Below are 111,672 nucleotides of genomic sequence, written 5' to 3'. Positions count from 1 at the left end.
TCCACCTTCGCGAAGGCGTAGTTGACGTGGGTGACCTTGTTCCAGGGGATGTTCTTGACCAGGTAGCGCGGCGAGCCGTCGGCACCGGTACGCCAGGAGGTGAAGTAGCCCACCACCCGCCGGCTGCGGTCCTGACCGAGCCACTCGCGCCCGTCGCCCTGGTACACGTCGCAATAGCGCGTCGCCACCCCGGGCGTGGCCTGCATGCCGTCCGGCCGACAGGCCGCCTGGTCCGCCGGTCGCGCCGGTCGGGCACCACCGTCGTCGAAGCGCCCGTCACCCGCGTCGAACGGATCGCCCGCGTCGCCGTCCCACACCGGGGACGTCTGGCACGGACCCATGGTCGGCTCGCTGCCGTCGGCGGCGTCCCGGGCGGCAAGGCACGTGTTGGAGTGCTTGTTGCGGAACTGCGCACCGTCGGGGAACCACTGCTGGTTGTTGCTGCCACCGCAACCCCACTGCTGGACCCGACCCGAACCGACGTCCAGATCCAGACACTTGCCGCTGTAGCGGCTGACGATCTCCGTCGAGCCGTCGCCGTGTCGCGGCTTCAGGTCCCACTGCTGGTTGGCGGTTCCGAGACAGCCCCACTGGTGGATCCGGCCACCGTCGCGCCGACCCTCGGCGTCACGGGTGTCCACGTCCAGGCACTTCGTGCTGACCACGTTGATCACGGTGGCCGCGTCGCGAACCACGGACCACGCGGTGGCTCGGGCCGCCGGCGGTGGTGGCGTCGGCGGGGAACTGCCGACCCGTTCGATCCACCAGCGCTGGTTCTTCTCCCCCGCGTCGCACGCGTCCGCGCTGGCCCAGTGGGTGGGCCGCGAGCTGCTGTGCGCCAGGCAGTACGTCTTCGCCGACCCGTCGCTCGACTGCTCCGTGAACGACACCTGCCGGCCGCCGCCGATCGCGTCGTCCGAGATCCGCCACTCGACCGGATCCCCGAGCGCGGCCCACTGCCAGGACGAACCACCGTCCCCACGCAGGTGGTTGCCCAGGGTGCTGCGCAGCGTCACCCTCGCGTACTCCCGGTTGGCCAGGTACCACTCCTGCCCGGGCTCGCCGGCCGGTCCGGTGGTGACCCACTTGGAACCGGACTCGTAGGGGCGCAACAGCTCCCCGGTCGCCATGTTGCGCAGCCGGACCCAGCCCGGCTCCACCACGCTCGGCACGGTGGGGTCGGCGGTGATCCCGTCCGGCCCCTTGCCGGGGGTGTTGACGCACCGGAAGTTCCGCTTGTCGGGCCCGGGGTCGGTTTTGACGATCGCGGACAGGCAGGCCCCGATGGCCTGTTGCCCATAGCTGTTCGGGTGTACCGCCTCGCGATAGTCGCCCTGCTGATGCGGTTCGGGGATGGGCACGCCGGGCAGGTAGGGCACCCAGCGGATCCACTCCGCCTCGGCCGCCGGCAGCGGCTTGTCGCTGGTGTCCTTGGCGGTGGCCTGCCGGGCGGTCTTGGCGCACAACTCGTGGCCGGCGAACGCCGAGGTCAGGTCCAGGAATTCGGCGTCGCTGGAGGCTGCCGCGGCACGCAGCATCGAGGTCATCCGCGGCACCACCGATTCGACCGCCCAGTCCGAGGCGGCGTCGGTGAACGGGCAACCGCCCTGCGAGTAGCGCGGCGAGATCTTGTTCTCGTAGCGGTTGTCGGCGGCCCGGGCGAGCGGAATCGGGTAGGACTGGAGCACCAGTCGGTAGGAGCCGTCCGACTGCCCGGCCCTGCGCATGATGGCGCGAATCGCCTCCAGCGTGGCCGCGACCTTGTCCTGCGTCGTGGGCAGCGACTGCTCCAGGGTCTTCTCCCAGCCGCCGCGACTCTCGCAGGAGGATCCCACGTTGAAGAACGCCTTGCCGCAACTGCTCAGGATGTCGGCGAACTTCAGGTCGTTGCCGCCGATCGAAACCACGATCAGCTTGACCCTGGTATCCCGGGCCACATCCGCGAGTTGCTCGGCCTGCGGTCGTTCGCCCTTGAAGCCCTCACCGATCACATTCTTCGTCTCGGCACCGGAACAGGCCAGATTGACCCGGCGATCCACCGCGATTGCGGCGCTGTTGATCTCCGCGACATCCGAACGTTCACACCCGTTTCCGGCGTAGGAGGTGGTGCCGTAGACACCGTTGCCCCGGTCGGTGTTCCAGTAACTGCTCTTGGTATCCCCGGTATCCGCGTTGCCGGCCCAGCGGCCCGCCTCACCGGAGATGTAGCTGTCGCCGATCGACACGGCCGAGGTCGGCCTGGTGTCCTCGTCGTCGATCGAACAGGCCGGACTCCCGGTGTCCACATCGCCCGGCCGCGGATCGGTCGCGCTGCGCGCACGAGCGAGAAGGTACTCCGTCTCGTGGTTCCACAGGTTGCAGGGACGGGTCCTCGGCGGCGCGATGCGGACCGGAAAATGATCCGAGCCGATGTCGTTGCCGACGGAGACCGCCAGACTGTCCCATTGTCGGTCCGCGACCATGAAGTCCAGCGAATATCCGTTGCGATGGGTGGGCGCGGCCGGCCCGTCGGCCCTCCCGCCCACCCTGGCGAAGAACGTGGGACCCGTGTCGGTCGGAAAACGATCCGAGAGCGAGTTGAAGTCACCCAGCGCCCGCCACGACTCCTCCGGCGCCACCACCCCACGCATCGCCCCGATCAGCCCCTTGGCGTGCGGGTTGGGGACCGTGCCGCTGCGAATCGACGCGGTGTGCACGTTGAACACCCACTGGTTGCCGAACCGCAGCCCCAGCGCCGGGCGGCTGCGATTGCGCGCGGGATCGGGCAGCGCGGTGAAGTCGTCGGCCCGAGTCTTCGACCACATGGCCATCGAGGTGCGTACACCCCGGGTGTTCACCGGCTCGATGGTGCCGTCGTCCCGCCGTTTCTGCAGCGGGTGGATCTTCAGGAAGTACAGATAGCCCTTACGCTCCGACACACTGAACTGGCGCTCGGTCAGGTCGAACTTGAGCTCCGGCAGCGGGTTGGGCCCGTTGTTCTCGGCCCCGTCGTCGGGATCCTCCGGTACCTCGCCGCCTTCCACCGCGTCCTCGGGCCGGTAGTTCTTGAATCCGCGCAGGAATATCGTGCTCTCCGGCGGCGCGGTCCCGGCCTCCTGGAGCGCGACTATGTCGGCATCCTTGATGAGGCCGTTGACGGCGGGCCACTTCGAGGTGTCCGGGCCGCTGCCGCTGCGGCCCTGCATGTTCCACGTGATGAACCTGGTACCGAGCGAAAGCCCGGCCTGGTTCGGCGCCGCGGCCGTGGCACCGTCGGCCGCCGGCGCGGCGGCGACCGCCGGTACCGACTGCGGCCCGAGCAGCAGCGCCGCCAGCGCCCCGGCCACCACCAGACGCGCCCGTTTGCGGCGCTGACGTACCGGTAAAGTCGACGCGCGTAGCGGCGCCCCGACACGAACCCTGAACATTCCTATACCTCTCTTCGGTGGATCGTTGACCGAAGGAGAATAGGAGACAGAGTTCAACAGCGACTGCCCGGGTACTGAACACCTGGCCCGGAGGCCGGAGTTGCCCCGCCTCGGCCGGCGGCGGACATCGGGCATTCCGGTCGTGACCGAAGAAACGTTTGCCGAACGTGATCGAAGATTCACCGTCACGACTGTCGGCCGGGTGTAGGGCCCCCTAGATTGGACTGGACCACCCCACACGGCATCCGGAGATGAGAGTTCGTGGCCGAGCCCATACTCGACGCAGAATCGGCTTTACCCGAGCGGAAGATCGACACCGAGGTGGCGCATACCGCCCGAGTGTGGAACTACTGGCTGGGCGGCAAGGACAACTATCCGGTGGACCGGGAGACCGGGGATCAGATCGCCGCGATCCACCCGGGGACCCGCGACTACGCGCTCGCCGACCGGCAGTTCCTCGGCCGGGCCATCCGCCATCTGGCCGGCGATCTGGGCATCCGGCAGTTCCTCGACATCGGCACCGGACTGCCGACCGCCGGGAACACCCACGAGATCGCCCAGGGCGTGGCGCCGGAGTCGCGGATCGTCTACGTCGACAACGACCCACTGGTGCTGGTGCACGCGCGGGCCCTGCTGACCAGCAGCCCGGAGGGGGCCACCCGCTATATCGACGCCGATCTGCGCGACGTCGACGAGATCCTGGCCCGCGCCGCGAAGACGCTGGACTTCGACCAACCGATCGCGCTGGTCCTGCTCGGCGTGATCATCTTCGTGAACGACGACGACGAGGCGTACGGGACGGTGCGCCGGCTGCTGGACGCGCTGCCCTCGGGCAGCCATCTGGCGCTGTCCCACACGGTGACCAGCCCACCGGCCCCGCCGGACGTGGACGACGCGGTGGCGTTCTGGAACGAGCACGGCACGCCCAAGCTCAGGCAACGTTCGCCCGAGGGCATCGCGCGCTTCTTCGACGGCCTGGAACTGCTCGAACCGGGCGTGGTCACCTGTTCGCACTGGCGGCCCGAGGCCGGTGACCGCACGCCGGAGGTGGCCATGTGGGGCGCGGTGGGCCGCAAGCCGTAATCCGCCCGCGCCCGCACCGGCCGTGGCGGCCCCTCGGATCCGTCCGCGACGAGGGGCCGCCGGTACACAGGTGTCGAGCGCTGTCGCCCCGCCTGGAGGGCGGGTTCAGCCGGCTACTCAGCGCTCGTGGTGGCCGTGGTGCGAGCCCTCGTGGTGCTCACCCTTCTCGTGCCCGCCGTCGGCGTTGATGCAGGTGTTGCCGATCGCCGGGTTGAGCAGCCCGATGATGTTGATGCTGTTGCCGCAGACGTTGACCGGGATGTGGATCGGGAGCTGGATGTTGTTGCCGGACAGGATGCCGGGCGAACCGACCGCCGCGCCCTCGGCCTCGGAGCTCGCGTTGGCCACACCGGCGCCCGACATGACGAGCGCGGCGATGCCGACGGTCAGGGCCGCAGTCTTCTTGATCGTCTTCATGTGATCTCCGTTTCGGATGGCGCCGCGGGTGGCGCGATCGTCCGGTGCAACGAACCCGACCGGAACAGGCAACTGTCCGGCGCGAGTTCTTCACCCGAGTGGCGGCATCGGTCCAGGCGGACGGCGGCACGCCCGGGAGCGGCAACGTGTTCCATCGGCCGACGCGGGGTACTGGCCGCCGGACCACACCGGCGCCGCATCGCGCCGACTCCAGGAAGCAGGAGCGCATCGTGCCCGTCCCCGCCCACCCCACCCGCCGCTCGCTGCTGTTCGGTACGGCCGGCACCGCCGTCCTGCTCGGCGCCGGCGCCCGGACCCGGTTCGGCACCGACGCCCGCCCGAGCATCGCCGCCGTGGCCGCCCGGGAGCCGATCGTCCCGGCCGCCCACACCTCGGTCCGGCTCGACGCGGCGCCCGGCACGGTCGAGTTGGGCTCGCGCGAGGTCCACACGTGGGGATTCGGCGAGCGGGTACCGGGCCCGGAGATCCGGGTCGCCGCCGGCGGCACGGTGGCCGCTCGACTGCACAACCGGCTGCCGGCGGAGACCACCGTGCACTGGCACGGTGTGCGGATCGACCCGGCGATGGACGGCGCCCCCGGCGTCAGCCAGACCCCCGTGCCCCCAGGCGGCGACTTCCATTACCGCTTCGTCGCCCCCGATCCGGGCACGTACTTCTACCACTCGCACGTGGGCACCCAACTCGACCGTGCCCTCTACGGCGCGCTGATCGTCGAGGACCCGGCCGAACCGCTCGGCTACGACGCGGACTGGACCGTCGTCCTGGACGACTGGATCGACGGCACCGGCACCGACCCCGACGCGGTACTGGCCGAACTGCGCGATCAGCCCCGAACCGCGCAGACCATGGAGAGCGCCCTGCTCGGCGGCACGGCCGGCCATGTCGCCTATCCGCACTACCTGGTCAACGGCCGCACCGCGGCCGCCCCCGAGGAGTTCACCTGCTCCCCGGGCCGACGCGTGCGCCTGCGCCTGATCAACGCCGGCGCCGACACCGCCTTCCGGGTCGCACTGGGCGACCACCGGTTGACCGTCACGCACACCGACGGGTTCCCGGTGCTACCGGTGACCGTGGACACGCTGCTGGTCGGAATGGGCGAGCGCTACGACGTATTGGTCACCCTGGCCGACGGCGTATTCCCCCTGGTGGCCGACGCGGAGGGCAAGAACGCCCGCGCGTTCGCCGTGATCCGCACCGCACCCGGCGACGCCCCCACGGCCTCCGTCGCCGTCCCCGAGGCGGACGGCCGCCTGCTCACCCTCGCCGACCTGGTCGCCGACCCGTGCGTCGACCGAGGCGACGCGCCCGCACGCGGCGTGGACCTGGTCCTGGGCCGGGGCCCGAACGGCACCCGCTGGACACTCGGCACCGCCGCCGCGCCCGACGCGGGACCCCTGCGCGTACCGGTCGACACCGGCGAGCGGGTCCGCCTGTCCTTCACCAACACGACCCGGATGTGGCATCCGGTCCACCTGCACGGACACACCTTCCAGGTCCGCAGCGCCACCGGCCGCGGCCCGCGCAAGGACACCGTGATGGTGCGCCCGCGCGAGACGGTCACCGTGGACGTACTCGCGGACAATCCCGGCGAGTGGATGTTGCACTGCCACAACCTCTACCACAGCGAATTGGGCATGATGGCCACCCTCGGCTACGGCGCGACCCCGACCACCCCCGACGCGTCGATGCCGAACATGACCCGCGACTTTGCCTGATCCACCGCCGCCGACCCGAAGTCGGCAGCTCACCAAGAGAGTTCGCCAACGCTCAACAATGCCCGGCCGGTTCGGACCGAGCACACACATTGCGCTCGAACGTATTGACCGCCGCACCCTCCCGATTCGCCAGGTCCACCGGCGCGTTGCCCATCACCACGTTGTCCCGGATCACATTGTTCGCGGTCAACCGCCCGGCGAAGCTGGGCAGCACGAGAATGCCTCCCGACAGCGAGGATTGGCCCTGATTGTCGCGGACGCGGTTGTCGCTCACGTGCGTCTCCTGGGCGCCGGTGAGCACGATCCCGGTGCCCTGGATGAAGTCGAGCCGGGGATTCGGCGGGCAATACTTGTTGTTCCCGTCGATCCGATTCCGCCGCACCGCCAACGCCCCGGCGATCGGCGGCTTGTCGTCGCCCACGATGAACACTCCGGCGCAGTTCCCGGTCAAATCGTTGTACTCGACGACCAGTTCGCGCCCGCGCCGGATGTGCACGCCCAACCGGTTCCCGCCGGCGTGGTTGCGCGCGATGCTCGCCCCCATCGCGTCCGCGGTATCCGCCAGGAACAGGCCCGCCTGACCGTTGTCGTCGGCGGTGTTGTCCGTCAACTCACCCCGCGTGGAATTCTCCTGACCGATGCCGTGCTCCCCGTTGCCGTGCGCGAACACCCGCCGCACCCGCATCCGTTCGGTCCCACTCCCGAAGACGCCGCTCTTGGCGAACCCGGTGACGGTCAACGACTGGATCCGCACGTCGGCCACCCGGTGCTCCGCCGTGCCGAACACGCACACCCCGTGCCCGGCCGCCGCACACGCGTTGCCGGCCGGGTCGCCCGGGACGATCACGGTACGCTCGCCCACCCCGCGCAACGTCACGCCGTCCGTGCCGATCAACACACTGCCCGGGTAGGTGCCGGGCAGTACGTCGACCACCTCGCCCGGCGCGGCGGCATCCACCGCCGCCTGGATCGACTCGCCGGGATGGACGAAGCGCCGCCCCTGCGCGTGGGCGACCGGTGCGATCACCGTGCCCACCAGGGTCAGTGCGGTGACCCAGCCGAGCAAATGCAGACGGGGTGCGTACATGAGCGATGATCCACCTTCGGATTCGGGAGAGAACGGGAAAACCACGGATCGGGATTCAGGAAACGGACGCGGGCTCGGCCCGCGCGATCGCCCGCTCCCGATCCGGCGCCCGGACGATCGCCCTGGCCCGGCCACTCCGCCGTACGTGGGGTCGGTGATCAGGGACAGCACCGACACGCCGACCTCGTCCGGTTCGGCCAGGGCGTGTGCGGTCTCGGCCGGCACGGCCGTTCGTGCTATCCGTGGGCGGCGTCGCGCTCCCAGCGGTAGAACTCGCGGGCCATCGCGTCCTGCGGCGACCGCCACGTCTGCGGGTCGTAGGCGGCCACATGCTCGGCGAGTCGTTGGCTGATCTCGCGAAACCGCGGGTGTCCGGCGACTTTGGCGACGGCCGGTCCCGGCGGCCGGTCGGCCTCGATCAGGTGCAGGTACAGGTCGCCGAACTGGAAGAGGCTGCGCCCGGTCACGCCGACCAGGTGCGGGAGTTCGCCGGTGTCGGAGTCGGCGAAGATGTCGGCGATCCGCGGCGCGGCGTCGGGCTTCATCCGGGCCACGATCAGGGTGCGATGCATGACGTTTTCGTCCTTACGGGGTGCGGGGCGAGGGCCGGCGGGGCCGCGCCGGGTGGGCGCGGCCCCGCCGGTGGGGCGTCGTCGCGCGGGGACGGCGACGACGCGGGGTTCACCAGGTGCGTACGGTGGGTGCCAGGCCCATCTCCCGGGCGCGCTGCTGGATCTTGTCCCGGATCAGTTCCAGTTGCACGCGCGAGTTGCGGTTGATGTTGTCCGTCATCCACGCGTCGTCGACCGGGGCGGTCTCCTTCATCGCGAAGTCCTGCACCCAGCGCATCCGCACACCGTCGGGGGCCTCGTGGTATTCCCAGCGGATGTGCATGTGCGCGAACGGCCCGGTCTCCACCCGGCGGGCCCACACCGTGCGGCTCTCCCGGTCGGCCTCGCGCTCGGACACCCAGCTCCAGACCTTGCCGTCCTGGTCGGGGTGCATGGTCAGCCGGAAGGTGACCTTGGCGTCGTCGCGGTCGAGGACCTCCACCGACGCGTATTCGCTGAACAGTTCGGTCCAGTTGTCCACGTCGTTGGTGATGTCCCAGACGAGGTCGAGCGGGGCGGCGATGACGATGTCGTTGTCGGTGTGGCCGGGCATGTCACACTCCGGAGGTGAGTTGGGAATTGGTGGTTTCCAGGAACTCGCGCGGCGTCTTGCACTGGTCCACATCACCGCCGAGCGGGAATTGGTAGCGCCGTTCCAGTTCGGAGACGATGCCGAGCAGGCCCAGCGAGTCGAGTCCGAATTCCTCGAACGTCGATTCGGGGCGCCGCATCCGGTCCGGCTCCGCGGTGACGCCGGCGCAGGACTTCATCAGCGCGGCGAGTTCTTCGTAGGTGAAGGGTCCGTCCATCGAGGGCTTCCTTTCGGGTCCTTCGGGTGTTCAGGGTTTGCCTGCGGCGGCACCGTCGCGGCCGTCGCCGCGGCGCAGCACCAGGGCGGCGTTGTGGCCCATCAGGCCCCGGCTGAGCACCAGGGCCGTGCGCAGGTCGGCGGGCCGGGCCTGGCCGGTGACCAGGTCCAGGTCGTGGCAGATGTCGAAGACGCCGGGGGTGGGCGGCAGTACGCCGTGCTCCATCGCCAGGATCGCGGCGACGCAGTCGAGCAGCGGCGCGCCGCAGTAGGCGCGACCGATGCCGGCCTTGGGCGCGGTCACCGGCACCTTGGCCGCATGCGCGCCCAACGCGTCGGCCAGGGCCAGTACTTCGGCGTGGTCGGCCTCGGGCACGCCGAGCGCGTCGGCGAACACGACGTCGATGTCCCGGGGCGTGCAGTCGGCCTCGGCGAGGGCCTCGCGGATGGCCCGGGCGAGGCCGTGTCGGGAGGGTCCCCAGCCGGCGGTGCCGGTGAACGTCGCGCCGTGCCCGGCGACTTCGGCGCGGATCCGGGCGCCGCGCCGGCGAGCCGCGTGTTCGTCCTCGAGGACGAACATCGCACCGCCCTCGGCCGGCGCGAAGCCGCGCGCGGCGGAGGTGAACGGGAGGTAGGCCAGCGCGGGTTCGGCGACCAGGCTGAGTGCGTCGTAGCCGAGTTGGCAGACCATCGAGTAGGGGGCGAGCGGGGCTTCCGCGCCGCCGACCACGACCGCGTCGGTGCCGCGGCGGATGGTGCGGGCCGCGTGTGCAAGCGCGTCCAGGCCGCCCGCCTCGTCGTTGGCCAGCACCGCGCACGGGCCGCGAAAGCCGCCCCGGATGGAGATCTGGCCGGTGGTGGCGGCGTAGAACCAGGCGATCGACTGGTAGGGCCCGACGTATCCGGGACCCCGGCCCCACAGGTTCTGGAGTTCGCGCTGGCCGAACTCGCCGCCGCCGGAGCAGCTCGCGGTGGTCACCCCGACGCCGAAGGTGGATGTCGGGCCCAGCGCCGCGTCGGCGAGCGCCTGGTCGGCGGCGACCAGCGCGAAGTGGGTGAAGCGGTCGGTCTGGACCAGGAAACGCTCCTCGACCGTGGCGGCCGGGTCGAAGTCGCGCACTTCGCCGGCGACGGTCAGCGGCAGGTGTTCGCAGCCCTCGCGGGAGATCCGGTCGAGCACGCAGCGGCCCTCGCGGGTCGCCTTCCAGAACACGTCGGCGCCGATGCCGTTGGGGGCGACCACGCCGATGCCGGTCACCACGGTGCGTCCGGGGGCGAGAGTGTTCACCGGGGTCTCCTTTCCCGACGGTCCAGGACCACCGCGGACTGGAAGCCGCCGAACCCGCTGCCGACCGAGAGCACCGTCTTGAGGGTCATCGGGCGGGCGGTCCCCGGCACGTAGTCGAGGTCGCATTCCGGGTCCGGCGTCTGGTAGTTCGCCGTGGGCGGCACCGCACCGCGCCGCATCGCCAGGGCGCACGCGGCCAGTTCGATCGCGCCGATCGCGCCGAGCGAGTGGCCGACCATCGACTTGATCGAGCTCATCGGGGTGCGGTAGGCGTGCTCGCCCAGGGAGCGCTTGACCGCCGCCGTCTCGTGTCGGTCGTTCTGCTTGGTGCCCGAGCCGTGCGCGTTGACGTAGTCGATCGCGCCGGGGTCCACGCGCGCGTCGGCCAGCGCGCGGTCGATCGCCTCGGACATCTCCAGGCCCTCGCGGGTCAGGCCGGTCATGTGGTGCGCGTTGCCGCGCGTGGCGAACCCGCCGACCTCGCAGTAGACCTCCGCGCCGCGGTCGCGGGCGTGCCCGAGTTCCTCCAGGACCAGGACGGCGGCGCCCTCGCCGAGGACGAAGCCGTCCCGGTCCGCGTCGAAGGGTCGGGAGGCGTGCGCGGGGTCGTCGTTGCGGGTCGAGGTCGCCTTGATGGCGTCGAAGCAGGCGACCGTGATCGGCGAGATCGGCGAGTCGGCGGCGCCGGCGAGGTAGACGTCGGCCCGGCCCTCCTCGATCGCGTGCGCGGCGTAGCCGATCGCGTCCAGGCCGGACGTGCAGCCGGTCGAGACGGTCTGTACCGGGCCGCGTACCGCGAACTCCTCGGCCACTTCGGCGGCCAGCGTGCTCGGCGAGAACGCCCGGTGCAGGAAGGGGTCGGCGTGCCGGTGGTCGACGCCCCACCGCTCGCCGGTCCGGCTGACCGCGATGTAGTCGTGCTCCAGGCGCGTGGTGCCGCCCACGGCGGTGCCCAGCGAGACGCCGATCCGCCAGGGGTCCTCGGTGTCGCGGTCCAGGCCGCTGTCCGCGACCGCCTCCGCCGCCGAGGCGAGCGCGAACTGCACGTATCGGTCCGCGCGTCGGGCCCGGTCCGGATCGACGCCGCACCCGATCGGGTCGAAGTCGCATTCGGCGGCGATCCGGGAACGGAAGCCGGTGGGGTCGAAGAAGGTGATGCCTCGGGTCGCCGTACGACCGGCCATCAGCAGGTCCCAGAACGCGGCGACGCCCACGCCACCGGGTGCCACCACGCCGACGCCGGTGACCGCCACCCGGCGCCTCAAGAGTCGGCGCCCACGGACTCGATGGGCTCGTTCCCCTCCGTGTCGACGTGCCCCAGTTCCGGTCGGGGCGCCAACGGGGCGAGTTGGAAGACCATCCGCGCCTGGACCCGGCCGACGTTGCGGAATCGGTGTCGCATGTGCTTGGGGATCATCAGGCCCTGGTCGGGGCGGAGTTCGTGGGCGACGCCGTCCAGGTCGACCTCCAGGGTCCCGGCGACGACGTGGATGAACTCCTCGGAGTAGGGGTGGTAGTGCTCGGTGATCATCTCGCCCGGCTCGATCAGGGCCAGGCCCATGAAGCCGCTGGTGGAGCCCACGGTCGCCGGGCCGAGCATGACCCTCAGGTCACCGCCCCGGCGCCGGTTGGGCTCGATCTCGTCGACGTCGACGATGCGTACGGTCTGCGTGGTCATGTGTGCCACCTCCAAGTGGCGGGCGGCGTCCCGGGCGGGACGCCGCCCGGGGGATCAGGCGTCGCGGTCGGCGCGCCGGTCGGTGACCAGGGTCGTCTCGGCGGCGGCCAACAACCGGCGCAGCCCCTCGTCGGTGTCGAGTTCGCCGAGGTCGCCGAGGTCGAGCAGCCGGCCCAGTCGGGCGGCGGATTCCTTGCGGTCCACGCCCAGGGCGAGCGCCGGGTCCTCGTCCAGCGAGCCGCGCACGTCCAGCACCCGGATCAGCGTGTCGCCGCGCAGGAACACCGAAGCGGCGGCGATCGGCCCGCCGGCGGCGACGAGTACCCGTTCGTCGTGTCGCTGCAGCAGGGTCGCGGCGGATTCGCCGCAGCCGTGCCGGACCGGGTAGAGCAGCGCCCGCCGGGTGCTCTGCGGCTCGCCCGACTTTCGCGTGGGCGCGGTCAGGTGGTATGCCTCGGCGAGCGAGGAGCGCATGAAGAACGCCCGGGCGGCCTCCGAGTCGTTGAGGTCGCGGGCCTCCTCCAGATGCGGGTTCAGCGCCTCCTCGGCGGCCCGTACCTGCGGCTGTTCGGCCACGTGGCGCAGCGCGGCGCGCAGGTCGCCCTCGACTTCGATCGCCCGCACGACGCGGTTCCCGAGCATGAACACCGACGTACGGCGCAGCGAGGTCTGGGCGTCGACGCGGGCCTTCGGGGACTGGTAGCCGGCCAGGATCCTCGCCACCTCGGCCTCGCTGCCGGGCTTGACGGTGAAGGTGAGCGCGCAGCGGACCACGGCCGGCCCGGTCGGGGCGGCGGGGCGCGTCTTCGCGGCCGGAGTCGCTTTCGCCCGGCCCGCCTTCGCCTTCGCCTTCGCTTCGCCGGGCCCGTTGGTGATCACCGGACCGCCGGGCGCGTGCAGGTCGGTCTCCCGGGTCACCGCGAAGCGCAGCGACCGGGTGCCGCGTACACAACCGTGCAGCGGCTGGACCATCACCTGGTGCTCGGGGCTGTCCACCCACTCCAGGTATTCGGCGCTGCCGGTCCACTCGCTGGTGATCAGCCACTGGCGCGGGTCCTCGATCGACTGGCACAACTGGTCGCGCAGGTGGCCGGGGACGGCGGCGACCTGATGGCGGATGTGTTCGTAGGCGTCGAGGAAACGTTGCTCCGAGTCTTCGTGCAGTTCCAGCATGAGCAGCACCCGGAGCTTGGCCGAGGTGTCGACGGTGGGGTTCGCCGCGGAGTGGACGAGGGTGTCCATGTCATTCCTTTGGTCAGGGGGTTCGGCCGGCGTCGGATGGTCCGCTGGGGGCGATCCCGGGGGACCGGGTCGCGCCGACGCCGCCCGGGGGACGGGGACGCGGGGGTGGCGACGGTGTGTCGCGCCTGCCGCACGATCGCACCCGGACACCCGACCGATCCGTCCGTCGGGACCCGGCCTCGAGATTCGAGCGTGGCGGCGAGTCATCACCCTTTGCATCTTTTGAGGGCATTTGAGTGATATTCGGCGTGTCGCACCGCCCTCCCGGGATCAGCGGGAACAGGAGGACCCCGACGGACCACCGGTCGCCGCGCCCGGCGGCCGGGTCCGCAGTCCTCGCCAACGCTGGAGTAGTGATGAACCCCGAGATCCAACACCGGGTACCGGTCCTGGTCGTGGGCGGCTCGCTGGTCGGGCTGTCCACGTCCGTGTTCCTGGGCCGACTCGGCGTGCCGCATCTGCTGGTGGAGCGGCACGCCGACACCTCGCGGCATCCGCGCGGGCGCGGGAACAACGTGCGCACGATGGAGCTGTTCCGTACCGCGGGGGTCGAGGATCGAGTCCGCGCCGCGTCCGCCGTGCTGGCCGACAACCACGGCATCCTCCAGGCGGACACCATCGCCGGGGACGAACAGGAGTGGCTGTTCAAGCAGATCGACCCGGGTGGCGGGCCGGCCGCGTTCAGTCCCAGCTCGTGGTGTCTGTGCAGCCAGAACGATCTGGAGCCGGTGCTGGCCGACTACGCGCGCGAACTGGGCGGCGAACTGCGGTTCGGCACCGAGCTGTTGTCCTTCGAGCCGGACGAGGACGGGGTCACCGCGGTAATCGAGACCCGGGCGAGCGGACAGCGGCACCTGGTGCGGGCGGACTATCTGGTCGCCGCCGACGGGCCGCGCAGTCCGGTGCGCGAGCGGCTGGGCGTGGCGGTGTCCGGGCCCGGGGACCTCTTCCACAACGTGAGCGTGACCTTCTCCTCCCGTCGGTTGGCCGAGTTCGTCGGCGAACGGCGGTTCATCGTCTGCTATCTGACGAACCCTCAGGGCGAGGGCGCGTTGTTGCCGGTGGACAACCGGGAGCGCTGGGTCTTCCATCTGCCCTGGCATCCGGAACGGGGCGAGCCGATCGAGGCGTTCACCGACGCGCGCTGCGCCGAGCACATCCGTGCCGCGGCGGGCGTCCCGGACCTGGACGTGGAGATCACCGGGAAGGCGCCGTGGCACGCGGCCGAGCGGGTGGCGGAGCACTATCGGGTCGGGCGGGTGTTCCTGGCCGGGGACGCCGCCCACGAGATGTCGCCGACCGGGGCGTTCGGCTCGAACACCGGCATCCAGGACGCGCACAACCTGGCCTGGAAACTGGCGGCCGTGCTCGACGGGCACGCGGCGCCCGAGTTGTTGGACACCTACGAGGCCGAACGCCGACCGGTGGCCCGGGCCACCGCCGCGCGCGCGTCCACCCGTTCGGCCGAGCACAGCCACCCCGGGTATGCCGCTCCCCCGGTGGCCGGCGGCAAACAGCCCGGGGTGCTCGGCGCGGTGCTGGGCTATCGCTACACCTCCGCCGCGGTGCTCGGCGCGGACCCGGAACTGCCGGTGTTGCCGGAGCGGTTCCGCCCGCCGGGCGGCGAGCCCGGGAGTCGGGCGCCGCATGTGTGGCTGCACCGGGACGGGGTGCGGGTGTCCACGCTGGATCTGTACGAGAGCACGCCGGTGCTGCTGGTCGGCGCGGGCCCGGCGGGCGCGGCGTGGCAGCGGTCGGCGCGGCGCGCGAGCGCTCTGGTCGGGGTGCCGCTGGCGGTGTACCGGGTGGGTACCGAGGCGGAGGCCGCGACGGTGGACCTGGTCACCGCGCCGGACGAGGACTGGGCGACCCGACACGGGGTCACCGACGAGGGCGCGGTGCTGATCCGCCCGGACGGCTTCGTCGCATGGCGCGTCCCGGCCGCCGAGCCCGACCCGGAGGGCACGCTGACCGCGGTCCTGCGCACGGTGACGGGACGCACGGGAGCCGGCGCCGCAGCGGGGGTGGCCGGGGAAACGGACCGGTAGGTCGTACCCCACACACGCCTCGGCCGGCCCCGGAACGGAATCCGGGGCCGGCCGAGGTGTGTTCGCGAGTGGTTACTCCGGGGGGAGCAGGTGGGCGAATACCACCACGTTGTCCCGGTAGTCCTTGGCCTTGCGGTCGTATACGCCGCCGCAGGTGATCAGGCGCAGTTGGGCGTCGGAGGTCTTCCCGTAGACGCGGTCGTCGGGGAAGGCGTCCTTCGGGAAGGCCTCGACCGAGTCGACGGCGAACTTGGCCACGCTGCCGTCGAGGCGCGAGATCTCCACCGTGTCGGCGGGCTTGAGGCTGCCCAGGCCCCAGAAGACCGCCGGGCCCAGCAGCGTGTCCACGTGTCCGAGCACGATCGCGTTGCCGCGGGCGCCGGGCGAGACGCCGTCCTCGTACCAGCCGGCGAGGTTGCGATCCGTCGGGGGCGGCACCTCGAGCACGCCGTTGGCGTTCAGGTTCAGCCCGGTGAACGGCGCGTCCACCTTGATCCGGGGGATCTTGATCCGGATCGGCTTCGAGCGCTTCATCGCCGGCGACCCCCGGGGACTCGCGCTTGTCGGAGGCGCGACGGCGGCGCCGGCGCTCGGTTGCGCGGCGGCGGGCACCGGCTGCGGGGGCGGGCCGGAGTCGGTGCTCAGGTCGTGCTTGATCATCAGGACGCCGAGCAGGACGGCCCCGCAGGCGATCAGCATCAGCCGGCCGGCGCTGGTCCGACGGGGCGGGGAGTGGGAGTGGTCGATGGGCGGTGCCGATTCGGGCAAGACGATGCCTTTCTGCTGAGCCGACGCGGCGAGCCCGGCAGGGACCCGCCGACGACATCACCGTGGCCACCGTCCCCGTGAAGGGCGGTGGCCACGGCGGGTGTTGCCTCGGGCGGGACGGTTCAGGCCTGGGCCGCCGTCGCGCCCGGACGGCGGCGCAGGGCGTAGATGCCCACGCCGACACCGCCTGCGATCAGGGCCGCACCGGTGCCGAGCGCGGCACCGTCGTCGAGGAAGGCACCACCGATGCCGGTGTGCACACCCCCGTGCGGGCTCTTGTGGTCCTTGTGCTCCTTGCCGGACTTCTCGTGCGAGCTGCTTTCGCCCTTGTCCTCGCTGCTGTGCTCATTGGCCTTGTCGGGCGTCCACTTTCCGTCGCCGGCCCAGGGCTTCTCCGGCGCGCCGCCGGAAGAGTGCTGGCCCGCGTCCGGCTTCACCGGCGCGGGGGCGTCGGCGTAGGCGGCGGGGATCGCGAGGGTCAGGGCGGCAAAACCGAGGGCGGAACCGGCGACGAGAGTGCGTGCACGACGCATTGTGGTATTCCTTCCGGCGCTCACGAACTGCCGACGGGCATCGGCAACGGGGATCGGTGAGGCGCCTTCATCACCATCGAACGGTGCCCGGCGGGCCGCGACCCGCGTGACTGCATTCGGGGGCGGTCCCTGGGCCTCCCGAGCGGATCTCGCGGCCGGCTTCACTCGCCGAGCGCAGTCCGAGGTTTAGCTCGGAGTTACCGGCTGTCACCGGTGGTGATGCCGTCCGTCGACGGTGCACTCGAACAGGTGCAGCGACGGGTTGACCGTGCGCACGTCCCGGCAGCGCAGGCCCGCCTGTTCGATCAGGGTCAGCAGGCTGTCCCTGGTGTGCTTGCGACCGCCGACGTTCAGGAGCAGCAGCAGGTCCATCGCCGCGGTGAAGCGCATCGACGCGGTCTCGTCGACCAGGTTCTCGATCACCACGACCCGGGCGCCGGGGCCGGCGGCCGAGGCGATGTTGTGCAGGGTGCGGCGGGTGCTGTCGTCGTCCCATTCCAGGATGTTCTTGACCAGGTAGAGATCGGCCCGGATCGGGATGTCGACCCGGCAGTCCCCGCCCACCAGCCGTGCGCGGGAGGCGAGTTCGCCGCCGGCGCGCAGGCGGGGGTCGGCGGTGGCCACCACGCCGGGCAGGTCGAGGAGGGTGCCGCGCAGGGTCGGATTGTGTTCCAGGAGGGTGGCGAGCACGAGTCCCTGGCCGCCGCCGATGTCGGCGACGGAGTCCACGTCGGTGAGGTCGAGCGCGGCGGTGACGTCCTGCGCGGACTGCCGACTGGACTGGGTCATCGCCCGATCCAGCGCGGCGGCCGACTCGGGGGCGTCCTCGTGCAGGTAGTCGAAGAACTGCTTGCCGTGCAGCTCGGGGAAGACGCTGGTGCCGGTACGCACGGCGCGGTCCAGGTGCGGCCACGCCTGCCAGGTCCACGGCTCGGTGGACCACAGCGCCACGTCGCGCATCGAGCGCGGCGCGTCGGCGCGGAGCAGCAGCGAGGCGTCGGTGTGCGCATAGCGCCCGTCGGGTTCCTCGGCGAACACGCCCTGGCAGGCCAGCGCGCGCAACAGTCGGTGCAGTGCGCCGGGGTGGGCGGACACCTCGGTCGCCAACTCCTCGACGGTGGCCGGTTCGTCGCCCAGCGCGTCCGGCAGACCCAGGCGCAGCGCGGCGCGCAGCGCGCCGGCGGACATCGCCCCGAACGCCAGCTCGCGCAGCCGGGTGGCCGCGCTCACCGCCTGCGCGGGACGGGTGACCTCGGTATCGGTCATGCCGAACTCACCGCCTGCGCGGGACGGGTGACGTCGGTATCAGTCATGCTGATCGCCTCTCAACCGGCGGACTCGACCGAATCGATCCCGCGTCGACGTCCCGACGCCGCGCGCCGGGGCTCAATCGACTGTGACCCACGGCCCCCGGCATGCCGCCGAGGCGCGGCCGGTCCACCCGAAGACCACTCCACGAGTCATCCGGATGGCCGCAACACTCGGGCGGGGGCGGGGTGACGAGGCGGTACGGGGGCCGGCGGCGCGGCGCCCTGTCGGGTGGGGTGCGGGGCTGTCGGCCCGGGTGCGGGAGCGCGGGCGCGGGCCCGGCCGAGCGCGGTGCGCGATGCGCGATGCGGGGCTCGGGCGGGCACGTTCCGGGCGGTGGGGGGCAGGTCGGTGGGGTGGGGTGGGGCCTACGGGACTTCCTTCAGGGCCAGTAGGAGTTCCCTTGCGGTCAGGGCTGCTTGGAGTTGGAGGGTTACTTCCGGGTCCAAGGGGTTGGCGCCGAGGAGTTCGCGGATTTGGCCTATTCGGTAGCCGACCGAGTTGCGGTGCAGGTGGAGCAACTCGGCGACCGCGGCGCGGCTGCCGTTGGTGGCCAGCCAGGCGCTGAGGGTGGCGACCCATTCCTCGCGTTCCAGGATCGGGCCCAGGTGTTGGTCGACGAAGGCCTGGAGGCGGGCCGGTGGCACGCCGAACAGGAGTTGGGCCAGGCCGAGCGAGGAGAACAGCAGTTCCACCTCGCCGGGGCGCCGACGCAGCAGGCCGAGCACCGTTTCCGCGTCGTGGAAGGAGCGGGCCGTCCCGCGCGGATCGCTGACCATCGGGCCGGCGGCGGCCAGTACCGGGATGTCCCCGACCATGCCCTGCAGGCGGATCCGGATGCGGCTGATCTCGCGTTCGACGTTGCCCGACAGTACCGCCAGGCCCAGTTCGCCCTCCTGGCGTACCGGCATCTCCAGCCAGGACAGCGCGGTGGTCCAGGTGCGTTGGTTGGGGCCGGTGTACGCGAACACCACGGCGGCGTGCGGGCGATCGAGGTGCAGGCCGAAGCGCGCGGCGGTACGGGTCACGTCGCCGAGGTTGCGCAGCGCGCCGTACCGCAGTTCGTCGATCAGCCGGCCCGCCGTCTCGGCGGTCGCGGTGGCCACCGCGTCCCGGCGGATCGCCTCGATCGCCACCGCGGTGACCGCGGCCCGCAGCAGCGGCTCGTCGTCCTCGGCCCCGTCCGGTTCGCCCAACAGCAGCAGCCCGACCCGGCGTTGCGCCACCTTCACGGCCAGCGCCGACGCCCGCCAGCCCTCGTCGCAGGTGACCTCGACGACCCGGTCCTCGACGAACACGTGGGCCACCGCGACGGGGGTCATCGATTCGGTGCCGTCGTCGGTCGCGGCCAGTACACCGCCGTGCACCCCCACCAGTCGGGCGGTCCGACCGGTGCGTTGGGCCAGGGCTCGCAGGATCGCGAGCCAGCCGTCGCCGGAGAGGGCGAGGACGTTCAGCTCACGCTCGAACGCCTCGGCCCGGTCCGGCACGGGGGTCCGGTTTTCCGTGACTTCTGCCTTGTCGATCATGGATTTCCGCACCTTATCCGGTCGTTGTTACGCGGAACAGATACTTCGATCGGTCACTTCCCGTTACGTCCTTCGTGGGGCAGGATGCGCGCATGCGAGCCTTCGACCTCGCGGCACCCGCAAAGGCCGCCGCCCAGGCGGCGGTGGACGCCGCCGCCCCAGACCTGGTTGCCCTCAGTCACCGACTGCACGCCCATCCGGAACTCGGCTTCGCCGAGGAGCGCGCCTGCGGTTGGCTGGGTGACGAACTGACCGCGCACGACTTCACCGTCACCGCCGGGGTCTGCGACCTGCCGACCGCGTTCGTCGCCGAACGTGGGAGCGGGCCGCTGGTGCTCGGGATCTGCGCCGAGTACGACGCGCTGCCCGGCATCGGACACGCCTGCGGGCACAACGTGATCGCTTCGGCCGCGGTGACCGCCGCGCTGGCGCTCGGTGCGGTCGCGGACGATCTCGGGGTGACCGTTCGGGTGCTCGGCACGCCCGCCGAGGAGAACGGCGGCGGGAAGGTGCTGATGCTGGAGCGCGGCGCGTTTGCCGGCGTGCATGCGGCGATGATGGTGCACCCCTCGCCGCGTGAGCGCCTGGACCCGACGTGTCTGGCCCGCGCGCAACTGCACGTGGAGTACGACGGCCGGGCCGCACACGCCTCCGCATGCCCCGAGGACGGGATCAACGCAGCCGACGCGCTGACCGTCGCGCAGGTGGCGATCGGGTTGCTGCGCCAGCACATGACGCCGGATCAACGGGTACACGGGATCACCACGACGGGTGGGCAGGTGCCGAACGTGATTCCCGAGCACACCGAGGCGGCGTATTACGTGCGCGCCGCGACGCTGGCCGGGTTGACCGACCTGGAGGCGCGCGTGCGTGAGTGTTTCCAGGCGGGCGCGGTGGCCACCCGGTCGCGGTTGACCATCTCGTCGACCTCGCCGGCGTACTCGGAGTTTCGGCACGACGCCGGGTTGCTGGCCGCGTATGAGCGCAACGCGTTGGCGGTGGGGCGCGAGTTTCCGCCGGTGACGGCGGCGGATGATCGGCAGGCGGGGTCCACGGACATGGCGAATGTGTCGCTGGCCATCCCGTCGATCCAGCCGCTGGTGTCGATCGACTCGGGCAGCGCGGGGTTGCATCAGGCCGAGTTCGCCGCGTACGCCGTGCGGCCGGCGGCGGATCGGGCGCTGTTGGACGGTGGGTTGGCGATGGCCTGGACGGGTGTGGACGTGGCATTGGACCAGGGGCTGCGGGAGCGGCTGTTGGCGGGGGCGGCGGCGACCGGGGGCTGACCCGGCGATGGGCTCCGGGGCGGATGCCCCGGAGCCCATGGTCGGTGTGCGGACCGCGCCCGTGGTCACGCGTCGGCGACGGTCACCGGCAGAGCCGCGAGGTAGGCGGCGGCGTTGCGGCGGGTCTCGGCCACGCTGTCCCCGCCGAACTTCTCGAGCACCGCGTCGGCGAGTACGAGGGCGACCATCGCCTCGGCGACCACGCCGGTCGCGGGCACCGAACAGACGTCGCTGCGTTGGGCGATGGCCTTGGCCGGGTCGCCGGTGCGCACGTCGAACGTGGCCAGGGCGCGGGACAGGGTGGAGATCGGCTTCATCGCGGCGCGGACCCGGAGCAACTCGCCGGAGGTCATGCCGCCTTCGATGCCGCCCGCGCGGCCGGTCTCGCGGCGTACTCGGGCCGGGCCGGGCGTGCCGGGGGCGACCGGGGTGATCTCGTCGTGCGCGACCGAGCCGCGCCGGGTCGCGGTGGTGAAGCCGTCGCCGACCTCGACGCCCTTGATCGCCTGGATGCCCATCAGCGCGGCGGCCAGGCGGGCGTCCAGGCGCCGGTCCCAGTGCACGTAGCTGCCCAGGCCCGGCGGCAGTCCGTACACCACCACCTCGACCACGCCGCCGAGCGTGTCGGCGTCCTTCTGCGCGGCCTCGATCTCGGCGTTCATCGCGGCGGCGGTGTCCGGGTCGACGCAGCGCACCGGGTCGGCGTCGATCGCGGCGCCGCTGCCGGGTTCGGGGACGAGTGCCTCGGGCAGGGCGACCGCGCCGATCCGCACCACGTGGCTGAGGATCTCCACGCCGAGCGCCTGGGCCAGGAACGCCCGGGCCACCTCGCCGATCGCCACCCGGGCGGCGGTCTCCCGGGCGCTGGCCCGCTCCAGGACCGGCCGGATGTCGTCGAAGCCGTACTTCTGCATGCCCGCGAGGTCGGCGTGCCCGGGCCGGGGGCGGGTCAGCGCGGCGCCGCGTCCACGATCGGCGAGGCGGCCCGGCTCGTCGTAGCGGCGCCCGTCGGGGTCGGCGGGGTCGGGGGCCATCACCTCCGCCCACTTGGCCCATTCGGTGTTGGCCACACGCAGTGCGACCGGACCGCCGAGGGTCACCCCGTGTCGGACCCCGCCGTTGAACTCCACCTCGTCGCGTTCGAAGCGCATCCGCGCACCCCGCCCGTTGCCGAGCCGCCGCCGGGCCAGCGCGTGGGCCAGCTCGGCGGAGGAGATCGCCACCCCGGCGGGCAGACCCTCCAGGACGGCGGTGAGCGCGGGGCCGTGCGATTCGCCGGCGGTCAACCAACGCAACATGGGTGTCCTTCTCTCGGATGTGCCGGATGTATCGGATGTATCCGGTGCGTCGGATGCAATGGGAAATCAGGTGATCAGGAGGGTGATGCCGACGATCGTGCCGACCACGATCACCAGGGCGCGCAGTACGGGAGCAGGGACTCGGCGGCCCAGGGCGGCGCCCAGTCGGCCGCCCGCCACCGAGCCGAGGGCCAGCAACAGGACCGGGTACCAGGCCACTTCGGTGGTGAGTGCGAAGAGGATCGCGGCCACCAGGTTGACCAGGGCCTGGAGCAGGTTCTTCAGGCCGTTGAGCAGGTTCAGGTCCTCGTCCAGGACGGTGGCCAGGAGCGCGAGCAGCAACACGCCCTGCGCGGCGCCGAAGTAGCCGCCGTAGACGCTGACGGTGAAGACCGCCGCGGGCAATGCCACGCCGATCCCGGCCCCTGGGGATGCGTGAGGTGCGGGCGGACCGGTCCGCCCGGCGGGCGCTGCCGGCACGGCGACCGCGCGACGTGCGCGCAGTCGGGTCGACAACCAGGGCTGTATACCCATCAGCAAGGCGGCGAGCAGGATCAGGGCCGGGACCACGGCGCGGAAGGCGCCCGGGGGGAGGATCAGCAGGAGCAGGCCGCCGGTCAGGCCGCCGAGTACGGCGGCCACCGACAGCGGCAACAACCGGGCGGACTGGGCGGCCAGTTCGCGTCGGTAGCCCAGGGCGCCGCTGATCGAGCCGGGGGTCAGGCCGATGGTGTTGGACACGTTGGCCACCACCGGCGGGTAGCCCAGCGCGAGCAGCACGGGGAAGGTCAGCAGCGAGCCGGAACCCACGACGGTGTTGACCGTGCCCGCGCCGAGGCCCGCCACCAGGACGAGCAGGGCCTCGGCGGGGCTCACGACGCGCTGCCCGGGAGCAGGGTGACCTTGCCGAACGCGGCGCCGCTCTCCAGTCGGCGGTGTGCCTCGGCCGCGTCCGCCAGTGGATAGGCCGTGTCCGGGACCGGGACCAGGCCCCGGCTCAGGCAGAACTCGACCATGGCCGCGAAGTCGGCCGGCCCGCAGGAGCCCGCGCCGAGCAGGGTGACCCCGCTGTGGAAGGCGTGCGGCAGGTTGAACTTGGCCTCGCTGCCGGTGGTGTCACCGCAGAAGACCAGCCGGCCGCCGGGGCGCAGCGCGTGCAGCGAAGCCTGGAACAGGGCCGGTCCCACATGGTCGAACACCACGTCGACGCCGGCTCCGCCGGTCGCCGCGCGGGCCTGGCCGACCAGGTCCGAGCTTCGGTGGTCGATCAGTACGTCGGCGCCGAGTTCGGCCATCCGGTCCAACCTGGCCCGCGAGGTCGAGGTGACCACGACGCGGGCGCCCAGGGCTCGGGCCAGGTGTACCGCGGCGATGGTCACCCCGCTGCCCGCGCCGTGCACCATCAGCGTCTCGCCGGCGCGCAGCCCGCCGCGCACGACCAGGCCCTGCCAGGCCATGCCGTACGCGGTGGGCAGCCCGGCGGCGGCCACGTGGTCCAGGTGCGCCGGGATCGGGTGGGTGCGCGCGGCCGGGACCACCATCAACTCGGCGTAGCCGCCCGGCCGATTGCCGCCCACCACGCGCAGCGACGCGCACCACGCGTCCCGGCCCGCCCGGCACTGTGGGCAACTCCCGCAGGTGAGCGACGGGTTGATCAACACCCGGTCGCCGACCCGGCGTTCGTGCCCGCCCGGGCCCAGCGCCCGGACGTCCCCCGCGACATCCATGCCGGGCACGTGTGGCAGGGCGAAGCCGGGCAGCAGGCCCGGTCCGCGTCGTTGCAGCAGGTCGAGCCGGTTGACCGCGGCGGCGCGGACCGCGATCAGTACCTCCCCCGGGCCCGGTTCGGGGTCGGGCAGGGATACCGTTTCGAGCACCTCGGGGCCGCCGTGGCCCCGGTGCCGGACCGCCCTCATACGATCCCCCGGACGAACGGCGCGCCCAGTGCCGCCGGTTGGCGGTGTGTCTTGGCCAGGAACATCATCGCGAGCAGGGCCAGGAGATACGGCGCCGCGATCAGCAGTTGCGAGTTGAGGTGTACGCCGAGCGCGGGCAGCGCCAGGCGCATCGCGTCGGCGGCGCCGAAGACCAGACAGCCCGCCATCGTGCCGCGCAGCGTCCAGCCGCCGAAGATCACCGCGGCGATCACCACGAAGCCGCGACCGGCGGTCATGTTCTGGTTGAACGCGCCCACTTCGCCGACCGCGAGGTAGGCGCCGCCGAGGCCGGCGAGCACCCCGCACAGCAGTACGCTCTGCCGCCGCCGGCGCCGCACGTCGATCCCGGTCACGTCGGCCGACTGCGGGTTCTCCCCCGCCGCGCGCAACTCCAGGCCGAAGCGGCTGCGGTGGACCAGCCACCACACCAGGGGAATTACCCCGACCAGGAGGTAGGCGGGCCAGCGGTGGGCGAACAACGCCGGGCCGAGGAGCGGGAGATCGGAGAGTATCGGTAGGTTTACCGCGTCCACCTGATGGCCGGTCAGGTTCACCGAGTCGAGGAGGAAGCTGGTCAGGCCCAGGACGAGGGCGTTCAGCGCCAGGCCGACCACGTAGGTATTCACCGACAGGCGATGGCTGAACTCGGCGTGTACGAAGCCGATCACCAGTCCGGCGAGCATCCCGAAGACCAGGCCGAAGGACGCGGACCCGGTCAGCGAGGCGCCCCACACGGCGTTGAACGCGCCGCCGAGCATCATCGCCTCGACCGAGATGTTGATGGTGCCGGCCCGCTCCGCGATGTACTCGCCGCAGGCCGCGAAGGCCAGCGGCACGGTGAGCCGGACCGAACTGGCGAGGACCATGGCGAGGTCGTCGATCATGCGAACCTCCGGTCTCAGGCCGCGCCGGCGGTGCGACGGCGCCGCACCTCGGCGTAGGCGGCGGGAAATACCGTGGCCAGCACCAGCAGTGCGGTGACCACGGCGACGATGTAGCGCGGTACGCCGGTCGCGGACAGAAATCCGCCGCCCGCGCGCAGTGCCCCGAAGAACAGCGCGACCGGCACCGCGAGCAGCGGCTTGTCCCGGGCGACCAGCGCGACCAGCAGGCCGTCGAAGCCGACGTTGTCCGCGAAGCCATCCTGCATCCGGTGGCCGTTGCCGGTGAGCATCACGCCGCCGGCCAGGCCCGCGAACGCCCCGGAGACCAGGAGCGCGCCGCCGCCGATCAGTACCGCACCGACCCCGGCCCGGTGCGCGGCCTTGGGGTTGAGCCCGAGCATCCGCACCCGAAAGCCCAGTCGGCTGCGCACCAGGATCAGCGAGGTGCCCACGGCCAGGACCAGGGCGATGAAGATGCCCGCGCCGATGTTGAAGTCCGGGTATTCGCCGATCCGGGGCAGCCATACCGACTCGGCCAGCATGTCCGTCTGCGACGTGGTGACCTGGCCGGCCACCGCCTTCTCGCGCAGCAGATCGGGTGAGTTGACCGCGTACGACACGGCCTGGTTGGCGACGAAGATCAGCAGCAGGGTGCTGATCACCACGGCCACGCCGCGCCAGTAGAAGAGCAGCGCCGCGATCGCCGCCCACAACGCGCCGCCGACGGCCGCGCCGAGCAGGGCCAGGACCAGGACGAGTGGCCCCGGGCCCGGGGTGAACAGCGCGATCGCGGCGCCCACGGCGGCGCCGACCAGGAGTTGGCCCTCCTGGCCGATGTTGAAGATGCCCGCGCGGGCGGCGATCACCGAGCCGATCGCGACCAGGAGCAGCGGCGCGGCCTGGTCGATGCTCTGCCCGATGGCCGCGCCGTCGGCCATGCTGCCGTCGTACATCGCGCTCGCCGCGTCCCATGGGGATTTGCCGACCAGCGCGACCAGCAGGCCGGCCAGGACCAGTGCGGTGGAGAGGGAGAGCAGGTAGAGCAGTGGGGTGCCCAGGTCGGCGAGCGTGGGTCGGCGGCGGGCTCGGGGTGGTTCGGCGGCCACCAGGGCGGGTTCGGGAATCAGCGTTTGGGTCATGCCGCCTGACCTCCCATCAGCAGGCCGAGTCGCTCGGTGTCGACGTCGGCGCGGTCCATCTCGCCGACGACGGCGCCGCGGTGGATGACCGCGACCCGATGCGAGAGGGTGAGGATCTCGCCCAGTTCGGTGGACAGGAGCAGTACCGCGATGCCGGACCGGGCGGCGGCGTGCAGTCGCTCGGTCATGTACTCGATCGCGCCGATGTCCAGGCCCCGGGTCGGCTGGGCGGCGACCAACACTTTCGGTTCGGCGGCCAGTTCGCGGGCCAGCACCACCTTTTGCTGGTTGCCGCCGGACAGTTGTCGCATCGGGGTGTCCGGCGACGGGGTGGCGATCTCGAATTCCTCGATCAACTGGCGGGCGCGGGCCGCCATTCGGCGTCGGCTGAGCAGTCCTCGGCGGGTCACCGAGGCCAGGTCGGCCAGGGCCAGGTTCTCCGCGACGGTCATGTCCAGGACGCAGCCGGACACGTGTCGGTCCTCCGGGACGATGCCCACCCCGGCCGCGTGCATCGCACCCGGGCGGCCGGCCATGACGGTCGAGCCGCACACCTCAACCCGGCCGGCACTCAGCGGCAGCAGGCTGGAGAGCAGATCGCCCAGCGCTGCTTGGCCGTTGCCCTCGACGCCCGCGATGCCGAGGATCTCGCCCGCGCGCACCTCCAGGCTGAGGCCGCGCAGGAGCGGGCGTCGATCGGCGGCGCTCGCGTGCGCGTCGGTGATCCGCAGGCGGATCTCGCCCGCCGGCGGCCGGGGGTCGGGCGCGGGTGCCGCGACCGGTTCGCGCACGTCGAGCAGCGCGGTCCCGCCGGTGGGTGCGCCGGTGCCCGGCTCGATCAGCGCGTCCAGTGCACCGACCGCGGACGCGGCGGTCCACTTGGACAGTTCGCGGCCCACCATCTCCCGGGCCAGGGAGCGTACGTCGGTGTCGGCGGTGGCCCGGCGGGCCACCACGCGGCCCTGGCGCATGATGGTGACCCGGTCGGTGGCGTGCACGATCTCGTCCAGCTTGTGGCTGATCAGGATCACCGCCTTGCCCTCGTCGGCGACCACCCGGCGCAGCACGGTGAACAGTTCGCGCGATTCCTCCAGGGTCAGTACCGAGGTCGGCTCGTCGAGGATGAGCACGCCGGGGTCGCGGCGCAGGCACTTGACGATCTCGACGCGTTGCCGCTGGCCGGTGGACAGGTCCTCGACGCAGGCGTCGGGGTCCACCTCCAGGCCGTAGCGTTCGCCGACCTCGCGGACCAGGGTGCGGGCCCGGTCGCGGTCGACTCGGCCGCGGTCGCCGAGTACCACGTTCTCCCACACGCTGAGTCGGTCCACCAGGCTGAAGTGCTGGTGCACCATCGAGATGCCGTGCGCGGCGGCGGCCGAGGGGTCGGCGATCGTGGTCGGCTCGCCGCGCAGCAGGATCCGTCCGGTGTCCGGGACGACCAGGCCGAGCAGGATCTTCATCAGGGTGCTCTTGCCCGCGCCGTTCTCGCCGAGCAGGCCGTGGATCTCGCCGGCCTGGACACGCAACGAGACGTCCGCACACGCGCGCACCGCGCCGAACCGCTTGCCGATGCCGAGGAGTTGCACCACGGGTACGGGGACCACGGTGGGGGCGTCGGCCCGGTCGACGGCGGGCTCGGGCGCAGGCTCGGGTTCGGGCGCCGGGCGGGATGTGGTCACGGCAAGGTCACTTGCCCGCGGCGACGGCCTCATCGACCTTCACCTTTCCGCTGCCGATGTCCTGGATCAGCGTCTTGAGTTGCTGGTCCTGGTCACCGATGGGCTTACAGAGCTTGACGGTGGGCACCGGGTCCTTGCCCAGGTGCCATTCGCGGGCCACGCCCATCCGCAGCGTGCCCTTCTTGAAGTCCTCCAGGGCGCCGGCGAAGTAGGCGCCGGGGCTGAAGACCACGGACACCGCGTACTGCGGGCCGGGTGTACCGCAACGGTCCGTGCCGGGGGTGAGCGCCGGCACGCCCTTGTCGTTGGCCAGTTGGGTGACCACGTCGGTGGCGCCGCCGAGGTAGGGGTAGATCACCTTGACGCCCTGGCTGATCTGCGCCTGGGCGGCCTCCTTGGCCTTGCCCGAGTCGTTGAAGTCGCCGGTGTAGGTGGTCACCATCTCGGCGTCGGGGACGACCTTCTTGATGCCGGCCTCGAACGCCTTGGCCACGTCGCGGGCGAACTGGAGGTCGGGGCCGGTGACATAGCCGGCCTTCTTGCCGCCGTTCTCCTTGAGGATCAGTCCGGCGGCGTAACCGGCCACGTAGAGCGACTCGTTGATGTAGTCGAGGGACTGGGTGAACTCGGGGGTCTGGGTCACGCCCTGGCCGCCGCTGATGTACCACGCGGTGCCTTTGCACTGCGGTTCCTTGGCCGCGCTGAGCGCGTCCTTGAGCTCGCTGGCGCCGATCGCGATCATGTCGACCTTCTGCCGACACAGGTTGCGCGCCTGCTGGACGGCGTTGGCCGGGTTGATCTTGTCGACCACGACCAGCTTCCAACCATTGGCGTTGGCGAAGGTGTTCGCCTCGTCGACGAAGCTCTGGTAGTAGCCCTTGTCCTTGGTGTCGCCGGGGCTCATCACCCCGATCACGACCTTGCCGTCCTTGTTCACGTCGGGCTCGTTGGCCGGGAGGGTCCCGGCTCCCGGCGCGCCTGCGCCGGCGGCGGCTGCGGCGGCGGAGGGGGACGAGGAGGAAGAGGAGCCACCGCCACAGGCGGTGACCAGCAGTCCCGGTATGATCACCGAGGCCGCGATGACTCGAACCATGTTCTTCATCGAGGGTCTCCAGACGAATCAGGGCACGGAACGCGGAGCGCCTGCGGCGGGCATCGTGGATGTGCCGCGCTCAGGTGCGGGGCGCCTGCGGGGCACGGCATACGCCCGGGTGTGCCAGCGCAGCGGCCAGTGGGTGAGCGCCCACGGCGGGCGCAACCGTTCAGCGGTGGGGCGGAGTTGGCTACGACGAGGGTGGTCGCTGTGGGCTGCGGCGGGCGCAACGACGGGCCGACGGTGGGGCAGTTGGGGACGGCGGTTTTGGGGTCGGTACGCGTCGCATGCGGCGGGCGCAACGGCTCGGCGGTGGTGCTGGGTTGCGTACGGCATTGGGGGTTGCTGCCCTGTGGGCGCAACGGTCGGGCGCTGGTGTGTAGTTGGGTGCGACGGAGTGGGTCGGTGGTGCCGGATGGGCAACGGTTCGGTGGTGGCCCGGAGTTGCTCATGGCGGTAAGGGGTCCCTCGCGGCGACCCGGCCGGTGGTCCCGGCGGTGCCTACCGCCCGTGAGACGGTGCGCGGCGAGCGCGACGGTTCGGTGGTGGTGCGGCGTTGCCTACGCCGGTGTGTGGGACGCAACTGTGGTGCGGTGGCGTCGAGTTGCTTGCGACCTTGGGGCGTTGGTATCCCGTGCGCGGAGGTCCTGCTCAGCCGTTGCGGTATTCGTCGCGGGGTGGGGTGAAGATGTCCAGGATCCAGGTTTCGCCGTGTTCGGGGTCGCCGATGAACAGGCTGTCGCCGTGGTCGCAGCCCTTGGGGGCCCAGTAGACGTCGCCGGGGCCGAGCACCTGGCGCTCGTCCGAGTCGATGCGGAAGTCCAGCTTGCCCTTGAGCACCATGCCGTACTGCTCGTGCTCGGGATGGTCGTCGTAGGGGGTGGGGCCGCAACCCTCGCGGATCCGCCACAGGGTCAGCATCATCTCGTCGCCGGTGTAGACCCGGCGCCGGAATCCCGGCTTGACCTCGACGAACTCGCTGTCGTCGAAGGCCCAGACGCGTTGTACCTCGCTCATGTCGGTGCCGTCCTCTCCGGTCGATTCACGGGGTGGTTCGTCGGACGGGTCGGCCTGGGGCCGACCTGGCTAGAACATCCGGGCGGTCATCTGCCGTTCCACCTCGCCGAGATGGTCGGCGGCGGCGCGGGCAGCGGCGTCGGGGGCGCCGGCGGCGACCGCGTCGGCGATGCCGCGATGCGAGCGGCAGGACTCGGCGATCACCTGGCGGACCGCCTCGGCGTTGCCCTCGGCGTCGAGCAGCGAGGCGAAGTCGCCGGACGCGAATACCGCGTCGAGCACCTTCGCGTAGAGCTCGCGCAGTGTGGTGTTGCCACACGCGCGGGCCAGCGCCGCGTGAAAGCGGCGGTCCTGGCGGCGGAACGCCTCCAGGGTCATCGACGGGTCGAAGCCGGCCGCGAGTTCGCCGATCTCGGCTCGCTCGTCGGGCGCGGCCCGGATGGCGGCGAGGCGGGCGATGGCCACCTCGGTCACCTGCCGTACCTCGAACAGTTCGGAGACCCGCAGTTTGCGGCCGTCCGCCGGGTCGAAGGACACGCCGGGCAGGCGCTCGGCGACGTAGAACCGGTTGCCGCGCTTGACCAGGCAACCGAGCGAGACCAGACCCTGGATCGCCTCGCGTACGGAGGTGCGGGCCACCCCGAACTGTTCGCACAGGGTGCGTTCCGGGGGCAGTTGGGCCCCCGGGCGCAGCTCGCCCTCGCGTACGCTCGCCAGGAGCGCGTCCCGGACCTCCTCGGAGATCGTGCGGCGCGCGACCTTGGCGAAGCGGATCCGCTCACCCGGTGCCCGCAAGGGCACTACGCGCCCGCCAGGGCCGCGAAGCGCTCGCGTTCGGCGTCCAGGTCGAGCGGGCGGATGATCGCCTGGTGCTCCTCGTCGCCCCAATGCGCGGGCGGGACCAGCCACATGACCTCGAATTCGAGGCCGTCGGGGTCCTTGGCGTACAGGCTCTTGTTGGCGCCGTGGTCGCTCGCGCCGATCAACGCGCCCGCCGCCACGAGGCGTTCGCGGGCCTCGGCGAGTGCGTCCAGGGTGGGTACCTCCCACGCGACGTGGTACATCCCCACGGTGCGCCGGCCGGCCTGCGAGTCGCCGGCCTCGGCGCCGATGGTGAAGAACGCGATGTCGTGGTGGTTCTCCGACGCGGGGGCCCGCATGAAGACGTAGCTTCCGGGCGGGCCGTCGATGACGGTGGTGAAGTCCAGCACCTCGTTGTAGAACCGGGCGGTCCGGTGTGCGTCGCGCACATAGAGCACCGCGTGGTTCATCCCGGTAACGGCCACGATCGGGCCTCCTCAGGGTGTGGGTCAGGCTGTTGGTCTGACAAACAGAAGGTATGAAGCTCGGTCAGGTGTGGTCATTGGTCCCGCAGCACAACCCCGCGCTTCACCCGCTGTGCACCTGGACGTTCACTGCCTTCGTCCGGGTGTACGCGTCCACGCCGGTCTTCGAGAAGCCGCTGGCCCGGCGCGGTTCGCCGCGTCCGCCGTTCATATCCGGCGCGAAGTGACAGTTCACATTGACCTCGCCGCAGTCCAGCGCGTCGGCGAAGCGGAAGGCGCGCTCGATGTCGCGGGTGAACACGGTGCCGTTGAGGCCGTAGCGGGTGCCGTTGGCCAGCGCGAGCGCCTCGGCCTCGTCTTGGAAGGGCATCGCGGCCAGCACCGGCCCGAACACCTCCTCCTGCTCCAGTTCGCAACCACGCCGCACCCGGCCGAGCACGGTCGGCGCTACGTATGTCGACCGCAGGCCGTCCGGAAGATCCGGTTTGCCCACCACGGACGCGTCGCCGGCGTCGAGTGCCCGGTGCACATAGCCGCGCACCCGGTCCGCGTGCCGCTCGTTGATCAGGGGGCCGATGAAGGTGTCCGGGTGCAGTGCGTCGCCGATCGGCAGCGTGGCCGCCGCCGCGGCAACGGCGTCCACCACCTGGTCGTAGATCGAATCCTGGACCAGCAGCCGACTGCCCGCGACGCACACCTCGCCCATGTTCACGAACGCGGCCATCATCGCCCAGCCCACCGCCTGGTCCAGGTCCGCGTCGGCGAACACCACGACCGGCGACTTGCCGCCCAGTTCCAGATGTACGGGGGTCAGGTTGCGCGCGGCGGCGGCCAGGACGTGTCGCCCGGTGTCGGTGCCGCCGGTCAGGCTGATCAGGTCGATCCTCGGGTCGGTGATCAATTGCTCACCGACGGTGGCTCCCGGGCCGAGCACGATGTTCAACACGCCCGCCGGCAGTCCCGCCGCGGTCAGGATCCGGCCCAGTTCGACCAGCGTGACCACCGCGTCGACGGGCGGCTTCGCCACGATCGAGCAGCCGGCCGCGAGCGCCGAGGCGATCCGCTGACTGCCCGTCATCAGCGGCCCGTTCCAGGGCAACAACTCGACCACCACACCGGCCGGTTCGCCGAGCCGTAGGGTCAGCAGGTCCGGTCCGCCGCCGGGCAGCAGCTCGGGCGGGAAGGACGAGCGGCGCAGGTCGCCGTGCGCGGTGCGGCAGATCGCGGCGGCGTACGAGAAGGCGTTGGCCGCCTCGTACACGTCGTTCGTGCGCGCCCCGGAGACCGCCTTGCCGGTGTCCATCGCCTCCAGTGCGGCCAGTCGGCCGGCGTCCGCGCGGATCGTGGCGGCGGCGGCTTCCAATACCTCCGCCTTGCGCGGACCGGGCATCCGCCGCCACGCCCCGGCGTCGAAGGACGTCCGGGCCGCGGCGATCGCGGCCTCGACCTCGACCTCGGTGGCGACCAGGTAGGACGCGGGCTGCCCACCCGTCGAGGGGTCGATCACCGGCCGGGCCGCGCCGTCGAACGACTCGCGGCCGCCGATCAGTTGCGGATACGGCTCCGTGCGCAGCCAGTCGGCTTGCAGCCGCTCGGTGGGCAGGGGCGGCGGTCCGTTGGTGCTGGTGTCGGACATCTGGGCAACTCCCTCGACGCGGCGGACGAACCTTGAGTGCCGGTCGGGCGCCGCAACCTGGAAGCCTCGCCCGACACGGCACGAAGCCAGGTTTTCCCCCGTCGCCCTGTGCTCGCATTGTGTCCCCGGCATGGAGCGGGCGTAGTTGATTGTGCTCCCGGCCACGATGCCGGCGGGCGATGCCGGGCCTAGTGTCCCCAGACATGGTGACTTGGCAGGTGAGGGCGAGATGAGCGACCCGGCGCCGGCTCGGCCGGCTCGGCCCGATGGGGCGGCACGGCCGGGTGGGCCTGGTGGGCCGGATAGGGCGGCTCGGCCGGACCTGTTGGTCGCGGGTGGTGACGTGGTCACCATGAATCCGCGCCGCGAGGTGCTGCTCGGCGGCACGGTCGCGGTCGCGGGCGGGCGGATCCTCGCCGTCGGCGCGACCTCGGCGCTGCGGGCCCGCTGGCCGGGCACCCCCGAACTGGACGCGAGCGACTGTGTCGTCACGCCCGGGCTGGTCAACGCACACCTGCATCAGACCGGCGATCCGCTGGCCCGTGCCCGGATCCCGGACGATCTGCCGCCGGGCGCCTCGGTCGACACCTGGGCGGTCCCGCTGCACGCCGCGCACCGGCCCGCCGACGACGAGCTCTCCGCGCTGCTGGCCGGCGTGGAGAGCGTGCGCAACGGCGTCACCACGATCATCGAGGCGGGCACCGTGGCGCATCCGCACCGGGTGGCCGCTGCGATGGCCGAGATCGGCGTGCGCGGTGGGATCGGCGCGTGGGGGTGGGATGTGCCGGGCGCGCCGTTCGCCGCGCCCGCCGCCGAGGTGCTGGACCGGCTGGCCGCGTTGGTCGCCGACTATCCGGCGGGTGGCCTGGTCGAGGGTTGGGTCACCCTGGTCGGGCACGGGCTGGCGTCCGACGAACTGCTGGTGGGGGCCGCCGAGTTGGCCAGGGCGAGTGGTGCCCGGATGACGATGCACCTGTCGCCGTCCAGTGCCGATCCCGACGACTACCTGCGCCGGACCGGCCGGCGGCCGGTGCTGCACCTGGCCGAGTTGGGCGTACTCGGGCCACACCTGCTGCTGGCGCACGCGGTGTGGCTCGACGATGCCGAGGTCGACGCGCTGTTGGCCGAGCGTACGGCCGTTGCCTACTGTCCGTGGGCATACCTGCGCCTGGGCCAGGGTGTCACCCGTGCCGGTCGGCATGCCGAACTGCTGCGGCGCGGTGGCCGGCTCGCGCTCGGCACCGACGCGGGCAATGCCGGGGACAGCGCCGACCTGCTGCGTACCGCCGCGCTCGCGGTCGGTCTGGCCAAGGACATGGCGCTCGACCCCACCGGCCCGGGTGCCGCCGAGGCCCTGGAACTGGCCACCATCGGCGGCGCCGAGGCGGTCGGCATGGCCGACCGGATCGGCTCGCTCGAACCCGGCAAGTACGCCGACCTGGTGGTCCACGACGCCACCGGCCCGCAGTGGACCCCGCGCGGCGACATCGCCCAGCAGCTGGTGTGGTCCGCCGACGGGCGCTCGGTGCGCGATGTGCTGATCGACGGTCGGGTGGTGGTCCGGGACCACGTGTGCGTCACGGTCGACGAGCGCGCGCTGCGCGTCGAGGCGGCGCGGGCGGCCGGTGGGTTGTTGGCGCGGGCCGGTGTGCCGGTGCGCTCGCGGTGGTCGACGGTGTCCGCGTACTGATCCCCCTTCTCTGTTGTTTGTCCCTTGTTTGTCCCTACTTCATTTCCCGCCAAGTCGAGGAGCCCTCATGCGCGTTGCCGTAGTCACCGGACCCGAGCAGGTCGATCTGCGTGAGGAGCCGGTACCCGAGGTCGGTCCGGACGATGTCCTGGTCCGCGTCGGCCGGACCGGAATGTGCACCATGGAGCGTCGGCTCTACCTGGGCACCAAACCGATCTACCCGGTCGCGCCCGGCCATGAGGTCGCGGGTGAGGTGGTCGCGGTCGGCGCGGCCGTGGCCGGGCTGCCCGGCGTCGCGGCGATCGGCGACACGGTCACCGTCGACCTGCTCACCCGCTGCGGTACCTGCACGTCGTGTCGGCGTGGCCGCAGTGCGCTGTGCAAGCAGCCACAGGGCGGCGCGCTGGCCGACGGGACCATCTCGATGGGCGCGGGCTTCGCGGAGTTCGTCAAGGTCAAGGCGTTGCAGGCGTTCCGTACCGGCTCCGCGCCGATCGCGCATGCCGCGATGGGCGAACCGTTGGCCTGCGTGGCCCATTCGGCTCGGCTCGGCGGGTTGCGGGCCGGCGATCGGGTCGCGGTGATCGGGGCGGGCTTCATGGGTCGGCTGCATCTGGCCCTGGCCCGGTTCAAGGGCGCGGAGTCGGTCGGCCTGATCGACATCAGCCCCGAACGGCTCGCCGAGGCGCGCGCGGCCGGCGCGGACTGGACCGCCACTCCGGAGGAGGCCGCCGCGATCGGCGGGAAGCAGGACCTGGTATTCGTCACGGCCGGCGCACCCGGCGCACTGGAGACGGCCTTGGCGTTGTGTGACGACGGCGGCACGGTGGTGTTGTTCGGCGCCTTCCCCAAGGACGTCGTCGCGGGCGTGGGACCGGACTTCGTGCACCACCACGAGCTGAGCATCGTCGGCGTCTACAGCCAGGAGCCGCAGGACTGGACCGAGGCCGCCGCGATCATCGGCTCCGGTCGACTCGGCGCCGAACTGGACGCGCTGGTCACCGCCACCTATCCGCTCGGCAAGGTGGACGCCGCATTCCGGCTGGCCGCCAACTCGCCGGTCTATCGTGTCCTCGTGGGCGGTTGAGCGTGGCCGGCCCGGCTCCCGTCGTCGTCGGCGTCGACGTCGGCAGCAACTCCGTACGCGCGCTCGCGCTCGACCCGGACGGCGCCGTCCTGGGCGGCAGCACCGCGGGCTACCCGGGTGCGGCCGGCTGGCAACCGGGGCACGCCGATCCCTATGCCTGGCTGGCCGCCACGTCGCAGGCGCTGGCCGAACTGCGTGCGCAGGTGCCGGGGGTGGCTCGGCCCGCCGCACTGTGCCTGGGCGGGCAGAGTCCGACCACGGTTACCGCCTCCGGCGCCGCGTTGACCTGCCGGCATCCGGCGGGGGTGACCGGGTCGCCGGTCGAGCAACATCACGCGCAGCACGCCGCGTTGCGGGCCGTGCACGGGCCCGAGGTACAGGCGTGGCAGTTGTACGACTGGCTGGCCGCGCGGTTCGGCGCGGAGCGGGCGCAGGCACGTTGGCCGGGTGATCCGACGCTGACCGACTACGGGCCGGTCGTGCCGACCGGGTCGGTGGTGGGCGCGTTGGGGACCGGGCATGATCTGGCGGCCGGTACCCCGTTGGTGGCCGGCGCGCAGGACGCGTATCTGGCGTTCTGGGCGGGCGGATTGGATCGGCCCGGGCGGGCGATGGATCCGGGTGGGCGGACGGGCGGGTTGGCGGTCGCGGTGGCCGCGGGCTCTCCGGCCGCCGATGCGTACGCGCTGCCTGCGGCCGTACCCGGGATCGAGATCGTCGGCGGACCGGTCGCCGCGCACGGGCTGATCCTGGAATGGCTGCGCGACCTGACCGGGCGCAGCGTACGCGATCTGCTCGCGCTGGCCGCCGAGGTGCCGCCGGGCGCGCGTGGCGTGTTGGTGCTGCCCTATCTGGAGGGTGAGCGGGCACCGCGCTGGGATCGCCGACTGCGGGCCGAGGTATACGGGTTGGGCTCGTCCGCGGGTCCGGCCGAGTTGGCCCGCGCGGTCCTGGAGGGCACCGCGTACGGTCTGGCGCACATCGCAACCGGGTTGGCCGCGCAGGGGGTTCGCCTGGAGACGCTGGTCTGTGCCGGGTCGCCGGCGCGCAGTCCGCTGTGGGCCTCGATCAAGGCGTCGGTGCTCGGCGTACCGGTCGAACTGCCGGCCGAGACCGATCTGGCCGCGTACGGCGCGGCGTTGGCCGCCGGCGCCGGGGCGCGCTGGTGGCCCGGACCGGGCGCCGGGCGGGCGGGCGATTGGCCGCGGCCGGCGATGACCGTGCTCGACCCCGAACCGCACCCCGCGTACGCCGCCGGGCTGCGTCGTTTCCTCGAACTGGGGGATGCGGCGCAGGGCCGGACAGCCGTACCTGTAACGGACGTTGCCACCCCCACCCCCACCCCCACCCCCACTCCCACTCCCACTCCCACTCCCACTCCCACTCCCACTCCCACTCCCATCCTCGATCAGGAGTCGTCGTGCCAAATCCGGTGATCTTCATGGACCTGCCCACCCCCGATGTGGAGGCCACGTCGGCCTTCTACGCGGCCTTGTTCGACTGGGAGTTCAAGCGGCGGCCCGCCGGCGAGTTCAGCGAGGTGCTGCCGGGCGTCAAGCCCAACCTCGGCATCCGCCGCGAGTCGCGCCCGGCGGTCGGGCCGGTGCCGCGCATCTACGTCATGGTCGACGAGCCGCCGGTCTACCTGGACCGGGCGGTCGCGGCCGGGGCGAGTGTGTTGTGGGAGGAGAAGCCGTGGGCCGAATTCGAGGCCCGCTACGCGGCGTTCCGCGACCCGTGGGGCAACGAGGTCGTGCTGTGGCGCGACAAGGGCACCTACTTCACCCACGGGCACGCCCACCAGGTCTGACCCGTCGTCCCTCTATATCCATATCCCGTTTCCTCGTTCGAAAGGACCCCGCATGACCAACACCCTGGTCTTCGTCGACATGCCCACGCCCGACGTCAAGGCGACCACCGAGTTCTACCGCGAGTTGTTCGGCTGGACCATCAACCCGCGCCCGGAAGGCGTCTTCCACCAGATAGTCCCCGGCGAGGGGCTGCACCTGGGCCTGTACGACGAGGTCGCCCAGGTCCCGGACCCGGCGCCGCTCCCCCAGCAGCCGCGCGCCGGCCTGCACTCGCGGGTGTACATCCTGGTCGACGCGGCCCCCAGCGAATACCTCAACAAGGCCGTCCTGTTGGGCGCGACCGCGCTGTGGGAGCAGTGCTACTGGGAGGAATTCGGCGGCCACCACGCCTCGTTCCTGGACCCGTGGGGGAACCAGATCGTGATGTGGGAGAAGTAGTGGTGGGGTAGTCCGGCGGGCCGAGGCTCCGGCTGCCGGCGCCTCGGCCGGTCGGGAGATCCGGATCGACCTTGGTCGGCCCGGTCCGGGCAACGTCAACTCCCGGCGGGCGCCTTGAGGACGTCCGCGATCCGGGACACGCTCACGCCGATGATGCCCGCCATCTCGCCCCTGGAGAGCCCGTCGGCGCGGCCGGTGATCACGGCCTCGCGGACGGCAGTGTCGGCGGCTTGGAGAAGGCGGCGGGCCATGCGGCGCGCGTAGCCGCCGGATGCGCCTTGGTAGTGGTAGTAAGTGGATCGAGCCATCTCACGTAGCAGCACTGCCCGTTCCAGCCGCCGCACGGCGGCGCGCTTGCGGTCGTCGGTCACAGGAACTCCTGTCTCGTGTTGGGAAGATCCAACCGTGCGTGTCCTCGCCACACGGGGACCAGGCGGGCCGGCATCGTTGCTCCGGGTATGAACGACCCAGCCGGGCGGGGTGTCGGTACAACGTCCGACCGGGTGATCGGGTGATCGGGGCGATCAGATCCGGCAGCAGCAGGGCGGGCCCAAATGGCTCTTCGGGTCGCGGTCGAGGTCGGCGAGCGTCAGGACGTGGAGATCGGCCGGACCGCGCAGCCCGGTCAGGCACCGCATGAAGCGCAGCCCGCCGTCCTCCGGCGCCGCATCGGCCAGGAACACCCAGGAGGCGGGCCCACGTTCGCCGACCAGCCAGCCGCACTGGCCGTGGGCCCACTCCGTAGCGAGCAGGACGCCAAGCGCGAGCCCGTGCCCCCGTTCCAGGCGAGGCGACAGCGGCATCCCATCGACCTCGCACACCTCCACGCACACCAGCGGCCCGGCCGGCGGCGCGGTGCCCAACACCTGCAACTGGTAGCTCTCGGCCACGGATCGCCGAAACGCATCGGACACGAGCGAGGGAGCCGCAAGCACGAGGTCCTCCCGAAGTGCGCCGAAAACCCCAACCTCGTCACACACCCGCCGCACGGACGCCCGAGCCTCTGCCGCGGCTTCCGGGCCGGCGGACCGCGCGCGGAGCACAACAGCGGAGTGTCTGCTGGTCATCCGCGCCTCCCAACGAAATCCGGACCGTCGAGAGCACGGGTCAGGCCCGCGTGCAGCAACTCGGCACGCACACCGTCGAGGAGGAGATTGATCCTGCCCACCGGCGCCGCCGCAGCGTCACACAAGAGCAGCGGGACCGTGATGATGTCGGTGATCCTGTCGCGGGCGAGAGGGCGGTCGGGATCGATTGCAGTGAATCGAGGGTCAGTCATGAGTCACCTGATGTCGACGACGGAAGCGAAGGGTTTGTGGCGAGAAATCAACGGCCCCCAACCCGTCACAACCCGTCATGACCTCCGTCGGCACAGAACGGCGAGCCGGATCTGCGCTCTCGGACCTGCGGATATGCGAGACGGCGGGGTAGTCGTTTGGCACGGTTGGCAATGAACGACTGCCAACTGCCGGCGGTTTCGCTACCGTAGGTACCCGAACGTCACCCATGTGTGTGGAGCAGGATGACCAGGTCGCTCAGACACGAGCAGGCTGCAGTGCGCGCCGAACTGCTCGCTCAGAACGCGAGCATCGACCTCATCGCGAATGAAATGGCGAGGCGGTTTCGTCTGCGCCCCCGCGCGGCGTATCGCGCGGCGCACGGCTGGACGCAACAACAGGCCGCAGATCGCGTCAATGCGACAGCGGTCCGGACCGGCGTAGACGAAACCGGTACGGCCTCGATGGACTCCTCACGAATCTGCAACTTCGAGATGTGGCCGATCGGCGGACGGCGCCCCTCGTTGCACGTGTTGAAGATCCTGGCCATGACATACGAAACCACGGTCGAACGTTTGGTCGACATCGATGATCGCCGAGCTATGGACGAGAGCGAGCGCCTCCTCCTGGGCGATCTCACCCGTCCCCTGAGCGCTGAAGAGCAAACACCATCGCGGTTGGTGTTGCCGACCACACCTGTACCTGCGTTGTTCGACATCGACGCGGCCCGGCAAGCACTCGATCGAACGCTTGGTACGACCTCGGTCAGTTACGCACAACTCGACCTACTCGATGAGCGGATGGAGGAGCACCGACGGCGCTACATGTTCACCCCGCCGCAGCGCATGCTCGGCTCGCTACTCGGTGACACATCGGAGATCAGGTCCATCGCCGCCGAGAGACAGCCGGCGCGCGTACAGATGCGGCTCTCCGAGGCCTTGGCCAAGCTGGCCTTCCTGATCGCCGATGCCTTGATGAAACTGGGGGACATCCGCCGGTCCAGAGCGTGGTACGACACTGCGCGGACAGCGGCCGAGGACAGTGGCAACGCGGAACTGCGAGCGCGAACCGCAGTCCAAGCGGCCATGCTCTTCTACTACTTCGGATCGCCTGGCCAAGCCGCTCAGCTCGCCCGGGAGGCACGGTCGATCATCGGACCCACCCCAACGCCGACAGCGTGCCTCGCCGCTGCCGCCGAGGCGAGAGCAGCCGCCAGAATCGGTGACCAGGATGTCGCACGGAGCGCGTTGCGTGAGGCCAGGACTCTGTTCGAGCGCACCGAACGCACGCGAGACGACGACGCCTTCGGGTTCCCCGAACGACGGCTGCTGTTCTACATCAGCGGGACCCTTGTCTACCTCGATCAGCCAACCGAGGCACTGGAAGTACAGCATCGAGCACTCATGCTCTATCCGGACACGGCCGGTATCGACCCGACCTTGATTCGTCTGGAGCAGGCGATCGGGATGGCCCGCCGACACGACTACACGGACGCGTGCCACCTGGCTTTGGATGCCCTGGCGCGCGTACCGGACGGACATCGAACGGTGATCGTGGATCACCGGGCGCGTGACGTACTCGACTCGTTGCCGGCGACCGTCGGACGCGAGCGCGTCGTCACGAAGTTCCGTGAGGCATTGGCCCCGCCACTGACGATGTGACAGCGATGCGTGCCATCCGGCACCTTGGTCCACATGACGAACCCTTCGGTGGGCGGCTTCGAGCACGACGAGATCACCGACGTACTCACGAGGGCCTGCGCGGCGATCGGCCTGGATGCCACGCGGGCGGAAGTGCTGCGTGGGCACACGAACGCCGTATTCCGATTGGGCGAGGTGGTCGTCAAGGTCGCGCGGCGAGGAAGCCGGGTCGACGCAGCCCAACGGACCGCCGCGTTCGCTCATTGGCTCATGAAGCAGGGGTTTCCCACTGCGGCGTTGCACGGTGAATTCCGGCAACCTCTCATATTCGACGACCACGCCGTCACCTACTGGGAGTACCTGAAGCAACCTGCGGAGCCGGTCCCCGCCGAGCTTCTGGCGGCACCCCTGCGCCTGCTGCACCGACTCCCACCGCCGCCCATGCGGCTGCCACGCCTGGACGCACTGTCGGCGATTCGGTACTCCATCGACCGAACGACGCTGCTCGCTCCGGACGACCTCGCGCTTCTCCGGCGCCATGTCGACGATCTCGAATCCCGATGGGAAGGTGTGCGATTCAAGCTCCCCGAGACGGTGCTGCACGGCGATGCCCAGCATCGCAACGCCCTTTGGGACGGCCCTCGCGCGCTGCTCTGCGATTGGGACAGCGCCGTCTGGGGTCCCGCCGAGTGGGATCTTGTGACCGTCGAGATCCATTGCCGTCGCTTCGGCTATGGGCTCGACCACTACCGGCGCTTCGCCGATGCGTACGGCCGCGACGTCACGGCCTGGGAAGACTATCCGGTCCTGCGGGATCTGCGTGAGCTGCGGATGATCACGACCAACGCACGCAAGGCGCCGACGGCCGCCGCTCTCGGTGAAGTTCGTCGTCGGATCGAGGCGCTGCGAGTGGGGGCAACCGATCTGGTCTGGCAAATCCTCTAGATGAGTGATGCCAAGGGGTTCAGTGGTCATACGCGGTGAGGGAGCGCATGGCGGGCTGTCTGGTCTGGTCGTTGCGCCAGATCACGGTGGTCAGCGCAAGTATCCGCTGTAGGACGCGGACCATGACGCCGCCGGGTGTGCGTCCGTCGTGTCGTTCGAGGTCAAGCTTGCCCTTGAAGGTGTCGTTGACCGACTCGATGACCTGCCGCAGCGGCTTGAACAGCTGCGATCCGGCTCGCTGAGCCTCGCCTTTGCGGGCAGGACGTAGGAGCCGGATCTCCAACTCGGCGAGCTCGCGCTCGAACGAGGCGCCGAAGTAGTTCTTGTCCCCGATCAGGGTCTGGCCGGGACGGGTGCCCACCAGGTCGGCCTCGGCATCCGGAATGTCCAGCAGGGTGGTGCGTTCGTCGGCCTTGGCACCGGTCAGCGCGAACGCGACGGGCAAGCCGTGCAGGGTGCAAACCAAGTGCAGTCGCAGGCCCCGGAAGAACCGCGAATGGCCGGCGCAGTATCCGTATTCGGCCCATCCGGCCAGATCGGAGCGTTTGACCGTCTCGCGGGAGCGGCCGCACTCGATCGGGGTGGAGTCGACCACCCAGACGTTGTCCGTCCACAGACCGGTGCTGGTGACCGGCAGCCGGTTGACGCGGGCGATCAGGTCGGCGGCCTTGCGCAGCCGCCTGTTGTAGCCGGACTGCCCGGGCAGGTACGGGAAGAGATGTCGTGGATGGGAGTCGGCGAAGCGGATCCAGCGGCGCTCGGAGGTGAAGCCGAGCAGGGCCTGCATCACCGAGAGGGTGACGAGCTCGGCGTCGCTGAGCTGCGGCTTGATGCCGACCTCGGGCCGCCAGGGGGCCAGGTGCGGCGCTTCCTTCGGCAGGTCGTCGGTTGTCACATGGAGTGCGGTGGCGAGGGAGTCCGGGTCTGGCGTCACAACCGATCTTTGGGCTCCCTCGCTTCATGGCATGCGCACCCTGCGGGAACTGTCGTCCTCGAACCCGTCCGTGCTCCTGGGACCGACTGGTCAGGCGAGCCGCAGGTCGATGTAGGCGATGGTGTCGCCCGGGAGGACGTAGCGGTCGATTTCGACGAAGCCGTGGGCCTCGGCGAAGCGCAGGCCGTCCTCGTTGGAAGCCAGGACGACTGTCTCGATGACGGTGGCGCCCAGTGCGCGGGCGTGCTCCAGTCCGCGCCGGTAGAGCTGCTCGCCGAAGCCCTGGCGGCGGTGGGCGGGGAGGATGCGGGCGATCACGGTGACGGTGGACGGGCTGTCGCTGGCGGGTGAACGTACGGTCGTGCAGCCCACCGGCTCGCCTTCGAGGTACGCAACCTCCAGGTGGTTGCGCCCGGCGCGCTCGCGCACCTCATCGAGTGACAGGACGTCAGCCGGGATGATCACGTTGTGCACGTGCTGCCAGTCGGCGAGCATGGCGTCGTCTACTGGCTGCGCGAAGCTGAGTTTGGACATCGCAGCAGGAAATCCTCTCACCATGCGAGCCGTCTACCGGATTCGTCCACCACACGGGCAGGACGCGAACCCCGAATCGTCGAACTACTCACACGACACCGCCGTCACCCCCACGTTACGACTCCTGTCATGCGCGCCAGAGACCCCTTGGCATCAGTCATCTAGCCGAGCAGGGCAAACCGCTCAGCCACGTCGTAGCACCGGGCCGGGGGTAGGGGGAATCTGCCGGGTTGACGTCGGTGCCGGGGGAACCAGTGCCTCCAGACGGCGGAGGGGTTCGGGCGGCAACTTCAGCTAATAGCCCGCCAGTTGGGATTCCTGTTGGGTGGAGGCGCGTGGGCCCATCACGGCTGCGATGACGTTGGGGTCGGACAAGGTAAGGCCAAAGCCAACTCAGGGGGTGCAGCCGACTAGGGCTGGGGCGTAAGCGAGTTCGACTCAGACGTTCAAAGCGTATTCCTCGGATCGAGCCCATCGTCCGGCGGGCGTGACGCCGATCTCGTAGGCGAGCGGCTCCCCCGTCTCGTCGTACGCGACGTGCCGAACCTCGACAACCGCGGCCGGTCCGGTCAACTGAAGCAAGGTCAGTTCTTCGTCGGTGGCCAGTCGAGCGCTCCACCAGTCCCGCCCGGTGGTCGGACGGCGTTGCGTCTGCATCTCGATGTACCTGGTGGTCCCTTCGCGGATGCGTTGACGCAGCAGAAGGCGCGGGGCGGCGTCGGCCACCGTCTCCGTGAACCACGAATGGCTCATGGCCGTGGGCGTTTGGCCCTCGAAGGTGACGCGCTGTCGACACACGACGGTGTCACCTTCGGCGACCCCGAGCGCGGTCGCCACCGGCTCGGGGGCGGGCAACCGTTCCGCGCTCAGGATGTCGGCGTGCTCGCCGGTGGTGTAGATGTTGCCGGTCTTCACGGCGGTTCGGTACCGCTCACCGGCATTCCGCGCGAGCGCGGTGCGCTGCTTGACGTAAGTGCCGTCGCCTTGCCTGGACTCGACAAGGCCCTCTTGGCGCAGGACGGAGATCGCACGAACCACGGTGGCGCGAGCCACCCGCCATCGCTCGGTCATCTCCCGCTCGCTCGGCAGAACATCGCCGGGGCGGAGTTCGCCGCGAACGATGCGCCCGCGCAGATCGCCGGCAATTTGCTCGTATCGAGGCAGTGCCATCGTGCGCTCCCACTGGTCTACTGGACTGGTCCAGTAGACCAGTTTAGGAGATCCCTCGCCGGGCGCAAGGGAGTTGCCCTCCTACGCTGTGACCAAGAGGCAGTCCACGACGGGCCGTTTCCCGCCTTGACCCGGTGGTATCGCCGAGGTGACGGCGATGCGCGGCATGCGGGGCGAGCCGTACGCCGAACCCGCCCTCCGCCGGCTCGACGTTTGCCCGGCCGGCACCCACGTTTGACTTGGGAGGGACCGAATGCGGATCGGAATCACGGGCCATCGTGGACTGACCGGCAATCTGGCCGAAGAGGTTCGCGCGTGTCTGCACGCACTGGTCGAGACTCGGAACCCGGCCGAGCTGGTCGGGATTTCGTGCATCGCCGACGGACCCGACGCATGGTTTGCCCGGGCCGTCCTGGAGGTCGGGGGTCGGATCGAGGTCGTCGTCCCCGCCGCCGCATACCGGGCCGGGCTGCCCGAGTGGCATCACGACGAGTACGACGCGTTGTTGGCGGCGGCCTCGCAGGTGTACGGGACCGGCTTCCGGGAGTCCGACGAGCAGGCGCACATGGCGGGCAGCGAGATACTCGTCGGCCTGGCCGAGCACCTCGTGGCCGTATGGGACGGACAACCCGCCCGCGGCTACGGAGGCACGGCGGACGTGGTCGAGTCCGCGCGACGGATGGGCACGCCGGTTCAGGTCGTCTGGCCGAAGGGCGCCACCCGCGACTGAGACGAGAAGAGACCACCCGCCCACCGAGGGTGCGGCGGTTTCCGTGCGGCAGTGCCAACGCTTGGGAACGGAACACCCACCGCTCGATCCCGCCCGTCCGAACCTCCAGCCATCAAACGCGGGGTCGGCGCACGCGGACATCGCCGGACCGGTCGTGGTTGGTTCGGGCAAAACCGCGCTTGCGCGCCTTCGCCCGACGGTGTGGGATGCCGACATGACGCAACGTGTGCTGTACATGGTTGCTTGCGCGGCGCCGCCTACCACTCGCATTCGGGTCGGAATCGAGCGTGCGCAACTTCGGGGCTGGGATGTGTGCTTGGTCGTCACACCCTCTGCGTATCGATGGATCGAGCACGAGGTCGACGAGCTGAGTGCCTTGACCGGTCACCCGGTTCGCTTCCAATACAAGTTGCCCACCGAAGTCGACGTTCTGCCTCCTCCGGACGCCATCCTCGTCGCGCCCGCCACGTTCAACACGCTCAACAAGTGGGCGCTGGGCATCGCCGACACTCTCGCGCTGGGACTGCTCACCGAGGCAATCGGGCTGCAACTTCCGGTGGTGGCACTGCCCTACCTCAACGCCGCCCAGGCCGGCCACCCTGCCCTCGCGCGCAACACCACCGAGCTGCGCGCGGCCGGGGTGACCGTCCTCCTCGGAGGTGACGGCTTCGTTCCGCATGTGCCGAAGCACGGGGACCTCGACGCCTATCCGTGGGACGTTGCGTTGGCCGCGCTGCCGCAAAAGGGATAGCGACTCGCTGCCCCGTCCGGGTCGGGCGGTCGTGCAGGCTCGACCCGCCGTTCGGGAACAGTCGAGTGCTCAACGGTTGCGTAGGCGGGTGACCGCTTCGGCCCCGGCGAGGTAGGTCGTCGAACACGATCGCGTCGTCGCGAAGTTCCGTGAAGCGTTGGCGCTGCTGACGATGCGACAGCGATGCGTGCTGTCGGGCACCTTGGTTCACATGACGAACCCCCCGCTGGGCGGCTTCGAGCACGACGAGATCACCGACGTACTCACGAGGGCCTGCGCGGCGATCGGCCTGGATGTCGCAGGCGCGGAAGTGCTGTGTGGGCACACGAACGCCGTATTTCGATTGGGCGAGGTGGTCGTCAAAGTCGCGCGGCGGGGAAGCCGGGTCGACGCAGCCGTACCCGGGGGACGGACCCGTATGTGTGCGAGATCTTCGGCGGCGGGCGGCTCTTCCGGATCGACGCGCTCCCGGAGGTGGTCGAGCGTCTCTTCGATCGGCCGGTGCCCGTCGCGTACGAGCCCGTGGCGGCGGGTCCGTACGTCGATCTCTCGGTCACCTCACGGGTGTGGACGGATCTGGCGTCGTCCCCGTTCCTGAACGTCGAGGGAGGAATGCGGGCCGTCCGTTCCGATCTCAGGTACCGGCTCGAACCGAATCGACCGGCTCCGGCGTGCGTTCGTCGGGCAGCGGCGCCCCGACGTCGAGGCGGCCGATCAACTGGCGGGCCGCTTCGGCGAGTTCGGGTGGGCCTTCGACGGTGAAGCGGCAGTCGAAGGTGACGAGGAAGCCGATGAGCGCCGACCAGGACCACGCCCCCATCCGGATCCGGGTGATTCGCTCGTCGATTGCTTCGAAGCTGGCCGCGCCCGGAGCCCACTTCGCCACGAGCGTCGCGGGGCACTCCATCAGGACGGTGCCCCAGCACGGCCAGGTGTCCGCTGTGTCCCCCCGGTCCGGCTGGCTCTGGACGAAGCGGGCGAGGTCCGCCTCCGGTACTTCCCGAGGAGCGAACCGCCAAGCGGTGGAGGTCAGTTGCCCGAGACGGTCGAGGCGATAGGTGTGCCAGGAGTTCCGGCGCTGGTCGTACGCCACCAGATACCAGCGCCCGGACCAGACGACGAGCCGATGGGGTTCGGCCAGGACCTCGTCGTCCTCCACCGGATCGCGGTCGATGGACCGGTAGGCGAACCGCACCAGCTCGCGCTGCTGCGCGGCGGCGCTCAGCTGCGCCAGCAGCGCGGGATCGACCTGGGGCGGGGCCAGCTCCCAGGCGTTCTCGATCTGCTCGACCGAGAAGGTCGCCAGCCTGCGGGCCAGGTGGGGAGGCAGGAGCTCCTTGATGGAGTTCAGCGCCCGCTTCGTGGCGTCCCCCATGCCGGTCACCGAGGCCGGAGCCGTCTGTAGGGCCAGTGCGATGGCGATGGCCTGCTCGTCGTCGACGATCAGCGGGGGCAGCCGCGCTCCGCGGGACAGCCGGTAGAAGCCGGAGGGGCCCTTGCGCGCCGTGACGGGATAGCCCAGTTCGCGCAGTCGGTTGATGTCGCGCCGGACCGTCCGCGGGGACACCCCGAGCCGCTCGGCCAGACCGTCGCCGGTCCACTCCTTCTGGGCCTGAAGCAGGCCGAGCAGCTCCAGCGTTCGGTTGGCGATCACGGATTGCCCTCCGGATTGGTGTCAATAGAGGTCAGAATACGACCTCTTCTTCCGGCAGGGTGCCACTGACTCGGAGGCGGGACGCCTCCCCGACACCCCCAGTACCTCGCCCTCGGCGACCGAACCGGGTGCACCCCCATCGAACAGAACGGAGGAACGTCGTGTCCGAGAATCCGGCTCGGCCCTCACCCACCAACCGGGACGCCTGGTTGGGTCTGGTCGCCATTTCCCTCGGTGTCTCGCTGGTGGTCGTGGACTTCACCATCGTCAATGTGGTGATGCCGCCGATCATCGACGACCTGGAGATCTCGGCCTTCGGCGCCCAGTGGATCCAGGAGTCCTACGCGATCGTCCTGGCCGCCCTGCTGCTGGTGATGGGCCGCTTCTCGGACATCGTGGGAGCGCGCAGGCTGTTCATGGTCGGGACCGTGATCTTCGGGCTGGCCGGCATCGCCGCGGCGGTCTCGCCCACCGGGGAGTTGCTGATCGCCGCCCGTTTCGCGCAGGGTGTCGGTGGCGCGATGATCATGCCGACGTCGCTGGCGCTGCTCAATCTGACCTTCCGGGGTCCGGACCGCGGCAAGGCGTTCGCCATCTGGGGATCGACGATCGGGGCGGCGGCCGCGGTCGGACCGCTGCTGGGCGGCCTGCTCGCCGACTACTCCTGGCGGTGGGCCTTCGGCATCAACATCGCGGTCGTCGCGCTGATCCTCGTCGGCGTCATGAAGTTCCTCCCACCCTCCCCCCGCCGGCCGGGACGGATCGACGCCGTCGGCGCGGTGCTGTCGGTACTGGGCCTCGGACTTCTCGCGTTCGCGCTGATCGAGGGACGCAACTACGGGTGGTGGCAACCGCGCAAGGACTTCGGTCCCTTCGGGGACGGCACGGGCCTGTCGGTCATCCCGGTCGCCCTGATCGTCGCGGTGGTGTGTCTCGCCCTCTTCCTGTTCCTCCAGGTGCGGCTCACCCGGGGCAACGGCACGGCGCCGCTGATGGACACCTCGCTGTTCGCCATCAAGTCCTTCAGCACGGGCAACATCGCGACACTGATCATCGCCCTGGCCGAGTTCGGCATGTTCGCCGTGCTGCCGCTGTGGCTCCAGTACGCCCTGGACTACTCCCCGGTCCGGACCGGGCTGCTGGTCTTCGTCGTCGCGGTCGGCAGCTTCTTCGCGAGCGGCGCGAGCTTCGGCATGGTCGAGAAGATCGGGCCGATCGGCCTGGTCCGGATCGGCCTGCTCCTGGAGGCCGCCGGCCTGCTGATGTTCGGCCTGCTGGCCGGCAGCGAGTCCCGGTGGTGGGTCATCGCCATCGCCCTGTTCCTGTACGGCATGGGGGTCGGCCTCGCCACCGCCCAGGTCACCAACGTGGTCCTGGCGGACGTGCCGCCGCAGCAGGCCGGCCAGGGCTCCGGAATCCAGAGCGCCGCGCGCCAGCTCGGCTCCGCACTCGGTATCGCGGTCCTGACCTCGACGTTCTTCACGGCACTGGCCTCCGACCTGTCGGACCGGCTCGTCGAGCAGGGAACGCCCGAGGCCGGCGCCGACCAGCTGTCCTCGGCAGTCTCCGACAGCGCCGGCGCGATGATCCCCGGGCTGGGCGACAACCCGCAGACGGCGTCCGCCGCCGACGCCGCCCGCGACGCCATGTCCCACGCGATCCGGATCAACGGCTACACCTGTGCCGCGCTGCTCGCCCTCGGCATGCTGGCGACCTTCCTCATCCCCCGGCCCAAGCAGGGCGCCCGGCAGTGGGGAGAAGACAACGCCGCCGACTCGGCACCGGACGCCGAGATCAACACCGGCCGGACCCACGCCTAGTTGGTGTCCTGCGTTGGTGATCAGTCGTTGGATCGCCGGTGACTGGCGCTTCGGGTGCTTCGGGTGTTTCGGGTACTTAGGGTACTTCGGGTGCTTCGGGTGCTTCGGGTGCTTCGGTGTCGATTTCGGGTCAGGTTGCCTTTTCGCGCCGTAGCACCGGGCGCGGGTAGGGGGAATCCGCCGGGTTGACGTCGGTGCCCGGGGGGACCAGGGCGTCCAGGCGGCGGAGGGTTTCGGGGGGCAACTTCACCTCGCAGGCCGCCAGTTGGGATTCCAGTTGGGCCGGGGTGCGCGGGCCGATCACGGCTGCGGTGACGTTTGGGTGGGCCAGGGTGAAGGCCAGGGCCAACTCGGGCAAGGTGCAACCGGCTTCGGTGGCGATCTCGGCGAACTCCTCGACCAGGGCGGTTTTTGTGGCTCGGATCGCGGCATCGGCGTGGTCGAAGTGGTCGGCGTTGCGGACGGCGCGTGAGTCGGGGGAAAGGGCGGTGCCCGCACGGTACTTGCCGGTCAGCCAGCCGCCGTTGAGGGGGCTGAACACGAGTACGCCCAGGCCGTATCGGCCGCACGTGGGCAGGGCGGCATTCTCCGCGTGCCGGGCGAAGGCCGAGTAGGCCAGTTGCTCGACGGCGAAGCGCTCGTGGCCGCGTCGCTCGGCGATCCACTGCGCCTCGACGATGCCCTCGGCGGGCAGCGCGGAGGAGCCGATCGTGCGTACCTTGCCCTGGCGGACCAGGTCGCTCAGCGCGCCGAGCGTCTCGTCCGGGTCGGTGCCCGGGTCGGGGCGGTGCAGTTGGTAGAGGTCGAGGTGGTCGGTGTCCAGGCGGCGCAGGCTGTCCTCGACCGCGCGGATGATCCAGCGCCGCGAGGCCCCCCGGCGCAGCGGCGCGTCCGGGTCCATCGCCTCGCCGAACTTGGTCGCGAGCACGACGTCGTCGCGCCGGCCCTTCAGCGCCTTGGCCAGGATCCGTTCGCTCTCCCCGAACGCGTACACATCGGCCGTGTCGATGAAATTGATCCCGGCGTCGAGCGCGCGGTGCACCATGCGTACGCACTCGTCGTGGTCGGGGTTGCCCCACGCGCCGAACATCATCGTGCCCAGGCACAGCCTGCTGACCCGCATGCCGGTGCGACCCAGTGGGGTGTACTCCACGGTGCTCCTCCAAAGGTGATCACGGACGTCCGTCCCCCCGAGGCTGGCATGCCGGCACGTGTGCACCGATGTGGTCCCGGCGCAGCGCGCGGGCCGTTTGTTCGTGCCTGAAGCACATATCGGGGGTCGATTCCCGGCGCCTACCTTCGGCTGTATCGCAAACATCCCAGGTGACGGGGAGGAAGCTGTGCCGGCGAACCAGATGGGGGCTGCGGAACTTGCCCTGGACGAGCGGGTGGCGGAGCATCGCCGGACCGCGGCGGCACGAGAGGGCGACGGGCTGGTGGTCGCCCCCCTGCCGAGCGAGATGTTGCAGCCGTGGGAGGTCTGGGACCGGGACCTGTTCGACCTGGAGATGATCCGGGTGTTCGCCCGCTCGTGGGTATGGCTGGGCGACACGGAGGATCTGCGCCGGCCCGGCGACTTCATCACCGGGCGGATCGGCAGCCAGTCGGTGCTCGTGGTCAAGCAGCGGGACGGCTCGGTCAAGGGCTTCCTGAACAACTGCCGCCATCGTGCCTCGGGCGTCGCGTTCGACGCGGCGGGGAACTGCGGCAAGGCGTTCGCGTGCCCCTACCATGCGTGGACGTACGGCCTGGACGGCAAGCTGCTGTCCATTCCGGACATGAACCGGATGTACGGCCCGGACTTCCCGATGCGGGACTACGGGTTGGTACCGATCCGGGTGCATGTGGCCTTCGACAAGCTGGTCTTCGCGTGCCTGTCGCACAAGGCGCCGACGTTCGAGGAGTGGATCGCGCCGCTGTTGCCGCGGTACTCGGCCTACAAGATCGGCGAATACCACCGCTATCACCGGGAGTTGGACGAGGAGTATCCGTTCAACTGGAAAGCCTTCGTGGAGAACTCCAACGACGACTATCACGTGCGGTTCGTGCATCGGCGGTTGAACAAGGTGCGCAAGCAGATGGACACCATCGTGCGCTTCGAGGGTCGGACCACCAGTGGGTACAAGCCCCACAGTGACGCGTACGACATGTCGCTGGGGCGGACCGATCTGGGGGAGGAGGATCTGCGGGGCAGCTATGCGGAGTTCGTCTATCCGAATCTGACACCGCTGCCCTATGCCTCTCAGCTGATCATGGTGCGAGCCGATCCGATCGCACCGGATCGGACCCGGTTGTTCTCCCGGATCTATGGGTTGACCGAGGATCTGGAGCTCCAGGAGCGGGAGTTGGTCAATCTGGAGCTGACCAACAAGGAGGACACGGACATGGTGGCCGTGCTGATGGAGAACCTCCGCTCGCCGTTCTACCGGGTCGGCCCGCCGAGTGCGTGGGAGGGCCGGGCGCAGCACATGATGCGGCAGATCCGGCAGGACGTGGCCACTCCGTTGGCGGCGGACGAGTTCGACGGGCCGATCGAGTGAGCTACTTGAGCTACTTGAGCGACTCGAGCGACATGAGCGACATGAGCGACATGAGCGACATGAGCGGCTGAGTGACGGGTCGGTCGATCGGCGGATCGGGTGGTCGGGTGGTGAGCCGACCTACTGATTTCTGTCGTGTTTGTTACATATCATGGCATTTGTAATGCACCGGAACGTGAGAGGAGCCACCGCGATGGAACCGACGCTGACCGAGGCCCGCTGGACCCATATCGCGCTGCCGTCGTCCGACCTGGAGGCGGCGATCGAGTTCTACACCTCGTTCACCCCGCTTGTGGTGGTGTCGCGCCACAGTGACGCCGCAGGCTCCAACGCGTGGTTGTCCAATCCCAACCAGGTGGAAACGCCGTTCGTGTTGGTGCTGGTCGCCTTCGACAAGGACAGGGGCAATCCGCAGCCGCAGCTGACGCCGTTCGCGCATCTGGGCATGGAGGTGACGGCCCGGGCGGATGTGGACGAGATCGCCGATCGGGCCCGGGCGGCCGGCTGCCTCCACTGGGAGCCGATGGACGTGCCGCCGCCGGTGGGCTACATCTGTGCGCTCAAGGATCCGGACGGCAATGTCGTGGAGATCTCGCACAACCAGCAGGTGTTCGCGGAGGTCCGCGAGCTGTGGGGCGACCGGCCGGCCGAGGCGTGAGCGTGCCGACGGACCCGGCTGCGGGCACGGCTGCGGGCACGCGGCGGGCCGTGGAGGCCTATGTCGCGGCGCTCAACTCCGGGGATCCGGACCGGATCGCGGCGTGTGTGAGTGTGGATTTCCACAACGAGCACACGTCGGCGCTGGGTCGGAGCCTGCGGGGGCGCGCGGCGTATCGGGAGCGACTGCCGGGATTCCTGGGCGAGTTCGTGGATCTGCGGTACGAGGTCGAGGAACTGCTCGTGGCTGGGGATCGGGCGGCGTTGGCGTACACGATGACGTTTCGGGTGCGGGGCGCTGAGCTTGGCGGGCCGGTTCGGATCCGAGGTGTGTTTCGGCTTCGGGTTGTGGATGGGCTCGTTGCGCATCGGGTGGATTACTGGGACAGCGCCGAGTTCGAGCGGCAGACCGCCGCCGACACCCGCTGACAACCATGGAAGGGAACGACTGTGCATACGTTTTCCGCTACCGGAGCGGGCAAGCTCCGTCGCATGCGCCGGATGTTCGGCGCGGACGGCCGCGCCGTGTTCGTGGCCATCGACCACGCGGCGTACATGGGCGAGGGACCGCCGTTGGGTGAGCCGATGGCGCAGATCGCGGCGGGTGGGCCGGACGCGGTGTTGGCCACCTGGCATCTGGCTCGGGCCTACGCCGATACGTTCGCCGATTCCGGACTGGTGTTGCGGATCGACGGCGGTGCCTCGGAGTTGGGCGACTTCGCGCCCGGGGATGTCACCGAGATCATGCATCTGCCGGAGCAGGCACTGAAGTTGGGCGCGGACTGTGTGGTCGTGCTGGCGTTCCCCGGCGCGCCGGACGAGCATCTGTCGCTGCAGCGGCTGGCGCGGTTGACCTCCGAGTGCGAGCAGCTGGGCCTGCCGGTGATGGCGGAGATGATCCCCGGCGGGTGGGGCAAGGCGGTGCCGTGGACCACGGAGAACGTGGCCCGGGCGGCGCGGATCGGCGCGGAGCTGGGCGCGGACATCGTCAAGACGGTGTGCCCGGGTCGCCCGGAGGAGTTCGCCGAGGTGGTCGCGGCCTGTCCGGTTCCGGTGGTGGCGCTTGGTGGGCCGAAGTCGGACAGCGAGGACGAGGTCGTCGCGCTGGCTCGGGGCGTTGTTGCCGCGGGCGGGGCGGGGGTGGCGTTCGGGCGGAACGTGTGGGGGTCGGCCAAGCCGCAGCTGTTGGTCGAGCGGCTTCGGGACGCGGTGCACGCGTAGCGTGTCGGTTGGGCTTTGGCCTGCGGTGCTGGTCCTCATGCGCCGGACGGGCTGAGGGGGGTCGGCCCGACCGGGTCGCTGTTGTCGCGGTTGTCGAGCCGACCGTCCTCAAACGCCGGACGGGCTGGGGTGGTCGGGCCGACCCGCTCGCTGTTGTCGCGGCCATCGGGTTGACCGGCCTGCGGCCCCGCCTGTCCTCAAACGCCGGACAGGCTGAGGGGGGTCGAACCGACCCGCTCGCTGTTGTCACGGCCGTCGAGCCCATCGGCCCGCGGCCCGCTTGTCCTCAAACGCCGGACAGGCTGAGGGGGGTCGAACCGACCCGCTCGCTGTCATCACGGCCGTCGAGCCCATCGGCCTGCGGCCCGCCTGTCCTCAAACGCCGGACGGGCTGTATTGGTTGCGTTCGGCCCGTGTCTCTCTTCCTTTGCGCGTCGTGCGCTGTCTTCGCCATGCCTGTGGTCAGGAGTTGCGATCATGTCTCAGCAGGTCACCCCCGTATCCCGGGTGGTCATCCGGTTTGCCGGTGACTCCGGGGACGGTATGCAGCTCGTCGGGGATCGGTTTGCCGCGCAGGCTGCGGGTTTTGGGAACGACGTGTCCACCTTTCCGGATTTTCCGGCGGAGATTCGGGCGCCGGCGGGGACGCTTCCCGGAGTGTCCGCGTTTCAGGTGCAGTTCGCCGAGCATGCGGTGAGTACTCCGGGGGACGCCGCCGATGTGCTCGTGGCGATGAATCCGGCCGCGTTGCGGGTGAATGTGGGCGAACTGCCGCGTGGGGCGCAGATCGTGGTGGATGTCGATGAGTTCACGGCGCGGAATTTGGTGAAGGCGGGATATCCGGCCGGGGTCAGTCCGCTGACGGATGACTCGCTTGCGGGCTATCAGGTGCATGCCGTGCCGCTCACCGGGTTGACCGTGGAGGCGTTGCGGTCCTTCGAGTTGCCGCGCAAGGATGCCGAGCGGGCGAAGAACATGTTCGCGCTGGGGTTGGTCTCGTGGATGTATCACCGGCCGATCGAGAGCACCGTGGCCTTCCTGCGCGAGAAGTTCGCCAAGCGGCCGAACCTCGCCGCCGCCAATGTGGCCGCGTTCACCGCCGGTTGGCACTTCGGCGAGACCACCGAGTCGTTCGCGGCCGGGTACGAGGTGGCCGCCGCGCCACGAACTCCCGGCCGCTATCGCACCATCACCGGGAATCGTGCGCTCGCCTACGGGCTGATCGCCGCCGCCGACCGGGCCGGGTTGCCGCTGTTCCTGGGGTCGTATCCGATCACCCCCGCGTCCGACATCCTGCACGAGCTCAGCCGGCACCGGCAGTTCGGCGTGACCACCTTCCAGGCCGAGGACGAGATCGCGGGCATCGGTGCCGCGCTGGGCGCGGCGTTCGGCGGCGCCCTTGGGGTGACCACCACCTCCGGGCCGGGGTTGGCGCTGAAGGCGGAGACGATCGGGCTCGCGGTTTCGCTCGAACTCCCGCTGGTGGTGGTGGATGTGCAGCGCGGCGGTCCGTCCACCGGGCTGCCGACCAAGACCGAGCAGGCGGATTTGTTGCAGGCGCTCTACGGGCGCAATGGTGAATCGCCGGTGCCGGTGCTGGCCGCCTCCTCCCCCGGTGACTGCTTCGACGCCGCCGTGGAGGCGGTTCGGATCGCGGTCACCTATCGGACTCCCGTGGTGTTGCTCTCGGACGGCTATCTGGCCAATGGGTCCGAGCCCTGGCCGGTGCCGGATCTTGCGGAACTGCCGGTGATCGACCCGGCGTTCGCCACCGGGCCGAATGCGGTGGATGGCTCTGGTGCGCCCTGCTTCCAGCCCTACCTACGGGATCCCCGCACCCTTGCCCGGCCCTGGGCGGTGCCCGGCACGCCGGGACTCGAGCACCGCGTGGGTGGGTTGGAGAAGGCCGATCGCACCGGGGAGATCTCCTATGACGCGGCCAACCACGACTTCATGGTGCGTACCCGGCGGGCCAAGGTGGACGGGATCGCCCGTGACCTGCCGCCGATCGAGGTCGACGATCCCGACGGCGCGGCGTCCGTGCTCGTCCTCGGCTGGGGATCCACCGCCGGGCCGATCGCCGCCGCCTGTACGGAGGTTCGGGCGGCGGGCGGCCGGGTGGCCCGGGCGCAGTTGCGCCACCTCGACCCGTTCCCCGCCGACCTCGGCGACGTACTGGCCCGTTACCGGCGCGTACTCGTACCCGAGATGAACCTGGGCCAGCTCGCGCACCTGCTGCGCGCCCGGCTCCTGGTCGATGTCGAATCCCTCACCCAGGTGCGTGGCATGCCGTTCAAGGTGGCCGAGCTGCGTGCCGCGATCGAGAAGGTCGCCGCGGATGTCTGAGCCGGCGGTAATGCAATCCACCATTCCCACGTTCTCCGCCCTTTCCACCATTGTCGGTTCGGAGCAACCACCACCACCGCTCTCTGCCCGGGACTTCCGTAGTGATCAGGAGGTTCGGTGGTGTCCGGGGTGCGGTGACTACGCGATCCTGGCGGCCGTTCAGGGGTTCCTGCCCGAACTGGGGTTGCGCCGGGAGAACATCGTCTTCGTTTCGGGCATCGGGTGCTCCAGTCGCTTCCCGTATTACCTGGACACCTACGGGATGCACTCGATCCATGGGCGGGCGCCCGCGATCGCCACCGGGCTGGCGGTGTCCCGTCCGGATCTGAGCGTGTGGGTGGTCACCGGCGATGGCGACGCGTTGTCGATCGGCGGGAATCATCTGATTCACGCGTTGCGGCGCAACGTCAACCTGAAGATCCTGCTGTTCAACAATCGCATCTATGGGCTGACGAAGGGTCAGTACTCGCCGACCTCGGAGGCGGGGAAGATCACCAAGTCGACCCCGGAGGGGTCGCTCGACCACCCCTTCAACCCGGTTTCGTTGGCGTTGGGCGCCGAGGCGGGCTTTGTCGCCCGGACCATCGACTCGGACCGCAAACATCTGACCTCGGTGCTGCGCGCGGCGGCGGCGCACGAGGGCACGGCGCTGGTGGAGATCTACCAGAACTGCAACATCTTCAACGACGGCGCGTTCGACCAGCTCAAGGCGCCCGGCACCCGGGACGAGTACGTGTTGCGACTCGAAGACGGCGAGCCGATGCGGTACGGGCCGGGCGGCACCCGCACGGTGGTCCGCGACCCGGGCGGCGGCGGGTTGCGGCCGGGTGGGGCGGCGGACACCGCCGTCGTACACGACGCACGGACCACCGACCCGATCCCGGCGTTCGCGCTGTCCCGGTTGCCGGAGGCGGGTGGGCCGACCCCGATCGGGGTGTTCCGCAGCGTTGAGCGGCCCACCTACGACGGGCGGGTGGTCGAGCAGGGTCGGCGGGCGCTCGACGCGCGCGGGCCCGGCAGCGTGGCCGACCTGCTCGCGGGCGGCGACACCTGGACCGTGCCGGCGCCGACGGCGGCCGGCCGTACCGGAGGCGAACGCACATGACCTACGTCATCGGCGCGAACTGCGTGGACGTCAAGGACCGCACCTGCGTGGCGGAATGCCCCGTCGAGTGCATCTACGAGGGCGACCGCATGCTCTACATCCACCCCGAGCAATGCGTGGACTGCGGCGCCTGTGAGCCGGTCTGCCCGGTCGAGGCGATCTACCACGTCGACGACCTGCCGGCCGACTGGCAGTGGCATCTGGACGCCGCCACCGAGGCCACCGCGGGCCGCGAGGAGGCCGAGCCGGTGGCCGATCCGCCGGCCGTCGCGGCGCTGCCCACCGGCTCGGCCCGGCTCGGTCCGGCGTGACCGCGTGAACCCCAGTTTTTTGCCCCACGCCCCGACACCCCTACATACCCCGACATCCCGATATACAGAGGAGGCCTGACGTGACCGACTGGCGCCTTGCCGTAGACATCGGTGGCACCTTCACCGACGTGGTCCTGTTGGATGCCGACACCGGCCGCGTGGTGGTCGAGAAGACGCTGACCACCCCGTCCGCCCCGCTCGGCGGGGTGCGCGCGGGGGTTACCTCGGCGCTGACCAAGGCCGGGATCACCCCGGCCGACATCACCCGGCCGATCGTGCACGCGACCACGCTGATCACCAACGCCCTGATCGAGGGCAAGACCGGGCGCGCCGCGCTGGTGACCACCTCGGGCTTCGGCGACACGCTGGAGATCCGCAACGAGCACCGGTACGACATGTACGACCTGCAGATCGAGTTCCCGGCCCCGCCGATCCCGCGTGAGCTGGTCTTCGAGATCGACGAGCGCACGATGGCCGACGGCGAGGTCCGTACCGTGCCGGGCGAGGCCGAACTCGACGCGTTGGCCGCGCAGTTGACTGCGAACGAGGTGGAGGCGGTCGCGGTGTGCCTGCTCAACTCGTACGCGAATGCCGCCAACGAGCGGGCGGTTGCCGAGGGGTTGGCCAAGCGGCTCTCGGTTCCGGTGTGCGCGTCGCACGAGGTGACCCCGCAGATCCGCGAGTATCCGCGCATGGTGACCACCGCGTGCAACGCGGCCACGATGCCGGTGATCGGCCCGTATCTGGCCGAGCTCCAGGCCTGGTTGGCGGCGGAGGGCTTCGGCGCCTCGGTGTTGATGATGCTCTCCAACGGCGGCGTGGTCTCCGCGGACGATGCCCGCCGGGTGCCGATTCGACTGGTCGAATCCGGGCCGGCGGCCGGGGCGCTGGCGGGTGTCTGGTACGCCCGACGCCTGGGCGAGGAGCGGCTGTTCTGCTTCGACATGGGTGGCACGACCGCCAAGTCCTGTCTGATCGAGGACTATCGGCCCGAGTTGACCAACGCGTTCGAGGTGGCCCGGGTCTACCGGTTCAAGAAGGGCTCGGGCTACCCGTGCTCGATCCCCTCGGTGGACCTGGTCGAGATCGGCGCGGGCGGCGGCAGCCTGGCCCGGGTCGACGAGTTGGGCCTGCTCAAGGTCGGCCCGGACTCGGCCGGCGCGGACCCGGGCCCGGTCGGTTACGCGCGGGGCGGCACGATCCCGGCCACCACGGACGCGGACCTGGTACTCGGTCTGCTCGACCCGCAGTACTTCCTCGGCGGTGAGATGCCGCTCGATCTGCCCGCCGCGCGCGCCGCGTTCGCACCACTGGCCGAGCGGTTGGGCGGGGGCGCGGACGCCGATCACGTCGCGGTCGGGGTGTACGAGGTGATCAACCAGAACATGGCCGCCTCCGCCCGGATGCACGCGGTCGAGCGCGGCATCGACCTGCGCGGCGTGGCGCTGATCGCGTTCGGCGGCGCCGGGCCGGTGCACGCGTGCGGCGTGGCCACGCTGTTGGAGGCGCCTCGGGTGATCTTCCCGGTCAACGCGAGCGTGTTGTCCGCGTTCGGGACACTGGTCAGTCCGGTACGCATCGACCTGGCCCGGAGCATGGTGCGGACGCTCGACGAGAGCGTCTCGGCCGATCGGGACACGCTGCTCGCGGACATGCGGCAGGAGGCGCGCCGGGTGCTGGCCGCCGCCGGGGCGCAGGCGGACGACGTGAGCTTCCGCTATGGGCTGGACGCCCGGTACGAGGGCCAGGGCAACGAGATCACCCTGTGGGTCGGCGAGGGGGATGCCTGGCCGACCTCGCTCGCGGACACCGTGGAGCAGTTCCACACCGAGTACCAGAAGATCTACGGCCTGCGGATCCCGGACGTGGGCGTCGAGGTGGTCACCTGGCGGGTCGCGGCGTGGTCGGACGCGCCCGGGTTCGAGGTGCCCACGGTGCCGGTCGGCAGCGGTTCGCCGACTCCGAACCGGTATCGCGCGGCGCGCTTCCGGTTGGGTACGCCCGCCGTGGACGTCCCGGTGTATCGCCGGGCCGAACTCGGCGCGGGGCACCGCTTCGACGGGCCCGCGCTGGTCGAGGAGCGGGAGACCACGTCGGTGATCCCGGACGGGTGGACCTGCGAGGTCGCGCCGGACGGGTCGATCGTCGCGACTGCTGTTGTTTCGGGCGCTGTTGCCGGCGCTACTGCCGGTGCTGTTGCCGGCGTTGCCGCCATCGAGGAGGGATCCGCGTGACTCGTACCTTCGACGCGATCGAGTTGGAAGTCCTGTGGGGCTCCCTCGTCGCCACCGTCAATGAGCAGGCCAAGGCACTCCAACGGGCCGCGTTCAGCCCGATCGTGCGCGAGGCGGGCGACCTGGCCAACGCGCTGTTCGACCGGCGGGGGCGGATGGTCGCGCAGGCGGTCACCGGTACGCCGGGGCACATCAACTCGCTGGCCATCGCGTGTCGCAACATCCTGGACCGGCATCCGGTGGACTCGCTCGCGCCCGGCGATGTACTGGTCACCAACGACCCGTATCAGACGGCCGGTCAGCTCCTGGACGTCACTGTCCTGGTGCCGGTGTGGCGCGGCGGTCGGGTGATCGCGTTCTTCGGCTCGACGATCCATCACACCGACGTCGGTGGTTATGGGATCGGCGCGGGCGCGCGGGACGTGTTCGAGGAGGGTCTGTGGATCCCGATCAGCAAGCTCATGGTCGGTGGCGAACGCAACGAGCCGGTCTGGGACTTCGTGCTGGCGAATGTTCGGCAGCCCACGCACATGGCCGGGGACCTGCATGCCCAGATGGCCTCGGGTGAGGTGGGCGCGGCGCGGCTGAAGACGCTGCTCGACGCGTATGCGCTGGCGGACATCGAGGATCTGGGCGACGAGGTGATCCGGCGTTCGGAGGAGGCCACGCGGCGGGCGATCCGGGCGCTCCCGGGCGGGACGTACGAGGCCGCGTCGATCCTGGACCTGGCGGACGGCTCGGAGATCACCATCAAGGTCGCGGTCACCATCGACGCCGAGGCGGGCGAGATCCTGGTGGACTACGCGGGGTCGTCGGGGGCGAGTCCGTTCGGGATCAATGTGGTGAAGAACTACACGCACGCGTATACCACGTTCACGCTGCGCAGCCTGCTCAATCCGGATGTGCCCAACAACGCGGGGTCGTTGGCGCCGATCCGGGTCGAGGCGCCGGTGGGCAGCATCGTCAACGCGGTGTCGCCGGCGCCGTGCACCGCGCGGCACGTGGTGGGCATGTTCCTGCCGATGCCGCTGCTCAACGCGATGTCGCAGGCGTTGCCGGCGGCGGTGATGGCCGAGGGGTCGGCGGCGGTGTGGACCATGCAGGTCAGTGGACACGACGCGGCGGGGAAGCCGTTCATCACCGCGATGTTCACGTACGCGGGTGGGGTGGGGGCGCGGGCGGGCAAGCCGGGGTTGTCCACGACGTCGTATCCGACGGGCGTTTCGGCGGTGCCGCTGGAGGTGGTCGAGGCGTCGGCGCCGATTCGCTTCCTGCGCAAGGAGCTTCGGCGTGGTTCCGGTGGGGCCGGGGCGCAGGAGGGCGGGATGGGACAGACCATCGAGTTCACCGTCGACTCGCCGTCGCCGTGGGTCCTCAACGCGGTCGCGAGCCGGCTGGCGCGCGGCCCGCGCGGCATCTTCGGCGGCGCGGAGGGCGCCACGGGGCGCTTCCTGGTCAACGGGGAGCCGGTCCGCACCCAGGCCCGGATCACACTGCAACCGGGGGACGTGGTGCGGTTGGAGCTGCCGGGTGGGGGTGGGTACGGGACGCCCGTCGCGGGGGCGGAGGCAGCGGCCGCGAGTTGATCGAGGGGCCGGCGCGCGGCCTTGGTCGCGCGCCGGCGTGGGTGCCGTCGAGTGCGGCCTGCGTACCCTCGGGTGCGGCCTGGACCGGGCGGCGGGCCGGGCGCGGCGAGGCCGGGCCGGGCCGGCCCGGGCCGCGCGGGCGCGCAACCTCCGTCGTGCCGACGCCCGTTGCTGCTGCGGCCGGGCCCGGCCCCCGGCGGCCGTGATCGCGTTCGGCCCGGCCTTCCGTCCGTTTCCATCCCCGGTCGATGTCCTGGAGGTCGACATGACATCCGTCCCGCCCACTTTCGCGGCGCGTTGGGCCGCGACCGTGGCTGCCCACCCGCACTCGCCCTTCCTGATCTGGGCGGGGTCCGACGGCGAGACGACTCGTTGGACCTACGCCGAGTTCGATGCCCTGGTGGCCCGGGTGGCCGGTGGGCTGCTTGCGCGCGGCGTCGCGCCCGGTGATCGGGTCGGTATCGCGCTGCGCAACTGCCCGGCCTACGTGGCGCTTTGGCTCGCCCTGGTCCGCGTCGGCGCGGCGATGGTGTGCCACGACCCCTCGGCCCGCACCCCGGAACTGGCCGCGCAGCTGCGCCGGACCGGCGCCCGGCTCGGCTTCTGCGCACCCGAGCGGGCCACCGACTACCGGGCCGCGGCCCGGGACACGGGTACGACCGTGGTCGAGGTGGCCGAGGACGACACCGCTCTGGCGACCCTGCTCGGCCCGCCCGCGACCGTACCCGAGGTCGAGCCCGAGCCGCACGATCTGGCCGGGCTGATGTTCACCTCCGGGACGACCGCCGAGCCGAAGTGTGTGATGGTCACTCAGGCCAACTATGCCTTCGCCGGTGCGGTGATGGCCGCCGCCGCCGAACTCGGGCCCGAGGATCGGCAGTTCGTGGTGTTGCCGATGTTCCATGCCAATGCGCAGTACTACTCGTTCGCGGCGGCGGTTCAGGTGGGTGCGAGTGTGGTGTTGTTGCCTTCGTTTTCGGCGAGCGGCTTCATTGCGCAGGCCGCTCGGCACGGGGTCACCCATCTCAGTCTGTTCGCCGCGCCGATTCGGATGATTCTGGCTCGGACCGGTGGGGCCGGTGGGACCAGTAGGACCGGTGGGGCCGGTGATACTCGGGAGGCGCTCCCCGAACTGCGGGTACGGCACTGCTGGTTCGCGCAAAATGTGACCGACGAGCAGTACGAGCGGTTCGCCGCCCTGCTCGGCGGTTGTCGGCCGCGCCAGTTGTACGGGATGACCGAGACCATCCCGGCGGTGCTGACCAATCCCGCCGCCGCGCCGATCCCGAGCTCGATGGGCCGGCCCACGCCCGGCTGCGTGGTGGCGGTACACGACGGCGAGATCGTGGTCGGCGGCGAGCCGGGGGTGAGCCTGTTCGCCGGTTACCTGGACGATCCGGCCGCGACCGCCGCCGCCTACCGGGACGGCTGGTTCGTCACCGGCGACCGGGCCCGGGTCGACCCCGACGGGCATTTCCGCTTCGCCGGGCGACGCGGCGACGTGCTCAAGGTGGCCGGGGAGAATGTCTCGGTCGTGGAGATCGAGGCCGTACTCGCCGAGCATCCGGCGGTGTTGGAGGCGGCGGTGGTAGGTGTCCCGGACGAGGTGCGCGACGAGGTGCCGGTGGCCTTCGTGGTGGCCGTACCCGAGGCGAACGCAACCGCACTGGACGACCTCGCCGAGTGGTGCGCCGCCCGGCTGGCCAAGGCGAAGCGGCCGGTGCGCTTCGAGCGGGTGGCCGAATTGCCCCGGACCTCGGTGGGCAAGATCCGCAAGTTCCTGCTGACCGAGAGGACTTCCCGATGACCGGTGTCGAACCGTCCGCACTACCCGCCACCGCCGCACTTGCCGATCTGCTCCAACTTCGCGGCTGTGGCGGGTGGTTGACGCCGCCGCTGCGGCCGTTCCATCGGGGTGCGGGCGCGCTGCTCGGGGCGGCCCGTACGGTCCGGATCGCCGCCGGGCCGGGCGGTCACGGGCTCAAGCCGCTGCACGCGCTGCTCGCGGAGGATCTGGCCGGCCGCGTCGTGGTGATCGCCGGCGCCGACGCGGCCCCCGGTGCGGTCTGGGGCGAGATCCTCACCGCCGCCGCACTGGCCCGAGGCGCGATCGGCGCACTGATCGAGGGCAGCGTCCGGGACGTGTCGGCGATACGCCGACTGGGCCTGCGGCTTTGGGCGTTGGCCGAGGCGACGGCCGGCCCCGGCGGCGCGGTACACGTCGCCGAGATCGGCGGCCCACTGGAGATCGCCGGCGTACCCGTCGCGGACGGCGACCCGATCCTGCTCGACGACGGCGGCGCGGTGGCCCTGCCGACGGCCGACGCGGACCGGCTCCTCGCCGACGCGCTCACCTACCATCGCGCGGAGGAGGAGGTCCTGGCCGCCCTGACCGCCGGCCTGCGCCTCCCCCGCGCGTACACCCCCAAGGCCGAGGCGATCACCCGCCTCCGCAACCACTGAGCCGCCGAGCCGCCGAGCCGCCGAGCTGCCGAGCCGCACAGCCGGCCCGTGAGGTACCCCGATCCGATTTGTCGGGGTCCATGTCGGGCCGGCTGTCGGGCATTTCGGCCATCGAGGGCGCGTGTTGTGGCCGACGCGTGAACTCACCGCGTCGAGCCCGGACGACCACTCCCCGAGCACCCGATCGATCCGCCCGTCCCGGCGGCGGTCCGCCGCTGCCCGTGCAACGTTTCCGGTCGCCCATCTCGTGTACTCGGCAAGGACGCACAAGCGTCGGAGCCGGTACGAGAGGTTGCCCACGAATGTCGCCGGACCCGGACGCGTTGTTCGAGGAGTTCGTCACCGCCCGTTACGGCGCGCTGCGGCGCACCGCATACCTGCTGTGCGGGGACTGGCACCTCGCCGAGGACCTGGCACAGTGCGCGTTGATCAAGCTCTACCCCAAGTGGGCCCGGCTCCTCGACCCCGAAACGGCCTACGGCTATGCCCGAACCACGCTCGTCCGCTCTCGAACACCCGTATCTTCGGGGCGAGTTCATTCGCCATCGTCACACCGCAGGGCAAGGTCACCGGCCTGTCGAGTAGCACAGAGGGCAGCGGCTCACCGTTGTCCCTCGACGACCTGTACACGCTCGGCTCCAACCCGCAGGTATTGGCCGTGCTGAAGGACATGCCGACGCAGCCGGTGACCACCGCACCGCCGGCAGCCTCGGACGCGTCGGACATGCCGGCGCCGTAGGTACGCTCCCACTGCGCCCCCGCGGGCAACCCACGCCCACCGCGACCGGATACCCGAAGCCCGCGCCACCGAGAGAAACGAGCACCCCGTGGGATCCAGCTTCTACGTCGGCGCCGACCGCGAGCGGGCCGGACCGTGGACCTTCACCGGAGAGCAGGTCAAGGAGTGCGTTCGACGGCACTGGCCGGACGCCATGGTGAGCAGCGTGTTCGAGAACTTCCTGGAGATCGACGCGGAGCTCGAACCCGGCCGGCGGGCGGAGTTGTCGTTCAACCTGCGGCACGGCGCGTTCTCGTTCGCGGACCGGGAGCCGCTCTCCGCGCCGCTCACCGTCATCCACACGGTCCTGCACGAGCTCGCACCGACGACGCCGGTGGTCCGGTGGATCGACTTCGACGGGGAGCCGACCCGAATGAACCTGGACGGGGGCCTGCAAGGGTTCGTCGACAGTTTTGCCTGACCGACACCGGAGCCCGTGCGGCCCGCCGCCCCGGGCCGCACGCCGCTCGTCCGCACACCGGCCGAGCGTTACTCCGGTCCGGCGCTGTTCGGCCGGGCCAGGCCCAGGTCGTAGGCCAGGATCACGGCCTGGATTCGGTCTCGGGCGGCGATTTTGGCCAGCACTCGGCCGACGTGTGTCTTGACCGTGGACTCGGACAACACCAGTCGGTCGGCGATTTCCGCGTTGGTCCAGCCGCTGCCGATCGCGATCAGGATCTCGTACTCGCGATCGGTGAGCGTGCGCAGGCGCGGGTCCTCGCGCGGGTCGCGGGATTCGGTGTGGGTGGGGAGGTGGTGGGCGTACGCGTCGAGCAGTCGTCGGGTCAGTGCCGGGGCGATCACCGCGTCCCCGGCCGCCACCGCGCGGATCCCGGCCAGCAGTTCCTCCGGGTGCGCGTCCTTGAGCAGGAACCCGCTGGCCCCGGCGCGCAGCGCGGCGTGCGCGTACTCGTCCAGGTCGAACGTGGTCAGCACCAGGACCCGGGACCGCCCGCCCGCCGCGACGATCCGCCGGGTCGCCTCGATGCCGTCCATCCCGGGCATCCGTACGTCCATCAGCACCACGTCGGGCCGCAGTTCGGCGGCCTGGCGGACCGCCTCCGCGCCGTGTGCCGCCTCGCCCGCCACCTCGGTGTCCGGGACGGCTTCCAGCAACATCCGGAAGCCGTAGCGTTGCAGCGGCTGGTCGTCGACGATGAGCACGCTGGTCATGTGGCGACTCCCTGGGCGGGCGCGCCGGGCGTACCGCCGGCGGGCGCGGCGAGGTGGAGGGTGGCCTCCACCGTCCAGCCTCCGCCGGGTCGGGGCCCGGCCAGCACGGTGCCGCCGTACAGCGCGGCGCGTTCGCGCATCCCGGCGAGGCCGTGGCCCTCCTCGGCGGCCGGTTCCGGTCCCGACTCCGGCGGGGCCGCGCTGCCGGCGGGTGGCCCGGTGTCCTGGACCTGGATGCGCAGTTCGGCGTTGCGTACGCTCAGCGCCAGGCGGGCCCGGGTTTGTGGTCCGCCGTGTTTGAGCGAGTTGGTCAGTGCCTCCTGGGCGATCCGATACGCCGCCAGTTGTACGCCTCGATCCAGTGCGCCGACATCGCCGGTGCTGCGGTACTCCACCTCGGGACCGGCCGCCCGGATCCGGCCGCACAGCGCGTCCAGGTCGGCGGTGCCGGGTTGTGGGCTCAGTTCGACCGCGTCGCGTTGTTCGCGCAGCGCGCCGAGCATCCGGCGCAGCTCGCTCAGGGCCTGCCGGCCGGTGTCGGCGATCAGGTCGAGCGCCTCGGGGCCGCGCTCGGGGGCGACCCGGGCCGCGTAGGCGCCGCCGTCGGCGAGGGTGATCATCACGGACAGGTTGTGGCCGACGATGTCGTGCATCTCGCGGGCCACCCGGGTGCGTTCGCCGGCGGCGGCCAGCCTGCTGCGCTGGTCGCGTTCGATCTCCATCCGGGCCGCGTGCTCGCGCAACACCGCGAGTTGGGCTCGCCGGATGCGTACCGCCAGGCCGAGGGCGACGGCCGCGGTCATCGCGCTGAACAGGAAGAACAGCGCCTCGCCGACGGACAGATGGGACCAGATCCGGGCGGCGACCGCGGCCGGTACGGCGATCAGCAGTACGCCGGCCCAGGGCAATCGGCGCAACCGCCCGTGCAGGGCCAGGCTGTACAGCGCGATCAGCAGCGCCACGTCCGCGCGCAGCCAGACGCCGATCGACCACTGGACCAGGAACACCGTCGAGATCGTGACGAAGACCGCGAACGGCGCGCGCCGTCGCCACAGGAGCGGCAACACCAGGCCGACCTGCAACCCGATCGTGGCGGCCAAGGGCACCGTGCGGAAGATGCCGTCCAGTTCCCGGGGGCCACCCCGGTGGGCCAGGTCCTGCGCGCAGAACAGCAGTACGACGGCCAGCACGATGGTCGCGTCCAGGGCCCACGGGTGGGCCCGATCCGCCTGCCGCAACCGGCGACCGAGTCGGGCCGCGCGGACCACGAGTGGATGACTCCACAGCGGGTCGAATACCTCGGTGGCCGGCGCGGCCGGTACGGCGGCGGTGTGGGTGGACACGGGAGTCACCTGTCGATGATGGCCGGTGCCGGGCCGGCGCGGCACCCGAGTGGGGCCGCGCCGGCCCGGCGGGGGCTTGCCGAGACGCCGCGGAGGATCAGGCGTCGGTACGCTTCAGCCGCCACGCCGCGCCGACCAGGACCAGGGCGGCCCAGCCGAGGAAGACCAGCAGGCCGGTCGTGGGCGTCAGGGTATGCGCGTCGTGGTGCACGGCGAACATCGACTGGCCCGCCTCGCTCGGCAGGAACTGCTTGACGTGGTCGTGCCAGGAGCTGGGCAGCAGCGAGACCAGGCCGGGGACCAGCATCAGGCTCGCGACCAGGACCGAGATACCGCCGGCCACCGAGCGCAGCAGCGCGCCGAGCGCGACGCCGATCACCCCGACCAGGCCCAGGTAGAGGGCGCCGCCGAGCAGGCTGCGCAGCGCGCCCGGGTCGCCGATGCCCAGTGCCGCGGGGGTGTTCGCGACGATGTGGCTCGCGATCGGGAAGGTGATGAAGATCCCGACCAGGCCGAGGACCAGGGCGATCACGCCGAAGACCGCGGCCTTGGCCCACAACACCGGCAGCCGGCGCGGTACGCCGACCAGTGTGGAGCGGATCATCCCGGTGGAGTATTCGCCGGCGGCAACCAGTACGCCGAGTACGCCGAGCGCCAACTGGGCGAAGTTGGTCCCGAACAGCGACAGGCTGACCGCCGTGGAATTGGCGAAGTCGCCGTCCATGTGCCGCCCGGAGGAGAACCGGGATTCGTACTGCGCCGCGGCGATCAGCCCGAAGGCGATCAGGAACACCAGGGCCAGGGCCAGGGTGATCCAGGTGGAGCGCAGCGACCACAGCTTGGCCCACTCCGAGCGCAGTACGCGCCGACCGGTGACCTTGTATACCGGGCGGGTGGGCGGCTGCGCGGGTACGTCGGCGGGAGCAGGAGTGGCGGTGAGTGTGCTCATGCGGCGGCCCTCGCGGAGATGTCGGTGGTGCCGTGGTATTCGACCGAGTCCTTGGTCAGCTCCATGAAGGCGGCTTCGAGCGAGACCGACGTGGCGGTCAGCTCGAACAGGGCGATCCCGGCCTCGGCGGCCTTGAGCCCGATCTGACGCGGGGTCAGGCCGACCACGAACAGTTCCTCCTCGCCACCTCGCCCGGTGATCTCCACGCCGGGCCCGGCCAGCACCTCGCGCAGCCGAGCGGGTTCGGCGGTGGCCACCGCGACGGTGTCGCCGCCGGCCCGACGGACCAGGTCGTGCACCGTGGTGTCGGCGAGCAGTCGGCCCTGGCCGACGATGATCAGGTGGTCGGCGACCAGTGCCATCTCGCTCATCAGGTGCGAGGAGACGAATACGGTGCGTCCGTCGGCGGCCAGTCCGGTGAGCAGGTTGCGGATCCACAACACGCCTTCCGGATCCAGGCCGTTGACCGGCTCGTCGAGCATGATCGTGGCCGGGTCGCCGAGCAGCGCGGCGGCGATGCCGAGGCGTTGGCCCATCCCCAGGGAGAACGACTTCGCGCGTTTGTTCGCCACCGATTGCAGGCCGGTGAGCTCGATCACCTCCTCCACGCGGCGGCGCGGGATGCCGTGCGTGTACGCCTGCGCCATCAGGTGGGCGAAGGCGGACCGGCCGGGGTGTACAGACTTCGCTTCCAGGAGTACGCCGACCTCCTGCAACGGGGCACCGTGCTCGGCGTAGTGGCGCCCGTTGACCGTCACCGTGCCGCTCGTGGGGGCGTCGAGACCTACGATCATCCGCATCGTGGTCGATTTGCCCGCGCCGTTGGGGCCCAGGAATCCGGTGACGGTGCCCGGCCTGACCACGAAGTCCAGCCGGTCGACGGCCGTCCTGTCCCCGAAACGCTTCGTCAGTTGTCGTGCCTCGATCATCGCGTCACTCCCGCCTCCGCCGGACTTCCGGCTGCCCGGACCACCTCACCGGCAACGCTAGGAGTCCGGGCGCCGCCCACGGTGGTACCGCGGACTCGATCCATGCGACGGGGGTGGTACCCCGGTACCACGTCCGACACCCGCGTTGCGTGACCGGCCGGTTGGGCTCGGCGGCTCGGGACTGCAAAGACGCGAGACGGTGGAGCCGCGAGGTGCCGGAAACGCGAGAAGCCGCCGGTCACCAACCTGGTGACCGGCGGCTTTCGCTGGGGTGGGGTCCGCTGCCCCTACCCCGGGGCGGTTCTCGTGGTACCGATCAGGCCGCGCCGCCCGCCTCCGCGGCGGCCAGCTTCACGCATACCGCGACGGCCCGCATCGCGCGCCGGACCTCGTCGACGGTGGGGTAGCTGGGGGCGAGCCGGATGTGGTGGTCGCGCGGGTCGTGCCCGCCGGGGAACGCGGCACCGGCCGGGGTCAGCGCGACGCCGACCTCCTTGGCCAGCCGCACCACCTCGGCGGCGCACCCGTCCGGCACCTCCAGGCTGACGAAGTAGCCGCCCTCGGGCCGGGTCCAGGAGGCCACGCCGAGCGAGCCGAGCTCGCGCTCGAGCACCTCGTACACCGCTTCGAAGCGCGGTTCGAGCAGCTCGCGGTGCAGCCCCATGTGTGCGACCACACCGTCGGTGTCACCGAAGAAGCGCACGTGCCGCAACTGGTTGAGCTTGTCCGGGCCGATCGTCTGCTTGGCCAAAAGCCCGGTCAGCCAGGCGGTGTTGGCGGCAGAGGAACCGAAGAACGCGACCCCGGCGCCGGCGTGGGTGATCTTCGAGGTCGAGCCGAAGACGAACGCCCGGTCGGGGTGGCCGGCCTCGGCGCACGCGTCCAGGATCGAGGCCAGTTCCACCGGGGTGTCGGTCAGGTGGTGCACCGCGTAGGCGTTGTCCCAGAAGAGCCGGAAGTCCGGCGCCGCCGTGGGCATCGCGGCCAGTCGGCGAACCGTCTCGTCGCTGTAGCTCTCCCCGGTGGGGTTGCTGTACTTGGGCACGCACCACATGCCCTTGATCCGCGGGTCGGCGGCGACCAGCGCCTCCACCGCGTCCAGGTCCGGGCCCGAGCCGGTGAGCGGGACCGGGACCATGCCGATGCCGAACCGGTCGCACAGCGCGAAGTGCCGGTCGTAGCCGGGCACCGGGCACAGGAACAGCACCTCGGGCTCGTCCACCCAGCGGCGCTCGGCGCCGGGCACCTTGGACAGCAGCGCGTGTGCGATCACGTCGTGCATCAGGGTCAGGCTGGCGTTGCCGAGCGCCAGGAGCTGCGCGGCCGGCACCTGGAGCAGGTCGGCGAAGATCGCGCGCAGCTCGGGCAGGCCGGTCAGGCCGCCGTAGTTGCGGCAGTCCGTGCCGTCGGCGGCGGTGAAGTCCTTGGCGCCGGGGAGGGTGAGCAGGCCCTCGGCCAGATCGAGCTGTTGCGGCGACGGCTTGCCTCGGGTCAGGTCGAGGCGGAGCCCCTCGGCCGCCAGGGCCGCGTATTCCTCGCGTACGGCCGCGAGGTCGATTTCCGGACTGGACACGGAGCTGAACGGCACGGGATCCCCAAAATAGGCGGAGGCCGCAGGCTCCTGCGGCGAGGCCAATCTAGCAACACGACCGGCGTGCAGCCGAGCCGATTGCCGGGATCCCCGGCTCGGCCGGTGGGGAAATCCGTCGCCACGAAGTGATACTCCAGGTGCGCTCGGTGGCCGTTGATCAGGCTGTGCGAGTCGAGGGAGCGGGTCGGCGCGTCCTCGGCGAGCCGGCCCGAGTAGACCACGGTGCCGAACTCGCCCTCGCCGCACACTGGTTGCCCCCTGGGGTCGACCGAAGCGCACGACGCCGGGCCGCTTCCCGGCCTCGACACCTGCGGCCATCGCCGCGGACCCTACCCAGGGCCGTGCCCGGGCGCGGAGCCCTCGGTGCTCGCACCGGAGGGGGCCGGGCCGCCTACCATCGGGCGGAACGCACCTCGATTCGGGAGTAGGACGATGAGTTCGTGGCGCACGGCCGGGCGGTATCGGCACGGTGGCGGAGCGGTGCCGGCGGCCGAGGGGGCGCGGGTGGCCGCGGCTCGGCATGCGCCCGTGGTGGTGGACTGCGCGCTGTACGACCGGGGTGTACGGCGTCCCGGCGAGGTGGCCCTGCAGGAGGCCCTGGACGCGGCCGAGGCGGGCGAGGACAGCTTCGTCTGGATCGGGCTGCACGAGCCGTTGGCCGAGGACCTGGCCGAGCTCGCCGCCGCCTTCGATCTGCATCCGCTCGCCGTGGAGGACGCGGTCGAGGCGCATCAGCGGCCCAAGCTGGAGCGCTACGACGACACGTTGTTCCTGGTGCTGAAGACGATCGTCTACGTCGAGCACGACGCGCTCACCGCGACCAGCGAGGTGGTGGACACCGGCGAGCTCATGGTCTTCGCGGGGGCGAAGTTCGTCGTGGTGGTCCGGCACGGCAGTGCGCCGCCGCTGACCGATCTGCGCCGGGAGTTGGAGGCCGATCCGGCGATGCTGGCGCACGGTCCGGCGGCGGTCGTACACGCGATCACCGACCGGGTCGTGGACGACTACCTGCTCGTGGCGGACAAGGTGGAGAACGACTTCGAACGCCTGGAGGTCGACGTGTTCGCACCGAGGGCGAGCAATGACGCGGAGCGCATCTATCAGCTCAAGCGCGAGCTGATCGAGTTCAAGCGGGCGGTATTGCCGCTGGCCCGCCCGCTGGAGCAGCTCGCCACGGGCGCCCTGCCGGGCGACGGCACCGTGTTCGACGCGTATCTGCGCGACGTCGCCGACCACCTCACCCAGGTCCGCGAACGCCTGGTCGGATTCGACGAGTTGCTCGACAGCATACTGTCGGCGAGCCTGGCCGCGGTGACCGTCCAGCAGAACACCGACATGCGCAAGATCGCCGCCATCGCGGCGATCCTGGCGGCACCCACGCTGATCGTCGGCATCTACGGGATGAACTTCGAGCACATGCCCGAACTGAAATGGTCGTACGGCTACCCGACGGTCCTGGTCGGCATGGCCACGGTCTGCACCGCGATGTTCCGCGCCTTCCGCCGCAACGGGTGGTTGTAGCGGGCGGTGGGTCGACGGCGCCCGCGCCGGGCGGCGGGCTCGGGATGCGTGGCCCCGCCCGTTATGGGTGGGTTCGGGCCATGCCTGCCGGGACCGGGGTCGGGGGTGACGTGGTCGCCGGGAGCAGGGTGCGGTCGGGGTGGGTGTCCGGTCCCGGGGCGGTGGGTCGGTGGGCCGGGGGGCGGGGGAAGTGGCGCTTCGCCTGTTCGCCGGTGCGGTATTCGGACAGGCGGGGGCGTACTCCGACCCAGGCCGCGGCGGCGATCAGGGCGGCCAGGAGGGCGGCGATCGGGCCGGCTCCCGAAAGGGCGTCGAGGCCGGCGCCGGCTTCGGCGTCCTGGTGGGTGCGGTTGATGGCGGTCACCGCGTCCAGTGCCTTGGTCAGGTGGTCGAAGGACCAGTTGGATTCGTTCTCCCGATAGCCGGTGGTGAAGTCGATGGCGCCGCGGATGTCGCCGCGGGCCACCATCGTGCGCATCTGGCGGTCGTACAGCTGGTATCGGGCGTACCAGCGCAGCGCCTCCTCGGCCGCCGCCCGCTCGCCGGTGAACGTGATGTTGCGGAACTCGCGGCCGAACTCCCCGCCGAACGGCGGCGGTTGGCCCTTGGCGAAGCCCGGGAAGCCGAGCACCGCGACCCGCAACGCCTCGGCGTAGCCCTCCGGACGGACGCCGTCGAACGTGGCCAGTTCCTGCGACTTCGCCGCGAAGGCCCGTTCCAGTTCCGGCGCCCGCGCGCGGTCCACCAGGAAGCGGCTCTCGTCGCCGTTGGCGTCCCTGACCAGCGCGTTGGCCCGGGTGAGCGCGAGGACCGAGTCGAACGCGTCCTTCTTGGCCACCCGCAGATGGCCCGCCGCGGCGAGTGCGGCACCGGTACCCGTCCAGACCAGCGCCACCGCGACCACGGTTGCGACCAGCATCCCGGGGTTGAGCACCCGCCGGGTCCGCCTCGCCACGTACACCTGCCCGCCGACCAGCACCACGATCGGCAGCAGGCCGAGTACCAGTGACCACCGCCCGAGGTCGTGGGCGCGCCCGTAGGTGTCCTGGTAAGTGCTTTCCACCGCACCTGCGTTCGCCGCCGACAGCCGATCCGCCTCGGGGATCAGGGTGTCCCGCATCAGCGCCGCGGCCTGGCGCAGCAGGGGCAACGCCGGTGAGGCGTCGGTCAGTGCGCGAGCGTCCGACTGCCGGTCCAGGAGCGTCACCTGACCGGCCAGGTTGTCGTACACGCCGACCTTGTCGATCAGGTCCGAGAGGGTGTGCCGGGCATCCGCGCCCGAGATGCCCGCGCCGGTCTCCTCGATCGCGTCGCCGAGCGCCTTGCGGTCGGCCACATAGTTCGCCGTCGCCCGGTCCCGGTCGAAGCCGAGCCCTCGCTCGTCGCCCACCAGCACCGTGTTGGCCAGTTCGGCGTCCATCCCGGACAACGCCCCGTGCAGCGCGTTGGCCGACACCACCCGGGGCCCGGCGCCTCGGCCGACCACCCGCAGTCCGTCGTCCGCGGCGGAGATCGCCGCGAGCAGCACGCCCACATAGGCGACCAGCAGCACCACAAGGCCCACGAGCAACAGCCGCAACGAAGCCGGCGTGGTCAACCGCCGACGCATCCACCGCCCGCCGAACCCGCTCGCGCCGCCCGGCCCGTCGTGCCGGTTCCCGGCGGCCGGCCAGGCTCGCCACCGCCGGGTGGTCGATCTCGGACCCGAACCCCCGCTGTTCCCCGTACCGCCGCTCCCCCGCATGCCGTCGACGCTAGGCAGTCCGGCCCGGGGCGACGCGAACCCGTATGCGGTACATACGGGTTCGTCGCCGATCCGTACGCATCCTTGACGGCCGCCGGATGTTCGTCGCGTGCGTGCGTCAGAACCGCGTAGGCACCGTCGTCGCGCGCGTCAGGAGCCCGTGAAGGCCGGTCCGCACCGGCCCGGCGGCCCGTAGCGTCGATGACATGGCACGGCCCCCGGGGGCTCGCCCGCGACACGGCGCCTCAACGGCGTGCGCGGGGACGGGACGGACGGCTCCCGGCGGTCGTGCCCGATGCCGCCGGTTCCGATACCGGAGCGCCGGTGTCGGGCGCCGGTGACGGGCGCCGCCGCCGCGAAGGAGAACACGATGAAGGTTACCGACCTGGGCATCGCCGCCGTGGGCAGTTGCACGGCCCCCGCGCCGATGCCGCCCCTGCTGCTGGACGAGGCCGCGTTGCGCGACACGCTGGCCGGGTCCGGGCTGACCGGCTGCGATCTGGACGAGCAGTACTGCCTGCTGTGCGACGAGGCCGCCGCCGGCGCGCCGATCGCGCTGTCCGGGCGGCTGGCCCTGGATCGGGTCGGGGTCGGCCGGATCCACGCCTACCACGCGGTGCACTGTGGCGATCACCCACTGTCCGCACTGGGCACCCTCGCGGCGCACCTCGCGGTCGACCCGGCCGCGCGGCGCGGGATCGTACTGGCCCCGGCGCACGACACCCAACCGGCTGCGGCGGCCCTGATGCTGGAGAAGGGCCTGGGCCGACACCGACTGCTGGCCGTCTCCGTGCGCGAGCCGGTCGCCGGTGTCCGGCCGCGGGTGCGGCTGCCCGCCGCGCCGGCGCGGGTACGGATCACCGCCGGCGCCGGCCCCACGCGCCGTCCGGAGCAGGGCAGGTCGGCGGTGGCCACGATGGTCGACCGGGTCGGCGTGTCCTGGCGGGAGCACCACGGCGAATCGGTCCGGGACACCCCGATCGCGGTCTCCGCGGTGATCGCCCGCACCCTGCGCCAGGCAGGCATCCCGTGGTCGACGATCGACCACGTGGCGCTGCACACGCCGTCCGCCGAGACGAACCGCGCCTTCCGCCGGCACTTCGGCCTACAGCACCACCAGGTCACCGACATCGGGCCGGAGACCGGGCAACCTCGGTCCACGGGACTGCTCATCGCCACCCGGATGGTGCTCGAATCGGACCACCCGACCGGCACCCGCGTACTCCTGACCTCCCTCGGCGGCGACGGCGCGTTGGCTGCCGCCGTGCTGGAGATCTGAGCGGTCCGCTCGTCGAGCCGGTGTCAGGGTTGCCCGCGCCTCGGCGGGTGAGGGTGGCGAAATGCCCAGGCTCGGTGGGGTGTTCGTCTCCATGGATGGGCTTTCCTCGACCGCCGCCGGCAAGGTCTTCGTCGGTCTGCAACTGATCGGCGTGAAAATCCCCGGCTCGGCCGCGTCCGGCGGCGCCGCCGAGCCGGCCCGACTGCCCCGGGCGGCGGCGTCCCGGTCCGCGTGCCGCCCGCCGCCGGCGCCGCGGGTGGCACGGTCGACCCCGGCACCGAGCCCGGCGTGAAGTACCCGCCGGCGCCGGGCCGGGCCGGCAACCGACTCGGCCATGCGGGCGTGCCACCGACCGCGCTGCCGACCGGGCTGCTCGCCCTGCTCCCCACCGGCCCGGCCCTGGCCCCGGCGTTCGGGTCCAGTGCCGGCACCTGGACGGTGCCGGGGTCTGGCGGCTGCCACCGGGCAAGCCAACGGGCTGTCAAGATCGGCCGCCCGTACCGCCGTTCCGGCCCGCCCCCGGCGATCAGGACAGGCCCGAACCCAGCGCGACGAACGCGCAGATCAGTACGAACAGGACGGCCAGCAACGGCGCGGCGAAGCGCAGGTATTGGTTGTAGCCGACCTTGGCCAGCGACACACCACCCATGATCACCGCCGTGGTCGGCACCCACAGGTTCATCCATCCCGACGCGGCCTGCCACGCGGTGACCACCAACGCCCTTGGTACGCCGGCGAAGTCGGCCAGCGGCGCGAGGATCGGCATGGCGAGGGTGGCATGCCCGGAGGTGGACGGGATCAGGAACGCCAGCGGCAGGTTCACCCCGTAGATCAGGATGCCGAACACCGCCGACGAGGTGCCCGAGACCGCGCCCTCCATCGAGTGCAGCACGGTGTCCGTGACCTGGGCGTTGTTCATGATCACGGTGACCCCGCGGGCCAGCATGATGATCAGCGCCGGCGAGACGAAGTCGCCCGCGCCCTGGATGATCGTCTCCGCCAGCTTCTGCTCGCCGAGCCGGGCCAACACCCCGATGAGCACCGCCGCGAGGATGAACATTGCCGCCAACTGGGCGAAGGACCAGTCGAGTTCCCAGCCGTAGGCCTTGGCGTTGGCGTCGCCGGTGAGCACCTGGGCCCACGGGATGATCGAGAAGATCATGAAGACGAAGGTGAGGGTCACCGCGACCAGCACGATCTGGTGGGTGCGGGTCAGCGGCGCCGGTTCGCTGCCGGTGGCCGCCGCGTCCGCCTGTTCGCGATCCCCCGGCAGGAAGCCGACCAGCGAGCGGCTCGGATCGGCCCGGACCCGGCGCGCGTAGCGCACCACGTAGAGGATGGTCACCGTGGTCAATACGACCAGCATCAGCAGCCGCAATACGATCCCGTCGCCCAGCGAGATGGCGGCGGCCGAGGAGGCCACGCCGGTCGCGAAGGGGTTGACCGTCGAGCACAGTACGCCGACCCCGGCGCCCAGGATGATCGCCCCGGTGGCCACCATCCGGTCGTACCCGAGGGCCAGTATCAGCGGCACGATCAGCCCGTAGAACCCGAGCGTCTCCTCGGCGAACCCCTCGACCGAGCCGAGGATGGAGAACACCGTCATGATCGCCACGATCAACACCGCGCCGCGGGTGCGCAGCCGGTGGGCGAGTCGGGCGATGCCACGATCGAGGGCGCCGGTGGCGAAGACCACGGTGATGAACGCGCCGATCGCCAGGACGAACAGGAACACCGCGGCGCTGCCGTACAGATCGCCGGTGTTGTCCGGCGCGACCTGGCCGCTGTGCGCGTCCTTGATCCCGTACAGGCCGTTGACCGGGGACAGGAACAGGTCGTTGAGCCGCTGGGCGAAGTCCTCCGGTGCGCCGGTGTGGTGGTAGCTGCCCTCGACCGGCTTGCCGTCGTCGCCGCGCCGATATTCGCCGGCCGGGATCGCGAACGCCAGCGCCCACACCACGATCGTCACGATCGCCAGCACGGTCAACGCGCTGGGGAAGCGGAACCGGCGTTTGGGCGGGGGTGCTTCGTCCTCGGCCTCGGCCGGGGCCTGATCGGTACTCACGCGCTGCTCCTCGCGGCTGCTGACGAACTCGGGGGCGGGTCGGGCGGATCGAGCGGATCGGCGACCGGGCCGGCGGCCCGGCCCGCCCGGGTCAGCCTCGGCGGAACCGCTCGGCGTACGCGGCGAAGAACGCGGCCTCCGCCACCACCGCGTCGCGCAGTTCGCTCACCAGGACCCGCTCGTTGGGCCCGTGCAGGTTGCACATGCTGTCCTGCGCGCCGAACAGCAGGATTTCCGCCGCCGGTTGGGCCGCCGCCAGGCTGTTGACCAGTGGGATCGAGCCACCGGCCGCGGCGTGTACGGGCTCCGCGCCCCAGGCCGTACGCAGCGCGTCGTGCGCGGCCCGGTAGGCCATTCCGTCGGTGGCCGCGGCGAACCCCGAACCGGGCGCGCCCGTCTGCGTGACGGTGAGTGGTACGCCGAACGGCCGCAACCCCTCCAGGAATTCGATCAACAGGCGCTGTGCCTGCGCCGGATCCTGGGCCGGATGGCAGCGCATGTTGAGCTTGGCCCGGGCGGCCGGTACCACGGCGGACGCGGCCCGCTCGACGGACGGCGCGTCCAGGCCGGTGACGGTGATCGCCGGACCGGACCACAACCGCGAACCCAGATTGCCGGTGCCGATCAGCGGCATCCCCTCGCGCACCCCGGCCAACCGCCGGAACTCCTCCTCACTCCACCCCCCGCCCGACCATTGCTCGCGGCGCAGTCCCGGCACCGCGACATCACCGTCGGCGTCGTGCAGCGCGGCCAGCGCGTGCAGCAGCACGAGCAGCGCGTCGGGCGCCGCGCCGCCGAAGTTGCCGCTGTGTTTGGCCTCTTCGAGGGTGCGTACCTCGACGATCACCTCGACCACGCCGCGCAGCGCCACGGTCAGGGTGCCGGTGCCGGGGCGGATGTTGCCCATGTCCGCGATCACCATCGCGTCGCACCCGAACTCCTCCGGATGCGCCTGGGGGTAGTCGTCGAAGTCGCTGCCGTACTCCTCCTGCCCCTCGAACACGATCCGGATCCCCACCGGCGGCCGTCCGTCGAACGCCCGCAGCGCACCCACGTGCACGATCAGATTCGACTTGTCGTCGGCCACGCCACGTCCGTGGATCGCACCGTCCAGGTCGGTCGGCTCGAACGGCCGAGTCGTCCACAACGCCTCGTCGCCGGCCGGCTGTACGTCGTAATGCCCGTACAACAACACGGTCGGCGCGTCCGGATCCGGCGGCGGGATATACCCGGTGATCACCGGCGCGGTATCCGGCAGCCGCAGCGCGGCGAGGTCCTGAACCCCGGCGTCGCGCAGCAGTTCCACCACCACGTCGTGCGCCTCGTGCACCGGCTCCGGCGGATACCCGGGAAACGCGATCGACGGAATCCGGGTGAGCCGCCGCAACTCCTCGCACAACTCGTCGAGCATCCCGTCGACCCGGGCGGTCAACTCGTCCATCGTGGTACTCCTTGGCCGGGCCGGGTGCGGCACGCCGATCGCGTCACCGCCCCCATGCTCACCCAAAGCGGGCAACCCGCCCCGCTCCGGCACGCGACGCCCGGAGCGCCTCACCCGAGTGGCCGCATCGCACGCACGCCGACCCGGTGCCGCGCCCGGCGAAGTTCACCCCGTCGCGGCGCCCGGCACCAGTGAGCCGGCGGCAACGGCCCTCGGCCACCCGCAAAACGGTCCATCGCCTCGGTGACAGGTCCGAGGCGATGGACCGGGTGGCACCGCGTCACGGGGGAAACGCGGTGTCGGTGGGTGGTGGGTCAGTCCCGTCGCGGACTGATCCGGCCACCCAGGTACAGAAATCGCCCGCCGGATTCGAACGAGGCGAAGATCAGTGGCCGCCAGATCGCCGAGCCGGGCAGGCGGATCGCGAACAGGTCCTCGCCGACCGGGGTCATCGCGAGTTCCTGGATCCGGTCCGGGAGGCTTTCCACCAGCGGTCCGGTCAGCTCCCGGCGCAGCACCAGGCCGTCGGGGGTGGCGAGTACGTCGTCACGTTGGCCGGCGCGTTCGTACCTCCCCACGTAGCGATCGGCGTCGACGGCCGGCGGCCGGGCGGGTGGCCCGAACGGCTCGGGCAGTCGTACGTCGGCCGTCTCGGCGAACAACTCCGCGAACAACTCCGTGGCCAGCTCCTCCGCCTGCCCGCCGTTGGTCAACAGGGCGACGGCCAGGCCCGGTTCGGGCAGCAGCCGGAGGAACGCGGACTGGCCGATGGTGCCGCCGTCGTGGCCCACCCCGTCGTGCCCGTCCCAGTCGAAGCAGCGCCAACCCAGGCCCCAGGACGCGTCGGTGACCGCGACGTCGGGCAACTCGACCTGCCGGTCGCGCATCGCGGCGGTGTGCGAGGCGCCCAGGATCCGGGTGCCGTCCGGGGCCAGGCCGCCGGTCAGGTGCAGTCGGGCGAAGCCGAGCAGGTCCGCCGCGGTGGCGCTGATCAGGCCGGCGGGGCCGAGCGAGCGGGGCAACATCGACACCGGTGCGACCTGGGGCGCACCGCCATTCTCGGACACGTGGCCGACCGCGGCGCTGTGCAGCAGCGCCTCCTCGGGGAGCGTGACGGTGCGGGTCAGGCCCAGCGGGCCGCTCAGCCGTTCGCGCAACACCGCGTCCCACGTCTTGCCGGTGAGGTGTTCGATCACCCGACCGGCCAGCACGAAACCGGAGTTGCAGTACGACCAGGCATCGCCGGGGGCGAACACCTGTTCCGCCTGCGCGAGTTCCGCCACGTAGCGGGCCACGCAGTCGTCGCCCCGGCCGGTGTCGACGAATACGTCGCCGTCGATCCCGCTGGTGTGGGTGAGCAGGTGGCGCATGGTGATCTGCTTGGCCGACTGCGGCTCGGACAGCTTGAGTTCGGGCAGTACCTCGGCCAACGGGCGGTCCAGGTCGAGCAGTCCCGCCTCGACCAGTTGCATGGCCAGGGTGGTGGTCCACACCTTGCTGATCGAGCCGATCTGGAACACCGACTCGGCGGTCACCGGGGCGCCGGTGTTCAGGTTGAGCACCCCGTGGGTGGCCTCGATCAGGTCGTCCGGGCCGTGCTCGTGCGCGTCGACGCGCAGGACGCCGAGGACCGCGCCGGGGACCCGGTGGCGGGCGGCGAGCGTGCCGAGCCGGCGCTGCCAGTGCGCGACGTCCAGGCGGGCGGGCCGGGTGCGGCCGGCGGATCCGGCGTACTGCTCGACCCAGTCGACGATCCGGCGGTTCCAGTCGAGCCGGTGGGTGGGGCGGCCGGAGAGGATGAACAGGTGCGACGCGTCGGGATAGAGCACCAGGCGGGTCGGCACCCGCCGATCGCGCAGCGCGGCGAACCACTGCTGGGCCTGGCCGAGCGGACACCGTACGTCGGCGTCGCCCTGCACGATCAGGGTGGGCGTGTGTACGTCGGCGACCTTGGTCAGCGGGTTCAGCACGGCGATCCGCTCGGGGTTCTCCCAGGGCATGACGCCCAGTTCGCCGCGCGCCAGGTAGGTTCCCGCGTCCGAGGTGCCGGCCAGGCTGGTCAGGTCGCTGACCACGCCGCCGGCCACCGCGGCGGCGAACCGGCGGTCGTGGGCGGTGAGGTAGCAGGTCATGAAGCCGCCGTAGCTGTAGCCGGATACGGCCAGGCGGTGCGGGTCGGCGATGCCCTCGGCGACCAGTTCGTCCAGCGGCTCCAGGAAGTCGGCGGCGTCCGCCTCGCCCCACGCACCGACGGCGCCGGTGAAGAAGTCCTCGCCATAGCCGTCGCTGGCGCGGGGGTTGATCAGCAGGATCGTCCAGCCGCGCGCGGCGAGCACCTGGTGGTAGAGGTGTACCGGGTCGGCCGTACCGCCCCACGCGTTGTGCGGGCCGCCGTGGATGTCCAGGAGCAGCGGGCCCGGGCCGGTCAGTGCCGGGTCCCGGATCAGCCTGGCGTGCACCACGGTTCCGTCGGAGATGGTGAAGCGGCGGTCGATCGGCGCGAGCAGGTCCACGTCCGGGAGGGCCTGCGCGCAGTGGGTGGTGAGCACCCGTTCGGTGCCGTCGGCGGGGTCGACCAGGGCGATCTCGGCGTAGGAGGTGGGGGTGGCCAGCACGATCGCGACGGGGCCGGGGGTTTCGGCCACGGACAGGGCCGAGACGCTGCGGCCGGAGCCGCCGACCACCAGGCGGGTGGCGCCCGATTCGAGGTCGAGGGCGAGCAGGTGGGTGTCCCCGGCCTCCCGTACGCAGACCAGGACTTCGCGTCCCTCGGGGGTCGGCCGGGGCAGTGCGCCGGGGTAGCCGCCGCCGCCCGGCATCACGTTGCGGTCCAATGCGGCGGTGAGGTCTGCGGTCGGGCCGCCGGCGAGCGGTACGCGCAGCAGTCGGAGGTGTCCGGTCGTGGTGTCCGGGCGGCCGACCACGAGGAGCGACTCGCCGTCCGGGGTCCAGCCGACGGGGCCGACCATGCCGTCCGCCGAGCCGACGCGCTCGGCGGGCGTGCCGGGGGTGGTGGGGTCGAGGATGTACGCGGCCGACTTGCCGGTGATGTCGGCGTCCGGGTCGCGACCTGCGGAGAAGGCCAGCCGTCGACCGTCGGGGGACCAGGCCGGCTCACCGGCGTGCCAGTCGCCCTCGGTCAGTTGGGTGACGGTGGCGGCGTCGAGGTCGACCACGTGCAGGTGGCTGCGCAGGGTGCCGAGCAGGCCCGCGCCGTCGATCTGGTAGTCGAGGCGGTCGATGACCAGCGGTGCGCTCGCCCGGGCGGTGCGCGCCGCGTCGTCCTCGTCGGGCGCGGCGTGCATGTCGACCACGGCGGCGAACGCGATCCGCGACCCGTCCGGGCTCCACACCGGCCGGCCGGCGCCCAGCGGCAACCGGGTCAACTGCCGCGCCTCGCCGCCGTCGGCGGGCAGTACCCACAACTGCGGCGGACCGTCGACCGCGCGCAGGAACGCCACGCGGGTGCCGTCCGGCGACCAGTCGGGCGAGCCGTCCGCGGGACCCTCGGTAAGCCGAGCGGGCTCCCCACCCGAGGTCGGCACACGCCACAGACTGCGCGTGTTCCGGTCGGCGTCGGCGTCGACGCCGACCAACGTATAGACCACCTGGGTACCGTCGGGCGAGATCGACGGCTGCTCCGGCAGCGTGATCGCGGTCAGATCATCCAGCCGCAAACGTCGTGTCATGGCTTCCTCCATGCTGGTCGACGGGCCACTCGGCCCGCTGGGCCGTGACGACACGAACGAGGCGCCCGTGGGTTCGGCGGCTCCGGTGGTCCGGCTACGTCTCCCGACCGGTCGCCGAAGCGCCGCACGAAGACCCGAAACCCGCCCGATGTCTCCGGCCCCGACACTAAACCGGCCCGACCCCCCGGCCTTCGTGGCAACGAACCAACCCGGCCACACCTTTCGGTGCGACACCACCAGGCGGCCCCTGGAATGTGGCGGTAGGCGGCCGGTGCCGAGGCCGCGCGGAACCACCGCCGGAACGAACGGCCCGGGCGAGTCGCCACCACGGCCCAGTCGGGGCGGCCAAGGCGGCAACGAACGAAACGATCCGGCGGGCCGGGCGGCGCAGGTCGAGGACGGAGCGGGTCGGCCGGGCCGGGGACAGTGCGGGCGCGTGGGTCGCGGGCGGAGCGGGTGGGGGCGGCGTCGGGACGGCAGCAGCGCCGGGAGCCCGGGGCGCACGAGCGCAGTGAGCTCGGTGGGTCGGTCGCGACCGAGGTCCGACTCGCCTCGCCTTACTCGCGATTCGGGCTCGGCTCGCTATCGCCGCCGACTCCGCCCACCGCTCGACCCGTCCGTGTCCTGCACCGCGTCCGAGCGGGACAGGAGCCTGCGGAGGTGGGTTCGCATCGAGGCGGCTGGGCGGTCCGCCGGCTCGTCCCCGGCCGGCCTGCTCCAGTCGCGGGCCTGGCGGACCAGGGCGGCCAGTTCGGCGGTGGCGGGGTCGGCGGAGGGGTCTTGCTGCGTCATGGGACAGCGGATGCCCCCGAATGGGGTGCGCAGCACCGGCAATAGTTACGAATATGCGGCTTATTGGTAACAAAGAGGGACTCTGGTCGACTGGTTGGGCTACGCCTCTGCTCGGGCTACGCCTCGGGCGTCAGCGTGCGCGCCTCGATGCGGCCGTCTGTCCCGTCCGTCCCGTCCGTCCCAGCCGTCTCGTCCATCCCGTCGTCCGGCCGACGACCACGAACGTTCCGCCGTGGGTGGCTCGCGTAGTGGACGAAGGCCGGTGGGGTGTTGCGCCAGATCAGTGGGCTCCTGGTCACGTGGGTGAACTGCTCGGCCAGTCGCCCCGTCAGTTCGCGGGCCGGTGGGGTCCAGGCCGCGTGCCCGTAGGCGAACGTCGTGAACGCGCCGTGCTCGGCCAGCGCCGCCCCGATCGCGTTCAGCGTCGCATACCGGTCCGGGCGCGACATGCACGTCCACGGCAGACCCGAGACCACCGCGTCCACCGGGGCGTCGACCAGGTCCGGCAGGGCCGCCGCCGGCGCGGTCAGCACCTCGACCCGGCGGCCCGCGAAGCGGGTACGCAGCGAGTCGGCCAGCACCGGGTCGAGTTCGATGGCCACGAAGCGGGCCCCGGGGCGCATCCGGCGCAGCACGAACTCGGTCACCACCCCCGTGCCGGGGCCCAGCTCGACGATCACGTCGGCCAGGCCCAGGGTCAGCGGCTCGGTGAGCGCATCGGCCAGATGCGCCGAACTCGCCGCGATGGCACCGGTACGCAGGGGGTGGCGCAGAAAGCGCGTGGGGATGGACACGCCCGGCAGCCTCCGCGCCCGCGCCGTGGCCGCGCGTCGGCCGGGCGGTCGGGTCGACCGGCCGCCGGGTCAGGGTAGGTGTCCTACCGGAGGACGACCCGGTGCCGACGCCGCGGAGGACGCGCGTCGACTCGGTCGCGACCTACGCTGCCTCCTGTGCGACAGGAATGGTGGCGAACTCTCAACCGCTGGTGGCACGCCCATCCGAGGGTCTCGGACTGGGTGCTGGTCGCGATCGTGGTGTGTCCGCCACGCGCCTACGAGCACCCGGGTTGGCGGCCACTGCCGGTGCAGATCGCGGTCTGGGCCGCGCTGGCGCTGCCGCTGCTGTGGCGGCGCAGCCATCCGCGCCTGGCCGCCCCGGTGGTCGCCGCCGCCGCGCTCGTGCAACTCCTGGGCCACGTCTGGGGAAACGAGTTCCAGCGCGGCGCCATCGCACTGGTCGCGATCATCTACACCTTCGTCGTACACGGCCGGCGCCGCGAAGCGACCGTGGTGACCGCCTACCTGATCGGCCTGGCCATGTGGTGGGCGCTGCGTCCGGGCGGCTCGGGTCTGGTCGAGACCAAGTGGGCCGGGGCCCTGATGCTCGCACTCGCCTGGGTCTACGGCGAGTACACCCGCGCCCGCCGCGCGCACCTGGACGACGTCGAACAACGCGCCGTACTCGCCGAGTCCCGCCGGGACGCGCTGGCCCGGGCCGCGGTCGCCGAGGAACGCGCCCGGATCGCCCGGGAGATCCACGACATCCTGGCGCACAGCGTGTCGGTGATGGTGCTGCAGGCCGAGGGCGCCAAGGTGGCCCACGTACACGATCCCTCCGTCGTGGACCGCTCCCTGCTCACCATCGCCGACACCGGCCGCACCGCGCTCGCCGATCTGCGCCTGCTGCTCGAGGTGTTGCACAGCGACGACCTCGCCGCCGACGGCCGACCCGACGACCCCGCCCGGGCCCCCCAGCCCACCACCCCCGACCTGGTCGCGCTCGTCGCCCGCTGCGCCGCCGGCCGCGCGCCGATCGAACTCGCCACCCGCGGCGACGCGTCGACCCTGCCGCCCACGGCCGCGCTCCAGGTCCATCGCATCGTCCAGGAGGCCCTGACCAACGTGGTCAAGCACGCCGCGCCCGACGCCCGGGCCCGGGTCGACATCGACTTCGGCCGCACCGCCCGGCAGCGCACCGTCGCCATCGAGGTACACAACGAACCCGGCCACGCCGCCCCCAACGGCCTGCCCTCCTCCGGCCGCGGCCTGGCCGGCATGCGCGAACGCGCGGCCATCTTCGGCGGCGCGGTACACGCCGGCCCCGATCCCGACGGCGGCTACCGCGTCGCCGCCACGCTGCACGTGGGCAGCCCCGCGCCGCTGCCGAGCGGAGCGGCCGGATGACCGACTCCCCCGCGCGCGTCCTGGTCTGCGACGACCAGGAGCTGATCCGGGTCGGCCTGCGCATGGTGCTCGACTCGCAGCCCGACCTCACCGTGGTCGGCGAGGCCGGCAACGGCGTCGAGGCCGTCGAACTGGCCGCCGCACTGTCCCCCGACCTGATCCTGATGGACATCCGGATGCCCGACCTGGACGGCATCGCCGCCACCGAGCGGATCCGCGCCGCGAGTGTGGACCCGGCCATCCTGGTGATCACCACGTTCGACCTGGACCGCTACGCGTATGCGGCGCTGCGCGCGGGCGCGAGCGGATTCGTGGTCAAGGACGCGCCCGCCGACGAGATCCTGGTCGCCGTGCGTGGCGTACTGCGCGGCGACGCGATGGTGTCGCCCTCGTTCACCCGCCGGTTGCTCGACCGTTTCGTCACCGGGCCCGCCGTACCGACCCAGACCCACCGCCTGGCCCTGCTCACCGAACGCGAGCGCGAAGTGCTCGGCCTGGTGGCGCGCGGGCTGACCAACACCGAGATCGCCGAGGCGTTGCACGTGGGCCAGACCACCGTCAAGACGCACCTCGCCCGCGCGCTGACCAAGCTCGACCTGCGCGATCGGGTGCATGCCGTGGTGTTCGCCTACGAATCGGGCCTGGTCCGGCCGGGCGCGGAACCCGCGGGCTGAACCCCGGGCCGACCGCGACCCGGGCCGACCACACCCTCTCAGCGATCTCTCAGGCGTGATCCGGCATCGTTTCGGGGACAGAGCCCCGGTACGTCGTCGTCCCCGCCGTGACCCGGCCCGACCGACGCCGGATCGCGGCTCGCCGCGCAGCGACATCCGCGCGACACAGCGACATATCGGAGGGATCACCTATGGCGCCGTCGGCCGTGTCCGACCTGGCCGTGAATGTTCTGGACGCGAGTTCGTTGTTGTCCGCGTTCGGCGCGCTCGGCATCGCCGTGGTGTTGTTCGCGGAGACCGGCCTGCTGATCGGGTTCTTCCTGCCCGGCGACTCGCTGCTGTTCACCGCCGGATTGTTGTGCGTCTCCGGCTCCTCGGACCGGGTCCATCTGACCCTGTGGCAGGTGTTGCTCGCCGCCGTGGGCGGTGCGCTGATCGGCGCGCAGGTGGGCTACGTGCTCGGCCGGCGCGGCGGACGCGCGTTGCTCGCCCGGTACAAGAACAAGAGTCTGCACGAGGGGGTGCAGCGGGCCGAGGAGTTGCTCGGGAAGTACGGACACGCCAAGGCCGTGGTGCTGGCCCGCTTCGTCCCGGTCGTGCGTACCGTGCTCAACCCGCTGGCCGGTGTCCTGGAGATGCCGGTGCGCACGTTCACGCTGTGGCAGACCATCGGCGGCGTGGTGTGGGCGGTGGGCCTGGTGCTGGCCGGTTACGGGCTCGGCTCGTCGGTGCCCAACGTGGACACCTACCTGTTGCCGATCGTGGCCCTTGTCGTGCTGGTGTCGCTGCTGCCGATCGCGATAGAGGTCTACCGGTCCCGGCAGCGCCGGCAGCGGCCCAAGTCGGGGGCACACCGTCGGGAGGAATCGTGAGCGACCTGGCCTTCTCCGGCTCGTCCGTCGACGGCGGGCTGTACACCCGGGTGACCGATCTGGCCCGGCACGCGCCGGACTTCGTCAACCGGGTGATCGACGACTGGACCGCCTACGGGCTGGCCGTGTTCGCCGCGCTGATGATCCTCGCGTGGTGGTCGGCGCGCGGGCAGGACGCGGTACGAATGGCCCGGGCGTTGTGCGCGCCGCTCGTGGTGGCCGTGGTGTACGTCCTCGACGACGCGCTCAAGAGCGTGATCCAGGAGCAGCGGCCCTGCCAGGCGATGCCGAACTCGTTCACCGTGGAGAGTTGTCCGGCGCCCGGCGACTGGTCGTTCCCGAGCAATCACGCGGTGATCGCGGCTTCGGCGGCGACCGTGGTGTGGCTGCTCAATCGGGTCCTGGGGATCATTGCCGCGGTCGCGGCGTTGGCGATGGCGGCCTCGCGGGTGTGGGTGGGCGTGCACTATCCGCACGATGTGCTGGTCGGGCTGCTTGTCGGGGTCCTGCTGGCCTGGCCGCTGACCCTGGCGGCCGGCCGGGCCGCGCCCGTGGTGGAGCGATTGCGCGGCTCGCGGCTGCGTCCGTGGGTCGCCGCCGGCCGATGAGCGGCTCGGGGCGAACCACGACGGCCGCGCTGCGGCAGCGGTGGATGCGGGCGCGCGGGTGGTATCTGCGCCACGCGGGGGTGCGCACGCGGTCCGCACTGGCCGCGGCCGTGGTGGTGGCGCTGGTGCTGGCCGTGGCGATCGTGGCCTTCGTACTGCTGTATCGGCGCTCCCTGGAGCGCACGATCGACGCGGACACCAGTCGGCAGGCCCGGACCGTCGCCGCCGATCTGTCCCGAAGCGGGGTGACCGGCGGGGTGTTCCCGGCCGAGCGTGGTGGGTCGGTGCTGGTCCAGGTGGTGCGGCCGAACGGGACGGTGCTCGCCTGGTCGGGCGCGCTCAACGGGCGGCCGCCGATGTCCGACGCGCGACCTACGGCCGGCCGACTGGAGAGCGAGCAACGTCGAGGGATCCTCGGCCACGAAGACCGCTTCCGGGTGGCGGCGGTGGGGGTGGGTCTGCCGGACGGGACGTACACCGTGCTGGTCGGCGAGTCGGTGGAACCGATCCGGGACAGCGTCGAGGACGCCGGCGCGCTGTTGATCGTCGGGTATCCGGTACTCGTGGTCGTGGTCGCCGGTGCCACCTACGCGTTCGTCGGCCGCTCGCTCGGGCCGGTGGAGGCGATTCGGCGCAAGGTGGCCGGGATCGGCGCGGCCCGGCTCGGCGATCGGGTGCCGGTGCCCGAGGCGCGGGACGAGGTGGCCCGGCTGGCCGAGACGATGAACGAGATGCTGGATCGGCTGGAGAAACAGGTCGACGCGCGGCGCCGGTTCGTCGCGGACGCCGGACACGAGTTGCGCAGCCCGCTGACCACGCTGCGCACCGGGCTCGAGGTGCTGGGTACGCATGAGCTGGCCGAACGGGACGGCGCCATGGTCGAGTTGCTGACCGCGGAGACCGCGCGCCTGGACCGGCTGGTCGACGACCTGATCCTGCTCGCCCGGGCCGACGAGCGCGAACTGCGGCCACGCTTCGGCGATGTGGACCTGGACGACCTGGTCGACACCGAGCGGCACCGGCTCACCGCGCAACATCCGGGCCTGACGGTGACCGCGACGACGACCCCGGTGCGGGTCCGCGGCGATGCCCACCGGCTCGGCCGGGTGTTGCGCAATCTGGCCGACAACGCCGCCACGCACGCCGAGACGAGCGTGGGCTTCACGCTGCGCGAGGTCGGCGACACCGCGATCGTCGAGGTGGTCGACGACGGGCCCGGGGTCCCGGTCGAGGAGCGGGAGCGGGTGTTCGAGCGCTTCGTCCGGCTGGACGAGAGCCGGCGACGCGGCTCGGGCGGGACCGGCCTGGGTCTGGCCATCACCCGCGAGGTGGTCGGCTCGCACGGCGGCACGGTCGAGGTGGTCGGCGCCGAGTCGGGCGGCGCACTGTTCCGGGTGGTGTTGCCGCGCTACCCGCCGGGCGAGGCGGACGAGCACGACGGGACGGCCGGACCGTAGCCGAGAGCCGGGGTCGCCGGACGTGCGCTCACGCCGGGCGGGTCGGCGGGTCGGCGGGTCGGCGGGTCGGCGGGTCGGCGGGTCGGCGGAGCAACTGCGCAGTGCGGTACGGCGAGCCGGGCGCGGCGAGCGGCCCGAAGGGCGGAGGCCGGACCTCGCGGGCCCGGCGCGGGCGCGCGCGGGCCGGGCTTCGGCTTCGCGGATCCGGCCCAGGCGCGCGCGAACACGCTCAGCGCGTGGCCGTTCGGTCCAGCCCCGCGCGAAAGCGCCGCAGCAGCAGTCCCGCCGTCGCCGCCAGGCCCGCGCACAGGCCGATCCAGACGCCGGTGGGGCCGGTGTCGGCGGCGACGCCGACGAGCAGCGCGATCGGGAGGCCGACCAGCCAGTAGCCGATCACGGTCATCCGGAAGCCGGCCGACGTGTCGTCGAGGCCGCGCAGCAGGCCCACGCCGATGTTCTGTGACGTGTCGAAGAACTGGAGCAGGGCGGCGATCGCGAGCAGGTGGATCGCGGTCGAGGTGGCCGGGTCGTCCGGATCCAGGAACGGGGTCAGCACCACGCGGGGCAGCACCAGGTAGAGCAGCGCGACCACGGCCATCACACTCGCGCCCAGGGCCAGTGCGGTACGGGCGACCACCCGCGCCCGGGCCGGGCGACGCTGCGCGATCGCCTCGCTGACCAGGACCGAGGAGGCGTGCGAGATGCCGACGGTGATCTGGAAGACGATGTAGACGAGTTGGTTGACCGCGGTGTGCGCGGCCAGCGCGGCGGCGCCGAAGCCGCCCATGATCAGCGCGACCACGGAGAAGAAGCCGGCCTCCGAGCCGTAGGTCGCGGCGATCGGGAAACCGAGCTTGGCCAGCCGGCGGACCGTCGCCGGGTCGGCGCGCCAGGCGGCGAGCGACAGCGCCGGTGCGAGCACCGGATCGCGGCGCACCGCGGCGTGCAGGGCGAGCAGGGACAGGCCGTAGACCAGGGTGGTGGACAGGCCGATGCCGACCAGGCCGAAGTCCGGGACGAACCATACGCCGTGGATGAAGCACCAGTTGAGCGCGATGTTCGCGGCGACCGAGGCGATGGTGATGCCGAGCAGCGCCTGCGGGCGGCGCATGCCCACGGTGTACTGGCGGATCACCTGGAACCACAGGCACGGGAGCAGGCCGGGGGCCAGCGCGAGGATCATCGGCCGGGCGCGGTGCACGACGTCGGCGCTCTGGCCGAGCAGCGGCAGGGCGGCGGCGATCGCGGCCATCAGCAGGATGCCGGCGAGCCCGGCGAGGGTGGCGACGGCAAGCCCGGCCCGGACCAACTCGCGCAGCGCGGCGTGGGGGTCGTCGGTGGCCACGTTCGCCGCGCGGCGGGCTGCGGGCGCGGCCTGGGTGCCGAGCCTGCCGGCGGCGCCCGCGCCGGCCCGGGCCCCGGTTTCCGCACCGATGTCGGGGCCTGCCTCCGCACCGGCCCCAGGGCCGCCCTCGGCACCGGCTTCCGCACCGACCTGCGCGCCGACTCTGGCGCCGGCTTCCGTGTCGCCCTCGGCAGCGACTTCAGCGCCGACCTGCGCGCCGGCCTCGGCACCGGCTCCGAGGCCGGAACCGGGACCGACCTCCTTGCCGACCCCAGGCCCGAACCCGACGTCGACCCCAGGCCCGACCCCGACGTCGACCCCAGGCCCGACCCCGAGGTCGGCTCCGGGGCCGATCCCGACGTCGGCTCCGGAGCCGGCTCCGAGGCCGATCCCTGGGCCGACTTCCGCACCCGCATCCGATTTATCCGCTTCGCGCCCCGCCGTGTGATTCTTGCCACCGGCGCGGGTGTCGGCCGGCTCGGCCGGGTCCGGGAGCGCGGCCGTGACGCGCGCGGCGGCGATCTGGTTGCCGAGCGCGGTGACCATCCCCACGCCCATCGTGCGCAGTTGGTTGAACACGACGATGGCCAGGCCGCCCGCCGCCAGCGCGCCGGCGCCCAGTGCGCCCATCATCACGAGGTCCGTGGTGGTCAGCGCCACCTGGGCGACCTGGGTCACGGCCAGCGGGGCCGCGAGCGCGACGAGCGCGCGGGTCTCGCCACCCGGGCGGGGACGGATCGGCATGGTGATGTGCTGCTTCCGGGTCGAAGTGGCGGCGCCGGCGCCGGGGTTGCTCGGACAGGCCGGTCTGCGCGACCGGTGGCCGAGGGAACTGCCGCGACCTGCCCGGTTCATGACGGTGTGTCGATTCGTCCGGGACGGAGCGTGGCGCCGGCCCGAGGCGGGGCGGTCCCCGATTATGCACGGCCGCCGTCGATCGGGGGGTGGGGTGTTCCCGGCGTACCGTTTCATGATTAGGTAAGCCAACCCTTAGCGCACGATCGGGCCGTTCGGCGCGCACGGATACGCAGGACGCACGATCTCGACAGGGAGTCGGAAACATGAGTCGGAACACGAGTCGGGGCCTGGGCATCGACTGGAACCGCAGACAACTTCTCGGCGCGGGCGCCGGTCTGGGTGCCGCCGGGTTGCTCGCCGCGTGCTCGACCGGATCCGGCTCGGGTTCCTCCTCCGCGACGGGCAAGCCGAACCCCGCCGGCGGCCCGGCCGGCGCGCCGGTGCGCGGCGGCACCCTGCGGGTGGGCGCACTGGGCCGGGCCGCGGCGAACGTGCGGGACCCGCACGGTGTGCCGGCCAACGAAAGCGACTACCTGATCGCGGCCCTGGTCTACGAGCCGCTGACGATGCCCGGCGCGCCCGACCCGGTGGCCCCGCGCCTGATGAGCAAGTGGGAGCCGAGCGCGGACCTGACCGCGTGGCGGTTCACCATCGCGGACAACGCGGTCTTCCACGACGGCACGCCGGTCACCGCGGACGACGTGGTCTGGTCGATGCGCCGACTGCACGGGATGCCGTCCGGGCCGATGCGGATGCCCGGCGTCAAGCCGGAGAACATCGTCGCCGACGGCGCGCGGACGGTGGTGCTGACCTCGGACTACCCGAACACCGAACTGCCGCTGCAACTGCGGATGATGACCTTCGTGCTGAAGAAGGACACCACCAACGTGGTCGGTTCGCCCGGCACCGGCCCGTTCCGCCTGGACTGGTATCGCGACGGCAACGCCCGCCTGGTGCGCAACGACCGCTGGCACGGCGGCGACATCCCGCTGGACGCGATCGAGGTGCGGATGTTCGAGAACGCCGCCGCGATGGGCAACGCGCTCGCCGGCGGCCAGCTCGACGTGGCCTCCAACGTCGGCGCGGTCACCGCGCGAACGTTCCAGGGTCGCCCGAACATCGGCGTGGTGCGGCGCAAGAACGACGTGGCGATGCCGATCGTGATGCGGGTCGCCGACGGCCCGTTCGCCGATCAGCGGGTGCGCGAGGCGATCCGGCTCACCGTGGACCGCCCGGCGATGGTCGAGCAGGTGCTCAGCGGCTACGGCACGATCGCCAACGACGTACTCGGCACCGGCGACCCGATGTACGCGACCGACCTGCCGCAGCGCGTCCGCGATCTCGCCCGCGCCGGCAAGTTGTTGGACGAGGCCGGGTTCGACCGGGGCAAGACCTACGAGATCTTCACCACCGACGAGATATCCGGGCTGGTCGAATCGGCCACGCTGTTCGCCCGACAAATGAAGGACGTCGGGGTCAAGGTCGACATCGTCAAGCAGGACTCCAACACCTTCTACGACAAGACCTGGCTCAAGGCCCCGCTCTACACGATGAACTGGGGCACCAACGACTCGCTGGCCTTCTACGCCGGGAAGTTGATGCTCTCCGACGCCTCGAACAACGAGGCCGCGTGGCGCAGCCCGGCCTTCGACGCCGCCTACCGCCAGGCGATCAGCACCGCGAACCCGGCTCGGCGCAAGGAACTCCTGCACGAGGTGCAGAAGTTGCAGTACGAGCAGTCGGGCTACCTGCTGTGGGGCATGGCCGACGGGGTCGACCTGGCCGGGGCCAAGGTCCGCAACCTGCCGCAGCTGGGCGGGTTCGGTCGGGTGCTCCTGGAGAAGACCTGGCTCGCGGGGTGAGACCCGTGCTGCGCTTCGGGGGCCTGTTGGCGCGCCGGGCCGCGCTGTTGGCGGCGCTGCTCGTGCTGGTCTTCGCGTTGGTCAACCTGCTTCCCGGCGATGCCGCGCGGTCGACCACCGAGCGTGGCGCGACGGCCGCCGACGTGGCCGCGCGGCGGGCCCAACTGGGCTTGGACCGGCCGCTGTCCGCCCGGTTCGGCGACTGGATCGGCGGCGTGTTGCGCGGCGACCTGGGCAGCACCGCGCGCGGCGAGTCGGTCGGCGATCTGGTCGGCCGACACTTCGTCAACACGCTGCTCCTGACCGGGATGGCGCTGCTGCTGACGGTGGTTGCCGCCCTGCTGCTGGGCGTGCTCGCGGCAAGTCGGGCCGGGCGGGCCACCGACCGGGGCATCTCCGGGTTGGCGATCGCGGTGTTGTCCCTGCCCGAATTCGTGGTCGCGGAGCTGCTCGTGCTGGTCTTCGCGTCCTGGTTGCACTGGCTGCCGGCAGTCGCGCTGATCGGTCCGGACGGCGCGGTCGCCTCGCCGGACATGGTGGTACTGCCGGTGCTCGCGCTGGCCCTGCCGCAGATCGGCTGGAACACCCGGGTGGTGCGAGCCGCGGTCCTCGATGCCGCGCGGGCACCACACGTGGAGACCGCGCACCTGGACGGCCTGTCGCCGCGCCGGGTGTTGCTTCGCCATGTACTGCCCGGGGCGCTGCCCACGATCGCGGTCTCCGTGGCGACCTCGGTGGGTGTCCTGTTCGGCGGCGCGGTGGTGGTCGAGACGGTCTTCAACTATCCGGGGGTGGGCGCGGTGCTCACCGCCGCCGTGCAGGATCGGGACGCGCCGCTGGTGGCTGGGGTGTTGGTATTGACCGGTGCGGTGATCCTGGCGGTGCTGCTGGTCGCCGACACGATCCGCGCACACGCGGCGGAGGCGGTGCGCCGATGAAGCGTCTGATCCGGGCCTCGGCCCTGGTACTGCCCGCCCTCGCCCTGGCCCTGTGCGGGTCGTGGTTCGCGCCGCACCCGATCGACGATCCGCAGGCCGCGCCCTACTCCGGGCCGTCCGGCGAACTGCCCTTCGGGACCGACCAGTTGGGGCGGGACGTACTCAGCCGGGTGCTGGCGGGCGGGCTGCACCTGGTGGTCACCGCCACGGTGATCGCGGCGATCGTCACACTCGGCGCGGCCCTGCTTGGCTCGGCCGCCGCGCTGCGCCCTCGGCTGGGCGTGCTGGTGGACCGGACGGCCGACCTGTTCATGCTGATCCCGGCGGTGTTGGCGATCCTGCTGGTCGCGCTGTCCTGGCCGGGGGGCGGCGACTTGGCGCTCGGCCTGACCGTGGTGACGATCTCACTGCCGTTCGCGACCCGCGTGGTGGCGGGCGCGGCAGCGCCGTTGGCGCGGACCGGCTACGTCCAGGCGGCGGTGGCCGGCGGCGAGCGGCTCCCGTACCTGATCCTGCGCGAGCTGTTGCCCAATCTGCGTGGCACCCTCACCACCCTGTTCGGCCTGCGATTCGTGGAAGCGGTGTATGTGGTGACGGCGGCCGGTTTCCTGCAAATCGGCCCACAACCCCCGGCCGCCGACTGGGCCCTGATGGTCCGGGAGAACGCCCCCGGAATGTTGCTCAACCCGTGGTCGGTGCTGGCCCCGAGCCTGGCCGTGGGCCTGCTGGCGATCAGCGTCAACCTGGCCGCGGACCTGGCCGCACACCCGCCTGGCGGCGGCTCTCCACGCCGACGCAGCCGCAAGCCGGCGGAGTCGGCCGAGCCGGGAGAGTCGCGATGAAGACGGCGCACGCGGCACACACCGACCGCGTCGAGCCGGGCAGGCGGACCGTCCACCGCACCCGCGTCGCGCCCACCCCGACCACCTCCACGAGGATCACGACGGAGACGGCGAAGCCAATGCACACCGACCACGTCGAGCACGGCGAGCGGGTCCGGTATGCCGGGCCTCCGGTCGCCGTCGCGGGCGACTCCGCCGGGCAGTCGGCCGGTAGGGCGCGCGCCGCCGGCCACTCGGCGGACCCGGCCGCGTCGGATGGTGTGCGATGACGGCCGCCGATGTGGTGGCCGCCGGCGGCGTCGGGCTCGGGGTGCAGGGGGAGTCGGCGGTCGAGTTGGGTGGGTTCGCGGTCGGGGCCGAGGGTGGGGGCATCGTGTTGCGGCCCACCGATCTGGTGGTACGGCCGGGTGAGGTGGTGGCCTTGACCGGGCCCTCCGGTGCGGGCAAGACCACGCTGTTGCAGGCCCTCACCGGGCACCTCGCCCCCGGACTCGGGCACGTCGCGGGCAGCGCGCGAGTGCTCGGCCGGGAGCTGTTCGAGCTGGATGCCGCCCGGTTGCGCGCGGTACGCCGGGCCGAGATCGCGATCGTCGCCCAGGACCCCGGATCCCGGCTGAACCCGCACATGCGGGTCCGCACACTGCTCGCGGAAACCGCGCTCGACCGGGATCCGGCCGGGCCCGCCCGGGTGTTGGCGGCGGTTCGGCTGCCGAACGATCGGGAGTTCCTGGCCCGTCGGCCGGGTCGGCTCTCCGGTGGTCAGCAGCGCCGGGTCGCGCTGGCCCGGGCACTGATCCGGCGCCCGCGGCTGCTGTTGCTCGACGAGCCGACGGCGGGCCTGGACCACGCGCTGCGCGACGAACTGTGCACGATGTTGCGCGAGATCGCCGACACCGACGGCACCACGATCGTCTTCTCCTGCCACGATCCGGCCGCGGTGGCCGGCCTCGCCGACCGGGTGGTGCAGGTCGCGGGCCCCGCACCGCACCACCCGCCGGCATTGGCGCGGCGGGTCGATCCCGTACCGGCGAGCCCGCCGGCCGAGGCGGCGGCCGACCCCGGCCCACCGCGCCTGGTCGTGTCCGGTCTGCGGGTCTGGGCCGCGCCGCGACGCCGCGGCCCGCTGCTGCTCGACGGCGCCGAACTGACCGTGGCCCCGGCCGGGGTGACCGCCGTGGTCGGCGAATCCGGCGCGGGCAAGACCACCCTGGCCCGCGCCCTGGTCGGCCTGGCGGCCTCCGCCGAGGGCACGATCACCCTCGACGGGACCCCGCTGCCCGCCCTCGGTCGGCGCCGCGACCGGGCCCGACGCCGCGACATCCAACTCGTCGGCCAGGACCCGCTCGGCACGCTCAACCCGGCGCTGACCATCGGCGCCACCATCGGCCGCCCACTGATCCTGCACCGGCGCGCACCGCGCCGCGACGTCCCCGCCCGGGTCGGCGAACTCCTGGCCGCCGTCGGTCTACCGCCCGACCTGGCCGCGCGCCACCCCGCGGGCCTGTCCGGCGGGCAACGCCAACGGGTCGCGGTGGCCCGCGCGTTGGCCGCCGAACCGACCGTACTGGTCTGCGACGAGGTGACCTCCGCACTCGACCCGGACACCGCGACCGCGCTGATGGACCTGCTCGACGGGATCCGGATCGCCCGCTCGATGTCCCTGGTCGTGATCACCCACGATCTCGACCTGGTCGCCCGCTACGCCCACACCATCGTCACGGTCGACGCGGGCCGAGTCGTCGACACCCGCCCGGCCCGCTGACCCGGCACCGCCGACCGGCCCACCGTCGACACGAGTTCACCGAGGTCGCCCGCACACCCACCCGCTGCCCGGCAGCCGTCGACCTGGCCGGCCGCCGGCCCGACGGCCACCCTCGGGACGCGCCGGCGCGTCAGCACGAGTTCACCGAGGTCGGCCGCACCTCCGACTTGTGCCGGAAGCGGTCGACCAGGTTGTCCGCGCGCTCCGCCGCCACATGCAGCGCGTGCGGCGCCGGTACGTTCTCCGACACCGGGGTGCACGGATTCGAGTCCTGGCCCACCACCGGCGGCAGCGCCAACAGCGCGACCACCGCCGAGACGAAGACCGCCAGCGCAAGGACCCGGACCCGCCAACCACGCCACCCGCGCCCACCCCGCGAGGGGTTCGAGCGGGTGATCACCGCCGGTCCCCCGACATCCCCGCGACACCGGGCCCGCCCGTACCGTTCCTGCCGTTCCTGCCGTCTCTGTCGTGCCCCGACCGGGTCGAATCGACGTCCCGCGCGTTACACCGCACGGCACGCTCCCGACACCCGGGTCCTGTCCCCATGAGACTTCTCCCCGACTGATTCGTCAGATTCGTCGGATTCGTCCGACGCTTCCGCCCCGACACTTCCGCCCGACCGTTCCGCACCCGGGCAGCCCGATCCGGGCCACCCTCACCCTCAGGAGAGCACCTCACGGCTGAGAGCACCCTGAGAAACCCCGGATCCGCCCACACCGCAGTCAGGCAAGGTTCAGCCGGGCCATGTCAGCGTCCGCCCATGACGACACATCAGGCAAGTCTCGACCAGGCGTCCCCGGGACGTCCGCTGCTCAACAAGGTGCCCGAAGTCACCGTGTTCTTCTGGGTCATCAAGATCCTGTGCACCACGGTCGGCGAGACCGCCGCGGACTACCTCAACGGCAATCTCGGCCTCGGGCTGACCGGCACCTCGCTGGTCATGACCGTGCTGCTGATCGTCACGCTGCTCTTCCAGTTCCGCGCCCCGCGCTACGTACCGGGCCTGTACTGGCTCGCCGTCGTGCTGGTCAGCGTGGTCGGCACGCTGATCACCGACAACCTCACGGACAACCTCGGCATCCCGCTGGAGGCGACCACCGCGGTCTTCGGCGTCGCGCTGATCGCGACCTTCGCCGCCTGGTACGCGAGCGAGCGCACGCTGTCCATCCACTCGATCCGCACCCCGCGCCGGGAGGCGTACTACTGGGCGGCGATCCTGCTCACCTTCGCCCTCGGTACCGCCGCCGGCGACCTGGTCGCCGAGCAACTCGACGTCGGCTACTGGAAGTCCGCGCTGTTGTTCGCCGGGGTGATCGCCCTGGTGGCGGCGGCGCACTACCTCGCCAAACTGGACGCGGTGTGGTCCTTCTGGCTCGCGTACATCCTCACCCGTCCGCTCGGCGCCTCGCTCGGCGACTACCTCTCCCAGGACCCCGACGAGGGCGGCCTGGGGCTCGGCACGGTGGTCACCAGCGTGCTGTTCCTGGCCACGATCCTGCTCCTGGTCGGCTACCTGACGGTGACCAGGGCCGACGAGTCGCCCGCCGTGGAGGTCAGCCCGCAGGAAGGGTGATCACGAACCGGGCGCCGTGTCCGCCCGCCGCGAGGTCGAGTTCGAGGTCGCCACCCGCGGCCCGGGCCAACCGGCGGGCCAGCGGCAGGCCCAGGCCCGCGCCGTCGTGCCCGTCCTCGGGGTCGGCGCGGCGCCCGGGATCGAACACCAGCGGTGCGAACACGACCGGTACACCCGGCCCGTCGTCGCACACAATCAGCGCGACCCCGCCACCCGGCCGCGCCGCGCACTCCACCACGATCGTGGTCGCGGCGTAGCGTCGGGCGTTGTCCAGGAGCGGCGCCAGGATGCGCTCGACCATCCGCGCCGACACCCCCGCCGTCGGATCCCCGTCGGCGCGCACCTCGATCGGCGCGGCGTCCGGGTGCTCGGTCACGGCCCGCCCGGCCGCCTCGCGGGCCACCGCCGCCGGCCGACAACTGCCCGGGACCGCCGAGGTCCGGGTACGCGCCTCGGACAGCAGCGTCTCGCAGATCCGCTCCATCGTGGCCGCCGCCGCCCCGATCGCCTGATGCGCCGTGCGCCGCTCGGCCGCATCGCGCGGGCGGGCGGTCAGCCACTCGGTCTCGGCGGTGATCCGGGCCAGCGGCGTACGCAACTCGTGGGACAGCTCGGCGTGTTGCTGCCGCTCGTGGCGCAACACCGCGGCCAGCCGGTCGAGCAGTTCGTCCAGGTTGCCCGCCAGGGTGGCCAGTTCGGCCGGGCGGCCGGCCGTACCGAACCGCTCGGACGCGCCCGCCGCGCTGCGTCGCGCCGCCTGCGCGCTCATCTGGCCCACCGGGCGCAGCGCCCGGCCGACCACCGCGCGGGTGACCAGGTAGAGGCCGCCGAGCAGGAGCAGGGCCAGCGCGATCGAGCCGGCGAGCACCTCGTGGGCGGTGCTGCGGTACGGGTTCAGGTCGACCGAGGCGACCACGGTGCCCACCTGGCGGGTGCCGTCGGCCGCGTCCATGATCGGCAGCGCGTACAGCCGGGTCGCGGCCGGGCGCTCGGTCTGCGCGAACGCCGCGCCGCGCCCGACCAGGCGCTCCGCGCGGCCGCGCACGCCGGCCGGTCCGGGTGGTTGTTCGATCAGCCGATCGCGCTGGAAGATCCACACCCCCGCGTCCAGAACCCGATCGTCGGCCGGCTCGTGTACCACGATCGTGCCGTCCGGCCCGGCCTCGATCGTGGACGCCACGGCGGCGGCCCGGGTGCGCACCAGGTCGTCGGCCTGGACCCGCAGCCGGGAGGCGAGCGCGACGTTGAACAACACGGTCAGTACGGCCACCCAGACCGCCCCGGCCAGCAGCGCCGTGAGCGCCAACCGCCCACGCAACGTCCCCGGCAACCGGCGCCGCGCCCACGCCCTCACCCGAACCGATACCCCACGCCGCGCACCGTCTCGATCCCGTGCGCGCAGGCGCCGGAACGCAGCTTGCGGCGCAGCCTGGTCAGGTATTGGTCGAGCGTGTTGTCGCTCACCTGGGCCCCCTCCGGCCAGCCCGCGCGCACCAGTACCCGACGCCGAACCACCGCGCCGGGCTCGGCCATCAGGCAGCCGAGCAGCCGGAACTCGGTGGGCGTGAGCGGGACCGGGGTCTCCCCCACCAGGAGCAGATGCCGGACCGGGTCGAGGCGCAGTGCGCCCACCTCGATCCCCGGCGCCCGACCACCGCGCCGCACCGCCGCCCGCACCCGCGCGGCGAGTTCGACCAGGTGGAACGGCTTGCCGAGATAGTCGTCGCCGCCCGAGGAGAACCCGGCGAGCCGATCGGCGAGGCCGTCGTGCGCGGTCAGGAAGATCACCGGGACGGTGACCCCGGTGGCGCGCATCGCCTGGCACACATCGCGGCCGTCGGCGTCCGGCAGCCCGATGTCCAGGACCACCGCGTGGGTGCGGTCGTCGACGATCCGCAGCGCGCCGGCGCCGTCGGCGGCGGTCACCACGTCGAAGCCCTCGTCCCGCAGGCCGCGCGCGAGCACGTCGCGCAGCCCGTGGTCGTCCTCCACGACGAGGATGCGGTGCACGGTCATCGGGTCAGTATCCCCGCCCGCCGACCCGACGGATGGCCCGGTGCTTCGGTGTTCAGGTTGCGTTCACGTTGCACTGGGCTCGGGAGGGTGTACCCGCCCGCTCCACCCGTTGCGTCCATCCCGATGGCTGCAGGATTGGCAGCCTCGGGGCGACCTGGTCGGGCCCCGCGGCCCGCTGGGCAAGGGCGCATGACATACGCCATGTTGACGGCGCATCAGGGCGGGTGCTTTGGTGAGCCTCGCCTAATTTCGAGCTGTATGCCGAGCCGTATTCCGAGCTGTGTTCGATCGACTGGGGTCACCTGTGTTCGCCAACTACCTGATAGGTCTGCGCGAGGGGTTGGAAGCCGCCCTCGTGGTCAGCATCCTGATCGCCTATCTCGTCAAGAGCGAGCGGCGGGACGCGCTGCCGGCCGTGTGGTTCGGGATCGGCGGCGCGGTGGCGATGAGCGTCGGCCTGGAGGCGTCCCTGGAGCTGACCTCGGCGGAGATGACCTTCAAGGAGAAGGAACTGTTCGGCGGATCGTTGTCGATCCTCGCCGTGCTGCTGGTCACCTGGATGATCTTCTGGATGCGGCGCACTTCGCATGCGCTGAAGGCGGAGTTGCAGGGTCGGTTGGATCACGCGCTGGCGATGGGCACCGGCGCGCTGGTGCTGACCGCGTTCCTGTCGGTGGGTCGCGAGGGTCTGGAGACCGCGGTGATCGTGTGGGGCACCGCGCGCTCCACCGGCGAGAACACCGACCCGATGATCGGCGTCGCGCTCGGCCTGGGCACCGCCGTCGTGCTCGGCTACCTCTTCTACGCCGGCGCCGTCCGGATCAACCTGGCCAAGTTCTTCCTGTGGACCGGCGCCGGCCTGGTCGTGGTCGCCGCCGGTGTGCTCGCCTACGGCGTGCACGACCTGCAGGAGGCCGACTACCTCCCGGGCATCGGGAACCACGCGTTCGACATCAGCGACACCATCCCGCCGGACAGCTGGTACGGCACGCTGCTCAAGGGCATCCTCAACTTCCAGCCCGACCCCACGGTCCTCCAGGTCACCGTCTGGGCGCTGTATCTCGTTCCGATCATGGCGCTGTTCTTCCTTCTCCCCAAGGGCGGCAAGGGTGGCAAGAGCGAGAAGAGCGGCAAGAGCGACAACGGCGGCAAGAGCACCGAGGAGCAGGGCCCGGTGCCCGTCGACCGGGAGGCTCCGGCCGGCGCCTAATCCGACTCGGCGGCGTGTTCCAGTCGATAGCCGTGGCCGCGCAGTGTGGTGATCCGCGGTGGATCGACGCCGGCCGCCTCGGCGGCCCGATGCAGTCGGCGGCGCAGCGAGGCCATCGTCACGTCGAGGGTCTTGGTCGAGCCGAACCAGTTCTCGTCCCAGACCCGGGCCATCAGCGTCTCTCGGGCCACCGCCGTGCCCGGCTCCCGGGCCAGCACCACGAGCAGTTCGAACTCCTTGGGGCGCAGCGGCAGTTCCAGGTAGCCGAGCAGGCAGCGCCGGGCCGCGGGATGCACGGTGAGCGGGCCGAGCCGGATCGGTTCGGTCGGCTCGGCCGCGCCGCCGGGGCGGCGGCGCAGATGCGCGCGCAGTCGGGCCAGCAGCACGGTCAGGCTGAACGGTTTGACCAGGTAGTCGTCCGCGCCCGCGTCCAGCCCGGCGATCACGTCGATCTCGTCGGTGCGCGCGGTGAGGATGACGATCAGGATCTCGGGCAGTTCGGCGCGCAGTCGGCGGGCGAGGTCGATCCCGTCGGTGTCCGGGAGGCCGAGGTCCAGGAGCACCACGTCGAATGCCCGCCCCCGGCTCTCGGCGAGCGCGTTGCTCCCGGTGCGACACCACACCGGTACGTAGCCGCTGCCGCGCAGGCCCGCCTCCAGGTGTCGGCCGATGGTCGGGTCGTCCTCGACGACCAGGACGTGTGTCCGGTCCGGGCGGGCGGCTGTCGACATGACTGGCAGGGTAGGCGTTGCGCGGCCTCGATGATTCGGGGAGGATCGCGCCGGGTCGAGCTGATCCGGGCCGCCGGATGGCTGGCGAACGGCGTTCACAGGTCGCGCAGTTCCTCGACGGGTGGCCGGTCCGCGCGGCGGGCGCCGTTGAGCGCGGCGGCGCCGATCGCGGCGACCGCGGTCAGCCCGGTGGCGATCAGGTAGGCCCACGGCACGGTGAGGCCGGCGGGTGGTGGGTCGAACACCCCGGTGAGCACCTCGACCAGCATCTCGGCGAGCGCCCAGCCGAGCAGCGCGCCGCCGGCCAGGCCGCCGACGGTGACCACGGCCGCCTCGCCGAGCACGAGGCCGCGTACCTGGCGCGAAGTGCCGCCGAGGACCCGGGTGATCGCGAACGTCCGCCGCCGCTCGGCCAGGCCGAGGGCGAGTACGATGCCGGCCGCGCCGGCGGCGAGCACGATGGCGAAGCCCAGTTCGATCCGGGTCAGCCCGGCCAGGTCGACCGAGGTCAGGCTGGAGCCGACCTTGGCGCGGGTTTGGCCCAGGTCGGTGACGGTGGCGGTGGTACCCAGGCGCCGGCGCAGTGCGTCGGCGACGGCGCGTTGCCCGCTGCCGCCGGTGTCGATCAGGAACGCGCCGACCGCGTCGCTCCCGGTGACCCGGGTGATGTAGTCGGCGTTGGCGACGAAGAAGCTGTCCTTGGGCGCGGTGGGGAACTCCTTGACGATTCCGGCGTAGTGGAACGGGACGGTACGCAGTTCCTGCGTACGGTCGTCGCGCAGGCGCAGGTTGACCGTGTCGCCCGGGTTGAGCCGGAAGTCCTTTACCGTCTCCGCGCTCACCAGCAGGGCGTCCGGGCGCCGGGCGAGGGTGGCCATCAGCTCCTTGCTGCCGCCGCCGGCGAAGTAGGCGTCCTGGAGCGAGCCGGCGGCGCCGATGGTGGCGGGACGTACGCCGAACAGGTCCTGGAGGTCGGAGCCGACGTAGGCGAACCGGTGTTGCAGCGGTTCGACCCGGTGGACCCCGGGCGCGGTGAGCGTAGCGGCGGCGTCCGGGCCGACCGTCGTGCCCGGTGGTTCGGTGACCGTGACATCGGCGCCGTTGGTGAGCCGGGCGTCCACCTCGGCCTGTTGCCGGTAGGTGGCGTTGAAGATCGACGTGGACGCCGCGAAGGAGACGGCGAGGGCGAGCAGCACCACCGACCGGGCCAGTGGCCGGCGGCGCCGGGACATGGTCGCGGCGGCGGTCCCGGCAAGCCGGCCGGCCAACGGGCGGAGCAGGCGGGTCAGTACGCGCCGCCCGCGGGCCAGGCAGAGCACGGCGAGCCGTTGCAGCAGCAGGGCGCCGCCGAGCCACAACAACAGCGGGCCGAGCAGTGCCCAGTAGGACACGGAGATCGTGGCGACCCCCTCGGGGGCCAGGACCAGCGAGTATTGGTTGGCGCCGGAGGCGTGGAAGATCAGGAGGGAGCCGGCGAGCAGGATGACGTCCAGGCCGATCCTGCTCCACCACGGGGTGTGGGTACGGGAGCTCGTCCGGCCGCTCTGGGCCACCGTCGCGGTGCGCAACTCGCGCAGTGCGGGGACCAGTACGGCGGCGCCGGCGATCAGCAGCCCGCCGCCGAACGCGGCGAGCGACCAGCTCAGCGCCGCGCCGGTGTCCGCGCCGAACGCGGCGTGTCCGAAGGCCAGTCGGCCGACCAGGGCGGCGCCGCCCAGGCCGAGCAGGCCGCCGACGCCGCCCACCGCGGCGGCCTCCGCGCCGGCCAGCGCGGCCACTTGGCGGGCGCGCAGCCCCCGGGTCCGCAGCAGTGCCTGTTCGCGGCGGCGGCGTTCGGCCCCGGCGCCGGCGACCGCCGCGGTCAACAATCCGGCCAGGATCGCCCCGGGCAGCCCGAGGAAGAGGAACAACACCTGGGCGTAGAGCGCGTCCGAGCGGGCGCCGTCCAGTGCGGCGCCCAGGTTGTCCCCGACCAGTGCGCCGCCGGAGGTGCGCGCCTCCAGGTTGTGCGCGGCGCCGACGACGGCCCCGAACGCGGCGGCCGGGTCGGCGGGCAGGTGTGCGTTGCGGGCCACGTGGATCTGGCTGGTCACCGCGGCCGGATCGGCGGCCCGGGTCGGCGCGGTCAGCGTGTCGAACAGCGCGGCGGGCAACAGCAGGACGTTGTCCGGCGGCGCGCTCGGCTGGGCCTGCCTGGGCGCGCCGACCTTTTGGAACAGCGAGTCGGCCTGCGGCAGATCCACCACACCGGCCACCCGCACCGGCGTCGGCGCGGCACCGGGCAGGGTCACGGTGACCTCGTCGCCGGGGGCCACGTGCAGATTGGCCGCGGTCTGCTGGGCGATCAGCACTCCGGAGCCGGTCCCGGCCAGCGGTCGGATCGTGTTCGGGAAGGCGGCCCGGTAGCCGTCCGGCAGCCCCAACACCACACCCGCGCCGGTGCTTTGGGTACTTCCGGCCACGGTGGCCCGGAATCCGGTGCTGCGCGCGAAGCCGACCGGCAGTGCGACGCGTACCCCGGTGGTGCCGCGCACCGCGTCCAGCACGGCGCCCGGGTCGGCGCCGGGTTGCACCTCCACCTGCCAGTCCACCGCCACCGACCGGGTGGCCCGTTCGGTCATCGTCGACTTGGACGCGGTCAGGAACGAACCGAGCGCGGCGGCCAGTGCGACCGCCGCCGCGACCCCGAGCGCGGTGGCCGCCAGTCGCCCGGTGCGGTGCCGGAGCAGTCCGCCCAGCCAGATGCCGATCATCGCGGGTCCCCGGCCGAGTCGCCTTCGGATACGGCGGGTTCGGTGTCGCCGAGCAGCAGCCGGCCGTCGTGCATCCGCCACCGGATGGCCAATCGCCCGGCCACCGCCGGGTCGTGCGTGCTGACCACCAGGGCCGCGCCCAACTCGGCCACGGCGGCGAGCAGGACGTCGATCACCCGGCCGCCGGTGTCCCGATCCAGCTGCCCGGTCGGCTCGTCGGCCAGCACCAGGCGTGGTCGTTGGGCCAACACCCGGGCCACCGCGACGCGTTGTCCCTGTCCGCCGGAGAGTTCCTCGGGCAGTCGGCCGGCCAGGTCGGCGATGTCGAGCAACTCGAGGGCGGCCGAGGCACGTTCGTGGGCGGCCGGTTCGGGCACGCCGGCCAGGATCAGCGGCAGTGCGGTGTTCTCCAGCACGTCCAGGGCCGGGATCAGGCTCGGGCCCTGGAAGACGACGCCGATCCGGGGAGTCGGATCGGCGTCGTCGCTCTCGCCCGCCGCCGGCCACGTCACCGTGCCGGTGGTGGGCCGCTCCAGGCCGGCCATCAGGTGCAGCAGGGTGGACTTGCCCGAGCCGGACGGGCCGATCACGGCGATCCGTTCGCCCGCCCGGACCCGACACGAACTGCCGTGCACCGCGACCACCGCGTTGAGCCCTCGGCCGAAGGTGCGGGCCGCGTCCCGGCAGTCCACGAGTACCTCCCCGGCGCTCATTCCCGAATCCTCCCGTCGCGCAGTTCGATGGTGCGGTCCGCGATCCGCAGTGCCGCCGGGCTGTGTGTGACGATCAGCACCGCGCGGCCGGTGCGGGCCTCGGTCCGGAGCAGGTCCAGGATCCGGGCCTCGGAGTGGCCGTCGAGTTCGCCGGTGGGCTCGTCGGCGAGCAGCACGTCGGGGGCATTCGCCAGGGCGACGGCCAGCCCCGCGCGGGCGAGTTCGCCGCCGGACAACTCCCGGGGCAGCGCCCGGGCGCGGCGGTCCAGGCCGACCCGGTCGAGCAGTTCGCCGACCCGTTCGGCGGGCCGCCCGGGGGCGGCGGCGCGGGCGAGTCGGATGTTGGCGGTCACGTCCAGGTGGGCGAGCAGATTGCCGGACTGGAGCAGGACGCCGATCCGCCGGGCCCGCAGCCGGGCCCGTTCGGCCTCGGGACGGTGGCTGATCCGGACCCCGTCCACGTACACCGCGCCGCCGGCGGGCTCGTCCAGTCCGGCCAGGCAGGCCAGCAGCGTGGACTTGCCCGAGCCGGACGGGCCCACCACGGCCACCGTCTCCCCGCGCCCGACCCCGAGGGTGACCCCGCGCAGCGCCCGGGTCTCCTCGTCGCCGGAGCGGAAGAACCGGTACAACTCCCGCGCGTCGAGCACGTCCGGCTCCCGCCCCGGGGTCGGGAGTGGGCCGAGCGCGGTCACGGCGTCCACGCCAGCGAGTCGGTGACGATCCGCCACGGGTCCACGTTGTCCGCGCCGACCGGCCCGGACAGGGTCAGCACCACCTCGTGTCCGGCGCGGAAGAAGACGTAGCGCTCGAACTCGTCGCGGACCACCTTGCCGGTCACCGGGTCCGGCGCGGTGTCCCCCCGGTAGGTGAGCAGTACGCCGGGCCCGATCGGTCGCACCACCGCCGACGCGGCGCCCGGCTCGAAGCCCGGTACCCGGCCGCGCAGTTCGGCGACGTCCTGGGCCTGCACGGACTGCGTGGTCGGTGCGCTCGGCGTCGCGAGCGAGGCGACCTCGATCCGGTTGAGCTTGTCGGTGAACGCGGCGGTGCCGCCCGCACTGGTCCCGGCCCAGCCCTCGGGCACCTTGAGGGTGACCCCGGCGCCGGCCGGCGTCTGGAGCACGTACGCCTGGTTGTCCGGGATGTCGCCGGCCTGCGCCGCCTCGCCCCCGCCGCCGGAGCCGCCGCATCCCGCGATCAGGACCGCGGTCAATCCGGCGGCGATCGTGGCCACCACACCTGTGCCTCGCATGGTCGTGCCGCCCTTCCTGGCTGTCCGGAACCGCCGGCCGTACACGACGGCCGGCCGTTCGGAGACCCGGCGGTGCCGGAACCCATACCGCGACGTTAGGCGGGGGGAGGTTAACGCCCGGGCCACCGACGGTTAGACGACGGCAAAACCGGTGCGCGCATCGTGTGAGGGCGCCGCCGGCGGGCCGAGCGCGGTGATGATGAGGACATGAGACAGCGGGTGGTACGGGTGGCGGTGGTCGCGGCCCTGGTGGCACTGGTATTGCTCGCCGCGCCGCTCGCGGTGATCATCCGGATCTCGTTCTTCGCCGACGAGCGCGGCGAACTCGAACGCGACGCGCTCGCCGCGGCGGCCCGGGTCAGCGCGCAACTGGCCGCCGGCGAGCCGGTCCACCTGCCGCCCGCGCAGCACGACGGCAACCTGGGCGTGTACGACCCCGACCTGCGGTTGCTGGCCGGCACCGGTCCCGATCCCGGGGACACGCTCACCCGGCGGGCGGCGGCCACCGGGGTGATCCGGGAGCACACCGGCGGGCAACTCGTGGTCGCCGTCCCGCTGTCCACCTCGGAGCGCACGATCGGCGTGGTCCGGGTGGCCGCGGACAGCCGCGATGTGTGGCATCGGGTGTTGTGGAGCTGGCTGGGGTTGTTCGGCGCCGCGCTGATCGCGCTCGGCGCGGCGATCCTGGTCGCCCGGCGGCAGGCCCGGGCGCTGTCCGCGCCGCTGGAGTCGCTCTCCCGAACGTCCCAGGCGGTGGCCGACGGCGATCTGAGCGCCCGGGCGAGCGGGTGCGGCATCGTCGAGATCGACCGGGTGGCCGCGACGCAGAACACCATGGTGCAGCGGTTGACCGCGCTGCTCGAACACGAGCGGCACTTCACCACGAACGCCTCACATCAGCTGCGCACTCCGCTCACCGGCCTGCAACTGGGCCTGGAGGGTGCCCTGGCCGCGCCGGACGCGAATCCGCGCGCGGCGCTGGCCGAGGCGCTGGAGCAGTCCCGGCACCTGCAGCGCACGATCGACGAGGTGTTGCGGCTGGCCCGGTCCGGATCGGGCGAGGGCGACGCGGTGCCCACCCGGCCGGCCGGGGAGTTGGTCGAGCAGGCCGAGCGGCGCCGGCACGGCGAACTGGCCCGGGAGGGACGGCGACTGGAGGTGGTGATCGAACCGGATGCCGGGCCCCTGCCCGTGCCGGCGCACGCGACCGAGCAGATCCTGGCCGTACTGCTCGACAACGCCCGGGAGCACGGCCGCGGCACGGTCCGGATCACGCTGCGCGAGATGGGCGGCGCGCCGGCCGTCGACGTCGCCGACGAGGGCGAACCGACCGCGGACCCGGCCCGCGTCTTCGACCGGGGCATCACGACCGGCCCGGGCCAGGGCATCGGCCTGTCCCTGGCCAGAGACCTGGCCGAGGCCGCCGGTGGCCGCCTGGCCCTCACCTCGACCACCCCGACCACCTTCACCCTGCTGCTACCGATCCCGAGCGAGTAGGCCCGACCACCGAAGACCCGGCCCCGGCGCCCAGCACGACCGGCGGCATCGCCGGCCGACCCGGCCCGACCACCCGCACCCCACCACCACCGACCCCCACCAACTCACCAGCCCCGGCCGCCCGAAGGACCGGCCCCGACCCGGACCACCCCCGCCGGAGCCGACCGAGCCATCAACAACCGACCCAGCCCCACCACCCGCACCCCACCACCACCGACCCCAATCGGGTGACCAGCTCCCACGGCCCGGAGGACCCACCCCCGCGCGGAAAGATCGTTTGGGGTGGGTTGGCCGATATCCTCTGAGCCGGCTCCGCCCAGGAGTCCTCCACGCGTACGTCACCAGGGGGATCACGCATGACGCAGCCGCGAGGCGCGGACAGCCTGTCCGGCCAATCGCTCGACGAAGGCGGCGCCCGCACCGCGAGGTGGGCGTTCATCCGGACCGAGAGCGGCAGCGCCACCGTACTGCTGGCCGCCACCCTCGCCGCGCTGGCCTGGGCCAACCTCGGCACCGACTCGTACGAAACGTTTTGGCAGACCCACCTGTCGGTCCGGCTCGGCGATTCCGGTGTCTCGCTGGATCTGCGCGAATGGGTCAACAGCGGCCTGATGACGCTGTTCTTCCTGGTGGTCGGTCTGGAGGCGCGGCGCGAGTTCGACATGGGCGAGCTGCGCGAGCGTCGCCGGCTCACCCTGCCCCTGCTCGCCGGGCTCAGCGGCATGGCCGTTCCGGTGCTGATCTACCTGGCGATCAACGCGGGCGACTCCTCGGTGCACGGCTGGGGCGCGGCGATGTCCACGGACACCGCGTTCGCCCTGGGCATGCTCGCGTTGCTCGGCACCCGCTTCCCGCGGCGGCTGCACACGTTCATCCTGACCGTCGCGGTCGTGGACGACTTCGTCGCGCTCGTGGTGATCGCCGTCGCCTACAGCGACCACGTCGACGTACCCGCGTTGCTGGTGGCGCTGGCCCTGTTCGTGGTGATCGGGCTGGTCCGCGCCGCCAAGGTCCGGCGCGGCACGATCTACGGCGTGCTGGGCGTGATCACCTGGGTCGCGGTGCTCAAGTCCGGCGTGGACCCGGTCGTGGTCGGCCTGGTGATCGGCCTGCTGACCTTCGCGCATCCGGCCTCGCGGGCCGAACTGGAGCGCGCCACCGGCCTGTTCCGCTCGTTCCGCGAACAGCCCACGCCCGAACTGGAGCGCACCGCCCGGCTCGGCATGGCCGCCGCGTTGTCCCCGAACGAGCGCCTGCAGCGGATGTACCACCCGTGGACCAGCTATGTGATCGTGCCGCTGTTCGCCCTGGCCAACGCCGGGATCACGCTGAACGCGGAGCTGATCTCGGGTGCGTTCGGCTCGCCGGTGACCCTGGGCATCCTGATCGGCTACGTGGTCGGCAAGCCGGTGGGCATCATCGGCACCACCGCGCTGACCACCCGGCTCAGTCGCGGCCGGCTGCGCCCCCCGGTCGGCTGGGGCGCGGTCGTCGGTGGCGGGACGATCGCCGGCGTCGGCTTCACCGTGTCGTTGCTGATCGCGACGCTGGCCTTCCAAGGAGAGCAGCTGGATCAGGCCAAGGTGGGTGTCCTCAGCGCCGTGCTCTGCTCGTTCGCGCTGACCTGGCTGGTCTCGGTGGTGATCTCCGCACTGCCGCGCCCGGCCCGCTCGCGCGCCCTGCTCGGCACCGGGCAGAGCCTGGTCGACCTGGCGGTCCCGGTGGATCCGGAGCGTGATCACATCCGGGGTCCGCTCGACGCGCCGGTGACGCTGGTCGAATACGGCGACTTCGAATGCCCCTTCTGCGGCCGGGCCGAGCCGGTGGTCCGCGAACTGCTCGCCGGCTTCGGCGACGTGCGCTACGTGTGGCGCCATCTGCCGCTGCCGGACGTGCACCCCAGGGCCCGGCTGGCCGCGATCGCCGCCGAGGCCGCCGCCGAACAGGGCGCGTTCTGGGAGATGTTGGATCATCTGTTGGAGCATCAGGACGCGCTCAAGCCCACCGATCTGGTCGCGCACGCCGAGACGTTGGGGTTGGACGTCGACGAGTTCCGGATCGCGCTGCGCGCCCGCAGCGGCGCCGAGCGGATCGCCGAGGACGAGGAGTCGGCGGACCTGAGCGGCGTGTCGGGCACCCCGACGTTCTTCGTCAACGGCCGTCGCCACCACGGGTCCTACGACATCGACGGACTCACCGCGGCGGTCCGCGTGGCCAAGGAGCGGGCGCTGCTCCAGCGTTGACCGAAGCCGTACCCGCGCCGGATGCCAACTTCCTTGACCCGCTTGACGATTACGCTTCGGGGTTCCTAGGGTGCGGTGGGTAGTCATCCTCCGGAAAGGTTGGTTTGCGATGCCCGGTCAGTCCGCCGCTCCCGGTCGACGGCGCGCGTCATGACGGTGGGGCCCGACACACTCGCCGCGCTGCTCAAGCGCAAGGACGTGCTCCCGGCGGGGTGGGAGTCGGTGTTCGGGATGGTCGCGCGGGAGGATTTTGTGCCCGCCCGGATCTGGCCGGACGACACCGATGCGCTGCTCGATCGCGACCGCGATCCGGAGGGCTGGCGTCGAGCGGTGTATTCCGACCGGGCATTGGTGACCCAGTGGGACGACGGCCGGCATACCGGCGCCGCCGCCGGGCGGCTGGCCACGTCGTCCGCGTCGATGCCCTCCACCCTCGCCGAGATGCTCTACGACCTGGACGCGGCGGCGGGGATGCGGGTGTTGGAGATCGGCACCGGGACCGGGTACGGCGCCGGCCTGCTCGCCGCGCGCGGCTGCCGGGTGACCTCGATCGAGGTGGACCCGCAACTGGCCCGTCGGGCCCGGGAGAACCTGGCCGCGGCCGGCTTCGGCGAGCTGGTCGAGGTGGTCGCCGGGGACGGCACACACGGCCATCCGGCGGGTGGCCCGTACGAGCGTGTCCAGGTCACCGCGGGCGTGCGGCGGGTGCCGGCCGCCTGGCTGGCACAGGCCGCGCCCGGTGCGGTGATCGTGCTGCCGTGGGGCACCGACTATGCCAGCGGGGACTGTGCGCTGCGGCTGGTGGTGGGCCCGGATCGGCGCACCGCGAGCGGGCCGTTCACGCTGGCCACGGCGTTCATGAAGCTGCGTGCGCAGCGCCCGGATCGGGCGCGGTACGGCGACCCGGAGCCGCCGGAGGGATGGCTCGAGTGGATCCCGCCGAGCAGCACGATGCTGGGCTGGGACGACGTGGTGGCCGGCCCGTTCGATTCGGTGGGCTTCGTGCTCGGGCTGTGCGTACCGGACTGTGTGGCCCGCCCGGTGTTGCACGGGGCGCACGGCGGCACGTTGTGGCTCTACGGCGCGGACACCGGCCGGGGGCGCTCGATCGCCGCCGCCGAGTTCCGCGCGTGGGCGCCGCCCGCCGTGCGCCAATCGGGGCCGCGCCGGTTGTGGGACGAGGTGGAGGCGGCCTGGCGCTGGTGGGACGACCGGGGCAGGCCGACCATCCACGACTTCGGGCTCACCGTCTCGCTCGGCGACGACGGCACGGTCCGGCAACAACCGTGGCACCTGTGCGC

At 71.7% G+C, this 111,672-nt stretch carries 97 protein-coding genes (1 of these 97 only partly in view); 44 read left to right on the top strand and 53 right to left on the bottom strand.

Annotation, left to right across the window (positions count from 1 at the left end; genetic code table 11):
* Positions 1 to 3,407 (bottom strand): RICIN domain-containing protein (locus ABIA38_RS10110; RefSeq protein ID WP_424638166.1); only part of this gene is annotated, 3,407 nt, incomplete at its 3' end.
* Positions 3,408 to 3,668: 261 nt separating this feature from the next.
* On the opposite strand from ABIA38_RS10110, the gene ABIA38_RS10105 reads away from it, so the two are divergent.
* Positions 3,669 to 4,490 (top strand): SAM-dependent methyltransferase, encoded by an 822-nt coding sequence (locus ABIA38_RS10105; protein ID WP_424638165.1) that lies wholly within the window; start codon positions 3,669 to 3,671, stop codon positions 4,488 to 4,490.
* A gap of 117 nt (positions 4,491 to 4,607) precedes the next feature.
* Here ABIA38_RS10105 and ABIA38_RS10100 read toward each other — a convergent pair whose 3' ends face one another.
* On the bottom strand, positions 4,608 to 4,907 hold the full coding sequence (locus ABIA38_RS10100) for a chaplin (RefSeq protein ID WP_424638164.1): 300 nt from the start codon (positions 4,905 to 4,907) through the stop codon (positions 4,608 to 4,610).
* Positions 4,908 to 5,137: 230 nt separating this feature from the next.
* Between ABIA38_RS10100 and ABIA38_RS10095 the strand changes: the two genes are divergently transcribed.
* Positions 5,138 to 6,643, top strand: a complete 1,506-nt coding sequence (locus tag ABIA38_RS10095; protein WP_424638163.1) for a multicopper oxidase family protein — start codon at positions 5,138 to 5,140, stop codon at positions 6,641 to 6,643.
* Positions 6,644 to 6,695: 52 nt separating this feature from the next.
* On the opposite strand, the gene ABIA38_RS10090 is transcribed toward ABIA38_RS10095, so the two are convergent.
* The 8 genes from ABIA38_RS10090 to ABIA38_RS10055 all read right to left on the bottom strand — a co-directional run bounded on the left by ABIA38_RS10090 (position 6,696) and on the right by ABIA38_RS10055 (position 13,357).
* Positions 6,696 to 7,730, bottom strand: coding sequence for a right-handed parallel beta-helix repeat-containing protein (locus ABIA38_RS10090; RefSeq protein ID WP_424638162.1), 1,035 nt, complete (start codon positions 7,728 to 7,730; stop codon positions 6,696 to 6,698).
* 236 nt (positions 7,731 to 7,966) lie between these two features.
* On the bottom strand, positions 7,967 to 8,302 hold the full coding sequence (locus ABIA38_RS10085; protein WP_424638161.1) for a TcmI family type II polyketide cyclase: 336 nt from the start codon (positions 8,300 to 8,302) through the stop codon (positions 7,967 to 7,969).
* 109 nt (positions 8,303 to 8,411) lie between these two features.
* Positions 8,412 to 8,894 carry an SRPBCC family protein gene (locus ABIA38_RS10080; protein ID WP_424638160.1) on the bottom strand — a complete coding sequence of 161 codons (483 nt, stop codon included), beginning with the start codon at positions 8,892 to 8,894 and terminating at the stop codon, positions 8,412 to 8,414.
* Position 8,895: 1 nt separating this feature from the next.
* Positions 8,896 to 9,150, bottom strand: a complete 255-nt coding sequence (locus ABIA38_RS10075) for an acyl carrier protein (RefSeq protein ID WP_424638159.1) — start codon at positions 9,148 to 9,150, stop codon at positions 8,896 to 8,898.
* Between the two features lie 30 nt (positions 9,151 to 9,180).
* Positions 9,181 to 10,437 (bottom strand): beta-ketoacyl synthase N-terminal-like domain-containing protein, encoded by a 1,257-nt coding sequence (locus ABIA38_RS10070; protein WP_424638158.1) that lies wholly within the window; start codon positions 10,435 to 10,437, stop codon positions 9,181 to 9,183.
* A complete protein-coding gene (locus ABIA38_RS10065; protein WP_424638157.1) occupies positions 10,434 to 11,702 on the bottom strand; it encodes a beta-ketoacyl-[acyl-carrier-protein] synthase family protein in 1,269 nt (422 codons plus the stop codon). The genes ABIA38_RS10070 and ABIA38_RS10065 overlap by 4 nt, the downstream gene beginning before the upstream one ends.
* Complete coding sequence (locus ABIA38_RS10060; protein WP_424638156.1) at positions 11,699 to 12,115, bottom strand: cupin domain-containing protein; 417 nt, start codon at positions 12,113 to 12,115, stop codon at positions 11,699 to 11,701. Before ABIA38_RS10060 ends, ABIA38_RS10065 begins: the two co-directional genes overlap by 4 nt.
* A 54-nt stretch (positions 12,116 to 12,169) precedes the next feature.
* Positions 12,170 to 13,357, bottom strand: a complete 1,188-nt coding sequence (locus ABIA38_RS10055) for a SchA/CurD-like domain-containing protein (protein ID WP_424638155.1) — start codon at positions 13,355 to 13,357, stop codon at positions 12,170 to 12,172.
* Between the two features lie 356 nt (positions 13,358 to 13,713).
* On the opposite strand from ABIA38_RS10055, the gene ABIA38_RS10050 reads away from it, so the two are divergent.
* Entirely contained in the window at positions 13,714 to 15,405 is a 1,692-nt protein-coding gene (locus ABIA38_RS10050; protein ID WP_424638154.1) for an FAD-dependent oxidoreductase, read from the top strand.
* A 72-nt stretch (positions 15,406 to 15,477) separates the two neighbouring features.
* Here the strand turns inward: ABIA38_RS10050 and ABIA38_RS10045 are convergent, their stop codons facing one another.
* The 4 genes from ABIA38_RS10045 to ABIA38_RS10030 all read right to left on the bottom strand — a co-directional run bounded on the left by ABIA38_RS10045 (position 15,478) and on the right by ABIA38_RS10030 (position 19,543).
* On the bottom strand, positions 15,478 to 16,104 hold the full coding sequence (locus tag ABIA38_RS10045) for a class F sortase (protein ID WP_424638180.1): 627 nt from the start codon (positions 16,102 to 16,104) through the stop codon (positions 15,478 to 15,480).
* Between the two features lie 191 nt (positions 16,105 to 16,295).
* On the bottom strand, positions 16,296 to 16,706 hold the full coding sequence (locus ABIA38_RS10040; protein WP_424638153.1) for a hypothetical protein: 411 nt from the start codon (positions 16,704 to 16,706) through the stop codon (positions 16,296 to 16,298).
* Positions 16,707 to 16,913: 207 nt separating this feature from the next.
* Positions 16,914 to 17,972 carry a methyltransferase gene (locus ABIA38_RS10035; RefSeq protein ID WP_424638152.1) on the bottom strand — a complete coding sequence of 353 codons (1,059 nt, stop codon included), beginning with the start codon at positions 17,970 to 17,972 and terminating at the stop codon, positions 16,914 to 16,916.
* A 410-nt stretch (positions 17,973 to 18,382) separates the two neighbouring features.
* Positions 18,383 to 19,543, bottom strand: coding sequence for a PucR family transcriptional regulator (locus tag ABIA38_RS10030; protein WP_424638151.1), 1,161 nt, complete (start codon positions 19,541 to 19,543; stop codon positions 18,383 to 18,385).
* A 92-nt stretch (positions 19,544 to 19,635) separates the two neighbouring features.
* Here ABIA38_RS10030 and ABIA38_RS10025 point away from each other — a divergent pair, with 92 nt between their 5' ends.
* On the top strand, positions 19,636 to 20,829 hold the full coding sequence (locus ABIA38_RS10025) for a M20 family metallopeptidase (RefSeq protein ID WP_424638150.1): 1,194 nt from the start codon (positions 19,636 to 19,638) through the stop codon (positions 20,827 to 20,829).
* Positions 20,830 to 20,894: 65 nt separating this feature from the next.
* Here ABIA38_RS10025 and aroC read toward each other — a convergent pair whose 3' ends face one another.
* The 11 genes from aroC to ABIA38_RS09970 all read right to left on the bottom strand — a co-directional run bounded on the left by aroC (position 20,895) and on the right by ABIA38_RS09970 (position 32,798).
* A complete protein-coding gene (gene aroC / locus ABIA38_RS10020) occupies positions 20,895 to 22,127 on the bottom strand; it encodes a chorismate synthase (protein ID WP_424638149.1) in 1,233 nt (410 codons plus the stop codon).
* Positions 22,128 to 22,193: 66 nt separating this feature from the next.
* Positions 22,194 to 23,003 carry a sulfite exporter TauE/SafE family protein gene (locus tag ABIA38_RS10015; RefSeq protein WP_424638148.1) on the bottom strand — a complete coding sequence of 270 codons (810 nt, stop codon included), beginning with the start codon at positions 23,001 to 23,003 and terminating at the stop codon, positions 22,194 to 22,196.
* Positions 23,000 to 24,043 (bottom strand): zinc-binding dehydrogenase, encoded by a 1,044-nt coding sequence (locus ABIA38_RS10010; RefSeq protein ID WP_424638147.1) that lies wholly within the window; start codon positions 24,041 to 24,043, stop codon positions 23,000 to 23,002. The genes ABIA38_RS10015 and ABIA38_RS10010 overlap by 4 nt, the downstream gene beginning before the upstream one ends.
* Complete coding sequence (locus ABIA38_RS10005) at positions 24,040 to 24,948, bottom strand: ABC transporter permease (protein WP_424638146.1); 909 nt, start codon at positions 24,946 to 24,948, stop codon at positions 24,040 to 24,042. Before ABIA38_RS10005 ends, ABIA38_RS10010 begins: the two co-directional genes overlap by 4 nt.
* Before the next feature lie 14 nt (positions 24,949 to 24,962).
* Positions 24,963 to 26,087, bottom strand: coding sequence for an ABC transporter permease (locus tag ABIA38_RS10000; protein WP_424638145.1), 1,125 nt, complete (start codon positions 26,085 to 26,087; stop codon positions 24,963 to 24,965).
* Positions 26,084 to 27,766 (bottom strand): ABC transporter ATP-binding protein, encoded by a 1,683-nt coding sequence (locus tag ABIA38_RS09995; protein WP_424638144.1) that lies wholly within the window; start codon positions 27,764 to 27,766, stop codon positions 26,084 to 26,086. The genes ABIA38_RS10000 and ABIA38_RS09995 overlap by 4 nt, the downstream gene beginning before the upstream one ends.
* A gap of 7 nt (positions 27,767 to 27,773) precedes the next feature.
* Positions 27,774 to 28,868 carry a BMP family ABC transporter substrate-binding protein gene (locus ABIA38_RS09990; protein ID WP_424638143.1) on the bottom strand — a complete coding sequence of 365 codons (1,095 nt, stop codon included), beginning with the start codon at positions 28,866 to 28,868 and terminating at the stop codon, positions 27,774 to 27,776.
* A 642-nt stretch (positions 28,869 to 29,510) separates the two neighbouring features.
* Positions 29,511 to 29,876 carry a cupin domain-containing protein gene (locus ABIA38_RS09985; RefSeq protein ID WP_331771510.1) on the bottom strand — a complete coding sequence of 122 codons (366 nt, stop codon included), beginning with the start codon at positions 29,874 to 29,876 and terminating at the stop codon, positions 29,511 to 29,513.
* Positions 29,877 to 29,945: 69 nt separating this feature from the next.
* Positions 29,946 to 30,671: a FadR/GntR family transcriptional regulator gene (locus ABIA38_RS09980; protein WP_424638142.1), complete on the bottom strand. Its 726-nt coding sequence runs from the start codon at positions 30,669 to 30,671 to the stop codon at positions 29,946 to 29,948.
* Between the two features lie 5 nt (positions 30,672 to 30,676).
* A complete protein-coding gene (locus tag ABIA38_RS09975; RefSeq protein WP_424638141.1) occupies positions 30,677 to 31,162 on the bottom strand; it encodes a VOC family protein in 486 nt (161 codons plus the stop codon).
* A gap of 103 nt (positions 31,163 to 31,265) precedes the next feature.
* Complete coding sequence (locus tag ABIA38_RS09970) at positions 31,266 to 32,798, bottom strand: aldehyde dehydrogenase family protein (protein ID WP_424638140.1); 1,533 nt, start codon at positions 32,796 to 32,798, stop codon at positions 31,266 to 31,268.
* 352 nt (positions 32,799 to 33,150) lie between these two features.
* Here ABIA38_RS09970 and ABIA38_RS09965 point away from each other — a divergent pair, with 352 nt between their 5' ends.
* The 5 genes from ABIA38_RS09965 to ABIA38_RS09945 all read left to right on the top strand — a co-directional run bounded on the left by ABIA38_RS09965 (position 33,151) and on the right by ABIA38_RS09945 (position 37,824).
* The gene (locus tag ABIA38_RS09965) at positions 33,151 to 34,488 is read left to right on the top strand and encodes an amidohydrolase family protein (protein WP_424638179.1); all 1,338 of its coding nucleotides are present in this window, start codon (positions 33,151 to 33,153) and stop codon (positions 34,486 to 34,488) included.
* A 67-nt stretch (positions 34,489 to 34,555) separates the two neighbouring features.
* The gene (locus ABIA38_RS09960) at positions 34,556 to 35,575 is read left to right on the top strand and encodes a zinc-dependent alcohol dehydrogenase (protein WP_424638139.1); all 1,020 of its coding nucleotides are present in this window, start codon (positions 34,556 to 34,558) and stop codon (positions 35,573 to 35,575) included.
* 2 nt (positions 35,576 to 35,577) lie between these two features.
* Entirely contained in the window at positions 35,578 to 37,011 is a 1,434-nt protein-coding gene (locus ABIA38_RS09955; protein ID WP_424638178.1) for an FGGY-family carbohydrate kinase, read from the top strand.
* On the top strand, positions 36,996 to 37,385 hold the full coding sequence (locus tag ABIA38_RS09950; protein WP_424638138.1) for a VOC family protein: 390 nt from the start codon (positions 36,996 to 36,998) through the stop codon (positions 37,383 to 37,385). The genes ABIA38_RS09955 and ABIA38_RS09950 overlap by 16 nt, the downstream gene beginning before the upstream one ends.
* A gap of 52 nt (positions 37,386 to 37,437) precedes the next feature.
* Positions 37,438 to 37,824, top strand: coding sequence for a VOC family protein (locus ABIA38_RS09945; protein WP_424638137.1), 387 nt, complete (start codon positions 37,438 to 37,440; stop codon positions 37,822 to 37,824).
* A gap of 95 nt (positions 37,825 to 37,919) precedes the next feature.
* Here ABIA38_RS09945 and ABIA38_RS09940 read toward each other — a convergent pair whose 3' ends face one another.
* The 3 genes from ABIA38_RS09940 to ABIA38_RS09930 all read right to left on the bottom strand — a co-directional run bounded on the left by ABIA38_RS09940 (position 37,920) and on the right by ABIA38_RS09930 (position 39,103).
* Positions 37,920 to 38,195, bottom strand: coding sequence for a hypothetical protein (locus ABIA38_RS09940; protein ID WP_424638136.1), 276 nt, complete (start codon positions 38,193 to 38,195; stop codon positions 37,920 to 37,922).
* Between the two features lie 153 nt (positions 38,196 to 38,348).
* Positions 38,349 to 38,759, bottom strand: a complete 411-nt coding sequence (locus tag ABIA38_RS09935; RefSeq protein ID WP_424638135.1) for a hypothetical protein — start codon at positions 38,757 to 38,759, stop codon at positions 38,349 to 38,351.
* A gap of 128 nt (positions 38,760 to 38,887) precedes the next feature.
* Complete coding sequence (locus ABIA38_RS09930; RefSeq protein ID WP_424638134.1) at positions 38,888 to 39,103, bottom strand: hypothetical protein; 216 nt, start codon at positions 39,101 to 39,103, stop codon at positions 38,888 to 38,890.
* Between the two features lie 276 nt (positions 39,104 to 39,379).
* Here ABIA38_RS09930 and ABIA38_RS09925 point away from each other — a divergent pair, with 276 nt between their 5' ends.
* Both ABIA38_RS09925 and ABIA38_RS09920 read left to right on the top strand, forming a co-directional pair.
* Positions 39,380 to 40,762 carry an XRE family transcriptional regulator gene (locus ABIA38_RS09925; RefSeq protein WP_424638133.1) on the top strand — a complete coding sequence of 461 codons (1,383 nt, stop codon included), beginning with the start codon at positions 39,380 to 39,382 and terminating at the stop codon, positions 40,760 to 40,762.
* Between the two features lie 33 nt (positions 40,763 to 40,795).
* On the top strand, positions 40,796 to 41,686 hold the full coding sequence (locus ABIA38_RS09920) for a phosphotransferase (protein ID WP_424638132.1): 891 nt from the start codon (positions 40,796 to 40,798) through the stop codon (positions 41,684 to 41,686).
* A 19-nt stretch (positions 41,687 to 41,705) separates the two neighbouring features.
* On the opposite strand, the gene ABIA38_RS09915 is transcribed toward ABIA38_RS09920, so the two are convergent.
* The 3 genes from ABIA38_RS09915 to ABIA38_RS09905 form a co-directional block, all read right to left on the bottom strand.
* On the bottom strand, positions 41,706 to 42,620 hold the full coding sequence (locus ABIA38_RS09915; protein ID WP_424638131.1) for an IS982 family transposase: 915 nt from the start codon (positions 42,618 to 42,620) through the stop codon (positions 41,706 to 41,708).
* Positions 42,621 to 42,710: 90 nt separating this feature from the next.
* Positions 42,711 to 43,154 carry an N-acetyltransferase family protein gene (locus tag ABIA38_RS09910; RefSeq protein WP_424638130.1) on the bottom strand — a complete coding sequence of 148 codons (444 nt, stop codon included), beginning with the start codon at positions 43,152 to 43,154 and terminating at the stop codon, positions 42,711 to 42,713.
* 438 nt (positions 43,155 to 43,592) lie between these two features.
* The gene (locus ABIA38_RS09905) at positions 43,593 to 44,324 is read right to left on the bottom strand and encodes a GntR family transcriptional regulator (RefSeq protein WP_424638129.1); all 732 of its coding nucleotides are present in this window, start codon (positions 44,322 to 44,324) and stop codon (positions 43,593 to 43,595) included.
* Positions 44,325 to 44,577: 253 nt separating this feature from the next.
* Here ABIA38_RS09905 and ABIA38_RS09900 point away from each other — a divergent pair, with 253 nt between their 5' ends.
* Together ABIA38_RS09900 and ABIA38_RS09895 are read left to right on the top strand one after the other, a co-directional pair.
* Positions 44,578 to 45,054, top strand: a complete 477-nt coding sequence (locus ABIA38_RS09900; RefSeq protein WP_424638128.1) for a hypothetical protein — start codon at positions 44,578 to 44,580, stop codon at positions 45,052 to 45,054.
* Between the two features lie 214 nt (positions 45,055 to 45,268).
* Positions 45,269 to 45,805, top strand: a complete 537-nt coding sequence (locus ABIA38_RS09895) for a flavoprotein (protein ID WP_424638127.1) — start codon at positions 45,269 to 45,271, stop codon at positions 45,803 to 45,805.
* Positions 45,806 to 46,439: 634 nt separating this feature from the next.
* Here the strand turns inward: ABIA38_RS09895 and ABIA38_RS09890 are convergent.
* Positions 46,440 to 47,459: a helix-turn-helix transcriptional regulator gene (locus tag ABIA38_RS09890; RefSeq protein ID WP_424638126.1), complete on the bottom strand. Its 1,020-nt coding sequence runs from the start codon at positions 47,457 to 47,459 to the stop codon at positions 46,440 to 46,442.
* A 161-nt stretch (positions 47,460 to 47,620) separates the two neighbouring features.
* Between ABIA38_RS09890 and ABIA38_RS09885 the strand changes: the two genes are divergently transcribed.
* On the top strand, positions 47,621 to 49,279 hold the full coding sequence (locus ABIA38_RS09885; protein WP_424638125.1) for an MFS transporter: 1,659 nt from the start codon (positions 47,621 to 47,623) through the stop codon (positions 49,277 to 49,279).
* Between the two features lie 130 nt (positions 49,280 to 49,409).
* Here the strand turns inward: ABIA38_RS09885 and ABIA38_RS09880 are convergent, their stop codons facing one another.
* On the bottom strand, positions 49,410 to 50,432 hold the full coding sequence (locus ABIA38_RS09880; protein WP_424638124.1) for an aldo/keto reductase: 1,023 nt from the start codon (positions 50,430 to 50,432) through the stop codon (positions 49,410 to 49,412).
* A gap of 187 nt (positions 50,433 to 50,619) precedes the next feature.
* Here ABIA38_RS09880 and ABIA38_RS09875 point away from each other — a divergent pair, with 187 nt between their 5' ends.
* From ABIA38_RS09875 to ABIA38_RS09815, 13 genes are all read left to right on the top strand, one after another.
* A complete protein-coding gene (locus ABIA38_RS09875; RefSeq protein ID WP_424638123.1) occupies positions 50,620 to 51,819 on the top strand; it encodes an aromatic ring-hydroxylating oxygenase subunit alpha in 1,200 nt (399 codons plus the stop codon).
* Positions 51,820 to 52,012: 193 nt separating this feature from the next.
* A complete protein-coding gene (locus ABIA38_RS09870) occupies positions 52,013 to 52,477 on the top strand; it encodes a VOC family protein (RefSeq protein ID WP_424638122.1) in 465 nt (154 codons plus the stop codon).
* Positions 52,478 to 52,479: 2 nt separating this feature from the next.
* Positions 52,480 to 52,905 (top strand): nuclear transport factor 2 family protein, encoded by a 426-nt coding sequence (locus ABIA38_RS09865; RefSeq protein WP_424638121.1) that lies wholly within the window; start codon positions 52,480 to 52,482, stop codon positions 52,903 to 52,905.
* Between the two features lie 63 nt (positions 52,906 to 52,968).
* A complete protein-coding gene (locus ABIA38_RS09860; RefSeq protein WP_424638120.1) occupies positions 52,969 to 53,697 on the top strand; it encodes a class I fructose-bisphosphate aldolase in 729 nt (242 codons plus the stop codon).
* Positions 53,698 to 54,174: 477 nt separating this feature from the next.
* The gene (locus ABIA38_RS09855) at positions 54,175 to 56,043 is read left to right on the top strand and encodes a 2-oxoacid:acceptor oxidoreductase subunit alpha (protein WP_424638119.1); all 1,869 of its coding nucleotides are present in this window, start codon (positions 54,175 to 54,177) and stop codon (positions 56,041 to 56,043) included.
* The gene (locus ABIA38_RS09850) at positions 56,036 to 57,148 is read left to right on the top strand and encodes a 2-oxoacid:ferredoxin oxidoreductase subunit beta (RefSeq protein WP_424638118.1); all 1,113 of its coding nucleotides are present in this window, start codon (positions 56,036 to 56,038) and stop codon (positions 57,146 to 57,148) included. The genes ABIA38_RS09855 and ABIA38_RS09850 overlap by 8 nt, the downstream gene beginning before the upstream one ends.
* Positions 57,145 to 57,459, top strand: a complete 315-nt coding sequence (gene fdxA / locus ABIA38_RS09845; protein WP_424638117.1) for a ferredoxin — start codon at positions 57,145 to 57,147, stop codon at positions 57,457 to 57,459. The genes ABIA38_RS09850 and fdxA overlap by 4 nt, the downstream gene beginning before the upstream one ends.
* Positions 57,460 to 57,539: 80 nt before the next feature.
* Positions 57,540 to 59,693 carry a hydantoinase/oxoprolinase family protein gene (locus ABIA38_RS09840; RefSeq protein WP_424638116.1) on the top strand — a complete coding sequence of 718 codons (2,154 nt, stop codon included), beginning with the start codon at positions 57,540 to 57,542 and terminating at the stop codon, positions 59,691 to 59,693.
* Complete coding sequence (locus tag ABIA38_RS09835) at positions 59,690 to 61,279, top strand: hydantoinase B/oxoprolinase family protein (protein WP_424638115.1); 1,590 nt, start codon at positions 59,690 to 59,692, stop codon at positions 61,277 to 61,279. Before ABIA38_RS09840 ends, ABIA38_RS09835 begins: the two co-directional genes overlap by 4 nt.
* A gap of 265 nt (positions 61,280 to 61,544) precedes the next feature.
* Positions 61,545 to 63,086 (top strand): class I adenylate-forming enzyme family protein, encoded by a 1,542-nt coding sequence (locus ABIA38_RS09830; RefSeq protein ID WP_424638114.1) that lies wholly within the window; start codon positions 61,545 to 61,547, stop codon positions 63,084 to 63,086.
* Positions 63,083 to 63,742, top strand: a complete 660-nt coding sequence (locus tag ABIA38_RS09825; protein WP_424638113.1) for an RraA family protein — start codon at positions 63,083 to 63,085, stop codon at positions 63,740 to 63,742. The genes ABIA38_RS09830 and ABIA38_RS09825 overlap by 4 nt, the downstream gene beginning before the upstream one ends.
* 607 nt (positions 63,743 to 64,349) lie before the next feature.
* Positions 64,350 to 64,481, top strand: a complete 132-nt coding sequence (locus ABIA38_RS09820; RefSeq protein ID WP_424638112.1) for a hypothetical protein — start codon at positions 64,350 to 64,352, stop codon at positions 64,479 to 64,481.
* 88 nt (positions 64,482 to 64,569) lie between these two features.
* Positions 64,570 to 64,941, top strand: a complete 372-nt coding sequence (locus tag ABIA38_RS09815; RefSeq protein ID WP_424638111.1) for a hypothetical protein — start codon at positions 64,570 to 64,572, stop codon at positions 64,939 to 64,941.
* A gap of 68 nt (positions 64,942 to 65,009) precedes the next feature.
* On the opposite strand, the gene ABIA38_RS09810 is transcribed toward ABIA38_RS09815, so the two are convergent.
* The 5 genes from ABIA38_RS09810 to ABIA38_RS09790 form a co-directional block, all read right to left on the bottom strand.
* The gene (locus ABIA38_RS09810) at positions 65,010 to 65,693 is read right to left on the bottom strand and encodes a response regulator (protein ID WP_424638110.1); all 684 of its coding nucleotides are present in this window, start codon (positions 65,691 to 65,693) and stop codon (positions 65,010 to 65,012) included.
* Positions 65,690 to 67,036 carry a sensor histidine kinase gene (locus tag ABIA38_RS09805; RefSeq protein ID WP_424638109.1) on the bottom strand — a complete coding sequence of 449 codons (1,347 nt, stop codon included), beginning with the start codon at positions 67,034 to 67,036 and terminating at the stop codon, positions 65,690 to 65,692. Before ABIA38_RS09805 ends, ABIA38_RS09810 begins: the two co-directional genes overlap by 4 nt.
* A gap of 97 nt (positions 67,037 to 67,133) precedes the next feature.
* Positions 67,134 to 67,985, bottom strand: a complete 852-nt coding sequence (locus tag ABIA38_RS09800) for an ABC transporter permease (RefSeq protein WP_424638108.1) — start codon at positions 67,983 to 67,985, stop codon at positions 67,134 to 67,136.
* Positions 67,982 to 68,914, bottom strand: a complete 933-nt coding sequence (locus ABIA38_RS09795) for an ABC transporter ATP-binding protein (RefSeq protein ID WP_424638107.1) — start codon at positions 68,912 to 68,914, stop codon at positions 67,982 to 67,984. The genes ABIA38_RS09800 and ABIA38_RS09795 overlap by 4 nt, the downstream gene beginning before the upstream one ends.
* 316 nt (positions 68,915 to 69,230) lie before the next feature.
* A complete protein-coding gene (locus tag ABIA38_RS09790; RefSeq protein ID WP_424638106.1) occupies positions 69,231 to 70,487 on the bottom strand; it encodes an aminotransferase class I/II-fold pyridoxal phosphate-dependent enzyme in 1,257 nt (418 codons plus the stop codon).
* A gap of 450 nt (positions 70,488 to 70,937) precedes the next feature.
* Here ABIA38_RS09790 and ABIA38_RS09785 point away from each other — a divergent pair, with 450 nt between their 5' ends.
* The gene (locus tag ABIA38_RS09785; RefSeq protein WP_424638105.1) at positions 70,938 to 72,026 is read left to right on the top strand and encodes a magnesium and cobalt transport protein CorA; all 1,089 of its coding nucleotides are present in this window, start codon (positions 70,938 to 70,940) and stop codon (positions 72,024 to 72,026) included.
* Positions 72,027 to 72,087: 61 nt separating this feature from the next.
* Here ABIA38_RS09785 and ABIA38_RS09780 read toward each other — a convergent pair whose 3' ends face one another.
* Entirely contained in the window at positions 72,088 to 73,623 is a 1,536-nt protein-coding gene (locus tag ABIA38_RS09780) for a hypothetical protein (protein ID WP_424638104.1), read from the bottom strand.
* A gap of 517 nt (positions 73,624 to 74,140) precedes the next feature.
* On the opposite strand from ABIA38_RS09780, the gene ABIA38_RS09775 reads away from it, so the two are divergent.
* Positions 74,141 to 75,049, top strand: a complete 909-nt coding sequence (locus ABIA38_RS09775; RefSeq protein ID WP_424638103.1) for a 3-oxoacyl-[acyl-carrier-protein] synthase III C-terminal domain-containing protein — start codon at positions 74,141 to 74,143, stop codon at positions 75,047 to 75,049.
* Positions 75,050 to 75,110: 61 nt separating this feature from the next.
* Positions 75,111 to 75,341 carry a hypothetical protein gene (locus ABIA38_RS09770; RefSeq protein WP_424638102.1) on the top strand — a complete coding sequence of 77 codons (231 nt, stop codon included), beginning with the start codon at positions 75,111 to 75,113 and terminating at the stop codon, positions 75,339 to 75,341.
* 234 nt (positions 75,342 to 75,575) lie between these two features.
* Here the strand turns inward: ABIA38_RS09770 and ABIA38_RS09765 are convergent, their stop codons facing one another.
* The 5 genes from ABIA38_RS09765 to ABIA38_RS09745 all read right to left on the bottom strand — a co-directional run bounded on the left by ABIA38_RS09765 (position 75,576) and on the right by ABIA38_RS09745 (position 83,830).
* A complete protein-coding gene (locus ABIA38_RS09765; RefSeq protein WP_424638101.1) occupies positions 75,576 to 77,114 on the bottom strand; it encodes a YfcC family protein in 1,539 nt (512 codons plus the stop codon).
* A 91-nt stretch (positions 77,115 to 77,205) separates the two neighbouring features.
* Positions 77,206 to 78,555: a M20/M25/M40 family metallo-hydrolase gene (locus ABIA38_RS09760; protein WP_424638100.1), complete on the bottom strand. Its 1,350-nt coding sequence runs from the start codon at positions 78,553 to 78,555 to the stop codon at positions 77,206 to 77,208.
* A gap of 314 nt (positions 78,556 to 78,869) precedes the next feature.
* Complete coding sequence (locus ABIA38_RS09755) at positions 78,870 to 82,244, bottom strand: serine hydrolase (RefSeq protein ID WP_424638099.1); 3,375 nt, start codon at positions 82,242 to 82,244, stop codon at positions 78,870 to 78,872.
* 582 nt (positions 82,245 to 82,826) lie between these two features.
* A complete protein-coding gene (locus ABIA38_RS09750; RefSeq protein WP_424638098.1) occupies positions 82,827 to 83,036 on the bottom strand; it encodes a hypothetical protein in 210 nt (69 codons plus the stop codon).
* A gap of 116 nt (positions 83,037 to 83,152) precedes the next feature.
* Positions 83,153 to 83,830, bottom strand: a complete 678-nt coding sequence (locus ABIA38_RS09745) for a class I SAM-dependent methyltransferase (RefSeq protein WP_424638097.1) — start codon at positions 83,828 to 83,830, stop codon at positions 83,153 to 83,155.
* Positions 83,831 to 83,986: 156 nt separating this feature from the next.
* Between ABIA38_RS09745 and ABIA38_RS09740 the strand changes: the two genes are divergently transcribed.
* The 5 genes from ABIA38_RS09740 to ABIA38_RS09720 all read left to right on the top strand — a co-directional run bounded on the left by ABIA38_RS09740 (position 83,987) and on the right by ABIA38_RS09720 (position 88,830).
* Complete coding sequence (locus ABIA38_RS09740) at positions 83,987 to 85,219, top strand: sensor histidine kinase (protein ID WP_424638096.1); 1,233 nt, start codon at positions 83,987 to 83,989, stop codon at positions 85,217 to 85,219.
* On the top strand, positions 85,216 to 85,893 hold the full coding sequence (locus ABIA38_RS09735; protein WP_424638095.1) for a response regulator: 678 nt from the start codon (positions 85,216 to 85,218) through the stop codon (positions 85,891 to 85,893). The genes ABIA38_RS09740 and ABIA38_RS09735 overlap by 4 nt, the downstream gene beginning before the upstream one ends.
* 191 nt (positions 85,894 to 86,084) lie before the next feature.
* Positions 86,085 to 86,765, top strand: a complete 681-nt coding sequence (locus tag ABIA38_RS09730; RefSeq protein ID WP_424638094.1) for a DedA family protein — start codon at positions 86,085 to 86,087, stop codon at positions 86,763 to 86,765.
* Positions 86,762 to 87,373, top strand: coding sequence for a phosphatase PAP2 family protein (locus tag ABIA38_RS09725; RefSeq protein ID WP_424638093.1), 612 nt, complete (start codon positions 86,762 to 86,764; stop codon positions 87,371 to 87,373). Before ABIA38_RS09730 ends, ABIA38_RS09725 begins: the two co-directional genes overlap by 4 nt.
* On the top strand, positions 87,370 to 88,830 hold the full coding sequence (locus ABIA38_RS09720; protein ID WP_424638092.1) for a sensor histidine kinase: 1,461 nt from the start codon (positions 87,370 to 87,372) through the stop codon (positions 88,828 to 88,830). The genes ABIA38_RS09725 and ABIA38_RS09720 overlap by 4 nt, the downstream gene beginning before the upstream one ends.
* A 229-nt stretch (positions 88,831 to 89,059) precedes the next feature.
* Here ABIA38_RS09720 and ABIA38_RS09715 read toward each other — a convergent pair whose 3' ends face one another.
* Complete coding sequence (locus tag ABIA38_RS09715; protein ID WP_424638091.1) at positions 89,060 to 90,919, bottom strand: MATE family efflux transporter; 1,860 nt, start codon at positions 90,917 to 90,919, stop codon at positions 89,060 to 89,062.
* Between the two features lie 317 nt (positions 90,920 to 91,236).
* On the opposite strand from ABIA38_RS09715, the gene ABIA38_RS09710 reads away from it, so the two are divergent.
* The 4 genes from ABIA38_RS09710 to ABIA38_RS09695 all read left to right on the top strand — a co-directional run bounded on the left by ABIA38_RS09710 (position 91,237) and on the right by ABIA38_RS09695 (position 96,377).
* A complete protein-coding gene (locus ABIA38_RS09710; RefSeq protein ID WP_424638090.1) occupies positions 91,237 to 92,835 on the top strand; it encodes an ABC transporter substrate-binding protein in 1,599 nt (532 codons plus the stop codon).
* 5 nt (positions 92,836 to 92,840) lie between these two features.
* A complete protein-coding gene (locus tag ABIA38_RS09705) occupies positions 92,841 to 93,773 on the top strand; it encodes an ABC transporter permease (RefSeq protein WP_424638089.1) in 933 nt (310 codons plus the stop codon).
* Positions 93,770 to 94,615 (top strand): ABC transporter permease, encoded by an 846-nt coding sequence (locus ABIA38_RS09700; protein ID WP_424638088.1) that lies wholly within the window; start codon positions 93,770 to 93,772, stop codon positions 94,613 to 94,615. The genes ABIA38_RS09705 and ABIA38_RS09700 overlap by 4 nt, the downstream gene beginning before the upstream one ends.
* Positions 94,616 to 94,880: 265 nt before the next feature.
* The gene (locus tag ABIA38_RS09695) at positions 94,881 to 96,377 is read left to right on the top strand and encodes an ABC transporter ATP-binding protein (protein ID WP_424638087.1); all 1,497 of its coding nucleotides are present in this window, start codon (positions 94,881 to 94,883) and stop codon (positions 96,375 to 96,377) included.
* Positions 96,378 to 96,507: 130 nt separating this feature from the next.
* On the opposite strand, the gene ABIA38_RS09690 is transcribed toward ABIA38_RS09695, so the two are convergent.
* Complete coding sequence (locus ABIA38_RS09690) at positions 96,508 to 96,777, bottom strand: hypothetical protein (protein WP_424638086.1); 270 nt, start codon at positions 96,775 to 96,777, stop codon at positions 96,508 to 96,510.
* 363 nt (positions 96,778 to 97,140) lie between these two features.
* Here ABIA38_RS09690 and ABIA38_RS09685 point away from each other — a divergent pair, with 363 nt between their 5' ends.
* Positions 97,141 to 97,953, top strand: coding sequence for a hypothetical protein (locus tag ABIA38_RS09685; protein WP_424638085.1), 813 nt, complete (start codon positions 97,141 to 97,143; stop codon positions 97,951 to 97,953).
* Here ABIA38_RS09685 and ABIA38_RS09680 read toward each other — a convergent pair.
* Both ABIA38_RS09680 and ABIA38_RS09675 read right to left on the bottom strand, forming a co-directional pair.
* Positions 97,934 to 99,307 (bottom strand): sensor histidine kinase, encoded by a 1,374-nt coding sequence (locus tag ABIA38_RS09680; protein ID WP_424638084.1) that lies wholly within the window; start codon positions 99,305 to 99,307, stop codon positions 97,934 to 97,936. The genes ABIA38_RS09685 and ABIA38_RS09680 overlap by 20 nt on opposite strands.
* Complete coding sequence (locus ABIA38_RS09675; RefSeq protein ID WP_424638083.1) at positions 99,304 to 99,969, bottom strand: response regulator transcription factor; 666 nt, start codon at positions 99,967 to 99,969, stop codon at positions 99,304 to 99,306. Before ABIA38_RS09675 ends, ABIA38_RS09680 begins: the two co-directional genes overlap by 4 nt.
* A gap of 304 nt (positions 99,970 to 100,273) precedes the next feature.
* Here ABIA38_RS09675 and efeU point away from each other — a divergent pair, with 304 nt between their 5' ends.
* Positions 100,274 to 101,179, top strand: a complete 906-nt coding sequence (gene efeU / locus ABIA38_RS09670; RefSeq protein ID WP_424638082.1) for an iron uptake transporter permease EfeU — start codon at positions 100,274 to 100,276, stop codon at positions 101,177 to 101,179.
* Here efeU and ABIA38_RS09665 read toward each other — a convergent pair.
* The 5 genes from ABIA38_RS09665 to ABIA38_RS09645 all read right to left on the bottom strand — a co-directional run bounded on the left by ABIA38_RS09665 (position 101,176) and on the right by ABIA38_RS09645 (position 106,631).
* Entirely contained in the window at positions 101,176 to 101,910 is a 735-nt protein-coding gene (locus tag ABIA38_RS09665; RefSeq protein WP_424638081.1) for a response regulator transcription factor, read from the bottom strand. The two genes, efeU and ABIA38_RS09665, sit on opposite strands and share 4 nt — an antisense overlap.
* 95 nt (positions 101,911 to 102,005) lie before the next feature.
* Positions 102,006 to 104,663: an ABC transporter permease gene (locus tag ABIA38_RS09660; RefSeq protein ID WP_424638080.1), complete on the bottom strand. Its 2,658-nt coding sequence runs from the start codon at positions 104,661 to 104,663 to the stop codon at positions 102,006 to 102,008.
* A complete protein-coding gene (locus ABIA38_RS09655) occupies positions 104,660 to 105,376 on the bottom strand; it encodes an ABC transporter ATP-binding protein (RefSeq protein ID WP_424638079.1) in 717 nt (238 codons plus the stop codon). The genes ABIA38_RS09660 and ABIA38_RS09655 overlap by 4 nt, the downstream gene beginning before the upstream one ends.
* Positions 105,373 to 106,080, bottom strand: coding sequence for an ABC transporter ATP-binding protein (locus ABIA38_RS09650; RefSeq protein ID WP_424638177.1), 708 nt, complete (start codon positions 106,078 to 106,080; stop codon positions 105,373 to 105,375). Before ABIA38_RS09650 ends, ABIA38_RS09655 begins: the two co-directional genes overlap by 4 nt.
* Positions 106,068 to 106,631: a hypothetical protein gene (locus ABIA38_RS09645; RefSeq protein WP_424638078.1), complete on the bottom strand. Its 564-nt coding sequence runs from the start codon at positions 106,629 to 106,631 to the stop codon at positions 106,068 to 106,070. The genes ABIA38_RS09650 and ABIA38_RS09645 overlap by 13 nt, the downstream gene beginning before the upstream one ends.
* A 207-nt stretch (positions 106,632 to 106,838) precedes the next feature.
* On the opposite strand from ABIA38_RS09645, the gene ABIA38_RS09640 reads away from it, so the two are divergent.
* The 3 genes from ABIA38_RS09640 to ABIA38_RS09630 form a co-directional block, all read left to right on the top strand.
* Positions 106,839 to 108,128 (top strand): sensor histidine kinase, encoded by a 1,290-nt coding sequence (locus tag ABIA38_RS09640; RefSeq protein WP_424638077.1) that lies wholly within the window; start codon positions 106,839 to 106,841, stop codon positions 108,126 to 108,128.
* A gap of 356 nt (positions 108,129 to 108,484) precedes the next feature.
* On the top strand, positions 108,485 to 110,371 hold the full coding sequence (gene nhaA, locus ABIA38_RS09635; protein WP_424638076.1) for a Na+/H+ antiporter NhaA: 1,887 nt from the start codon (positions 108,485 to 108,487) through the stop codon (positions 110,369 to 110,371).
* A gap of 150 nt (positions 110,372 to 110,521) precedes the next feature.
* Positions 110,522 to 111,672, top strand: the 5' portion of a protein-coding gene (locus ABIA38_RS09630) for a methyltransferase domain-containing protein (protein ID WP_424638075.1). It continues 55 nt past the right edge of the window; the window shows 1,151 of its 1,206 coding nt (coding positions 1-1,151); it begins with the start codon at positions 110,522 to 110,524; the stop codon falls past the right edge of the window.

It is taken from the genome of Embleya sp. AB8 (genome assembly GCF_049739465.1).
Taxonomy (GTDB): Bacteria; Actinomycetota; Actinomycetes; order Streptomycetales; family Streptomycetaceae; genus Embleya.
This window is presented reverse-complemented; position numbering and strand designations above follow the sequence as displayed.

Excerpts from the sequence above, each read along its gene's own strand:
- ABIA38_RS10075 (WP_424638159.1), bottom strand. The coding sequence starts at position 9,150 with ATGGACGGACCCTTCACCTACGAAGAACTCGCCGCGCTGATGAAGTCC.
- ABIA38_RS09720 (WP_424638092.1), top strand. The coding sequence starts at position 87,370 with ATGAGCGGCTCGGGGCGAACCACGACGGCCGCGCTGCGGCAGCGGTGG.
- ABIA38_RS09770 (WP_424638102.1), top strand. The coding sequence starts at position 75,111 with ATGCCCAGGCTCGGTGGGGTGTTCGTCTCCATGGATGGGCTTTCCTCG.
- ABIA38_RS09870 (WP_424638122.1), top strand. The coding sequence starts at position 52,013 with ATGGAACCGACGCTGACCGAGGCCCGCTGGACCCATATCGCGCTGCCG.
- ABIA38_RS09960 (WP_424638139.1), top strand. The coding sequence starts at position 34,556 with ATGCGCGTTGCCGTAGTCACCGGACCCGAGCAGGTCGATCTGCGTGAG.
- ABIA38_RS09830 (WP_424638114.1), top strand. The coding sequence starts at position 61,545 with ATGACATCCGTCCCGCCCACTTTCGCGGCGCGTTGGGCCGCGACCGTG.
- ABIA38_RS09900 (WP_424638128.1), top strand. The coding sequence starts at position 44,578 with ATGCGGATCGGAATCACGGGCCATCGTGGACTGACCGGCAATCTGGCC.
- ABIA38_RS09700 (WP_424638088.1), top strand. The coding sequence starts at position 93,770 with ATGAAGCGTCTGATCCGGGCCTCGGCCCTGGTACTGCCCGCCCTCGCC.
- ABIA38_RS10100 (WP_424638164.1), bottom strand. The coding sequence starts at position 4,907 with ATGAAGACGATCAAGAAGACTGCGGCCCTGACCGTCGGCATCGCCGCG.
- aroC (WP_424638149.1), bottom strand. The coding sequence starts at position 22,127 with ATGTTGCGTTGGTTGACCGCCGGCGAATCGCACGGCCCCGCGCTCACC.
- ABIA38_RS10045 (WP_424638180.1), bottom strand. The coding sequence starts at position 16,104 with ATGCTGATCGCCTGCGGGGCCGTCCTGCTCGGCGTCCTGATGATCAAG.
- ABIA38_RS10080 (WP_424638160.1), bottom strand. The coding sequence starts at position 8,894 with ATGCCCGGCCACACCGACAACGACATCGTCATCGCCGCCCCGCTCGAC.
- ABIA38_RS10060 (WP_424638156.1), bottom strand. The coding sequence starts at position 12,115 with ATGACCACGCAGACCGTACGCATCGTCGACGTCGACGAGATCGAGCCC.
- ABIA38_RS09920 (WP_424638132.1), top strand. The coding sequence starts at position 40,796 with ATGACGAACCCTTCGGTGGGCGGCTTCGAGCACGACGAGATCACCGAC.
- ABIA38_RS09910 (WP_424638130.1), bottom strand. The coding sequence starts at position 43,154 with ATGTCCAAACTCAGCTTCGCGCAGCCAGTAGACGACGCCATGCTCGCC.
- ABIA38_RS09730 (WP_424638094.1), top strand. The coding sequence starts at position 86,085 with ATGGCGCCGTCGGCCGTGTCCGACCTGGCCGTGAATGTTCTGGACGCG.
- ABIA38_RS09800 (WP_424638108.1), bottom strand. The coding sequence starts at position 67,985 with ATGAGCACACTCACCGCCACTCCTGCTCCCGCCGACGTACCCGCGCAG.
- ABIA38_RS09895 (WP_424638127.1), top strand. The coding sequence starts at position 45,269 with ATGACGCAACGTGTGCTGTACATGGTTGCTTGCGCGGCGCCGCCTACC.
- ABIA38_RS10005 (WP_424638146.1), bottom strand. The coding sequence starts at position 24,948 with ATGATCGACGACCTCGCCATGGTCCTCGCCAGTTCGGTCCGGCTCACC.
- ABIA38_RS09825 (WP_424638113.1), top strand. The coding sequence starts at position 63,083 with ATGACCGGTGTCGAACCGTCCGCACTACCCGCCACCGCCGCACTTGCC.
- ABIA38_RS09695 (WP_424638087.1), top strand. The coding sequence starts at position 94,881 with ATGACGGCCGCCGATGTGGTGGCCGCCGGCGGCGTCGGGCTCGGGGTG.
- ABIA38_RS09660 (WP_424638080.1), bottom strand. The coding sequence starts at position 104,663 with ATGATCGGCATCTGGCTGGGCGGACTGCTCCGGCACCGCACCGGGCGA.
- ABIA38_RS09850 (WP_424638118.1), top strand. The coding sequence starts at position 56,036 with ATGTCTGAGCCGGCGGTAATGCAATCCACCATTCCCACGTTCTCCGCC.
- ABIA38_RS09675 (WP_424638083.1), bottom strand. The coding sequence starts at position 99,969 with ATGACCGTGCACCGCATCCTCGTCGTGGAGGACGACCACGGGCTGCGC.
- ABIA38_RS09775 (WP_424638103.1), top strand. The coding sequence starts at position 74,141 with ATGAAGGTTACCGACCTGGGCATCGCCGCCGTGGGCAGTTGCACGGCC.
- ABIA38_RS09795 (WP_424638107.1), bottom strand. The coding sequence starts at position 68,914 with ATGATCGAGGCACGACAACTGACGAAGCGTTTCGGGGACAGGACGGCC.
- ABIA38_RS10050 (WP_424638154.1), top strand. The coding sequence starts at position 13,714 with ATGAACCCCGAGATCCAACACCGGGTACCGGTCCTGGTCGTGGGCGGC.
- ABIA38_RS09905 (WP_424638129.1), bottom strand. The coding sequence starts at position 44,324 with ATGGCACTGCCTCGATACGAGCAAATTGCCGGCGATCTGCGCGGGCGC.
- ABIA38_RS09965 (WP_424638179.1), top strand. The coding sequence starts at position 33,151 with ATGAATCCGCGCCGCGAGGTGCTGCTCGGCGGCACGGTCGCGGTCGCG.
- ABIA38_RS09715 (WP_424638091.1), bottom strand. The coding sequence starts at position 90,919 with ATGCCGATCCGTCCCCGCCCGGGTGGCGAGACCCGCGCGCTCGTCGCG.
- nhaA (WP_424638076.1), top strand. The coding sequence starts at position 108,485 with ATGACGCAGCCGCGAGGCGCGGACAGCCTGTCCGGCCAATCGCTCGAC.
- ABIA38_RS09855 (WP_424638119.1), top strand. The coding sequence starts at position 54,175 with ATGTCTCAGCAGGTCACCCCCGTATCCCGGGTGGTCATCCGGTTTGCC.
- ABIA38_RS09640 (WP_424638077.1), top strand. The coding sequence starts at position 106,839 with ATGAGACAGCGGGTGGTACGGGTGGCGGTGGTCGCGGCCCTGGTGGCA.
- ABIA38_RS09860 (WP_424638120.1), top strand. The coding sequence starts at position 52,969 with ATGCGCCGGATGTTCGGCGCGGACGGCCGCGCCGTGTTCGTGGCCATC.
- fdxA (WP_424638117.1), top strand. The coding sequence starts at position 57,145 with ATGACCTACGTCATCGGCGCGAACTGCGTGGACGTCAAGGACCGCACC.
- ABIA38_RS10090 (WP_424638162.1), bottom strand. The coding sequence starts at position 7,730 with ATGTACGCACCCCGTCTGCATTTGCTCGGCTGGGTCACCGCACTGACC.
- ABIA38_RS10010 (WP_424638147.1), bottom strand. The coding sequence starts at position 24,043 with ATGAGGGCGGTCCGGCACCGGGGCCACGGCGGCCCCGAGGTGCTCGAA.
- ABIA38_RS09755 (WP_424638099.1), bottom strand. The coding sequence starts at position 82,244 with ATGACACGACGTTTGCGGCTGGATGATCTGACCGCGATCACGCTGCCG.
- ABIA38_RS09685 (WP_424638085.1), top strand. The coding sequence starts at position 97,141 with ATGACGACACATCAGGCAAGTCTCGACCAGGCGTCCCCGGGACGTCCG.
- ABIA38_RS09985 (WP_331771510.1), bottom strand. The coding sequence starts at position 29,876 with ATGAGCGAGGTACAACGCGTCTGGGCCTTCGACGACAGCGAGTTCGTC.
- ABIA38_RS09760 (WP_424638100.1), bottom strand. The coding sequence starts at position 78,555 with ATGGACGAGTTGACCGCCCGGGTCGACGGGATGCTCGACGAGTTGTGC.
- ABIA38_RS10055 (WP_424638155.1), bottom strand. The coding sequence starts at position 13,357 with ATGGACACCCTCGTCCACTCCGCGGCGAACCCCACCGTCGACACCTCG.
- ABIA38_RS09750 (WP_424638098.1), bottom strand. The coding sequence starts at position 83,036 with ATGACGCAGCAAGACCCCTCCGCCGACCCCGCCACCGCCGAACTGGCC.
- ABIA38_RS09930 (WP_424638134.1), bottom strand. The coding sequence starts at position 39,103 with ATGACTGACCCTCGATTCACTGCAATCGATCCCGACCGCCCTCTCGCC.
- ABIA38_RS09665 (WP_424638081.1), bottom strand. The coding sequence starts at position 101,910 with ATGTCGACAGCCGCCCGCCCGGACCGGACACACGTCCTGGTCGTCGAG.
- ABIA38_RS09990 (WP_424638143.1), bottom strand. The coding sequence starts at position 28,868 with ATGAAGAACATGGTTCGAGTCATCGCGGCCTCGGTGATCATACCGGGA.
- ABIA38_RS10035 (WP_424638152.1), bottom strand. The coding sequence starts at position 17,972 with ATGACCGATACCGAGGTCACCCGTCCCGCGCAGGCGGTGAGCGCGGCC.
- ABIA38_RS09655 (WP_424638079.1), bottom strand. The coding sequence starts at position 105,376 with ATGAGCGCCGGGGAGGTACTCGTGGACTGCCGGGACGCGGCCCGCACC.
- ABIA38_RS09810 (WP_424638110.1), bottom strand. The coding sequence starts at position 65,693 with ATGACCAGCGTGCTCATCGTCGACGACCAGCCGCTGCAACGCTACGGC.
- ABIA38_RS09970 (WP_424638140.1), bottom strand. The coding sequence starts at position 32,798 with ATGTCCGACACCAGCACCAACGGACCGCCGCCCCTGCCCACCGAGCGG.
- ABIA38_RS09735 (WP_424638095.1), top strand. The coding sequence starts at position 85,216 with ATGACCGACTCCCCCGCGCGCGTCCTGGTCTGCGACGACCAGGAGCTG.
- ABIA38_RS10085 (WP_424638161.1), bottom strand. The coding sequence starts at position 8,302 with ATGCATCGCACCCTGATCGTGGCCCGGATGAAGCCCGACGCCGCGCCG.
- ABIA38_RS10025 (WP_424638150.1), top strand. The coding sequence starts at position 19,636 with ATGCGAGCCTTCGACCTCGCGGCACCCGCAAAGGCCGCCGCCCAGGCG.
- ABIA38_RS10000 (WP_424638145.1), bottom strand. The coding sequence starts at position 26,087 with ATGACCCAAACGCTGATTCCCGAACCCGCCCTGGTGGCCGCCGAACCA.
- ABIA38_RS09945 (WP_424638137.1), top strand. The coding sequence starts at position 37,438 with ATGACCAACACCCTGGTCTTCGTCGACATGCCCACGCCCGACGTCAAG.
- ABIA38_RS10030 (WP_424638151.1), bottom strand. The coding sequence starts at position 19,543 with ATGATCGACAAGGCAGAAGTCACGGAAAACCGGACCCCCGTGCCGGAC.
- ABIA38_RS09785 (WP_424638105.1), top strand. The coding sequence starts at position 70,938 with ATGAGTTCGTGGCGCACGGCCGGGCGGTATCGGCACGGTGGCGGAGCG.
- ABIA38_RS10040 (WP_424638153.1), bottom strand. The coding sequence starts at position 16,706 with ATGCGTCGTGCACGCACTCTCGTCGCCGGTTCCGCCCTCGGTTTTGCC.
- ABIA38_RS09710 (WP_424638090.1), top strand. The coding sequence starts at position 91,237 with ATGAGTCGGAACACGAGTCGGGGCCTGGGCATCGACTGGAACCGCAGA.
- ABIA38_RS09645 (WP_424638078.1), bottom strand. The coding sequence starts at position 106,631 with ATGCGAGGCACAGGTGTGGTGGCCACGATCGCCGCCGGATTGACCGCG.